Below are 115,343 nucleotides of genomic sequence, written 5' to 3'. Positions count from 1 at the left end.
TTTCAGACGGTAGCTATGACCTAGCGGAAGATCAGAAAAAGCAAATCGATGAATGGGTGAAAAATGGCGGAAAAGTTATTGCCATGGCCAATGCAATTTCATTGTTTCAGGACCGTGACGGATATGCTTTGAGTTTGTTTGCAAGTAAAGAAGATAAAGAAAAATCAGAAAAAGAAGAGAAAGAGATCGAACTTAAAAAACGTTTTCTGGACTTTGAAGGTTCGGAGCGAAGAGAAATTTCGGGTTCGATTCCCGGTGCCATCATCGAGAATAAACTTGACAAAACCTATCCAATGGCTTTCGGCTTAGGGAATACGTATTTTAGTCTTAAAAGTAACGAAAGATCATTCTCATTGCTAAAAAAGGCCATCAATGTGGCGTACATTCCGAAAGATTATTTAAGCTATGGATTTGTAGGTAATGATATTAGAAAAAAACTGAACGAAACGGTAAGTTTTGCTGTAGACAAAAGAGGAGATGGAACTGTAATTTACATGATGGATAACCCGCTTTTCAGAGGTTTTTGGGAAAATGGAATTTTGTTATTCAGTAATGCTCTATTTCTAGTTCGTTAAGAAACTAAAAGCTTTATTTCCGCTTCTCAAATCTTTTTGAAGAGCGGATTTTTTTTGATGTCCAAAAAATGCCCGGCTGATATTTTCTTTCGCGTTTTATTTTATACTCCCTGTCAGTTCAAACAAAATATAGGGGCCGTGTTCTGATAAACCTCTTTCTTTGATGGAGAAACCTTTTTGCTGATAAAAAATAACAGCTCTACTATTGTTTTCAAGGCATTTGAGTGTAATTGGTAAATCGGTTATCTGAATGGCAGCTTTTAATAAAGCACTTCCAATACCTTTGCTTTGATAGTCTTGATCTACATACAAATGATGAATGAAACGACTTTTCATCCAGATCGAAATAAATCCAACGATAGTTTCACCAATTCGCGCGACTAAAATTGTTTCTCCTTTGGTTAAGGAGTCAAAATCTTTGAGTTGAAATACTGACGGATCAAGCCAATAAAAAGTAGATCGCCTTTCTTGCAGGAATAAGGTTCTTAAGATGCCATAATCTGTTTTTTCGGCCGGAGTTATTTTCATTCTAAATTTATTTTAGCCTGATTTTGTTTTTTATTGAGTTTTCTGATCCAATAAACAATATAGAATCCGCCAATTGTTCCGGGGATAAACCAACCATAAAAACTAGGGAAAAATTCATTTACAACCACAAAAGCAGTGGTGGCAGAGATATAACCGCCAATCATTTTTCCTAAGTGTAATTTTAGCCACACACTTTTTAGTCTGGTTTTATTTTTAAAAAGCATTAAATCCCTGCTTGAAAAAATCAGTCCAACTAGGCCAAAAGCGGTTAAAACAATATTGATGGATTGATTTACTAACGGATTGTACAGGATCATTATAAGCCCCGTAGCGAGCATAATTCCTGAAATGATTTTATCGTTTTTAAGATTTACATCACTTTTTTTAAAGCGCAAAGCCCTGTAGCCGGTTAGTACAAAATAGGAACTAAAAATTCCGATTGAAAATAAAAACGGACTTTGATGTTTGGGCAGTATCGAAATAATCATGGCGCTTATGGCCGACAGAAGCATGGTATAATAAAAAAGTTTTCCGGATTTTTTATGGATGCTTTTTCCTTTTTTAGATGCTAACGAAAGGAATCCCGAAAGAAGCGCAATGCCGCCAAACAGAGCATGAAAATAGATGAATATTTGTATGAGTTGTTCTTTCTCCATTTAAAATTTAAAGAGTTTTTAGGATTGCTTTTTAATTCAAAGATTGAATATAATACTTTTTTAAATTATTTCAGACGTATTAAAACTCCCTTACGTTTGACAATGTTTTTATAGTCCCACTGAATTTCTCTTGCTTTTTTTAGCCAGCGTTTTAAGTCGGATGGGTTAATTTGGTCGACTGAGGTATAGCGAAATTCTGCTGCTTTGAAAGAACCTTCATTGGCAAGTTGTTCTTCATCAAAAGACTGGCCGCTCCAGAACAATAATCTAACGTTGTTCTTTAGCTTGCTGTAGCCTACAATAGGATTACCCTCTAAAAACCAAACCGGATGCGCGTGCCAGATTTTATTCTCCGCATCCGTAAGGTTTTCGTTGATTAAAGCAGCCAGCCGATTACAGATTTCCCGATCAGTGCTGCTTTGTGCATTGTTATAATCTTGTACGGCTGTATTCATGATGATAAGAGGTTTTAAGTTTTATCGATGTAATGAGCTAAAATACGCTTTTTTTAAGTTTGGTTAGGAGCCTAAGTGGATGTGTTGATTAAAAGTAGTGGTAAATTGCTGTACAAACTCTTTGGTGTATTGTCCGGTAGGATCGAGATCAGGATCTAAAATGGTAATTTCAAGCCCGGTTAATAAATTACTTTGAAAAAGCATTGAAGTTAGTTCGTTAAATTCGGCATAAGTAAGTCCGTCGGGTGTTCTACTGTCGACGCAGGGCATTATGGTGTCGTTCAAAACATCAACATCAATATGCAGCCAGAAACCATCGAGATTTTTATTTTCTATTTCCGAAAGAAATAATTGTACGCTTTTTAAAACACCTTGGTTTCGCAAGTGATCCAGACTAAGGTAGGTAGCAGAAGAGTTGCGAATTTCATTTTCATAGGCATCATCATATTCACGGTTTCCCACACACCAGAGATTTTCTTCTTTGATGTAAGGACGCAGATTTAGAATATTGGTTAGTTTGTCTGCCCCGTTTCCGGTAGCTATCGAGGCTGCCATTCCGCCAACGCCTCCGGTTTCGGACAAGGAAATATTCATAAAATCGGTATGTCCGTCGAGATAAAATAGTCCGTAATTCCCTTTTTGCTTTAAAGCTATAGCAGTTCCTAAAAGTATACTGCAGTCTCCGCCTAAGATAAACGGAAATTTGTTTTGAGAAAGTAAATTGTTTAACAGATAAGCTTGCTCTCTGGCATAATCGATTAGTGAATTGCTGTTGAGAATTTGAGTTTCAGGATCCCGCTTATTTGAATATTTTGGAGGGTCAAGTCTTATACTATTTTTAGGGTGAATGAGTTTATGAAGATGGTGTTTCCATAACCAGTCAGGTAAGTTTTTTACGCCCGGTTCTTTTCCGGGTTGAGGTTCTTTCAAACCCAGATTCGACGGAAATTCAACAATGCATATTTCTTTCATGACCCTTTTTATTTAGTGATAAAGTTATGAAAAATAATCGCGTGTAGAAGTTTGAAACCGCTATGTTTGTACCGTCTTTTTTTGAAGGAAAATAGTGCTTTGAAATATATCTGATTGAAGAATTTTATTCGCAAAATCATCCCTTGTGAACAGTAATTATCAATTTGTTTTTCCTTTGTTCTACATTTACCATCAGTCCTGCCATGAAGCCAAGACGACCAAGCCATTTGCCTTCAAGTATTATTTGTGGAATCGTTATGGTTTTTCTGTAAGCCCGTGCTTGATGCTTTCTATGAATTTTCAGTCGTCTTAAATTTTTCATTTTCCTTGTATCTGTATGTTTTTTTAATGAATATCCAGTAGAATACAAATGTCTTTTGATTTATGGAGAATGTTGTCATATTATAAATTGACAATCCATAATTTTATAGAAACGAGTACAAAAAAAATCCGGCTTGGTTTCACAAGTCGGATTTATTATTTTTTTCTGATGAAAGCAGTAATCAATAAAGAGCACTTTTTTATTCCAGTTTTTTAATAAGCTGAATAGAACCTTCCTGTAAGGCTTTATAATAATCGCCTTTTTTTAGTTCCGGAAGTACATAAGCTGATACGATGTCTTTAATTTCCTGATCGCTCATTTTTGGACGCAGTTTGTTGACACCCTGAATCTGAATTTGTCTCAATTGCTTGCTTAAAACGATTAAAATAGAGGAGTCTATTTTTAATTTAGAAACCAGATACTGTTCAAGGTCTGAAGAATAATCGGTAAGATTGGTGTATGGAGCTATTGAAGAAAGGGTTACAATAGTAATTTTAGTTTTAGTTTTAGTTTCACCGGCTTTCAAAAAGTCGCTCAGATTTTTGGTTTGGCTTGAAGTAAGGATTTTTTCAAAATCATTTACATAATTAGTAGATTTTGCAAAAACATCAGGCGTTTCGGTTTTGGTTTGTGCAATAACCATTGCAGGTAAAAGAAGAGCGAATGTTACTACGAGCACTATTTTTTTCATGGCAGATTTGTTTTGGGTGCCGCAAAATTAATGCTTTATTATTAAAAAAAGGTCTCTTAATGGTTACTATAAATTAATATTTATTTTCATAGAAATTTCAAAAAAAAAGTCCGATTTGCCGAGACAAATCGGACTTTAGATACTAAAAACTACAACAAAGGAATTAAATGTTCCCAGTTGAGTTGTTTTGCAAAGTCAAGGGCGGTCTTGCCATTGTTGGTCTTAACTTTTGTGTCTGCTCCTGATTCCAGTAAAACTTCAACAGAAGTTTTATTTCCTGCAATGGTTTCGCGATGTAAAAAAGTATAACCAAGCTCATCTGTCGCGCTAAGTTCTTCGGGATTATTTTTGACAAAATCAATAAGGCTTTCTTTCATGTTTTTGCTCATTGGATGTTCTATGAGGTTTTCCGGTTTTTCTTTTTGATCTGAAACAACCAGAATATCGTTGTAATCTCCAAATTCTAAACCCCAGGCATTGTCATGATCTTCTCTTTCCTCTTGACTCATTTCTGAACGCATCGCATGTATAGTAAAGGCTCCGTAGGTTTTACCCTGAGATGCATATAGCCAATCGCTTATTTGATTTACAGGAATTTGTACTTCGTCGCCATTATTTACATTGGTTAAATCGTTAGGCTGATTTACTAAGATGCCATAAATGGTATCACCGTCAAAATTGATATCGTTAATCCACATGTGTTCGACGATAGTTTCACCATCAATTTCCTGAGTAAAGGCTAGTTTTACGCAGGCAACGTCAAGTCCCGGAACAATTCGGCGGTATTCCCACGATAATTCTCTCCAAAAATATTTAAAGGTTTCCTGTGCTTTTCGATAGGCTTCGATCATTTTTGGATTTTCTCCGTCAGCAAAGAAGGTAGGTGTGTTTTCCATTAGGTATTATTTTAATTAAGGCTGTAAATGTATTTTAACTCCAAGATAAAATATTTCTGATAAATGGTTTAAAATTTAACAATAAAAAATCCGAATTGAGTTTTTGATACAAAGTGATGTTATTTAATTATGCCTTTGATTTTTCATTATTAATAATAAGTCTGTTTTTGCTTTGTTTGAGAATTAGAATTTCATCGTTAATAAAACTAAGTTTTTCAAGCCATTTGCCTTTATTTTTTAATTTCCTACAAGGTTTTGAAAACCTTGCAGGAGAACTTGGTTATACTGAAAACAATTTAGCGTGAAGGATGGAAGTGGCATCCTTTTATGGCGGGGTTCGCCATAAAAGATACAGCGGACAGCCTGACCCGGAGGGATACGCCATAAAAAAATCCGACTTGCTTTCACAAATCGGATTCTTTTAAATTGAAAATTATATGTAACCGTAAAACGGTATATTTTTACAAGTGAATTACTTCGCCGTAAGCATCAGCAACAGCTTCCATAACAGCCTCACTCATGGTTGGGTGAGGGTGGATAGATTTAAGAATTTCATGACCTGTAGTTTCAAGTTTACGGGCTACAACTGCTTCTGCAATCATATCGGTAACACCTGCACCAATCATGTGGCATCCTAACCATTCTCCGTATTTAGCATCGAAGATTACTTTTACGAATCCGTCTGGAGTTCCGGCAGCTTTTGCTTTTCCTGAAGCTGAGAATGGGAATTTACCAATTTTTAATTCGTATCCTTTTTCTTTTGCTTGTTTTTCCGTTAAACCTACAGAAGCGATTTCTGGAGTTGCATAAGTACAACCCGGAACGTTTCCGTAATCGATTGGGTCTACGTGTAAACCTGCAATTTTTTCTACACAGTTAATTCCTTCAGCAGAGGCTACGTGAGCTAAAGCTTGTCCCGGAGTAACGTCTCCAATTGCATAATATCCAGGGATATTAGTTGCGTTGTAGGCGTTTACCAAGATTTTATCTCTGTCAACAGCGATTCCAACTTCTTCTAAACCGATGTTTTCAATGTTAGTTTTGATTCCAACTGCCGAAAGTACGATGTCAGCTTCAAGAACTTCTTCTCCTTTTGCTGTTTTAACAAAAGCTTTTACTCCCGCACCTGTTGTATCAATACGCTCAACAGATGAGTTGGTCATTACTTTAATTCCGGCTTTTTTCAAAGAACGCTCAAATTGTTTTGAGATGTCTTCATCTTCTACAGGAACTACATTTGGCATAAATTCTACAATAGTAACGTCAGTTCCCATTGAGTTGTAGAAGTGAGCGAACTCAACTCCAATTGCTCCTGAACCTACAATAATCATAGATTTTGGCTGAGTTGGTAAGGTCATTGCCTGACGGTAACCAATTACTTTTACGCCGTCTTGTGGTAAGTTTGGTAACTCACGAGAGCGAGCACCGGTTGCGATGATAATATGATCAGCGCTATATTCAGTAACTTTATTGTCTTTGTCTGTAACGTCAAGTTTTTTACCTGGTTTTAGTTTTCCAAAACCTTCAATAACGTCAATTTTGTTTTTTTTCATTAAGAATTGAACTCCTTTGCTCATTCCTTCAGCAACACCACGGCTGCGTTGAACCACTGCAGGGAAATCTTTGTCGAACTCAGAAACTTTCAATCCATAGTCAGAAGCATGTTTTAGATAATCAAAAACCTGAGCTGATTTTAATAGTGCTTTTGTTGGGATACATCCCCAGTTTAAACATACACCACCTAAGTTTTCTTTTTCAACTACAGCTACTTTAAAGCCTAATTGTGAAGCTCTGATTGCTGTTACATATCCACCGGGACCACTTCCTAAAACAATAACGTCGTATTTCATTTGTTTGGTTTTTAGTATTTATTACCGATAATGAAGTTTAATTCCGAAACTCATTTATCGATTTATTCTTTTGTTATTTGTGCTTGCGAATTTAAGGATTTATTTTAAAAAATACTTTAAAATTTCTTTTCACCCTTGCCGAATTTGATCTTTTCACACAGATATTGAGAAAAGTTATAGAAAAGAATAAAGTTTAATTGGTATTTTATTTTTTTTTAATAACAAAGTAGAGAAAGATGGATCATTAATTTGTTATAAAAAAAAAACACATTTTATTTTTTAAAATGTGTTTTTTAGTGAAATAGGCGAATACTTATTTAATGATGATTTTTTTTACGGTATGTGCTTCAGGGTTTTCGATAAAGATGTAGTAAACTCCTTGGGCTATTCCTTTTAAATCGATGTAATTTTCCTTAGTATCTCCTTTTAAGGATACTACTTTTACAAGTTTACCCAAACTGTCATAGATCGTTGCTTTTGTTACTGAAACGTTTGTAATGTATAACTCGCCATGAGATGGATTTGGATAAATATTGATGTTGTTAAAAACCTGCTCATTTGTTTCTAAAGTACGGCAAGTTGATGAGTATTTTGCGATTTCATCTTTTGCATCTGTCCAGGTAGCAGTTGAGAAAGAAGGATTGTCAACTTTTATACAAGTTAATTGAGTATTGTTTTTTAAATTTAAGTTGACTAAAATACCGTTGTTGCCACTTTGTAAATTCAAATCGGTTAGAAGGTTATTAGAACAGTTTACTTCTATTAGATTAGTGTTTTTTGATAAATCAAGACTTGACAGCTGATTGTTCGAACAGTTAAGATTTGTTAGCAAAGTATTGTTCGATACATCTAAAGTTGTTAACCTGCTAGAGGTTGAAGTCGATTTTTTTAGAATAATTTGTATTCCATTACAATAAAATTCTTTTAATAATTTATTTTTAGAAACATTAACACTAGTCAGCGGATTGTTTGAGACGTCCAGATAGTTTAACTGAGTATTATTCGACATGTCAACTGTAGTAATTAAATTTCCTTTACAGATAAATTTCTCTAAAGCGGTGAAGTTTTCAATTCCTTTTAAATCCGAGATGTTTGAATTTGAAATGTCCAGAACTTTAATATTAGCAATACTGGAGGTGGCAACTTTTCCATTTTTTCCGTCAGTGTCAATACCTGCAGCAATAAGAAAATCTTCAAAATTAGAATCTGTTATCAAGGTACTATTGTTGCAATCTTCGCTAAATTTTGCCTTTGGATCTTTTCTTGTTGACCATTTCTCGTTTGAATAATAAGCATCATCAACCTGAATACAAGTTAAATCAGGGTTGTTTCTAAAATCTATTCTATATAAAATAAAATTAGGATCAGAGCCTGGAAATGGATCAAACCTATAATTATTACCATTTTTTAGGTTTAGATTTACCAGTTTATTGGATTCACATTCAAGCGACCTTAGATTTTTGTTATTAGAAACATCCAGGTTCGTGAGCAGGTTGTTAGCACAATCGAATGTGCCAAGCTTAGTGTTTGCAGAAACATCTAAAACTGTTAATTTATTATTGTCACAGTAAAGGAAGTTTAAATCTATATTTTTTGAAACATTAAGATTGGTGATTAAGTTCGAATTACAGTCAAATGAACTTAGTAACGGATTGTTTGAAATATCGATACTTGTTATCTTATTTTGGTAGACTAACAATCTTGTCAATGCGGTATTTTTGGAAACGTCTATTGATGTTAGCTGATTTGTATTGCATATTAAAGATGTCAAAGCGGTATTGTTTGAAACATCTAGTACATCATATTTATTGTTTCCAGCCCATAGTTCAGTTAATTTTGTATTTAAGCTGATGTTTAAGTTAGAAATTTGATTTGAGGTACAAGTTAATGATGTCAATTTGGTATTTTGCGACACATCAAGATTAGAAACTAAATTATAACCAAGATCTAATTTAGTTAAGGCTTTATTGTTCGAAACATTAAGGTTTGTTAATTTATTTGATGAACATTGTAAAGTGGTTAAGTTTGTATTAGCACTTACATCTAAAGTGCTCAGTTTATTGTAATAACAATTTAAATCAACTAAAGCAGTATTTTTCGATACATCTAAAGTTGTTATAAGATAATTATTGCTACAGTCCAATGTAGTTAAATGGATATTTTTTGTAACATCCAGAGCTTTTAAAGTATAATTTGCCTGACATTTTAATGATGTCAAAGAGGTAAAGTCTTCTAGACCGGTCAAATCTGTAATATTGCTTAGAGAGACATCTAAAGACGTTACGGTTTTAACACTGGAGGTTAATACTCTTCCGTCTGGAGTTCCTGAATCAATTCCCAGCTGAATCAGTTTCTTTTCGAAATTACTGTCAGGAATAAGCGTGTACAGGACAGTCTGACATTCATTTGAGTAATTGGCAGAAGCATCTTTAGCAGCAGACCAGTTTGCCGTAGAATTTACGGCATTATCAACCTGTATACAAGTTAAATTGGGGTTTTCCTTAAAGTCTATGCTTTGCGCTGCAATCAATTGGTTGCGGCCGTTTTTTAGATTTAAGCTTGTTAAAGTCGAATTGTTACAAAATAGCCCAACCATTACCGGATTAGAAGAAATATCCAGTGCCGTAAGTTTTGTGTAATGAGCACTTAGGTAACGTAAAGTTGGAATCTTAGAAATATCAAGCTGTGTAATGTGATTATTGCTGATGTTAAGATTATCCAGTTTTGTGTTTTTAGAAACATTAATTGCGGTCAGTTTATTAACGTTACAGCTTAAAGAAATTAGCAATGGATTATTGGTAACATCCAGATTTGTAATTTTGTTGAATGAGACATCAAGAACAGTCAGTTTTGTATTTTTAGAAACATCAATCGTGGTCAATTTTCCATTTCCACCTGTATCCATGTGTCCAAAATTTCCATGACAAATTAACCATTGTAGTGCTGTAAAATCTTGTATTCCGGTTAGATCAGTAATGGTTGCATTGGTTCCTAAATCTAATTTTGTCACCGAAGAAACGTTTGAAGTCAGTACTTTTCCATCTGGGACACCTGAATCAATTCCCAGGGAAATAAGAGCATTTTCGAAATTGCTGTCAGGAATAAGAGTATATGGACCAGTTTGACATTCATTTGAGTAATTGGCAGAAGCATCTTTAGCTGCAGACCAGTTTGCATTAGAATTTACGGCATTATCAACCTGAATACAAGTTAAGTTAGGGTTTTCTTTAAAGTTTATGCTTTGCGCTGCAATCAATTGGTTTTGTCCATTTTTTAGATTTAAACTTGTTAAAGTCGAATTGTTACAAAATAGCCCAACCATTACCGGATTAGAGGAAATATCCAGTGCCGTAAGTTTTGTGTAATCAGCGCTTAGGTAACGTAAAGTTGGAATTTTTGAAATATCAAGCTGGGTAATATAATTATTGCTGATGTCAAGATTATCCAGTTTTATATTTTGAGAAACGTCAATTTTTGTTAGTTTATTTACGCTGCATTTTAGTGAAATCAGTAAGGGATTCTTGGACACATCTAAAGCTGTAATTTTATTGTATGAGATATCAAGAACAATTAGTTTTGTGTTTTTAGTAACGTCAATAGTAGTCAGTTTTCCATTTCCGCCTGTGTCCATGTGCCCAAAATTTCCATGACAAATTAATCGTTGAAGCGCTGTAAAATCTTGAATTCCGGTTAGATCAGTAATGGTTGCATTGGTTCCTAAATCTAATTTTGTCACCGAAGAAACGTTTGAAGTCAGTACTTTTCCGTCCGGAACACCTGAATCAATTCCTAAGGAAATAAGAGCACTTTCGAAATTGCTGTCAGGAATAAGGGTGTATGGACCTGTCTGGCATTGGTTCGAGTAAATGGCAGAAGCATCTTTGGCAGCAGACCAGTTTACAGTAGAAAATGCTGCATCATCAACCTGTATACAAGTTAAATTTGGATTTCCTGTAAAGGTTATACTCTGAGGTACAATTAATTGGTTTTTACCATTTCTTAGATTTAAACTTGTCAAATCCGAACTTCTACAAAATAATCCAACCAATGCCGGATTAGAGGAAAGATCTAATGTGGTAAGTTTAGTAGATTCGGCAGTCAGAAAACGTAAAGTTGGAATTTTTGAGACATCAAGCGTAGTAATTTGATTACTGCCTACATCGAGATCATCCAGTTTTGTGTTTTGAGAAACATCAATTGCTGTTAATTTATTTACACTACATCTTAAGGAACGCAGTAATGGGTTATGCGTTACATCTAAATTGGTAAGTTGATTAAAAGAGCATTCAAGAATCGTTAGATTTGTATTCTTGGAGACGTCAAGTGTTTTTAGTTTTCCGTTTCCGCCATCGCCTGCACGACCAGTATTTCCTTGGCAAACCAGCCACTCAAGTGCTTTGAAATCTTGTATTCCGGTTAGATCTGTAATGGTTGTATTGGTTCCTAAATCTAATTTAGTGACAGAAGAAACTTTTGAAGTCAGGATTTTTCCATCCGGAACTCCTGCATCGATCCCTAAAGTTATAAGTGCATTTTCAAAGTTGTTGTCGGGAATTATTGTAAATGAATCATTTACACATTCGGTTGAATAATTTGTGGCGGCATCTTTGGCAGCAGACCAGTTTGTAGTAGCATTTACGGCATTGTCGACCTGAATACAGTTTAAATTTGGGTTTCCCTTGAAGTTTATGTCTTGTGCTGAAATTAATTGGTTACTTCCATTTTTTAAATTTAAACTTCTTAAATCTGAATTGTTACAAAATAATCCAACCATATTCGGATTAGATGAAATATCCAGATAGGTAAGTTTAGTGTCATCGGCACTTAGGTAGCGTAAAGTTGGGATTTTTGAAAGATCAAGTTGTATAATTTGATTACTGCTTATGTCAAGATTATTCAGTTTTACATTTTTGGAAACGTCAATTTTTGTTAGTTTATTGACGTTGCAATTTAACGAAACCAGTAAGGGATTATTGGTGACATCTAAATTTATAAGTTGGTTATAGGAGCAATCCAGAGTGGTCAGGTTTACGTTTTTAGAAATATCAAGAATTTTTAATTTTCCGTTCCCACCGTTGATTACCTGACCTGTATTTCCATGACAAATTAGAGTCTGGAGTGCTGTAAAGTCTTGTATTCCGGTTAGATCTGCAATAGTTGTATTAATTCCTAAATCTAGTGTAGTTACAGTAGAAATGTTTGAAGTTAAAACTTTTTTGTCGGGAGTTCCTGAATCAATTCCTAAAGCAATAAGAGCATTTTCGAAATTAGTATCAGGTATTACAGTATAATTAGGGCAGTCGGTAGAATAACTTGTTTGAAGATCCTTTACGTATTCCCAATTCGTACTGGAGTACATTACATTATCAACTTGTATGCATAACAATTGCGGATTGTGTGCTAAATTTAGATTATTGACATTTAAGGATGTATTGTTGCCGTTTTTTATATTGAGATTTACAAGATCGTTAGACTTCAAATTAACATTTTTAAGCTCTTTCTGTTTAGAAAGATCCAAAGTAGTTATTCGGTTGTTTTCGCAATATAAATCTATTAAACCAGTGTTATCGGAAATAGTAAGACTTTTAATCCTGTTATTATTGCAGTTAAGTTCAGTAAGTAAGGTATTGCCGCTAAGGTTTAAAGAATTCAGTATGTTATCTGAACAATACAGTCCCTTAAGTCTTAAATTTTTAGAAGTGTTTAAAGAACTCAGTTTATTTTTAGAACAATTTAACTGTGTTAGAAAAGTATTTTGGGATATATCCAAATAATTTATTTCATTGGATTGGCAGTCTAAATTTTGCAGGCGGGGGTTTTTACTAACATCTAAACTTTGTATTTTATTGGAATGACAAATCAAAGTAGAAAGTTTAGGATTATTAGGAAAGTCTAAACCGATTATTTCATTGTTGGAACAATTCAAAGTCTCAAGATTAGTAAAAGCATGAAGTCCTCTAAGACTTTTAATAGAACTGGAACTCACATCTAAAGAAGTAACAGATGAAATGTTTGAAGTTAGTACCTTTCCATCGAGAACGGTATCTAGTCCGAGAGAGATTAATTTCTGTTCAAAATTTTGGTCAGGAATTAAAGTGGTTTGTGCAAAAGCAGATAAACTGAGTAAACACAGTAAGATAAGTAGTTTTTTCTTCATAAAATTATCCTTGAATTTGGTATACAAGTTTACAATTAATAAAAGTATTAATCCTACTATTCTGCCTTTTTTGACTCTGCTTTTTAATGTTTTGGCGTGAAATTATTTTAAACACTTAAAAATGAGAGGTTTGTTTGTTGGCGTTGGTGCAAAAAAAAAAGGAGCTCTTTTTAAGAAGCTCCGGATAATGATAATAATAGAATGATTTTGTATGTATTAAACCTTTACATGGCCCCAATTTTCACCGCTGGCAATACGTCTGATTTGCATTTCGCTAACACCAAATTGTTTGGCAATCATTTTCAGACGCGTTTTTTGTTCCGGACGTGCGAGAATCTTCTTGATTAACATGACTTTGGTGGTCGTTAATTTTCGTCCGTCGGCTTTTAAATTGTGTTCGATCAGATTCTTTTTTGCCTGAATGACATGTGGACTTTTACGGCTGTGCGCCATCATTTCGGCTTTTGTTGCCCAGCATAAATTTTTTACATCGTCGTTGCTGCGGTTGTAATCCAGATGGAGTACATAAGTTTGTTCTTCTGATTCTTTCGGAATGAAATAATGAGCGACTAATTTGTACAGAAAAAGATATTTGTTGACAATTTTGTCACCATCTTTAACCTTAAATCTAAAAGTAGGATAACCATCGCTTAAACCGCCTTTTAGAATACGTCCGTTTTGAATTTCATCTGTAAAACTAATGAGTCGGCCTTTGTTTGAAATAGCATATTTAAGTTGTAATGAGGCGTTTATTTCTATTTCTTTGAATTCTTCGTTTGGATAAAATCTGTTTTGTGGCATTTTCTTTTGCATTTGAATTTTGTCTCTCAAAGATAAATAATTCAAAAAAAAAGAGTGCTATCCTAAAGACTGTGAATCAGTAGATTTATGATTCTTATAACGCTATTTTAACTTTTTTAAGAACTTTTTTAGCATTTTGAAATCTAGTTCGCTACAGCAAATTGAGAGTCGTACAGGTTTTTATAATATCCGTCGGTTTTAAGGAGCAATTCCTGGTGCGTTCCCTGTTCTACGATCAGGCCTTTATCCATCACAACGATTTTGTCGGCATTTACAATCGTAGCCAATCGGTGTGCGATGATGATCGAAGTTCTTCCTTTGGTAATCGTTTCGGTAGCGCGCTGAATGAGTTCTTCAGAATAGGTGTCTATTGAAGACGTTGCTTCATCCAGAATTAAAATACTCGGATTACTGACATATGATCTTAAAAAAGCAATTAACTGACGCTGTCCGGACGAAAGCATAACCCCTCGTTCTTTTACATCAAAATCATAATTATCCGGCAGACTCATGATGAAATCGTGCACGCCAATTTTCTTAGCGGCCTCTAAAACCTGATCACGACTAATTTCGGGATTGTGCAAAGTGATATTGTTATAAATCGTATCGGCAAACAAAAAAACATCCTGCAAAACCACGGCAATTTGTTTTCGAAGCGAAGCCAGAGTATAATTTTCGATATTATGACCGTCAATGCAAATGGTACCGCTGTTAATTTCGTAAAAACGATTCAGTAAATTGATAATGGTAGATTTTCCTGCTCCGGTTGAACCTACAATAGCGACAGTTTGACCTGAAGCGACAGATAAATCAATTCCTTTTATGACTTCTTCTTCCGGAATATAACTGAAACGCACGTCTTTAAATTCAATACTTCCTTCAAAAATTGGAGCTTCAATTGTTCCGGTATCCTGAATATGATCCTGAGTATCGATGATATCAAAAACACGATTGGCGGCAATCATCCCTAATTGCATCTCGTTGAATTTATCTGCAATCTGTCGTAAGGGATTGAACAGCATTCCGATAAACATGGTATAGGAAAACAAATCTCCAAAAGTTGTAAAATGATCTCCGTTCAGGATTTTGAATCCACCATAAACGACCACTACCCCTAAGGTAATAGAAGAGATAATATCGGCAATAGGGAAGAATATCGAGTTGTATAAAATAGTTTTGATCCAGGCAACTCTGTGTTTGTTATTGATTTCTTTAAAATTATCAGCTTCAATTTGTTCGCGATTGAAAAGCTGTACGATTTTCATTCCTGTAACACGTTCCTGTACAAAAGAGTTCATATTGGCAATCTGCGTGCGGACTTCTTCGAAAGCGACTTGCATTTTACGTTGGAATATTCGGGTTATGTAAACCAGAATCGGCATGGCAACGACTACGATCCACGTTAATTTCCAGTTCATGTAAAACATGAAAATAAGGACTACAAGCATTTTCATTAAATCACTAATGATCATAAAAAGTCCCTGGCTAAAAATTCGGGCAATCGATTCAATATCCGAAACGGATCTAGTAACCAATTGTCCCACCGGAACCAGGTCAAAGTACTTCATTCTGAAGCTTAGTATGTGTTTAAAAAGTTTGGTACGAATGTCTTTTACGATATCCTGTCCAAGCCAGTTGGCCCAGTAGACAAAATAGAACTGAGAGAAAACTTCCATTAAAAGAACTGCTCCCATTAACATGATATAAAGGAGTAAACCTTCTTTGTCGTGTGTCTTGATATAGCCGTCGACCGTTTGTTTTAGCAAATAGGGGCGAAGAGCTGCAAAAATAGAAAGAGATACAGCAAAAATAATAACGCCGTAATAGCGCCATTTATAGGGCTTGGTATATTTTAAGATTCGTTTGAATAATCCGGTATCAAATGCTTTTGCTTTCATTTATTTTTTTTAAGCTTTAAGCTTTAGGCAATAAGCTTTAGGCAAAAGCCTACAGCCTACGGCTTGTGGCCTACAGCGATAAGTAATCGTAATCAATTTCGGTTAAATACAATCCGTGTGCCGGCACCGAAAATCCGGCTTTTTCTCTGCTTTTGCTGGCGATGATCGTTTCAAAATCAGTTAGGGAAATTTTATGCAAGCCGATATTTACTAGTGTTCCAACAATTGAGCGAACCATATTTCTAAGAAAACGATTGGCCGAGATGGTAAAAATAAGCTTATGGTTTTCTTGTTTCCAATACGCCTCAAAAACCGTGCAATCAAAAGTATTGACATCTGTGTTTACTTTGGAAAAACATTGGAAATCGGTATGGTTCAGTAGAATTTTTGCAGCTTCATTCATCAGATCTACATCTAATTTTTGATTGAAATACCAGCTCAATTCTTGTAAAAAAGGGCTTTTAACCGTGTTGATATGGTATTCGTAGGTTCTTTTAGTAGCATCAAATCGGCAATGAGCGTCATCGTGAACCAGAAGAATATTAAAAATAGCAATGTCTTTGGGTAAATAGGAGTTGAGTTTGTGTATTAAATTTGGAATATCCAACGGAGTTTCAATATCAAAATGCCCGTACATCTCTTCCGCATGAACTCCGGTATCGGTTCTTCCGGCACCCATTACGCTTATAGGAGTATTCAATAAAATGGAAAGTGCTTTGTTTAAAGTTTCCTGAACAGAAGAGGCATTGGGCTGAAATTGCCAGCCATGATAATTAGTTCCGTTATAAGCAAATTGAATAAAATATCTCAAGGTAAAGGTGCAAAGGTTTTTTTTAAGGGACAAAGGCTCTAAGGTACAAAGGTACAAAGGTTTTTTAAAAAAAGATGTTAAGGTTCTGAGATACTAAGATGCTAAGATTCTGAGGAACTAAGTTTTTTGTTTGATAGGTTCAAAGGAGCAAAGGGGAGAGGTTTCTTTGTTAAATAAGAATAATTGAAAAAATTTTAGAATGACTTAGTCTCATAAGTGTCTTAGCCTTTCAGAACCTGAGCCTTTTAGTCCCTTAAAAAAAACCTTTGTATCTTTGCTCCTTTGAACCTTTGTACCTTTGAATGAAAAAAATTCTTCTCCTTTCCGATACCCACAGTCATATTGATGATACTATTTTAAAATATGTAGCTCAGGCCGATGAAGTCTGGCATGCTGGAGATATTGGTGATCTGAATGTTACGGATACAATTAAAAAGTTAAAGCCTCTGCGATGTGTATATGGTAATATTGACGATGCACAGGCGAGATTAGAATTTCCTTTGCACAATCGGTTTTTATGTGAGGATGTTTCCGTATGGATTACACATATTGGCGGATATCCGGGAAAGTATAATCCCAATATAAGAGAAGAGATGGCGTCGGATCCGCCTAAATTATTTATCTGTGGACATTCACATATACTGAAAGTTATGTTCGATAAAAAAAATAATCTGCTGCATATGAATCCCGGAGCGGCCGGAAAAAGCGGATTTCATCAGGTTCGAACAATGTTACGATTTGTAATTGACGGTGATAAAATAAAGGATCTGGAAATAGTTGAAATTGGTAAAAAGTAAAGCTAAATTAAAAGGGCAACGGAACCTTAATTTTGACAGTGGTTCCTTCGTTTGCCTTTGAAGTGATTGAGATACTTCCTTTGTATTTTTTGATTCTCGCTCTGATTCGGTTAATACCAAAACCTTCAAAATTGTTTAGTCTTTGGGTTTCAAAACCCTTTCCGTTGTCCTGAATTACTATGATAAACTGATTGTTTTTTTCGGATAGGAAAATCTTGGCTTTCTGGGCATCACTGTGTTTTATAATGTTATTGAAAAGTTCCGAAACAATAAAGTAAAGCTTCATTTCAAATTTTTCGATGTATCTTTTTTCTGTTGAAATGGTGCTCGAAAATTTAAAATTTATATGAGAATTTGAGTTTCTTTCGCATAGATCTTCTAAGGCATAAATTAACCCAAAACGAACCAGAAGCGTAGGAACCAAGTCGTGTGACATATCCCGTAAAAGATCGTGTGCTTCCTGTAGAATCGATTTTGCTTTCTGAATTTCGTCTGATTTTATATCGTTTAGTGTTGTGAAAGTTTTTAAATGCAGTCCAACAGACGATAATAAAGAATTAATATTGTCATGTAAAAACGATGCAATTTTTTTACGTTCAACTTCCTGGCTGTCAATGCCGGCATTAATCACATTTAGTAATATTTTTTGCTTGGCATCTTTCCGTTTAATCTTTTGTCTTAGTTTGTTGTTTTGGTAGAAAAAATAAAACAAAAAGAACAAGAGGATTATCATCACGAATGATAAGCTTATAATTTGTTTGTTTCTTATTTGTTCAGGAAGACAAGTATTGTTTTTTTCTGTATTTCCGACAACTGCATTAGTGTTGTTTTTTGAAACTGTTTTTTCTTGAGCAACAGTAGGATAGCTGGTGAAAGTGGTTAAAAGAATGAAAAATATAAAGTATCTGAAAAAGGACATAGCAAAAGGTGTTTTTTTTAGAATGATCAGGAATTTATCAGATTATTTTTCAGAGCATATTTTACCAAGCCAATAGAACCTTTTATCTGCAGTTTTTTCATGATGTTTTTTCGGTGTGTTTCGACCGTGTTTGTACTGATAAAGAGCTGTTCACCAATTTCTTTCCCACTGTATTCTAATGCAATTAAAGTGATAATTTCGATTTCACGGGCGCTTAGAATTGGGTTGTCTACTTTGATATTTTTATTGAGTTTTGGATTGTTATGAGAGAAAATATTAAAGATTTTTTCTCTAACGGCATCGCAATAATATTCTTGTCCCTGATAAACGGCTTCTATGGCTTCTATAATATTTTCTCCCGCACATTTTTTTGTGAGATAGCCTTTTACCCCCAGTTTCATTACTTCTTTAATAATTTTCAGATCGTCGTAGCTAGAGAGAATGATGATTTTACATGGGATGTTTTTTTGTTGAAGTTCTTTAACTACCTCGATCCCGTCTTTTTTAGGCATACTAATGTCCAGAATCAGGATATCGGGATTGTTTAGAATAATATCTTCATAAACAGTATCACCATCGTATGATTTGCCTACTACTTCAAAATTTTCAACCGTCTGCAGTAAGTTACTAAGGCCATCAATAAGTACCTGATGATCATCTGCCAGGTGTATTCTTATTTTATCTTTCATAATTATTCGGGGAACTGAAATGCAAATAAATGAAAAAATATCTTACAAAGTTTCTTTTTAAGTTTGTTTTGACTGTTATGCAGCAAATTACGGAGAATTTAGAGCACAAAAAAACCCGAATTTAAAATTCGGGTTCTCTTCGCACAAAAAATTTAAGTTTATAGGTTTACCTCAAACGGTCTACAGATTTTACAAGATCTTCATCCTTTTTGATGGCCTTATTAGCTAAAACTAATAATACGATAGCAACAATAGGTAGAAACATCCCAATACCTTTCTCTGATACAATGGTAGTAGTATCTCCAGATAAATTTAGAGAACGATATACAAATAATCCCAATAAAATTAAATTTAATATTATGTTCAGTCTGCCCATTACAAACTGATTTTGTCTTTTTTTGTATGAAATAATACTAATGATAGTAAGCATTGTACTTAGACCTAATAGTACCGTGTAAAACTTATCCTGCATAAAGTAAAAAGGCTTACCATTGTTTAAGGTCCAAAGCGGAGTGAAAAACAGTAATACCCCCGTAATTAAAAAGGTAAGAATTAAATATACAGTCTGAATTCGTTGTATCATGGTCTAAAATTGTTTTACAAAAATATATTTTCTTTTTTTAAAATACTATTGTATGATTAAATTTTATTCGTATTATTGCATCATAATACCGTAAGCACTTCATACTGCGGTCAATCGAAAAAAAATATCTACCTATTCTTTTTACAATATTTCCGTTAAAATAATTAAATTCATAGAACATTCATGTTTGATATTTCTGCATTAAAAGAAATGAAGCTTTCTGAGCTTCAAGAAATAGCTAAGTTAGCTAAAACTATAAAGTTTAATGGCGTTAAAAAAGAGACTTTAATAAGTCAGATTTTAGCACATCAGGAAGCGACTGTAGCGCCGCCGGTTCGTCCTGTGGCAGAAGCGGAAATAGTTGATGAAAAACCGAAAAGAACAAGAATTGTTCCGGCAAAAAAAACGGCAGTAAATAAGAATGCACCGGTTCTGGAATTTGATAAAGCAGAGGAAGCTCCTGAAAAAGCGGAAACTCCGATAGCAGTAACTAAAACTCCGGCTATTAAAGCAAATCCTAAAACAAATCCGAAGATAAAAGGAAATGCAGCAGCAAAAGAAACAGCAGAAGTAAAAAGCGTTGAAACAACACCGGAAGTTCGGGAAAATATTGAGAATACTGAAAGTACTGAGAATACTGAGAATACTGAAGATGCAGCAATAGAGAAAAAAGGACCAAAAATTGTAAAGTTTAGTAAATCGGCTTACGAGAAAAAGGTTGCTTTGAAAAAAGAAAAGGAAGCTACGAAAGATGTAGTTCCGGAAAATGAAGTTGTAGCAGAAGTTGCTACTGTTGAAAAAACAGAAGCGCCGGTTCAAACCAAGAAGATTAATCCGAACCAGAATAAAAATCAAAATCAGAATCCCAACCAAAACCCAAATCAGAATCCAAATTCTAACCAAAACGGGAACGGAAACAACGGGAATCAAAATCCAAATCATAAAAATAAAAAGAGTAATTTCAGAGATTCAGACTTTGAGTTTGACGGAATTATCGAAAGTGAAGGTGTTCTTGAAATGATGCCGGATGGTTACGGATTTTTACGTTCATCAGATTATAATTATTTAGCCTCTCCTGATGATATTTATTTATCAACGTCACAAATCAGATTGTTCGGTCTTAAAACCGGAGATACTGTAAAAGGAGTAGTTCGTCCTCCAAAAGAAGGCGAAAAGTTTTTCCCTCTAGTTCGAGTACTTAAAATTAATGGTCATGATCCGCAAGTTGTTCGTGACAGAGTTTCTTTCGAACATCTTACCCCGGTTTTCCCTTCTGAAAAATTTAAATTAGCCGAAAAAGGCAGTTCAGTTTCAACCCGTATTATCGATTTGTTTTCTCCAATAGGAAAAGGGCAGCGTGGTATGATTGTCGCTCAGCCTAAAACGGGAAAAACAATGTTACTAAAAGACATTGCAAACGCTATCGCAGCCAACCATCCCGAAGTTTATCTTATTGTTCTTTTAATTGATGAGCGTCCTGAGGAGGTTACGGATATGCAGCGTAGTGTAAGAGGGGAAGTTATTGCTTCTACTTTCGACAGAGAACCACAAGAACACGTGAAGATTGCAAATATCGTTCTTGAAAAAGCAAAACGTTTGGTAGAATGCGGACACGATGTGGTTATTTTACTTGATTCGATTACTCGTTTAGCGAGAGCTTATAATACTGTTCAGCCTGCTTCAGGTAAAGTTTTAAGTGGTGGTGTTGATGCAAATGCATTGCAAAAACCAAAACGTTTCTTCGGAGCTGCCAGAAATGTAGAAAACGGTGGTTCATTAAGTATTATTGCAACTGCATTGACCGAAACAGGTTCTAAAATGGATGAGGTAATCTTTGAAGAATTTAAAGGTACTGGTAACATGGAACTTCAATTGGATCGTAAAATCGCTAACAAACGTATCTTCCCGGCTATCGATCTTACTTCATCAAGTACACGTCGTGATGATTTATTACTGGATGAGAAAACATTACAAAGAATGTGGATCATGCGTAAGTACCTGTCTGATATGAATCCGGTAGAATCTATGGATTTTGTAAACGACCGTTTCAAGAAAACCAGAAACAACGAAGAGTTTTTGATTTCTATGAATGACTAGAAAAGGGACTAAGATTCTGAGGAACTGAGGTTCTAAGCTTTTTCTTCTGAAATCTCTATTATATAAAAACAAAAAAGGGATGAGTTTTATTTAAACTCATCCCTTTTTTTATGTTTAGAAGAAAAAAAGCTTTAACATGAAATACCGATCGGTATTTGTGTTATATTTGTTTGACGAATAATGGTCGAAAACTGGAAAATAATGAATACTTCTGAATTTATATTGGATAAAGTAGCACCTGTTTTTAACAGACAGGGATATGTGGGGACCAGTCTTACGGATATTACCAAGGCTACGGGACTTACCAAAGGGGCTATTTACTGCAATTTTGCCAATAAAGAAGAGTTAGCTTTAAAGTCTTTTCAATTGAATGTAGATGTAGCTATCACACCTTTATTCAAAATACTGGCTTCTACTACAGGAAGTTTAGAGAAACTTTACGCGATAACGAAATATCAAAGGAGCTATTATGAGGTAGTCAAAGACAGAGGTGGTTGTCCAATGCTGCGTGTAGGGGTAGATACTAAATATATCAATCCACTGTTGTTTAAGAGTGCTCAGAGTTTGTCTCAGAGGTTTGTTAGCGGACTTTCCAATATTATTAGTGAAGGTATTGTTAGTGGAGAAATTCAGGAGAATATTGATCCGCTGCAGTATGCAAAGCTGTTATTGTCTTTAATTGAAGGAAGTTCTCTTTTGGCCTTTACACATAATGATGAGGCATACATTACAACCGCTATGGATTTTATAGACCATGCAATAATCGAGAAAATTAGGAAATAAAATTTTTTTAACCCACCAGATACCGATCGGTATTTGATAAAACAAAAGTAGAAAATGGAAAAAGTATTAAAAACAAAGAAGAAAATCAGATTTCAGGATTGTGATCCTTTTAATCATTTAAACAACGCAAAGTATCTGGAGTATTTCATTAATACAAGGGAGGATCAGATTGCGGAACATTACAATTTGGATATCTTTAAATATCTTAAGGAAACAGGGCTCAGTTGGGTAGTAGCATCTAACCAGATTAGTTATATGCGGCCTGCTTTTACAATGGAAACGGTACTGATAGAGTCGCAATTGGTTCAATATAGCGATAATTTTCTGCTGGTTGAAATGAAAATGTGGAATGAAAATGAAACAGAATTGAAAGCAATTTTGTGGATTAAGTTCTTTCATTACAATATTCAGAGCATAAAACGTGCCTCACATTCTGATGATTTGATGAAATTATTCGACTCGGTTGTTGTTCCAGTCGAGGAATCTGTTTTTGAAAATAGATGTTTGGAAATTGTACAGAAATTAAAATCAGGAGTACCCGCTTAAATAAGAAATCATTGCGATGGATTATTTAAAAGCTGGTCTAAGATGCAAGAATAATCTTTAAGTAAATAGGAGAAATAAGTGAGGCTGTCTAAAAAGACAGCCTCCTAATTTATAGAATAAAGTGATAACTTAGTTTCTCAGCACCTAAAAAATCTTAGAGCCTTAGTATCTTAGTACCTCAGTGCCTTATTTAATCGGTTTATCAACTACCGGACGATCAGACCTATTCGCTAATTCCCAGGCTATGGAGAAAGCTAATTTTGTTCTTTTAGTCAAGGCATCGTATTCGATTTTCTGAGGTTCGTCACCTTTTCTGTGGTAGTCTTCGTGAACTCCGTTAAAGAAGAAAACCGATGGAATTCCGAATTTTGCAAAGTTATAATGATCAGAACGCTCGTAAAAATGATTTGGATCTTTAGGGTCGTTGAATTTAAAATCTAAGTCAATTTTAGTGTATTTTTCGTTTTGCGCCACAACAATATTGTGTAAATCAGTAGAGAGTCTGTCGGCTCCAATTACATACACATAATTGTTTGTTTTTTCGTGTTCTACATCACGACGGCCAATCATATCGATATTAATATCAGCAATGGTATTGGCGATTGGGAATAAAGGATTTTCAGAATAATAGCGAGAACCATGTAGACCGTGTTCTTCTCCGGTAACGTGCAGGAACAGGATAGAACGTTTTGGACCGTGCCCGTCTTTTTTGGCTTTTGCAAATGCTTTTGCCATTTCCATTACAGCAACAGTTCCGGAACCATCATCATCAGCACCATTATAAACGTCGCCATTTTTTACTCCTACGTGATCGTAATGTGCTGAAATAACCAAAACTTCATCCGGTTTTTCAGATCCTTCAATATAGGCCCAGATGTTTTCTGAATCGGGTAAGTTTTCATTTCGTCTGGCATTTAAAAATGAAGCAGGAATATGCTGGTAATAATCGGTTGCGCCTTTAGGAAAAGAAATTCCATGTTTTTTGTATTGCCCAATCATGTAAAGGCCTGCTTTCTTTTGTCCTTTCGATCCGGTTTCTCGACCTTCCATTTCGTCAGAGGCCACAACATAAAGCATTGTTTTTAGGTCTTTTTCAGAAATAAAGTCGATGTATTTAGACGGATCTGAATTGTCTTTTAAGGTAACTGATTGTGTGTTTTTACACGAAAATGCAGTACCAATTAATAACAGAATTATGATTTTTTTCATATGATGTTTAGTGTAAATTGATAAAGGTATAGAAAATGTAGAAAACTAATAAAAATATGATGACAGTAAAGTTTATAAACAGCAATACGATGCTTTTAAAGAAGGAAATCCATCTTGTTTCTCCGTAAAAACGGTGGTGTGCCGGAAAAAAATAGTAAAACATCCAGAGACCTCCAAAAAAGTCAGTTATACTTGAAATAAAAGATAGTGGGCTTTCTTCTCCAAATAACCCAACCAATCTCCTGATAATAAATAAGATGGAGGTTACGAGAAGCAAAAATGAAAAATAATGTAAGGTGAATATTCCATGATCAAAATAATACCATCTTTTTTTGCCGTGAAAGAGCCATAAAATGAAGGCAAATAGCGGCATTATAATGAAAAGTACTTTTGGAATGTTGTGTACAAAAGACTCTGTAAACTTGCTAATGAGTTCTTTTTTGGTATTGTGCTCTTTTACATATTTTACTTTTTGAATCATCCAGTAACTAAACGAATCTAATTTTTTTTCCTCGGGAGCATATTTTTGAACGGAATCGACTTCTCTTGTAAATTTGTCAAAACCGTCTCCGGGTTTTAAATCGTTAAGATCTCCTGTGAAAATGTTTTTCGGAACTTCTTTCTTATTGCTTACGTTGAGATCAAAATCAGTCGGAGTTTCTTTTGAATGGCCGGGAAATAAGGCAATCATTAAAAAAGTGACAAAACTGATAAAGATGTATAAGCGTACAGGTGCCAAATAGGATAAACGTTTTCCGGCTAAATATTCTGAGGTTAATGCAGAGGGTTTAAACAAAAGGTATCTGATAGTGCGCCAAAAAGTATTTTCATAATGTGTCAGATCTTCAAAAAAGTGAACGAACAGATAATGAAATGTTTTTCGGGATTCGGTGTTTTCCTGTCCACAATTGGGACAGTATTTTTGTTCAACAACATGTCTGCAGTTTAAGCAGGTTTTGTCTTTTCTAATCGGACTGTGTGACATTGATTGTAAATGGTATTGGTTTGGTTTTCTTGGTTTGTTTTTTCTTGCCACGAATAACGCGAATTTCCGTAAATTTTAAAAATAATTATTCGGGTTAATACAGGTGTTTTTTTTGCCGCGAATTTCATGTATCAGCCAAATTTTAAAACCATATAGTTGAAGTCCGTTTTATTCTTTGGAAATCACAGTTTTAAAGCTTATTTTTTTAATACTTCGTTCAGGAAAAGCTGCAAATGCTCAAAAGATCTTTTTGCTGCAACCGCGTTATAGGCTGCTCCTTTTGAGTTGTCGTTTCCTGCTTCAGGATTGGTGAAAGAATGTACAGCATTAGCGTAATAAATCATTTGCCAATCGGCTTTTGAATCCCTCATTTCCTGTTGGAAAGCTGTGATTTCTTCTTTTGATTCATAGGGATCGTCGGCTCCGTGACAAATTAATACTTTAGTTGTAATGGGTTCGATTTTGCGGGCGGCATCTCTGGCTAAACTTCCGTGAAAAGAAACTACTCCCTTTAGGTTTAAATGTCCGCGTGCAGTTTCAAGAACGCCGGTTCCTCCAAAGCAGTACCCGATGGCTACAATATTGTCGGCGTTGGCTCCTGATTTGATCAATTCCTGTAATGCAGCATTGATGCGTTTTTGATATATTTCAAAGTTATTTTTGTAGTAACTGGATTGCTTTCCCGCTTCGGCGGTATTTGCAGGTTTGTTTCCTTCGCCATAGATATCAGCAATGAAAACATGATAGCCTAATTTGGATAAGTTTTCTGCAATATCTTTAGAAGCTTTGTCGATGCCAAGCCAGGCCGGAATCAATAAAATCCCCGGATTTTGAATGTTTTTTTTAGCAGATTTTGCAAATAATCCACTTAGAGCCTGAGAACCGTCAGTGTATTTTACAGCTTTTAGTTGTGCATTTATAGCGTTGGAAAACAATATGGTAGCAAATAAGAGAAAGGCAGAATTTTTCATAAGAGTACAATTTTTAACAAATATCAGAAATATTACGTTACAAAAAAACCTCGGATTGTTTTTCTTCCGAGGTTTTTAAACGTTATTTTCTTACAATGAAAATCATTCACCGGGATGATAAGTTTTCTCGGCATTTTTGATCACATCATCTTTATAAAACAAGACTTCTTTAAAACTTCCTTTTCGATACATTTCACTTTGATCGTTAAAATGTTTGGAGTCAGGATTTCCGCTATTACCTCCGGCTAACAATGATTTTGCTTTTATTTTTGGACCAAATTCTACAGCACATACAAAGCTGTTGCCATTGTAACCGTATCGTTTTTTGGAGTCTTTCTGATAACTGCTTTTAAAGGAAGGTAAACTACCCCAGGAGCCCGGTCCAAAAGCGATCGGTAAACTCGGCTGAGCATCGTCATATTTTAAATCGATGTCGCCGTTTGAACGTTGAAAACGATTTATTTCTCCCCAGGCTACTTTCCAGGTTCCCCATTTTGAGTTCAGTTCTTTTAAAACTAACTGTAATTGCGGAAGCATTTGAACAGCGGTCGCATTCGTTGCAAATTTTCGGGTATTTTCTACCTGATCCGGTTCTCCTTCATCGACATATGCTTTCAATATAATCGGATCTAATTTGTACGCCCATTCGACTGCCAGAGTGGTGGCTACTGAATTTTCTTTGGCATAATAATCCCAGTTTTTGAGTGTCGAAATGACTTCGTTTAATTCGGGATATGCTGTTTTGTTTTTTTCGTAAACCGTAATCAGGCTTGGGATTAAAATTTCAAAAATCGATAATTTAGTATCATATCCGTCAGCAATTACTTTGTCTAAAGTATACTGACTGCCTTTGCTGAAAATTCGAACGGCATTCACTCCTCTAAAATTTTCTCCGTCAGGCGCCATATAAGGCAGGTAGTTTTCTCTTTTTGGACTGTTTTCTCCCGCAACAGTGTAAGGTGTTGAGTTACAGTTTTGCAGCCATCCGTTTGTTGGATTATACAAATGAACGGTTTCGTTTACATCATGCAGACCTTTCCATTGCGTAGAAGAGATCGATCCGTCAATGACTTTAGACCAATTAAGTTTTTTATCTCTGATTGGGATAAAATTTCCATGCCAATAAGCGATATTTCCTTGGTTGTCTGCGTAAACAGTATTGTTTGAAGTATTGGCTTTTAAGCCCATCGCTTTTTTGTAATCTTCAAAACTGGTTGATTTGGTTCTGACCCAACTCTGAATTAAACTGGTCATCGAGCGGTTATTTGATTTTAAACTGATCCATTTTCCGTCACGTTTGGCCATAATCGGACCATTATTGGTGAAGTAGGTTTTGAATTTTTTAGGGATTAATTTCCCGTTTTCCGTGTAATGTATTACAATTTCTTTTTCGATAACCGGGATTAGTTTTTTGTCAAATTCATAAAATAATTTACCTTTTTTATCGACAATTTTTTCGGCATACATATCGGCAACATCAACGTTGGAAGAGGTGTGCATCCATCCGCAATGCTCATTGAAACCCTGATAGACGAAAAATTGCCCCCAGGTTACCGCTCCATAAACATTTAAACCTTCTTCGCTGGTGACTTGTACTTCGGGTCTGAAATAAAAGGTGGTATGTGGATTGATGTACAAAATAGCATTGCCGGCAGCCGTTTTTGAGGGTGCAAATGCAAAACCATTAGAACCTGTCTGTACATTTTTTTCTCTTTCAACATACGCCACTTTGTCGCCATTACCGGAATAAAAAGCTTTTAATTCTCCTGTTGTTAAATCGGCGGTACTGATGGCTCCGATACTTCCATCGGTCCAAAGCAAAGGAAACCAGGGTTCAAAATGAGTTAAGAGCGCCGGTTTTACTTCGGGATGTTTGTAGAGGTAAAAGTTAATAGCATCGGCATAACTGTTTAATAATTTTTTGAGCCATAAGGGAGCTTTTTTATAATCGGTTTTGGCTTCTTCAGTGTCAATTAATAATTTAATTTCTAAATCATTGTATAAAACGGCTTGTCCTTTTATTTCTGAAAGTCGCCCCAATTTTTCAATATAGTTCATTTCAATGCGTTTAAAATCATCTTCGCATTGGGCGTATAATAATCCAAAAACAGCATCAGCATCGGTTTTTCCATAAACATGTGGAATACCCCAGTTGTCTCTGATAATACTAACCTGTTGGGCTAAATTTTCGAGACGAGCGGCTTCTTTTGAATTGATTTTTTGTGCAGAAAGGGGAAGACTTGCGCAACAAAGTACAAAGGCTAATTTTATAGTTTTGGTGGTAAACATGTTTATTGGATATTAAATTTTTGTCCGGCAGTATAAATGCTCATGTGTAGATTTTCAATCGAAATGAGATTATTCTTTTTAGATTTCAGAATTCCTTTTGGGTTTTTCACTACGATCACTTCACTTTCACCCGCAACTTCAATCTGATTGTTTCGGACAATGATGGCAGTGCTTTCGTCAATTCCGATTCCGGTTAAAGTAGGGAACTCGACTAATGCGGAAAGCAATCGGTTATAACGATTTCTCTTTAAAAAATGCTGATCGATAATAGCGGTTTTGAGTAGTCCAAGACCTTCGGCAGTTTCAAGATTGTCGTAACGGATGTTGTCAAAGGTTCCGGAGTATTCTTTTTGCAGTTTCTGATTTCCGGTAATCATTTTTTCGGACATTACAGCGGCACCGGCGCTAGTCCCGGAAATGGTGCTTCCGTTTTGATAGGCTTTTTGAATCGCCGTTTGAATTGGAGTATTTTGTACTACATTCATAAAACGAGTCTGATCTCCACCGCTTATGAAAATCAGTTTTGCTTTTTGAAGTGAATCCGTCAGTTTTTTGTTTTGAGCAGTTTCTTTATTGAAATTAAGCATCACAATTGGATTCGGAGTTAATTTTGCCATTTGTGTTTTGAAAAAAATAAAGGAGCTGTCCGGTTCTTCACTTGACATGGGCAAAACGACGATGAAATCTTTTTTGGTCAATTCAGAAACATTTAAAACTTGTTTCATCAAAGCATCCGACCGATCGCCACCACCTATGATGAAAAGTTTGCCTTTGGGACTTTGTGCCTGAAGCTGACTCACTGTAAAAAGCAGTATAACGATCAGGATTTTTTGATACGAAAAATGGGAAGGAAGTCGGTTTTTCATCGTTTTAAATGGAGTTAATGCAGCTGGTTTATAAAATTTAAAAGAGAGCTATTGACGATAAAGAGAACATCTTTTACTTTATCTAAATCTACTTTTGAAGCGATATCGCGCGTCGAATGATAATCGTCGTGAAAACCACTGAAGAATGTCATGATGGGAATTCCTTTAGCTGTAAAAGAAGCGTAATCACTTCCGGTATGTCCGTTAGTTTCCCAGAGATCGAGTGTAAAAGGTTTCGAAAGTTTTGTATTGCTGAGATTCGCAATTTCTTTTAGATAATCGTTTTCCTTTTGAGTTCCAATGCTTAGCATTCGATGCGTTTTGTCCTCGGGAGCACTTCTCGAAATCATGTCCATATTAATAGCGAGCAGTATTTTTTGCTTTTCGGAATCCAACTGCTGAGCAAAATAGTCACTTCCCAAAAGTCCCATTTCTTCGGCAGTCCACGAAGCAAATAAAATAGTGCAGGGAGGTTTTGTTTTGGTTTCGGACCATTTTTTGGCCAATGCCAGCATTCCGGAAACTCCTGAGGCATTATCGTCGGCTCCATTGTAAATAGAATCGTTTAGGATGCCTAAATGATCGTAATGAGCACCAACAATAATAGTTTTAGTGGTGTCTTTCCCAGGAATCATTCCTAAAACATTGCGAACCGGAAAGGTTTGGGATTGCAATTCTATAGCGAAACTAATCTTTGTTTTTTTCAAGAGAGCAGAAACAAAGGATGGTCTTTGCGCCGCTTTTTCTTCAAAATGTTCTAACGATATGTTACTTCCGGCAAAAAGTTTTTCGGCAGCTGATCTACTTAGTTCAAAAACGGGAATAGAAGTGATGGCTGAATTTTCGAGGGAATGGAAGGCGGTTTCTTTTTTAAATTTGCCCCATTTTTTACAATCAATAATAATCAATGCACTGGCTCCTTTACTGATAGCGGTTTGAAGTTTGATTTCTTCCAGGTTGTTTTCTTCAGGATAGTACTTTTTGAATTTTTGATACGATACCGATGTACTGTCCAAATGTCCCGGGAAGCCTTTTAGAACGACAACAATTTTATCTTTTGTATTCAGGTTTTTATAGTCATCATAGTTTTCTTTCGGTAGATTTAATCCGTAACCTGCAAAAACGACTTCGGTTTCTTTTTGTAACGATTGTGCGATAGGGGTAACCTGAAAGTCGGTATGTGGAGAAAGGGGAAAAGTTTCTTTATTGTTTTTTTTATTTCAAGTGCAGCCTTTTTTATAGTGTGTTCTTCAATTTTGAAATTCTGATAGTATCCTGATTTTGTGTTGTAGGGAACTAGTTGGTAAAGTTCCATCATTGAAGCAATATATTCAGAGGCCAGTAAAGCTCCTTTTTGCGTAGTTCCGCGCCCCTCCATCCAATCGGAAGCTAAGAAAGAAAGTGTCGGGGAGAAATCACTTTTTGACGGACTGGGAACAACGATTTGCGAAAACAGCATGGACTTACAGCAAAACAAAGTAAGTAAAAGCAGTTTTCGTAACATCATGGTTTAAAATTTTAAAATAATTATAAAGAGATATTTCGTTTGAACGCGCAGCCCAGTTCAATAATCGAATCGGTTTTGGCAATACCCGGAATACCGTCGATTTTTTCATAAAGGATTCGGCGCATGTGTTCGTGATTTTTGGCTATGATTTTAATGTAAAGCGTAAAGGATCCTGTCACGTAATAGCATTCTGTAATTTCCGGAATTTTTTTTAATTCTTCAATAATCCGATCTGAATCAGAATCTTTATTCAGGGTTATTCCTGTAAAAGACGCCCAGTCATAACCTATTTTTTTTCCTGGATGATAGGTTTGATTCCACCAATTACACCTTGTTCTATCATTCGGTTAATACGCTGATGCACCATGGTGTTTGATATTTTCAAATTAGCAGCGATTGCAGAAAAAGCCATTCTTCCGTCTTTTTCTAATTCTTTAATGATGCTAATATCAAATTCGTCTAATATATCCATTCTTATAAATTGTATTTAATCTTTATGCTTCTGTTATTGCAGCTGTTCTAAAAAAAACTCTAAATAGGCGACAATAATTTCGCATTCATAAAAGTAACTATTTTTTTTAATTAACAAGGGATTGAAAGGGATTATAAAGCAACTAAAATTGATTTTTACAACCTTTTAAATCTTTGTTTTTGACTTTTAAAAAGACTTTTAAAGTCAAAATTGGTGTTTTTGGAGGGTTTAATGAGAAATTTTTAATACTTTTGATTTTTGAAAATTTTAAACAAATAAGATCATGATTCATACTGAAAATGCCCTGTCGTCAAAATCAGAGGTTTTGATTGAAAAAGAAAATAAATACGGAGCACATAATTACCATCCACTTCCTGTTGTTTTAGAAAGAGGAGAAGGGGTTTATGTATGGGATGTAGACGGAAAAAAATACTTTGATTTTTTATCTGCTTATTCTGCCGTAAATCAAGGACACTGTCATCCAAAGATTGTGAAAGCTATGGTCGATCAGGCTCAAAAACTTACGCTGACTTCGCGTGCTTTTTACAATGATAAATTAGGTAATTATGAGGAATTTGTAACAAAGTATTTTGGTTTCGATAAAGTATTGCCTATGAATACCGGTGCCGAAGCAGTTGAAACGGCTCTTAAAGTGTGTAGAAAATGGGCTTATGAAGTAAAAGGAATTCCGGAAAATCAGGCACAGGTAATCGTGTGTGAAAACAACTTTCACGGAAGAACCACTACCATCATTTCGTTTTCAAATGATGAAGTCGCACGCAAAAATTTCGGACCTTTTACAGAAGGATTTATAAAAATAGAATACGATAATCTGGCTGCTCTTGAAAAAGCATTGGAGTCGTCAAAAAATATTGCAGGGTTTTTAGTAGAACCAATTCAGGGAGAAGCAGGAGTTTATGTTCCTTCTGAAGGATATTTAGCGAAAGCCAAAGCATTGTGTGAAAAACATAATGTTCTGTTCATTGCAGATGAGGTTCAGACGGGAATCGCACGTACCGGAAAATTATTGGCCGTACAGCATGAAAATGTACAACCTGATATTTTAATTTTAGGAAAAGCAATTTCTGGTGGGGTGTATCCGGTATCAGCAGTTTTGTGTAATGATGAAATTATGAATGTAATCAAACCGGGACAACATGGATCAACTTTTGGAGGAAATCCGGTTGCAGCTGCGGTTGCGATAGCTGCTCTTGAAGTAATCAAAGAAGAAAATCTTGCCGAAAATGCAGAACGTCTGGGAATTATTTTAAGAAAAGGACTAAATGAAATTGCAGAACGCAATAATCTGATCACACTCGTTCGTGGTAAAGGATTATTAAATGCAATTGTGATTAATTGTGGTGAAGATTCAGATTTGGCGTGGGAAATTTGTTTGAAATTCAGAGATAACGGATTATTGGCTAAGCCAACTCATGGAAATAAAATTAGACTGGCACCGCCTTTGGTGATGACCGAATCTCAAATTCAGGAGTGTCTTGAAATTATCGAGAAATCACTGGATGCTTTCAAGAATTAGTTTTTTTTAAGTTCTGAGGCACTAAGGTGCTGAGATACTAAGGTTTTTAGGTTTTTTTATAGAACTTTAGAACTTTCAAATTTTGTCAAAGTTTTAAACTTTGACGAAAAACACAAAGCAACAAAGGTGCAAAGTTTCATTATAAAACTTTGCACCTTTTATTTTTAAGGAACTTTTTAAAGCACTCCGGGAAAAAAAATCTTAGTATCTCAGCATCTTAGTCCCTGAGAATCTAAGTAATTTTATTTACTGTAACCCGGGTTCTGGGTGATTTTTTTGTTGGCATCCATTTCCAAGATCGGAATAGGAAATACCAGTACATCCGCATCATAAGATAATAATTCAGATCCGTCACCGTCGACACTTACATCAATGGAGCCTTTTGTTCTTCGGATATCGTGAATGGAAAAGCCTTCCATCGCTAATTCGAATTGGCGTTCTAATAAAATGGCATCAAGTGTTACTGCGGTCAGTTTTTGTGCGTTGGCTCTTGTTCTGATGATGTTGATATCGTCAATCGGAGTGTTGCCTACCACTGTTCCGGCGCGAAAGTTGGCTTCGGCTCTGATGAGGTACATTTCAGCCAGACGAATAATCCCCACATTAGCAAACTGATCGGTAAATTTCAGGGTTAGTATTCTGTCATTTACAGGGTTTACATAATTGAATTTTGCACGATCGTCGTTAGGATCTGTAAATTTTTCCAGATAAGGATCTCTGATCGCAATGTCACCTCCGCGTCCTCCATTATTCTCAGCTGAATAAAAGGTATTAGCATCGTTTACTCCGGTTTGTTTTGTAATTTGGATAGCAAATACATCTTCAGCCTGATCGGTATCATGATTAAAGGCATCTGCATATTTTGTAGACAATGAGTGTCCGCTGTTTTTGATGACATCATCGGCAGCGTCTCTTGCCAAAGCGTAATTGCCTTGTTGTAGATATACTCTCGCTAATAGGGCTTTTGCAGCATATTTATCAGCATAAAAACTATTGTCTTTTGGAAGATTGGTGTAAGCAAGATTTAATCCGTCAATGATTACTTTGTATACTTCGGCAACCGTACTTCTTTCTTTTGATAAATCGGTGTTGAAATCATAAATGGCTTTGTCTCTTATTACAATTCCCAATTGATTATTAGCCTGACCGCTAACGTATGGTTTTGCAAAAAAGCGCACTAAATCAAAATAAGCAAGTGATCTTAAAAAATTAGCTTCACCAATCATTCGGGCCTGTTTGGCAGGATCTTTTACTTTGCTGATATTGTCGATAACGGTATTAGCAGCGTTTACGATTTCGTAACATCTGGAGTAAGTTCCGGTGATGATTACGTTGTCAGCAAGCATTTGTTTGATATACATTTGTCTTAATTCCCCGAAACTTCCTCTGAATCTAAATTCAGTAGTGGCAGTTGCACCTGTTGCTCCCAGTAAATCGGCGTAAACTAAGATTCTTCCTCCGTAAGCATTTCCTCTTGCAGCAAGAGCATAAGTTCCGGTGAGTACATTGGTAACCCCTTCTTCTGTACTTAACGTTACAGAAGCGTCTTCTCTTTGCTTTGGTTCTATGTTTAATTCATCTTGACAGCTTGTAAAAAAGACTGCAAAAAACATAAATAATAGTATAGTGTTTGATTTCATCTTGATCGATTTAAAAATTGATATTTACTCCCATCGCAATTGTTCTCGCTGGCGGAGCCGAATAAAATTCCTGTCCAATATTAGGATTTGCTCTTGTGATATCATCTCTTCGTGACTCAGGATCAGAACCTTTATAATTGGTAAAAGTCAATAAATTTACAGCGGTCATGTATACTCTTAAATTGCTCATTCCCATGTCGCTTACTGTCTTTTTAGGTAACGAATATCCTAAAGTCAGGTTTCTTAAACGTATGAAATCTGATTTGCCCAGATAGCGGCTCGAATTTTGAGTACCGTTTGTACCGCCAAATCTCGCCTGAGGAACATTGGTAATGTCTCCCGGTTTTTGCCAACGGTCTAACTGATCCAGAGTCTGGTTGTCAAAATAATCGGCTGCTGTAGACTGATAAATTCCTGCAGTGTTGTAAATACTGGCGCCCCATTCTCCCTGGAAAGTAAATGAAAAATCAACTCCTTTGTACAGGATCGTATTGGTAAGTCCTGACATTAAGGTTGGAAACGGATTCCCAAGAATGGTTCTCTGTGCTTCACTATAGTCATTAGTGGTACTTCTGTCAATGCTTCCGTCGGCATTTTTTGTGTTTTTTACAAAAAGTGCATCTCCGTTTGCGGGATCAACCCCTGCGTATTCTACCAAATAGAAAGACGAAATGTTTTCACCAACTCTATTAATGGTATAACTGCTTATTACATCAGCATTGTTGTTGGGTAACGATTTTACCTTAGATTGATTGGTCGTTAAATTGAAACTTGTTGTCCAGGTAAAATTTTCGGTTGTGATATTTTTGGTGTTTAAAGTGAATTCGAAACCACTACTTCTGATCTTTCCAATATTTTTGCTAATGGTTCCTAAATCACCACCACCGGCGCTTTTAGGAAGCGGAACATCAAAAAGCAATCCGTCTGTGTCTTTTTGGTAGTAATCGGCCTCGAAAGTAATTTTATCTAAAAAGCCCAGCTCGGCACCAAAATCAATTTGTGTCGATTTCTCCCAGGTTAAATTATCATTTCCGGGCTGATCAAAGGTAAGTCCTGATTTTAAATTATAGGGATTTGTCTGATACAACTGGCGTGAAGCAAAGTTTCCAATTTCGGCATTTCCTAATTTACCCCAGCTTCCTTTTATTTTCAAATACGTTAAAACCGGATTTTCTTTCAGGAAATTTTCTTTTGATATTACCCAACCGGCAGAGAGTGCAGGGAAAACACCATAGCGTTCGTTTTTTCCAAAACGGGAAGAGCCGTCACGACGAATACTGGCTTTAAACAGGTATTTTCCATCAAAAGCATAGCTTAATCTTCCAAATTGAGATACAAATGCATAATCGATTTCCCTACCGTGTCCTTCATTAATTTCGGCTCCTCCGTCGATCGTCTGAAAACCGTCGTTAGGGAAGTAGATGCTGTTTACATCCTGATATCTATTGTTGTACTTGTTAAGTTCCATACCGGCAACAAGATTCAGAGCGTGTTTTTCTGCAAATGTTTTGTCGTAGGTAAAGTAGTTACTGAAAATATAATTTTCGGTATTTACTGAGGTTGCAAATACAGCACCGTCAGTTGCCATAAAAGGAGCATTTTTTCCCTGCCAGTAGTCTTCTGTCTGAGTCATGTAGTCATAAGAAAAATCAGAATTGAACTTCAGACCTTTTACTATTTTAAGTTCGCCAAAAACTTTTCCGGTAAGTCTGCGCATGATGGTTTTCCAGAAAGTATTGTCTTTTGCCAATAAATAGTTAGCATATTCTGTATTTGGGTTTGCCGTTCCATCTGCCAGTCTTGCCTGTGATATTGGAGCCTGCGCTACGGATTGTAAAGGTGATGTAAAAGAGTTATCATCCTGCACTCTGTTGATGATGGCTCTTGAAAAACCAATGTTCATTCCCACAGTAAAACGATCTGATAGTTTGTGAGATAAGTTAGATCTTCCGGTTATTCTCTCCAGACTGTTACTGTCGATAATTCCGGTAGTGTTGTTGTAAGCTCCTGAAAAGAAGTATCTGGTTTTGTCGTCTCCGCCGGAAACCGAAAAATCAGCATCGGTGGTATATCCCGTTTGAAAGGCGATATCCTGCCAGTCCGTATCAATTTCTCCATTTCTCCAGTCAGTTCCCTGAGCCAGACGATCTAGTTCTTCTTCTACCGAGGCCAAATCGTCAACATTTTTTCCGGCTTCGCGTATTAATTCAACATATTGTTTTGCATTAAGCCACTTTCTCTTGTGAGTAGCTTCGCTAACACCTTGCGAGAAATTAAGAGAGAAAGTTCCTTTTCCGTCTTTTCCTTTTTTGGTAGTGATGATTACTACTCCATTAGCTCCACGTGCACCATAAATCGCTGCAGAAGAAGCATCTTTCAAAACGTCAATAGACTCGATTTCATTCGGGCTCAAAGTTAGTAATGGATTTGTCGGCGCTCCGTTGCTGGACTCGTTGTCTGTAATCAAGGGAATTCCATCTAAAACGTATAGAGGCTGCGTTCCCGCACTAATACTGGCAGCACCACGAACTCTGACATTTATACCACCTTCAACTTTACCATTTGTCTGAGTGATTTGTACACCGGCAAGTTTACCTACCAGCGCATTTTGAACGTTTGAAACAGGTATTTGCTGGATATCTTTAGCCGTAACACGGGCAATATTGTCCGTTAAATTCTTTTTGGTCTGTGTTCCGTAACCAACGACCAAAACGGCTTCCAGTTCATTTTGTGTTTCGACCAGTTGAACGGTCATTAAATTGGAGGCAGGGACGTGTACAGTTGCAAAACTGACATAACTTACTGTTAGTACGTCTCCTTTTTTTGCTGTTATTTTAAAATTTCCGTCAAAATCAGTTTGAGTACTGACTTTTGTTCCTTTTACAAGAATGTTAACTCCCGGAAGCGGAACTCGTTTTGAGTCAGTAACTTTCCCTGTAATAGATCCTTCCTGCGCATTGGCTATTTGCATAAATAATGTGATCAATAGCCCCAAAAAAAACTTAAAGTTGATTTTCATTTGTAAATATTTTTGGTTAGTTTTTCAAATGTCTTAATTTTCTGTTAATAAGTAGTCTTTATTTAACATTTAATATCACTAAAATAATTGTTTTTGTGACATTTGTAACAAAATGGTTTTAATTTACTATTTTTAGAAAAAAATAAAACACTTTGTTGCTTATTGTGTAATTAAATTACTATTAAGATGTTTTAAATCTTAATATTTAGCTAAAATTGTAATTTTATGTTTGATGATTTACGTTTTGTTTGATTATTTTTTAAAGTTTAATTTTTCAAACAAAAAAAGCGATTGTGTTGAAACAATCGCTTTTGGAAATAACTACTCAAAATATTAAAAAAAGTAATTATTTTTTAAAGAGAGGTAACTTATAGTTTACCAGTGTTGTTTTTTTAAAATTTAACTTTTTTAAGTTCCCATAAGGTTTTGATAAAAGTATCAACATCCTCAGTGGTATTGTAAAAAGCCAGAGATGGACGAACAGTAGTTTCGACTCCCATTCTTCGCAAAATAGGCTGCGCACAATGATGTCCGGTTCGTACTGCAACACCTTCTTTATTTAAGGCTTGTCCCACCTGATCGTTTGTGTAGCCTTGCAAATTAAATGAAAGAACACTTGCCTTGTTTGCTGCTGTACCGATCAATCGAACGCCCGGGATTTCTTTTAGCAATTTTGTCGCATAGTCTAACAATTGATGTTCGTACTGACCGATCGCATCTATTCCTAGTTTTGTCACATAATCTATTGCTGCCCCAAGGCCAATTGCATCGGCAATATTTCCCGTTCCGGCTTCGAAGCGATTCGGCGCTTTGTGGTATTTTATTTCCTCAAAAGTGACATCCTGAATCATGTTCCCACCAGATTGGTAAGGATGCATTTCATTTAGTAATTCTTCCTTTCCGTATAAAGCGCCAATTCCGGTTGGGCCAAAAAGTTTGTGTCCGGAGAAAACCAGCCAGTCCGGATTTAAATTCTGAACATCAACTTTCATGTGTGAAACCGATTGTGCGCCATCAATTAGAACTTTTGCTCCAACGGCATGAGCCATTTCGACAATCTTTTTGGCCGGGGTTACAGTTCCCAGTGCATTTGATACCTGAGTAAAAGCAACCAGACGTGTTTTTGAATTCAGCAATTTTGCATATTCATCCAGTAAAAGTTGACCATCATCGTCAACCGGAATTACACGAAGTTTTAATCCTTTTTTATCTGCCAAACGTTTCCACGGAACAATATTCGCGTGATGTTCTAAATTGCTGACAATGATCTCGTCACCAGCAACTAAATTATAATCGCCCCAACTTTGTGCTACAAGGTTAATACCTTCAGTAGCACCACGAACAAATACAATTTCGTTTACGGAGCTGGCATTCAGGAACGTTTTTACTTTTTCGCGGGCAGCTTCATAAGCATCCGATGCGCGGGCAGCCAATTCGTGAGCAGCACGATGGATATTCGAATTTTCATGTTCGTAGAAATAGGCAATACGATCAATAACCGACTGCGGTTTTTGCGTCGTAGCAGCATTATCAAACCAAACCAAAGGTTTTCCGTTTACGGTTTCTCTTAGGATAGGAAAATCTTTTTTGATGCGGTTAGCATCAAAATGAGAACCGGAAATACTACCAAAATCTTGTTTTTCAAAAGTATTCCCAACGATTAAATTCGAATTTCTCTGATCAAAAGCAAACGGATTTTGCTCTAAAAAGTAATACGAATTTGATATCTCATTTCCGTTTAACGGAAGGTGGGCACGTTTTGTAAATTGTGTATCCACAAAAGCCAAAGCTGCTTTTAATTCTGTTTCAAACGAAGAACCTTGGGATTGAAAAGGCAGGTATTCATTATTTAAAAACAATTTCGAAAAAAAACTTTCGTCATTTAGCTTAGCGGCTCCGTTATTCCCAAAATTTTCGTCATAAAAACCGGTTTGCGGATTGTTGACATTTACATTATTTCCGTGTGAAATTCCCAATGGAGAAGTTTCACTTTGAGGATCAAATCCGGCTCCGGCATTTGGATATAAAGCCGAAGCTCCTGAGCCATAATTAGCAACCGTTGGCGCTGCTCCAAATCCGCTAAATGCTGGTAAAGCAGTTGGTGAAGCTGGCGCATCCTGCAAGGGCAGGGCTGCCGGGTTGTGCCCACTGAAGTTCCCCGTATTCAGGAAGGTTTCTGCAACTTTTGTGGCACGGGGATGTTCATTACGATCAGGACTTAACAAAATCTCTTTGGGAAATTCGTTAGGTAACGCACTGAACAATTCGTTAGCCAAAAGCTGCAAATCCTCAATGTTGGGTAAACCGTTGTTGTTAGTATTTATACTCATGGTACTTTCCAATTTCTACATCTTCAAGAACGGCAATGGCATCGTCTACCAATACGGCCAGTGAGCAATATAGTGATACCAGATAAGATGCAATTGCTTTTTCATTTATTCCCATAAAACGAACTGATAATCCCGGTGACTGTTCGCCTTGTAATCCTGGCTGAATTAATCCGATAACACCCTGACGGCTTTCTCCTGTACGTAATAAAATGATTTTTGATTTTCCGTCTTTGATAGGCAATTTGTCGGATGGAATAAGCGGAATTCCTCTCCACGTTAAGAATTGAGATCCAAACAAAGAGGTAGTAGGAGGAGGAACACCACGACGCGTACATTCACGGCCAAAAGCTGCAATTGCCAAAGGATGTAGTAAAAAGAATCCCGGTTCTTTCCACACTTTTGTTAGTAGTTCGTCTAGATCATCCGGAGTCGGTGCACCGGTTCTGGTTTTAATAATTTGCGAAGGTGCAACATTGCTGAGCAAACCATAATCTTTATTGTTGATTAATTCGCTTTCCTGACGCTCTTTAATGGTTTCGATCGCCAATCTAAGTTGTTCAGAAATCTGATTGTATGGTTTACTGTACAAATCTGAAACTCTTGTATGTACTTCAACAATCGTTTGAACTGCAGCCAGATTATATTCTCTCGGATTATCGATATAATCGACAAAAGTATTGGGTAAAACTCTTTCGTCTCTTGCTGAACAATCTACTTCAATGTGACTTCCGTCTTTTACTTTATTCAAACGGAATACACCCGATTCTACTGGTGTCCAATGCAAAAGATGCGTTAACCAACGTGGTGTAATTGTTCCAATTTGAGGAACGGTACGTGTTGCAATTGCTAATTGTCTTGCTGCAACATCTCCTAATGCTGTTTGTTGTTGTTTTGTTTCAGCCATGGCTTAATGGTTTAATGGTTAATTTATTTTTTGCTGTAGTATTTTAAGAACTTTCATTCGTAAAAAAAACAATTTTATCGTACTAGTAAATTTAGTTTAAAACTAAAAACCCCCGAAATAAAAACCGTTTAATTTACAGTATAATAATATCTAAATTGTTGAATCATAAGCTTTATCAAGACGTAACCTGCTTTTAAGCGAATGATATTTTTGCTTGATAGGGTGATCTGGTTTCGTGCCCGTTACCAAAGAGAGGATCTGTTTGTGCTTGGGGATGACTTTCGATTTTAGGAATGAAATCGAGTCAAAACGAAATAATGGAAGAATTAACGACAGAAGCACATATAACAAAAAGTGTTATAGGTATATTTTTTTGGAAGGATATAATTCGATGTACTTGCAGTGGTTTTCAAAATGTAGTTTTTTAAAATTTAATCTCTACTAATTCTATAGACAAAGTTATATTTAAAATAATAAAATCCAAAAGTTTTTTAAAATTTATTCAGATGAGTGTAAGAAAACAGGTAAGGTATAGAATAAGATTTATTTTAAAGTGTTGATTTATAGTTGTTTGGTTTTATTGGTTTTCGAATATAAAAAAAGACAGAAAAAGAAGTAAGAGTTGTTTTTTACTTATTTTTCTGTCTTTTTAAATGCTTTATAAAATGTAAATAGAAGCTTCAATTACTTTTTTAAGGCAGCGCCACCAGGCATAACTTCCTGTTTTAGTTTGAATTTACTGTATTCTACAACTCCGGTCTGATCGGCCCAATCAAAATAGGCAGCCGATAGTTTATTGACAATACCGGGATTCTGTTTGGCTACATTATTGGTTTCACCGCGATCTGTTTCGATATCATAGAGTTCCCACTCGTAAGAGGGGTAAATCGATACCAGTTTCCATTTTCCATCGCGTACCGCTCTGTTTCCTGCTCTTTCCCAAAATAACGGAGCTCCTCTGTTGACCTCGGAAGCATTGTCAAATAATACAGGAAGGAGACTTTTCCCTGCCAACGGGTTCGATTTGGCACCGTTGTATTCTTTTGGATATTCAATTCCGGCCAATTCATAAAAAGTAGGGGCAAGGTCAATAATGTGCCCGGTACCTTTATCAATGCGGCCTCCTTTTATTTTTGAAGGAAACCAGGCAATAAATGGAGAACTGAAGCCGCCTTCGTGCATATTGTTTTTGTATTGTTGTAAGGGAGTATTTGATAAATAGGCCCAGTTTTGTTCCTGATAATCGAAGGAACCTGAAGTTCCAATCGGACCATCATTTCGAACCAAACCTCTGCCTAACGGATTGTAGGTATTGAAACCACCCTGCGCACCATTGTCTGAAATAAATATAATGAGGGTGTTTTTATCTTTTTTTAGCGCTTTTAATTTATTCAAAACCTTACCCACATTCTGATCCATATTGTCTACCATTGCGGCATAAACTTCCATTTTGGCTTTCCAGAATTGTTTTTCGTCATAGGTAAGTTTATTCCATTCCGGTACTTCCGGATCTCTTGGTGATACGGTTTGATTGGCAGATAAAATGCCATTTGCTTTTAGCTTTTCGATTCTTTTTTCTCTTAAAACATCCCAGCCTTCGTCAAATTTTCCTTTGTATTTGGCAATGTCTACCGGTTTTGCCTGTAGCGGCCAGTGTGGAGCGGTAAAAGCTAAATACAGAAAGAACGGCTTATTTTCTTTGTTTTGTTCGTCGAGAAAAGTCACCGCGTTGTTTCCGATTTCATCAGTAAAATAATAAGAATCGTCTTTAGGATGGAGTTCTTCATTGTTTCGAAGTAATTTTACTGGATAAGGTGTTTTTCCGAAAGGCAAAGGTTTGCTGTCGAAATAACTGGAAGCTCCTTTTAAGATGCCATAAAATTTATCAAAGCCTCTCTGGTTAGGCCATTGCGACTGATCTTCGGAACCCACGTGCCATTTTCCTGAAAGTAAAGTGCTGTAACCACCAGAACGAAAAACTTCTCCCAATGTCAAAGATTCTTTGTTAAGGTATCCCTGATAAGCCGGCAGGCCCAGATTGATATCAAAAAAGCCCATTCCGGCTTTGTGCTGGTATTGTCCTGTTAACAAAGAGGCTCTGGTTGGAGCGCAAATCGAGTTGTTGTAGAATTCGCGAAGACGTAAACCTTCACTGGCTAGCTGATCAAGATTGGGTGTTTTAATTTCGGAACCATAATTACCTAAATCAGAATAGCCCATATCGTCGACCAGAATCAGGATGATGTTTGGTTTTGAAGAAGGGGTAGTGGTTTTGTTTTGTGCGGAAACGAAAAGTACTGTCGAAAACAAGAGGTGGAATGTGAGAAGTGTTTTTTTCATTTTAATTCATGTTGTGAGTTGCTGAAACTGGTTTTATCTTTTGTTGAATCGGTTTAAGAATATAAACATAGCTTTAAAAAAGTAGAGTAAATTATGGTTTTTTAGAACAACTCTGCGATTTATTTTTAATGAAATGTATTTTAGATACAATAAGTTACGCTTTAAAGTGTTCGAAAAATGATTTAGATTGTTATTCTTTAAAAAGTAAAAAAGCAATGATCAGCGTGACAATGATATTGAACAATTGTGCTATTAAAAAGGCATATAGAGGTTTTCGGCTGGTATTGCCCAGTAAATCTTTAAATTTGGTTTCCAGTCCGATACTGGTAAAAGCAAGGGCAAACCAAATGCTTTGCAGATTTTTTAAGCTGTCTTTTACTTCGTCTCTCACTTCGGCAGTCAAAAGAAATGAAAAGAGGAGTGAAGCGGCAATAAATCCAATGACGAATTTTGGAAAACGTTCCCATATAACACCTAAGGTTGGTTTTGCAGCAACAGCCTCTTCCGATTTGTTCTGAGTGTAAGTCCAGTAAACGGAAATGGCAAAAGCAGCTAATCCTAAGAGTACATTTTGAGAGAATTTGACAATTGTACTAATTTTTAAAGCGGTTTCGCCTACCAAGGAGCCTGAAGCAACAACGGCTCCCGAAGTATCAATACTACCGCCCAGCCAGGCTCCGGTTACCTCTTCAGGAAAGTTGAAATGTTTAGCAATTATGGGCATGAAAATCATCATGGGTATTGCGGTGACTAAAACAATAGAAATTACGTAAGACAGTTTTTTTGAGTCGCCTTTGATGGCACCCGAAGTCGCAATTGCAGCGGAAACTCCGCAAATCGAAACCGCGCTGGAAATCATCAGGGTTAATTCATCGTCGACTTTTAATTTTTTGCACAGCCAGAAGGCAAAGTACCAAACCGAGAGTACAACTACTAAAGCCTGAATAAGCCCAAGTGAACCGGCTTTTAGAATGTCTGAGAAAATAACAGTGGTTCCCAGTAATACCAAGCCAATTTTGACAAATACCTCTGTTGAAAGAGAGGAACGAAACCACCTTGGAAGGATGAAAAAATTACCGAGACAGAGACCTATGATTAAACTAAAAATCACCGCTTCGAGATTTAGACCTTTGATGGTCGTATTTCCGGAGATCACCAGGGCAAAGATGGTTAACACATAAACGATGGGAAAACCCAATAAAAAGTTTTTGACTGATTTTCCAATTAAAAAAGCACCAAGAGTTCCAATCGCAGTCAGATATATAAATTGTAAGCCAATGATTTTCAGGTTTCCGAAATTAAACACGTCTACTACTAAATCTGTTCCGGTTGACCATTTGAAAGTTGGAACCTCAGGAAGAAAAACAAAAAGAGAAATTCCGATAATGATAAATCCAAGAACGACGACAGTCCAGTCTTCGTGGAGGGTAAATTGTTTGTTTTGGGTTGACATTTTTTAGGGTTGTTTTTACTGGATTAAACCCGACAGGTTTTTGAAATCTGTCGGGTTTGTATGCGATTATTTAGCGGTTTTTATTTGGAAGCCAAAGCAACATCGACATCATTTTTTAAATCTCCGAGGCCTTCTTTTTTGAAAACAATTTTGCCTTTTTTGTATAAAATCAAAGTAGGGAACACTTTTACAGTTTTTAAATCGGCGATTACCTGAGGGCTGTCTTCCAAATCAATTTCCACGATTTTTAAATTAGCTCCGTATTGTGCTCTGATGGTTTCTAAAACAGGTTTTACCTTTTTGCAGGCACCGCAGTAAACAGAACCAATATCAACGAGAACATCATTATTTTCTGAAATGATTTTGTTGTATTCGACTAAGGTTAGTTTGCTTTTTGAATTGGAGTAAAAAGGTTTTCCGTTTCCAATCCAGTTGGCAATTCCGCCTTCTAAACTATAAGCTTCTTTGAAACCGTTTTTAAGTAATTCATCTGCGAGCCAGACACTTCTTCCTGCACCAATAGAGTAGGTAAAAACCGGTCTTGTTTTATCTAAGGCAGCAATGCGTTTGGCATAGTCTTTCGATTCCAAATTAAAATTTTGTGCTCCATTGATATGATTGAGAGCAAATTCTTCAGGACCGCGTGCATCAATGATTTGTGGTTTTTTTTCGCTTTGAATTTTAGCATAAAAGACGTCTAATGAGACGGTGTTGGATGCTTTTTGCTGTGCAAAACTAATTCCGGATAAAAACAGTATCACAATGGCGATACTGTTTTGGATTGTTTTATTTTTTATCATGATTTTCAAGATTGAACCTGCTCATAGTAAGCCTGATTGGGTACTGTTTTTTCTACTTTTTGGCGTATTGGAACAGCTAACACTCCTTCAGCCAAAGCACTTCCTTCTTTTTTGGATTTGAAGATGGGCCAAAGAAACTGGGCGTACCATTCTTCTTGTTTGTAGGACTTCATTCCGTACGATTTTGGAAATTTTCTGGTGATTAAACCTGTTCCGAAGATCATATCCCAGATAAAAAACATATTACCAAAGTTCCCTTTAAAATGTCCTACACCATCACCGCTAGTATCCGCATGATGTGCGTGATGAGTCGCAGGAGTCGAAATTAAACGTTCTAAAACCCATGCAATCGGATGTAAAACTTTGTATTTGTAAAAGGGTTTGTCCCAGGCAATACTGGAGTGAGCGCCTAAAGTGATAAAACTTTTGATCACTAATACAAACAATGCAGGTAATCCTAAACCTAAAAATGTTAAAGTTGCCGTTAAGTAAATCTGCGAAAAGAAAACCGTATAAATAAAGTTTTGTCTGGAAGCCATCGCCATGCCCATGTACGGAGCGGAGTGGTGCGTACGGTGAAAACGCCATAAAAAAGGAACCTGATGGTGTAAGCGGTGGTACCAATACTGCGTTAAATCATCGGCTACTGCGATCAGGAAAAAACCTCCCCAAAACGGAACCCACGAAAGCGAGTTGGCAAGATTGGGAATTAAATACGGTAATGCAGTAAGACTGAAAAAAGCAATTACCGGAGGCAAAAGCAATTTAGGAGCCAGAAAACAAATGATATCTACTTTGCGTTCCTGACCCGTCCATTGATCGTCGTATAAACCTGCTGTAAATTCGATAATCCCCAGAATCACCATAAAAGCGGTTAATCCCCAGGTTCTGATGTTTTCGAAAGCCGGTTTGATAAATTCTAAAAATGATGGTAAGGCAATATGCGATTGTGCGATCGCACCATTTGTTAGTTTGAAATACAGAAAGATTGCCAGGACAGGCAGTGCATAAAGGAAGAGACTAATACTTAAATCTCTGGTTAGTTTACTTTTTGAATTATAAGCTGTTGCTGCCATGATTTTTATTTTAAAAAGTTGCTAATTAAAGTTAAACCTCCCGCCAGAATGAGTAGCGGAACTAAAAAAACAATCGCACCCACGAGTATTTTTTTTCCTATAATTTCATAATCTGTTTTTTTCATGTGGATTGGAATTGAAAGAGATTCAGGTCTTTAATACATTGACAAAAGACCTGAATCTTTATTGGGTTAATTATTTTGAATTTCCGGGTCTGGTAGCCTGTTGGATGAGATCCTGTAATGTTTTTCCTTTGTCGGCTGTGGTGTTGTGTATTCTTCTGTTGTACACGTCCTGCCAGTCAATCAATGGATAAACATTGTTTTCTTTGGCTTGTTCATCAAACAGTTTTTTAAGTTCGGCTAATTTTTCAGGATATTTTTTAGCCAGATCGTTACGTTCGTTGAAATCTTCGTTCAGGTTGTACAATTCCCATACGTCTGTGTCAAAATTACTTTCGGCCGGTTTTTCGTTTTTACCCAACGATTTTTTTACCGCAAAAGAATCCGGCAGGTGAGCTGCTCCCGCTTTCCAGCCATCTTTGTAGATGGCTCTGTTTCCGAAAATATAGTAGTACTGAACGGTATGCAAAGAAGGTGCTTTGGCATCGTTTAGCGAAGTAAAAAAAGTAGACCCCTGAATGGCATCCTGTTTTATTTCTCTGATATATTCCGGAGCTTTAATTCCGGCAATGTCTAAAGTTGTCGGCAGCAGATCGGTTACGTGGCTGTATTGATTTCTGATTCCGCCTTTGTCTTTAATTCCTTTCGGATAAAAAACGATCAACGGATTGCGCGTTCCCCCTTCCGATTGTGCATCTTGTTTCCAGTTTTTAAACGGAACATTGGTGGCCTGAGCCCATCCCAACGGATAATTGGTATTGAGTCCTTTTGCCGTTCCGATTTCACCAATGTTGTTTAAGTTTTTCTGAAGATTTTCTTCATCAGATCCACCCTGAGCAAACAGACTTTGGTTGATGGTTCCTTGTGTAGTACCTTCTTTACTGGCACCATTGTCACCAATTGCCACAAAAATTAAAGTATTATCGAGTTGATTGGTTTGTTTTAAATGCTCGACGATACGTCCAATTTCATGATCAGTATAGGTAAGATATCCGGCATAGACTTCCATGAATCGGGCGTACACTTTCTTTTGATCGGGTGTTAGTTTTTTCCAGTCGGTAATCAACGGGTTACGCTCCAGCAATACAGCGTTAGCAGGAACTACACCTAATTTTTTCTGGTTGGCCAGTACTTTTTCGCGATAAGCATCCCAGCCTTCATCAAATTTTCCTTTATAAGGTTCGATCCAGGATTCTGCCACCTGATGAGGTGCGTGAACAGCGCCCGGCGCATAGTACAAAAAGAAAGGTTTGTCCGGTGCGGCCTTGTGCTGTTTGGTGATATAGCTAATGGCTTTGTCTGTAATCTGATCGGTTAAATGTCTTCCGTCAGGAATAACGTGTGCGTTGTCTTCTACCAAATCCGGTTTGTACTGATCGGTTTGTGATCCTAAGAAACCAAAGAAGTGTTCGAAGCCTTTTCCGGTAGGCCATCTGTCAAATGGTCCGGCATCAGTCGCTTCTTCATCAGGAGTCAAACCGTATTTTCCTACGGCAAAAGTATTGTATCCTTTGTCTCTCAGGATTTCGGCAATCGTACCTTTATCAGATGGAATTCTTCCGTCCCAACCAGGGAAACCGGCCGATAAAACGGTGTGAGAGAACCCGCTTACATGTACTTTTCCCGAATTTCTTCCGGTTAAAATAGCAGAACGGGTAGGAGCACAAATGGCTGTAGTGTGAAAATTGGTGTAGCGTAAACCATTATTGGCCAGATTGTCAAAAGTGGGTGTTTGAATAAGGCCTCCAAAAGCACTAGAGGCACCAAATCCAACATCATCCAGTAAGATCCAGACAATATTCGGGGCACCCGTTGGTGCTTTTACAGGCTCAGGCCAATATTCTTTCGAATCGGCTAAAGTTTTACCTATAACGCCTTTAAAATCAGCATTCGGATTGTTTTGCGCAAAACTAAATTGTGCTGCAAGCAACGCACTAAATAAAAGTCCTTTTTGCGGACTTTTAATTTTACTATTGGGTTTGAAATTTTTCATAATCTATTAGTTTTTAGGGTTGTGTTAATTAATATCCGGGGTTTTGTGGTAATCCGATTGGATCGATGTTTCTTTCGCTTTGTGGAATCGGGTATAAATTATTTCGTTCGGAAACAGAATTTTTAGCCAGTACTTTTTTGACCTCGGTAACCAAAGTTCCCCAGCGAACCAAATCAAACCAGCGTTGTCCTTCCTGAACAAATTCTTTTTTGCGCTCTTCCTGTAGGGCAGCCCTGAAAGACGTTTGTGTTAATCCGGTTAAGTCAACCGTAACATCCGGTGTGTTGATTGGTTTTCCGAAAGCTCTTCTTCGTACTTGATTGATTAACTCGTAGGCCTCGGGAGTTGGTGACCCTTGTTCGTTTATGGCTTCCGCTAAAGACAATAAAATGTCGGCATAACGAATTATCGGAAAATTGATGGCTACGTTGGATGGTGTGGCCAGATTCGTTAAATCCAGATACTTTTTGAAGATCGGTTTCGGAAAAGTATACACGTTTGCGGTACCGGGAATTGGTAATTGTTTGGCATAACTTACATCTCTTCTGGTATCGCCGGCAGCATAAATATCATAAAACAAAGCAACATCCGAAATAATATCGGCAGGTTCTGTAGCCGTGAATCCTGTAAAAGAAGTGGCTTGAAAAGTACTTCCACTGGAGCCGTTTCCAGCTTGGTTGGGTTCAAACTGAACGGAGAAAATGTGTTCTTTCCCGTTCTTTTTGGTTTTAGTAAAAATATCCTGGAAATTTTCAAAAAGCGCATATCCATAACCGCCATTGATGACTTCTCTGGCTTTTAAAATAGCATTCGGATAGTCTTTTCTGGTAAGGTAAACCTTGGTCAGAATGGCTTTTGCCGCTCCCGATGTAGCACGTCCCGTATCTGTTGCAGGATAAGTGGATGGTAAAGCTTCAGCATCTTTTAAATCTGAAATAATCTGGGTATAAACTTCCGCTACAGTGGCTCTTTTCGATTTTAAACTTTCCAATTGAATAGAAGTAGGCTCATGCAACACAATTGGAACTCCGCCCCAAAGACGTACTGCCTGAAAATACAATAAGCCCCGGATGAATTTAGCCTCGAGAATCAATCTGTTTTTAACGGCGTCTGAACCGGCTACTTTTGGTATATTATCGATAGCAACATTAGCTCTGTTTATTCCGGCATAGATTTGACGCCACGCCACCTGAACACGATCAGAAGTTGCATCATGAGTCAGGCTGCTTAAAGCTCTCACCTGCGGATTGGTGGCAGAAACTCCCGCTGCAGCATAATCAGATGCCATGTCAGTTAGGAAATATAAGTTTCGGCCAAATAAACTCTGCTCTCCCGGATCAAGGCTCAATGAAGCATAAACAGCAGTCACACTAGCAAGGGCATCGTCCTGAGTTTTAAAGTAGTTGTCTTCGGTTACAAATGAGGTAGGTGTGACCTCTAGATCAGTGCACGATACCAATAGTCCGGCACTCAATAGGAATGTTATAAAAATCTTTTTCATTTTATATTTTTTTTACTTAAAAAGTTACGTTCAGACCTGAGATGAATGTTTTTGAATTGGGATAAGCGCCAAAATCAATTCCCGGGTATAAGTTGTTTTGTTCGTAGGAGCTTACCTCAGGATCGTATCCGGTGTATTTGGTCCATGTAATTAAGTTTTCGGCAGAGACATAAAATTTAACGCTCTTAGCACCCAGTCTTTTGGAAAGGCTTTTCGGTAAAGTATACCCCAGAGTGATTAGTTTTAATCTTAAGAAAGAAGCATCTTCAATATAACGTTCTGAAACAATCCCCAATGGAGAACTGGTGGCTCTTGGAACTTCGTTGCTCGGATTTGTTGGTGTCCAACGGTCGTCTAAAGTTACATTCGCATTGGTACCCAAAGTAGAAATTTCCAATTGCTGATTTAAAGCGTTGAAGACTTTACCACCATAAGATCCCTGAAAAGAAAAGTTAAGATCAAAGTCATGATAGGAAATCGTATTGCTAAAGCTAGCGACAAATTTTGGTTGTGAACTTCCAAGATTTCCTTTGTCAAGAGCTGTAATTACACCATCTCCGTTAGTATCTACATATCTTCGGTCTCCAACTTTTGTATTGGCTAAACTGTTGATTTTAGGCTGAGTATTGACTTCTTCCTGCGTCTGGAAAATGCCATTGGTTTTGTATCCCCAGAAAGTTCCCAGAGGCAATCCTACTTTTACAGTTACGGGTTGCTGCTGTAATAAAGATCCGTTTGGTACTACCGGAAAAAATTGATCCACTCCGTTTCCGATAGCCACTACTTTGTTTTTATTGGCAGAGAAAACAAAGTTAGAATTCCATGAAAAGTTTTCTGTTTTTAGATTTTCCGTGATCAGACCAATCTCGATACCTTTATTTTCAACACCCCCAATGTTTTGTAATACAGAAGCATATCCTGAAATCAGCGGAACAGGTACATTAATTAGTAAATCGTTTGTTTTTTTGTAATATACATCAAAAACAAAATTGATTTTGCGGTCTAATAAAGACAAATCCAATCCCACATTATATTGATTTGTTTTCTCCCATTTCAAATCTGAATTGGCCAGTCGGGTAGGAGCTAAACCGGTTTGCAGTGTTCCTCCGAAAGCATAATTTACAGAACCCATCTGAGCCAGAGAAAGGTAATTTCCAATTTCCTGATTACCGGTAGTTCCGGCAGTTATTCTTAGTTTCGCTTCCGTTAAGCCTTTGATATGGTTTGCGAAAGATTCCTCTGTGATATTCCAGGAAAAACCTGCTGATGGGAAATAACCCCAAAGTGATTTTGAACCAAATCTTGAAGATCCGTCCGCACGGCCGGAAAGTGTAAAGTTGTATTTTCCTTTGTACGAATAATTGATTCTGGTCAGCCAGGATTTTAAGACACTTTCGAAAGCATCTGTAGAAGGTTTTACCGGAACACCGTCTTGTAAAGCATTGTAAGTATTGGCATCGTTTACAAAGAATTGAGCTCCTGCATTCACCACTTCCCCTTGTGTGTACTGAAGCGTATACCCGCCCAAGGCTGAAAATTTATGATTATCGCCAAAATTAGTGTTATAGTTTAAAGTGTTTTCATTCAGTACAGAGCTCACCAATCGGTCTCCAACAGAACCAAAGCCTTTTGTTCCTGCACCGGTAGTGGTGGTTGCCGGAGCGTAGTAATTTTGCTTGGTATTCATGACATCACCACTGACAGCAACTTTTGCAGTAAGCTTTTTGGTGATTTTATATTCACCGAATAAACTAGTCAGAATCCTGTTGATTTTAGTTTCGTTGGTGGTGCTCATCAGATCATTTATCGGATTAGCAATTATCCCGTTTACAGCCGTGGCATAGGGATTATTGGTTAGATTATAGCTTCCGTCAGGATTTTTGATCGGAACTACGGGTGGCTGATACAAAGCAACCACTAACGGATTAGGTTGCCTTCCGGCCGATGAACCGCCATTTGTACCAATACCATTGGCAACCGAATTGCTGTAGTTGGCATTCACACCAAATTTAAAATTGGGAGAATAGTTTCTTTCGTAGTTGACACGTAACGAAATACGCTTAAAATCAGAGGCAATTACAATTCCATCCTGTTGAAAATACCCCGCCGAAATTGCATATCTTGAGCGATCATCCCCTCCTGAAAACGACAATTGATGATTTTGAATCGGTGCCGCAGTTCTAAAAGCTGCCGATTGCCAGTCGTATCCTCCTGAAGTTTTTAAAGCTTCGATCTGAGCAGCAGAAAAAGAAGGCGCCTGACCAATACTGGCCTGAACATCATTACGTAAGCTGGCCCATTGGCTGGCATTCATTAAGTTCAGTTTTTTCGAGACATTCTGAAATCCAATATAGCCCTGATAAGAAATGTTATCCTGACCTTTTGTTCCCTTTTTAGTAGTGATAATCACCACGCCGTTTGCCCCGCGTGATCCGTAAATAGCAGTTGCAGAAGCATCTTTTAGTACTTCAATAGATTCGATATCACCGGGATTAATCGTCGACAGGACATTGACAGTAGCTCCTGCATTGGCAACTCCGGCCGTACTGTTGTTATTGTCATTATAGATTAAAATTCCATCCACCACATAAAGCGGTTCGTTACCGGCCGTAATTGAGTTTCCACCCCTAATCCGAACACTGGAGGAAGCACCGGGACGACCCGAACTTTGCGTGACTACCACTCCCGGTATTGCTCCCCGAAGTAAGTTATCTGCCGATGAGGTCACCTGACTTAAATTGGCTTTTGGAACTGAAGCTACAGAACCTGTAATGTCTTTTCTTTTTTGAGATCCGTACCCAACAACTACCAGTTCATCCAGTTCCTGACGTTCTTCTTTTAAATGAATAGTAATAGGATTCTTTTCGACTATAATCTCTGATTTTTTGTATCCAATGTAGGTTACAATTAAGGTGTAAGGGAATTTCTGTCCCGTTTGAAAATAAAATTTTCCTTCGGCATCCGTCTGAACGCCGTGTGTAGTTCCTTTAATCACTACCGAAGCACCAATAATAGGCTGGTTGGTGATATCATCTACGACCGTTCCGTCGAGTTTCGATTGAATAAGAGGTGTTGTATTTTGGGCATTAATTCCCGCCGATAGGAGCAGGAGAAATAGGAATGAGTATATTTTTAATTTTTTTTTCATTTCTTTGTACTGGTTTAAGTAATTAACAAGAAGCCCTGAAAGTTGAATTTTCAACTCTCTGATCGTATTCTTGGTTTAGTGATAAATATTCTTTAAGCCTTGCCATTTCTGTTGCCGCAGAAATGGCTTTTTTTATTTACAGCAACAGCTATGCATGTTTTTCATTTTGTTTTTTTTAATGGTTAGTCATTTTTTTTTAAGATATAGGTATAGTTTCAGTGCTCTTTTTGATACAAACGAATGTGTCAAATAGACTTTGAAATTTCAATATGGAATCTTGTGTGTATTTAAAAATTCGTTTTTAAAACGATTCGATGTAAAAGAGAAATCGAGGGCAAACGAAAAAAAGGACAGAGTTTTAGCAACAGAAGCACATATAACAAAAAGTGTTATAAGTATATTTTTTAGGAAGAATGTAATACGATCTGCTTTCGGTTGTTTTCAAAATATGATTTTTTTGGTTTCAAATATTATTTTAAACTCTACTAATCCTATAGACAAAGTTAATTTTAATATAATAAAAACCAAAAATTTGTTTATTTTTTTTTGAAAAAGATAGATGCATTTGGTGTTTTTTATTCAGGAATTAAGTTTAACTTATTGATTTTTAATAAGTTGTTATTTTTTGTAAGAGGTTGTAAAAAAGTATGTGCTTGTATTTTTACCATTAAAAAATGTAGTACTTTATACTTAATTTTCTAATTTTTAAGGTCTTATCTCATTTTAAAATAAAGAAAAAACGTCAGCTAAAAGTCATTTTAGTTTACAAAAGAAGATTTTTATAAAAAAGTTACCATTTGTAGATAGGACTTCATTACAAAAATATTGGTTCGGAAATGTATTTTTTGTCTTGAAATGTGGTATTGAAAGAAAGATATTGTATAAATAATTAGTAATTAAGTTTTTAATGGTAAAATTTGTATATTTTTATTGTGTTAATTTTTTACTCAAAACCTAAAAAGGCATCTTTTTTCGATTAATGAAAAAGAGCTGGTAAAAGAAAGAGCACTGTTGTTTTAGGGCGGTAAAATGAAATCAATTTGATAGGCAGATTTCAATAGACAGCGTCTCTAATTTTTTGGTAGAGCGTTTAAGCTGTTTTTTATAGTATAAGTATTCAGGTATTTTTTTGTTTTTTAGATTAAGGATGGTATTGTCTTTTATTATGATATATGTCATAGTTTGAGAGAGTCTAACGGTTTAATTTTGTATTTAATTGAGGAAGTGAGTACTCAATGTAATCAAGAATTGAATATTTTAATATTTCTATATGAATAATCTATCTCAATCCCACCGAATTTTATTTTTAAATACACTTGCGTTTACGATTTGTTTTGCATGCTGGACCTTAAATGGTGTTTTAGTTACGTATCTAGTCGATAAAGGAATATTTAACTTTACCGTTGTAGAAACAGGATGGCTTTTAGGAATTCCAATTCTTTCAGGTTCTGTCTTTCGTCTTCCAATAGGTATTTTGACAGACAAGTACGGAGGAAAAATAGTATTCTCAATACTGCTGCTATTGTGTTCAATCCCATTATTTTTACTGCCATTTGCAACTTCATTTTGGAGTTTTGCGGTATTAAGTTTTCTTTTTGGATTAGTGGGGACAAGCTTTGCTGTAGGAATTGGGTATACTTCAATCTGGTATCCAAAAGAATGGCAGGGGCGTGCGTTGGGAATTTTTGGAATGGGAAATGCCGGAGCTGCAATTACAACTTTTGTTGCGCCTACATTACTAAACAATTTATCTGAAAATGATCCTGTAAACGGTTGGAAAACACTTCCGGTTATTTATGCTATAACACTTGTTGTTATAGGGATACTTTTTATTGTTTTTGCAAAAAACAAAACCAATATAGGAGTTTCAAAAACAATGGGCGAACTATTGTCGCCTCTGAAGAATGTCAGGGTTTGGCGTTTTGGAGCGTATTACTTTTTAGTTTTTGGTTTTTTTGTAGCCTATTCACAATGGCTTCTTCCAAATTTCATGAACGTTTATCATACCACTTTGGTAATGGGAGGAATGTTTGCCACTCTCTTTAGTCTTCCATCAGGAGTAATTAGAGCTTTTGGCGGTTATTTGTCGGATAAATTTGGAGCGAGAAAAGTGATGTATTGGGTTTTAGGATCTTCAATAGTGATTAGTTTTTTACTGATGTTTCCCAAAATGGAAATCTTAACAGCAGGTCCCGGAGTTTTGGCATCCAATAATGGCGTAGTTACTGAGGTTTTGTCAGATGCAGTCGTGGTAAATGGGAAAGAATATAAAATAAATAAAAAAGAAACTTCAGACCATCATGATGCCGCTATTTTCCCCGTAAAAAACTCCTGGCAGGAAATTGTAGTCAAACAAAATCAGGAAGTCAAAAAGAAAGAGCTGCTGGCGCAGGGGATTACTCAAATTAAGTTTAGTGCTAATCTTTGGGTGTATGTTGTTTTAGTCATTCTTATTGGTATTTCATGGGGAATTGGTAAAGCCGCAGTTTACAAACATATCCCGGAATATTTTCCAAACGAAGTAGGTGTTGTTGGCGGAATGGTTGGTTTAATTGGTGGACTTGGTGGTTTTGCCGGACCCATTATCTTTGGCTACCTTCTTAATTATACAGGGCTCTGGACCAGTTCATGGATATTTATCTTCATCGTCTCAGTGCTTTGCCTTCTTTGGATGCACCGAACAATAATTAATGCAACTCGATCTAAATTACCCAATTTTACCAGAGAAATTGAAAACAATCATTAAAATTTAATAACAGATATATGAAAACTTGGTTAGATAAATGGAGTCCTGAAGATGAAGCATTTTGGAATGCTGGCGGAAGTAAAATTGCCTGGAGGACATTAACGATTACAACGCTAACTTTAATTTTATCATTTGCCTCTTGGTTTATGATGAGCGTAATTGCAGTAAAATTACCCGGATTAGGGTTTAATTTTTCTAAAGATCAGTTATTCTGGTTAACAGCAATACCGGGATTAGCTGCTGGTTTTTTAAGAATTATTCACACATTTATACTCCCCATATATGGAACACGTCACGTAATATCCGTTGCAACAGCCATTAAGTTAATACCTGTAATAGGAATTGGTTTTGCTGTTATGGATATTACCACACCATTTTGGGTTTTTGCTGTTTTAGCATTCACAACTGGTTTTGGTGGCGGAGATTTTTCATCTTACATGCCAAGTACCAGTTTGTTTTTTCCCCAAAGACTAAAAGGAACCGCCTTAGGAATACAGGCGGGAATAGGGAATTTTGGAGTTTCGGTTGCCCAGTTTATTACACCGCTTGTTATTAGTGTAGGGATTTACGGAGCGTCAACTGTATTTACAAGTATAGATCATAAAGAGGCGATAACCGTTTTTCAAAATTCAACCCATGAAAAACAAAAAGAAGTTTTTGGAGCGCTCGATAGTGAAGTGCAAACAAAAATACTGGCAAACGTAAAGAAAACTGTAATTGATTCAGTAACGACAGCTGTAAAATCTACAGATAATACCGTCGTATTTACAGCATTACCGTTGAAAGCAAAAGCAAAAGCAATTGCCAATGCAAACCCTAAATTAGCAGAAAAGATATTAAACAATATCAATCCCGAAAATACGGCAGTTAAAAATACTCCAATTTATTTACAATCGGCGGCATTTTGGTTTGTACCATTCTTAATAGTACTGTCATTTGTAAGTTGGTTTTACTTGAGAAGCATACCCATGCAAGCTTCAATTAAAGAGCAATTGGATATTTTTTCGAACAAACATACCTGGTATTGCACCATAACATATGTAATGACATTTGGAACTTTCGCAGGATTGTCTGCTGCCTTTCCCTTAATGATTAAATTTTTATATGGAGATTTTCCAAATGCACCAGATCCGTTAGTATTTGCCTTTTATGGCCCATTGATTGGTTCCGCAAGCCGAATCGCTTTTGGATTTGTAGCTGATAAAGTAGGAGGTGCGATTTTAACCACCATTACAGGTTTGGGAATTTTGGCTGGTGCAATTATATTGGTGACACAAGGATTAGTCGCTCCAACAAGTATGGATCAATTTCCACTTTTTGTAACGGTAATTTTTGCAATGTTCTTTTTTACAGGAATTGGAAATGCAGGTACCTTCAGACAATACCCAATTATTTTTAAAGAAAATCAGCGTCAGGCAGCGGGAGTTATCGGCTGGACAGCTGCGATTGCCGCATTTGGACCTTTTATATTTTCTAAATTAATAGGTAATAATATTTCGGCTAATGGTACTGTAAATCAGTTTTTTATTGGTGTTTCAATTTTCACTATATTAGCTACAGGTATCAATTGGTGGTTTTACAATCGTAAAAATTGTGAGAAACCAAGTTAATTAGTAATCATTAAATTTAAAATTAAGGATGAAAGATAAAACGTTTAATACCAAAGCCCTGCTCGTTGCAACTTTAGTGTCTGTACTCACCATAATATTAGTGTTTTACGGATCCAGACGACTTCAAAATTTTGATGCAGCTTTAATCACCTATTTATTCGGAACCGTATTTGCTTTCTTTGGAATTGTTTATCGATACACCGTTTGGTTGCAGCGTCCACCTACATGGATGTATTTTAAAAGAAGTATTAAATTTCTTTTTACTGGAAAAGTATTCTCTCATCTGTGGTTTTTAGGAAAAGAGTCCGTGCAGAATATTGTGGTTCAAAAGTTCATTTATCCGCGTAGTAAATACCGTTGGTTTGCTCATTTTTGTATTGCATTAGGCTGTTTGTCGGCCTTTGCGATTACAATTCCGCTAACTTTCGGATGGATTCACTTTTCATTGGCACCCAATTCTATTTCGATTTATGAAGCCAATTTCTTCGGATTCAAAATGATGGAATTTGAAATTGATTCTTTCGTGGCTTTCTTGATTTTCCATGCTTTAAACTGGTCGTCATGGCTTGTTATAATCGGGTCAGTGTATTATTTAAGAAGAAGATTAACCAACCCGGGATTAATTGCTACCCAAACTTTCGAGGGAGATTTATTACCGTTAATATTACTTATTGCGATATCGGTTACGGGTTTATGTTTAACGTATTCGTATCAGTTCATGAAAGGATTTGCCTATGATTTCTTAGCCGTAATACACGCTGTAACTGTAATTATGTTTTTAATCTGGATTCCGTTCGGAAAGTTTTTTCACATTATCCAGCGTCCAGCGCAAATCGGAGCTCATATTTATAAACAGGAAGGAATCAAAAAAGGAATGGCAGTTTGTCCGCATACCGGAGAAGAATTTGCAACACAGCTTCATATCAACGATTTAAAAATCGTAACCAAACAATTGGGTTTTGACTTTACCCATGAAGACGGAACTTCTCATCTTGATCTAAGCCCGGAAGGAAAAAGATCGCGTTTAGCACAAGCACATTTAAAAGCCAGATTAGAAGGCGGAAATTTATTTGGATAGAAAAAATAGTTTCAAGTTTCAAGTTCCGCACAGAGCGTGAAACCTGAAACTTGAAACAAAACAAACAAAAATTAGACATGGCAAAATTACCTGTATCAACTGAGAAAATTATTGAGGCTTTTGGCCCCCATTTAAATTATGCGCCAAAAGATGGATACAATGGAAGAGACGAACCAGATGAGGTGGTGAAAACACATTGTTGTTTTTGCGGAATGCAGTGTGGGATACAATTGTTGGTAAAAGAAAATAAAGTTGTAGGTTTTGAACCCTGGATGGAATTTCCTTTTAATGAAGGTCGTTTATGTCCAAAAGGAGTGCAGCGCTATTTGCAAAATAATCATCCGGATCGTCTTTTACATCCAATACAAAGAGTAGAAGGAAAAGGATTTGAAAAAGTGACCTGGGATGATGCTATGGATAAAACAGTTTCTGAAATAAAACGCATTCAGGAAAAATATGGCAAACATGCGTTTTCGATGTTATCGGGAGTTTCTTTAACGAATGAGAAAAGTTATTTGGTTGGCAAATTTGCACGTGTTGCCTTAAAAACAAGAAATCTTGACTATAACGGAAGGCTTTGTATGGTAAGTGCCGGAGCCGGAAACAAAAAAGCATTTGGTTTAGACCGGGCCTCAAACAATTATTCTGATTTAGAATATGCCGAAGTAATTATTGTGACCGGAGCAAACATCAGTGAAACGTTTCCAACGTTAACCCACTGGATTTGGAAAGCAAGAGATCGCGGAGCAAAATTGATTGTGATTGATCCGAGAATGATTCCGCTTGCAAGAACAGCAGACATACACTTAGATGTGAAGCCGGGAACCGATTCTGCTTTATATGGGGCGATGCTCAAATATCTGGTGGATCACGATATGTTAGATCATGATTTTATTGATAATTACACTTCAGGATTTCAGGAAACTATAGACGCCGTAAAAGATTACACGCTTGAATGGGCAGAAGAAGTTACCGGAATTGACAAAGAAAAAATCAAAGCAGCAGCCGAATTATGGGGTAAAGCAAAAACAAGTTTTTTACTACATGCCAGAGGAATTGAACACCATTCAAAAGGTGTTGACAATGTTTTAGGCTGTATCAACTTAGTACTGGCAACAGGAAGAATTGGAAGACCTTATTGTGGTTATGGAACAATAACCGGGCAAGGAAATGGTCAGGGAGGACGAGAACACGGACACAAATGCGATCAATTACCCGGTAACAGAGATATCGAAAACCCGGAGCATCGAAAATACATCTCGCAAGTTTGGGGAATTGATGAAAAAGATATGCCCGGAAAAGGACTTACCGCCTATGAAATTATCGAAGCAATTCACAGGGATGAAATCAAAGGACTAATTTCGATTTGTTTTAATCCGTTGGTTTCTTTACCGAATAATAATTATGTGCGTTCCGCCTTAGAAAAATTAGAATTCTATGTTTGTATTGATTTCTTTTTAAATGAAACCGCTCGTCATGCCGATATTGTTTTGGCCGGATCGCTACAGGAAGAAGAAGAAGGAACCACAACTTCAGCAGAAGGAAGGGTGATCAGAATCAGACAAGCTGTAACGCCTCCGGGTGAAGCCAGAACAGATACTTCGATCTTGTTAGAATTAGCCAAACGATTAGGCGAAGAAGATAAATTTACATACGATGATAGTGAAGCTATTTTTAATGAGCTTCGTGTTGCCTCCAAAGGAGGAACAGCCGATTATTTTGGAATATCCTATAAAAAAGTGGAGGACAATATGGGTGTTTTCTGGCCATGTCCTACAGATGATCATCCGGGAACTCCAAGATTATGGGAAGATAAAAAATTTAAAACTCCAGACGGTAAAGCGCATTTTAATCCTGCACCCTATAAACTACCGGGAGAAATTACAGATGAAGAATATCCAATAACACTCACTACAGGACGTGTGGTTTCACAGTACTTAAGCGGTACACAAACACGTCGAATTGGAAAATTGGTAGATCAATTTCCGGAGCCAATGTTAGAAATACATCCCGAACTGGCTGAAAAATACGGAATTAAACAACGTGAATTGGTACGAGTCGCAACCCGAAGAGGAGAAGGAATATTTCCGGCAAATATTGTAGAAACCATTAGAAAAGACACCGTTTTTATTCCTTACCACTGGCCAGGAAGTAAATCGGCAAATCAATTGACACCCGGGACTTTGGATCCAATTTCGAAAATACCGGAGTTTAAAGTTTGTGCCTGTCTTTTAGATCCGCAGGGAAAAATAGCACCTCCCTCTACAGAATCAGATGCTTATGCAAGTGTTTAATCTATAAAAAAGTGAACTTATGAATTTGACAAATTTTAATACAAGTGAAGAATTTTTTGTAGACATGCAGCGCTGCATTGGATGCAAAGCTTGTGAAATGGCCTGCGCCGAATGCGAAACAAATGGACAGCAGACTCTTATAAGCGTAAATTATGTAGATCGTGCTTCAACCATTCAAACGACTGTTCAGGTTTGTATGCATTGCGAAGACCCGGTTTGTGCGAATGTATGTCCGGCAGATGCAATTTCGCAGGATGAATTTGGAGTAGTGCATACAGCAAGTACAGAAAGATGCATAGGTTGTTCCAATTGCGTAATGGCTTGCCCCTTTGGTGTTCCGAAAAAAGTAGAAGAATATGATTTGATGATGAAATGTACCATGTGTTACGACAGAACAAGCGTTGGTAAAAAGCCAATGTGTGCAACAGTTTGTCCTAGTGGAGCACTGTTTTACGGTACAAGAGAGCAAATTGAAGAAATGAGACCAAACAGTTCTCCTATCAATAATTTTATTTTTGGACAGGAAAGAGTAACCACAAAAGTTAATATTATGATGCCGAAAGGCACTACTGAATTACGAATATATTAAATCGGAATCATGTCAAAAGAAGATAATTTAAATCAAAACTGGAAGAAAGATTTCCCCATAAAAAAGCAGGAATCAACACAGGTTAGCCGACGCGATTTTGCTAAATTCCTAACCTTTGTTTCCGGCGGATTAATGGTTGGAAGCGGATTTGTAACAGCCAAAGCATTTTTATTGCCGAAAGAAGAAGTACAGGGAGAACATTTTATATGCAACAAGGAAGATGTTCCTGTGGGCGGAACAAGAGGATTTGTATTAGAAGGAAGCACCATTCCGTACATTTTAATACATCTGGAAAGCGGAGAATTTAGAGCTTATGAGCAAAAATGCACCCATTTGTCGTGCTCCGTATTTTATAAACCGGGGACAGGAATCATCCATTGTCCTTGTCATGAAGGATCATTCGATGCTAAAACCGGAGATGTAATTGCCGGTCCGCCGCCAAGAGCCTTGCCACAGTTAGAAGTGGTTTTTAAAGAGAACGCCGTTTTTGTAAAAGCTTATATCGAGCACAAAGAAAGCTAGTTAGTATAATTTAAATTTATCCATATGAGTACTTTTAGACGCAGCCAGAACCGATCCAATCCAAATAAGCTAAACAATATTCTTTCAACGCTTATTTTTATTCTGATCTTGAATGTCAGCATTCAAATTTGGCTTTTGTATGCCTCACTAAACAATGCTTTAGAAAATAATAAAGAAATATTGATTCCTGCATTTATTGCCTCAGCGGCACTGTTCTTTATCGGCTTTGCCTGGTTGTATTATCTTCCAAAGGGAAATTTCAGGAATAAATAAACTAAAACCTATTTGCCTTTTTAAGGGAGTATTCCAAAGAATTAAGCTAAATTTATATTCTAAAAAAAAGATAAGAAAGACTCGCTTGGCGTAAATTTACAATAAGTGTTTTTTGCTTAAAAAAACAATCACTATGATTAAAGTTGAAGAAGCATTACAAACAATTGAAGCCAACAGTACCAAAATGCCCACGAAGCAAATAGCGGTAAATAAAGCATTGGGGTATGTTTTGGCCGAAAAGGTGATTTCGCCAATCAATATGCCTCCATTTCGTCAATCGGCGATGGACGGTTATGCTTTTATTCATAGTATAAAACACCAATATGATATCGTAAGTACATCTCAGGCAGGGGATCATTCCAATTTGAAATTAAAGGCAAATGAAACAGTCCGCATATTTACAGGAGCTTTTGTACCTGATAATGCAGATACAGTAGTCATGCAGGAACATGTCATTGCAAATAAAGATTCTATTTTAATTGCTGTTATGCCTCAAAAAGGTATAAATGTTCGCTTAAAAGGAGAACAAATTGCGAAGGATAATGTTGTTTTTGAAGCTGGCACTTTAGTAACTCCTGCAGCAATTGGTTTTTTAGCGAGCTTAGGAATCACAGAGATTGAAGTATATAAAAAACCGAAAGTGGCTATTTTAGTAACAGGAAATGAATTGGTAAAACCTGGTGAAAAGCTAAAAAAAGGAAAAATCTACGAAAGTAATTCCGTTATGCTTCAGGCCGCTCTTGAAACGGTAGGAATAAGTAAAACAAAAGTCTATCGTGTAAAAGACAATTTGAAAGCTACAAAAAAGGCATTAAAAGATATTTTAAAAAAGTATGATATGGTTTTGGTGTCCGGTGGAATTTCAGTAGGAGATTATGATTTCGTTAAAGAAGCTTTATTACAGAATGATGTAGAAGAGCATTTTTATAAAATCAACCAAAAACCGGGAAAACCAATGTTTTTTGGTTCAAAAAATAAAACCTTGGTTTTTGCTTTACCCGGAAATCCGGCGTCATCACTGACCAATTTTTATATTTATGTGTATCCGGCAATTAAGAATAGAATTGGATTTTCTGAAATTCACAGAACAAAAATAGTACGAACATTAAATTCAGATATTAAAAATAATACTGGTAAAACATTGTTTTTAAAAGCAAGATATAACGAAACTGATGTCACAGTACTGGACGGACAAAGCTCTGCAATGCTTAATACATTTGCTGTTGCAAATAGTTTGTTAATTGTTCCTGAGGATGTTGAAGTATATGAAAAAGGAGAGTTAGTGACCTTATTGCCGATAGATTAGAGGAATGTTAGATTTTAGAAGCAAGAGAATAGAATAAAGAGAATAGAATAAAGAGAATAGAATAAAGAGAATAGAATAAAGAGAATAGAATAAAGAGAATAGAATAAAGAGAATAGAATAAAGAGAATAGAATAAAGAGAATAGAATAAAGATTTTAGTTGTAAAGAGATAGAAAGCGGTATATAAATAAAAACATATAGCAAACCTGAAACCTAAAACAAATAAACGATTACACAATGACCTTACTAAGCCCCGAAAACCTATTACTATTTAGCTTTGCCTTAATTGTTATTGCATTCTTATATTCTAGTGTTGGACATGGCGGGGCATCAGGATATTTAGCTTTGATGACGATTTTTGCTTTTCCGGTTGCGATTATGAAACCTTCAGCTTTGCTGTTGAACTTGTTTGTTGCAAGTATTTCGTTTTTCTTTTATTATCGGAAGAACTATTTCAGGCCAAAGTTGTTTTATCCATTTGCAATAGCGTCTATTCCGGCAGCATTTATAGGCGGGTTTGTCACATTAGACAATACTATTTATAAAGTAGTTTTAGGTTTAGTCTTGGTTTTTGCAGCGTTAAGGTTGTTTGGAATTTTTAATTTTAAAGAAAAAGAGGCTGTTAATATCAACCTTCCGTTTGCATTAGCGATTGGTTTTGCAATAGGATTATTGTCAGGAATGTTAGGAATTGGTGGAGGTATAATTTTAAGTCCTATTTTATTGTTTTTAGGATGGGCATCCGTAAAAGAGTCAGCGGCGATTTCGAGTCTGTTTATATTTGTGAATTCCTTTGCAGGAATGTTAGGCTTTTTAATGGGAGGAAAAACAATTCCTGTGGAGAGTTTTTATTTAGTGCCCATTGCAGTCGTAGGAGGAGTTTTAGGAGGATTTTATGGAAGCGGTTATTTCTCGAACAAAACTTTAAAAGTAGTTTTAGGAACCGTAATTTTAATGGCAAGTGTTAAACTGATTTTTCCTTAGTAATTGAAAAATAAAAAGATAGAATATAATCTCGATCTTTTAAAGTTAAATTTTCTCTCATTTCAACCTGAAACCTGAAACAAAGAAAACCTGAAACAAAGAAAACCTGAAACAAAGAAAACTTGAAACAAAGAAAACCTGAAACAAAAACTAAAAACAATGGAAACACTAACAGCATTTATTCTTTGTGGAGGAAAAAGTTCTCGAATGCAATCAGAGAAAGGATTGGTTTTGTTTCGGGGAAAGCCATTTATAGAGCATATAATCAAGGCGATTTTACCTATTACGGCAGAAATTAAATTAATTACTGCTTCAAAAGAATATGATTACCTCCCTTATCAAAAAGTACCGGATGTTATTGCAGATAAAGGGCCATTAGGTGGTATTTATACGGCTTTGTTGCATTCTGAAACCGAATTTAATTTGATTTTGAGCTGTGATATTCCGTTAATTTCAACAGAATTATTACAGGAGTTAATATCGAAACATACGGAAGAAGCGGGAATTACCGTTTTTGCTTCTGAGAGCCGAATGCATCCATTGATAGGGATTTATTCAAAAAAGATGATCCCTTTTATTAAAAATACTATTGATTCGGGCGAACTAAAAATGATGAATTTATTGGCCCGAATACCACATCAGATTATTAATTTGGATGAAAGTGAAATTTTTCCTTTAACCAACATTAATTCGGCTGATGAATTGAATGATTTGAATGCAAGTTTAAGTTGAAAGAGTATGCAAAGTTTTAAAACACCAAAATTGACGATTGTTGGCGCAGGTCCGGGTGACGCTGAACTGATTACGATGAAAGCGATAAAAGCTTTAGAGAACGCCGATGTCGTTTTGTACGACGCTTTGGTCAATGAAGAATTGTTGGAGTATGCATCAAATGCCGAAATTATTTTTGTTGGAAAACGACTCGGGTGTCATGCTTACACTCAGGATCAGATTAACGAACTGATAGTTTCAATGGCAAAGCAGCACGGACATGTGGTTCGTTTAAAAGGAGGCGATCCGTTTGTTTTTGGAAGAGGAAGTGAAGAAATCGAATTTGCAGAACAATTTGGAATTGAAACAGTAATTGTTCCCGGAATTTCATCAGCTCTGGGAGTTCCCGCCTCGGTTGGAATAAGTGTAACACAGCGCAAAGTAGCCGAAAGCTTTTGGGTTATTACAGGAACAACCTCAGATCATAAGTTATCGAAGGATATTCATTTGGCTTCTAAATCGGATGCGACCGTAATTATTTTGATGGGAATGCATAAATTAGAGGAGATAATTTCAATTTATCAGCAGAATAGGATAGATAATCTTCCAATTGCTATTATTCAAAACGGAACAAAAAAATCAGAACAAAAAGTGATCGGTACTATTAGTACAATTGTTAAATTGGTATCTGAAAAAAATATAACATCGCCAGCCATTATTGTCATTGGCGAAGTAGTAAAAAATACTTCAAGCTGGATTTCCTATTTTCAGGAGCATTTTGATGATGAATTTATTTTTCAGAATTTAAATTTATAAGAATGATTGAAATTAAATATTTTGGAGCTGTTGCCGAAAAGACAAAATGTGAATTCGAAAAAGTACCTTTTTCTGAAGTTTCGCTGGAAGATCTATTGCGCGATTTAGACGAGAAATACCAATTGAATTCGCTTTCTTTTAGCGTAGCGGTAAATCAGAGGATAGTTTCAAAAACGATAGACTGTACTTTGCAAACAAGTGATATTGTTGCTTTATTGCCACCATTTGCAGGAGGATAATTGAAAAAAATGAAGATATCAGACCGTTATAACAGACAAATAATTCTTCCGCAAATAGGAGATGAAGGCCAGCACAAATTATCGGAATCGAAAGTTTTGGTTATTGGTGCAGGAGGCCTGGGGGCTGCAATTTTGCCTTATTTGGCAGCAGCCGGGGTTGGTCAGATTGGGATTGTGGACGATGATGTAATAGAGATTTCAAATTTACACCGACAAGTGATTTATAAAAGCTCGGCTGTTGGAAAATCAAAAGCAGAAGAAGCCAAACGTATGATTCTGGAATTAAATCCGGAAGTAAAAGCAGATGCTTTTGCAGAAAAATTATCAGCGAAAAATGCCGTTTCGTTATTTGAAAAGTATGATATTATAGTTGATGCAACAGATCATATTGCAATTAAATATCTTATAAATGACGCCTGTCTGCTTACTAACAAACCGATGGTTTACGGATCTATTTTCAGATTTCAGGGGCAAGTTTCGGTTTTTAATTATCAAAATGGACCGACATACAGATGTTTATATCCAAATGAAAATAGTAATTCATTAAATTGTGAAGATGCCGGAGTGATTGGAATCTCAGTCGGAATTATTGGGATGCTTCAGGCAAATGAGGTTTTAAAAATGATTCTGGGAATTGGAGAAGTTCTAAGTGGAAAAATATTGGTTTATACTATTTTGAACAACGAACAACAAAAGTATGATTTTGATAAAAGTGATATTCAGCCTATAAACAGAGAAAAATTTGAAGCAAAATACAGTACAGTAGAAAATCGGGTAGAAGAAATAGATTTTCAGGAAATTGCTGAAGAAATAAACAAGGGTGAGGTTTTGTTTCTGGACGTTAGGAATGAAGACGAATTGCCGAAAATTAATTTAAAATACAGTATTCAGATTCCCTTAAACAATCTGGAAAGCGAAATAGAAAAACTAGATAAAAATCAACTGATTTATGTTTTTTGTCAGTCGGGTATAAGAAGTAAGATAGCTGCACAGTTATTTCAAAAGCATCAATTTAAAAATATAAAAAGTATTGCCGGAGGTGCTTTAGCGATGAAACAGCTGTTAAAAGAGTAAATAAAAATAGAGCGTGAAAAAAACATACAGGTTTATTGGCTACGAATTCACAAATTATTTTTTTTGAATTAGAAAATTCATGAATTCGTGGCAAAAAAAATCTTTTAATCTGTGGCCAAAAAAAATAGAAGTAATGAGTAAAAATGTATTTGTAGAGGGACCAATTAGTCCTGAATTTATAGCCGAGTCGATTGCGAAACACCAATCGAAACATACAATTGGGGCACACAATATTTTTTTAGGACAAGTTCGTGCCGATGTGATTCATGACAATACCGTTGTAGCTATAGATTATTCGGCTTATACGGATATGGCCAACGAAGCTTTGTACGCCATTCGCGAAAGAGCGTTTGCTAAATTTGATTTGACTTGTATGCACATTTACCACAGTTTGGGTGTTGTAAAAGCGGGCGAAATTTGTTTGTTTGTCTTTGTCTCGGCAACGCGGCGCAAACAAGTTTATGAAGCAACAGAAGCCATCGTAAACTGGATTAAAACCGATGTGCCCATCTTTGGTAAAGAAATGTTTGAAAACGATACATTCACCTGGAAGCAGAATTCCTAATAAGACACAATGGTAGATATTACGCATAAAATAAGTACATTAAGAAAAGCAACCGCAACCGCAATTGTAAAAGTAAGTAAACAAGAAACAATTGACGCGGTGGAAAATAATTTAGTGCCAAAAGGAAATGTACTCGAAATGGCAAAAACAGCGGGATTGTTTGCTGTAAAAAATACCCATTTATCGATTCCCGATTGTCATCCTATTCCGATTGAATTTACCTCGGTCGAATATGAAATTAAAGGTTTGGAAATTCACATCATCTTTACGGTAAAAACCGTTTATAAAACCGGAGTTGAGGTAGAGGCGATGCATGGAGCATCAATTGTTGCTCTGACGATGTATGATATGCTGAAACCGATTGATAAAGAAATCGAAATTTCGACCATAAAATTGATTGAGAAAGAAGGCGGGAAGTCGTCTTTTAAGAATAAATTTCCGAATACAATAAAAGCAGCTGTTTTTGTTTGTTCCGATTCTATTTTTGCGGGTGATAAGGAAGATCGTTCGGGAAAAATTATAGTCGAAAAATTAAGTTCGTATGGTGTTGAGGTATCACATTATGAAATCATACCTGATGAATTTGATAGTATTCAGGACAGAACAAAAGCATTTGCGAAGGAACATCAATTAGTGATTTTTACTGGAGGTACAGGCCTGTCTCCAAGAGATGTTACACCGGAAGCTTTATCGCCAATTTTGGAAAGCAGGATTCCCGGGATTGAAGAAGCAATTCGGGACTATGGACAGCAAAGGATGCCTTATGCAATGTTATCGAGAACCGTAGCCGGTACTTTAGGTAAGAGTTTAGTTTTGGCTTTGCCAGGTTCGACAAACGGAGCAAGAGAGTCTATGGATGCGGTTTTTCCGCATGTTATGCACGTCTTTCATATTTTAAAAGGAAAAAATCATGACAGCCTTTAACACTATTTTGACGGATGGTTTTGGACGCAGACATAATTATCTGCGCATTTCGCTGCTGGAAAAATGCAATCTGCGTTGTACGTACTGCATGCCGGCGGATGGAATCGCGCTTTCTCCAAAAGGCAGTTTAATGACTGCCGACGAGATTTTTAGTATCGCCCAGACTTTCGTGCAACATGGTGTTGATAAAATAAGATTAACTGGCGGTGAACCACTTTTAAGAAAAGATTTTCCGGAAATAATTTCAAAACTGTCTGCTCTGGATATTTCAGTTTCGATTACTACAAACGGAATTTTGATCGATCGTCATATTGATGTTTTAAAGAAGTTTAAAATTAAGAAAATCAACTTAAGTCTGGATACGCTGGTTTCGTCAAAATTTAGTTCGATAACGCTTCGAAATCAGTTTGATAAAGTTGTCGATAATTTGCATTTACTTTTGAATCATGATTTTCAGGTAAAAGTAAATGTCGTTTTAATAAAAGGTTTTAACGATAACGAAATTGTTGATTTTGTTAAACTAACCCGGTTTTTGCCCATTTCGGTTCGATTTATTGAGTTTATGCCTTTTGCGGGAAACGAGTGGGACCGGAGTAAGATGATTTCGCAAAAGGAGATTCTTTCTTTGGTAGGAAACCGTTTTTCACAGCAGGAAGTTATCAAGCTCAAAGACGAAGATAACTTCACGGCAAGAACTTATAAAATAAAAAACTTTCAGGGAGATTTCGGAATTATAAGTTCAATTACAAATCCGTTTTGTGACAGTTGTAACCGAATTCGCTTAACTGCCGATGGAAAAATAAAAAACTGTCTTTTCTCTAATTCAGAAACCGATCTTTTAACGCCTTTTAGAAAGGGAGAATCGATAACTAATTTAATTTCAGCAGCTGTTCAAAGTAAAAAGAAAGTCCGTGCCGGAATGGTAACGATTGATGAAATGAATGATCCTGCCAAACATTTTGATAACCGAAGTATGATTGCGATCGGGGGGTAAATTGTTAATTATGAAAAAGCCATTCTCTTGAAATCTGGGATCGCTCAGGGAGATATTCGGTTTGTTGGGCTGAGCGAATTTTAAGCCTTTTAAGTGCAAAAAAAAAAGGTTCAACTTGTATAAAGTCAAACCTTTCGTAAGTATTATTTTTTCTTTTTGGCTTTTGCCTTTTTTTGAGCTTTTGCTTTCTTTTTTGCAATTTTTTTAGCTTTAGCTTTGTCCTTCGCTTTTTTAGCTTTTTCTTTTTTCTTAGCTGCAGCTTTTAGTTTAGCTTTTTTAGCTTTTTCTTTCTTCTTATCATTTTTAGCTTTCTCTTTTTTCTTAGCCAGTTTCTTTTTGGCTTTGTCTTTTTCTTTGTCTTTCACTTTTTTGGCTTTTTTAGCAGCTTTATCTTTTTTAGTTTCTTCGATTTCAACTGCCTGATTAGTATTTTCTTCTTTTGATTTAGCAACAGCTGGTTGAGTAACTGTTTTTTCTGCTGGTTTAGCAGCGGGTGTTACTGTTTTTTTTATCGGTGCTTTTGCTACTGTTGGTTTGGTTGTAGTTGGAGTCGCTGCTGCAGTTTTTACAACCGCCTTAGCAGGTGTTTTTGTTGTAGTTGTTGCGGCTTTTGTAACAGAAGCAGCTGGAGCTTTAGGGGCTACTGGTTTTGCTGCTGTTGGTTTTGCTGCCGCTGTTGTTTTAACGGGTGCCGTTTTACGAACGGGGGCTTTTTTAACAGGAGTGTTGGTAGGTTTTACATTTTCTGTAGCTGGCTGAACAACTTCAGGTTTTACAGAATCGATTTTGTCCGGTGTGCTTTCTTCGGGTTTGTTTTCCATATTTTATGTGCTTTTAGGTAAGGTTATCGTCAGCAATGTAACTAAATTGTTAACTCATAGTTAAGTAAAGATAATTATAAAACATGGTATTCAATGTTAAGTTTTCTTATAAAATTTAAGGTTAAGTGTTTGAAAGTGAATTGTTTGTTTTTTTAGCCGAAATATAAAGCCGAAATCTCTTAACAATTCTACATGGAAAATGGGAGGAGTTGATTGTTAATTGTTAATTGTGAAATGTAAACTGTACACTGTACACTGAGCTCATTAGCCCAGATGGGAGTGACATCCTTTTGTACCGGGGTTCGGGACAAAAGATACAACGGACAGCTGGAAACAGCTTCTTATTCGGAATATTGTTTTGAATATTTTTCAGTTGTGATCGGAGATAGCTGAACACAATTGTTTGAGAGGGGAGAAGTGCGGTGTAGAGACGCATTGTAGCGCCTCTACAAATGTTTGTAAAATGAATTACTTTTTCTTTCCGATAAATCGGATTACGGAACCTTTTCCGTTGTGGAAAAGACCTTCATTGAGTTCAATTTCTTTTTCTTCCAGTGTGATGATCTCATAATTTGGAAAGTCAGATTTGATTTCTTCAATGGAAAACAAAGAAGCAATATCTTTAGGTCCGCCAACTTTATCATTTATTGCGAGATAGTCTAAATGCTTTTTGCTGAATGCTTCAAAAATGATACAGCCGCCTTTGCGCAGGTATTGATCCAGTGTTTTGTGCATTGCCGATTTAATTTCTGCGGGAAAGTGTGCATAAATTAAAGCAATGGCATCAAATTGTTCCGGTTGATAGTGTAAGGTTTCTAGTTCTCCAATCTGATAGTCCAGAATGACATTTTCGGATTCGGCAAGTTTAAGGGCTTTGTTTTTCCCTTCTGAACTAATATCAAATGCCGAAACTTTCCAGCCTAGTTTAGCAGCAAAAACGGCATTTCGGCCTTCACCTTCAGCGGGAAAAAGAATAGTCCCGATGTCTTGTTTTTCTAATGATTCTTTTAAATAATTGTTGGGTGCGGTGCCGTAAGCAAATTCTTCGGCGCTGTAACGGTCGTTCCACCGGTCGGTCCAGGAGTTGGTCATGATTTAGATATTGAAATTAATTATTAAAGGTTTGTGATCGCTTAGCATTGTCCAGTCTTGATAAGTACCAACTTCTACACGCTCTAAAACGTTCATAAAATCTTGTGAGGCAAAGCAGTAATCAAGATGATAGGGTTTGTTTTCATGGCGGTAAAGATATAAAGTAGGATGTTCTTCTTTGCCCTGTTCCTGCTTGAAATATTTATGATACGTACTGAAAATTTTTTTTTCGCCCAGTTTGTTTACAACGGTTGTGTGATTTCCTTCTCTTCGGGGTTTGTCCCAAATCGTGTTGCTGTTGAAATCTCCAATTAAAATGGTTTTGTTTTCTTTGATCAGATCTTCATAATAATTGATCGCTTTCCAGACTTGAGTTACATATTGTCCATCTTTATCCTGGGGATTATTGGCCCAGATTGCAAATAAAGTAAAATCAACATTTCCACCTGTAACCGCTATTGGCAAAATGTTTTTGAAAAGAGGATTATGACAGTCTAGCAATTCAAAACTATAATTACTATAGGAGAAAACGCCAAGTCCTTTGTGCGGATTGGTTCCGTACCATAGAATGTCGTTTGGCAGTTTTGCATCGGTTTGAAATTTTAAATTTTCAGGATTTTCACATTCGGAGATTACGGCAATATCAGCATTATAAGCGTCAAGAAATGTTGCTTTTTTTCTGAATGCCATATTACAATTCCATGCTATAATTTTCATAAGCTGATTTTCCTGTCTGAGAAAAGATAGTCTCAAATATACCAATTTAAAAGGTGTTATTAGGGAGTCGGTATAACAAAAAATGCCTCTTTTCATTTTGAAAAGAGGCAGATTGTATAGTGTGTTTTTGAAGAACTATTTTTTCCAGTTAAAAATTCTTGGATTGATGGAAATCATTAACCAGGCCCAATTATTGGTACGTCCGGCGTCTCCGTTTTTTAAAAATTCTAAAGTTTTAGTGCCAAACATTTGAGAGTATCCTCCTGTAAGTGTGATGTCTTTTTTGAAATTGTAGTTGGCTGTAAAATCGACCTCTGTTCCTAAATACGAACCTAATTTTTCGTTTAATGGCGTTACTACATTAGCAGGGGCGTTAAAAACATGAGGCATTACATTAAACTGCCATTTTTTTACATTGTAGCTTAGTTTTAGATAAGCATCCTGAAGACCTACGCTGTTTTGATGGTTTCCCACATAAAAATAATCCATAAAACCATTAAAGGCATGATTTGTTCCAAAAAGCGGATTAAATGATTTAATTACCGTACTGCCATCGTTCATGTCTTTTCCGGATAAATATTCATACCCCAGACCGGCTTTAAAAGCATCAGAAATAGCATATCCCAAATAGGCTCCGGCATACCAGGCGCTGACTTGTTTATTAGTGCTTTTTCCGGTTTGACCGTAAAGCCCCAAGTTGCTGTCTATTTTTTTTGTCTTATACGTTAAATACGTCCCGAAAGTCTGTTTGTAGTCAACTAATAATTTGGCGTCGGCATTAGCATATTCGTAGCCCGTATTTAGCGCCAGTAAACTCATTGTTAAGTTGCTGAATGTGGTGTGGTACCAGGCGTATTGCAGTGCTTTGTAATTTGCTACCGTATAAGGGGTCTGCACTAAATTTTCGGCATTGGAGTTGTAAGCAACTCCCATGTCGAGCTGTTGGTTTTTAGGACGAAAAGTGACCATTGCAGCATCGTGGCTCTGACCTTGCTGCAACCAGTCGATTTCTCCCATAATACGCTGATTGTCGTATGAAAGTACCTGACGGCCTAATCTGGCACTCCATTTTTCGGTAAAATTGTATTGTGCCCAAGCTTCAAAAACGGCTACACCATTTTTGTCTGCCGTTGTCGTTGTGGGAACATCACCCCAGGTTCTGATGTTTTGCAGAGTCAGCTTAACGGCCAGATCATCTTGTTTAAAATTCAGATTTAAACGAGAACGCTGTGATATTTGCGAGGTTCCTTTTTGACCTTCAGGCAGGAGTGTCTTATATCCGTTTCGATATTCAAAACGTGGTCGAAGTTGTAGGGTGGCATCTAATTCCTGGGCCTGAATTTCAAAGCTCATTCCTATCATGAGTATTAAAAGTAGTTTCAGATTTTTCATAAATTATCAAAATTTTATTCATGTAAATTTATAAGAAATAGATGCAGGTTTGTATGATTTAGATCATGTTTGATATTTTTTTTATACTTTGTTAAAGTATTGGTTCTTAAATTCTTATTTCAGTAGAAGTTGTTTTTTTGTTCAGGATTCCAACAGTTGTAAACAGCATCCGTATTATCACTGTTTCTTAAAAAAAACAGGGTGGAAATTAACAAATTATAATGGAATCCGGATGCAGTTTGTAAATAGAATTTTGTTAAACTGTAATGATGAATTTACAGTTTAACAGAGCAAATGGTTTTTAATAAAAGTGAGTAGTACCTCTTAAAAAAGATCAAAACGTAGTTTTTGGAAAGAGTTACGTAATTGTACGTAATTTTTACAACAAAGAATACTCAGTTGCTTTGTTTGAAAGTTCCATCAGGTTTTTTACTTTTAGTTTTTTCATTAAGTTAAAGCGATGAACTTCGGCAGTACGCTTACTGATTTTAAGGGTTTCGCCAATTTCCTTATTCCCTTTTCCGGATAATAAAAGTGAGAGAATTTCTTTTTCTCTCTTGGTAATCGTGATCTCTTCAGCTAAAGCTTGTTTACGTCCTAATGAAACAGTACAATGCACAAAGTGATGAATCAAAATTCCCGATACATCACCGCTGTAATATTTCCCTCCGTTTAAAACCGTATGTAAGGCTTTTAAAAATTCTTCTTTGCTGGAATCTTTTAGTAAATACCCTTCGGCACCTGCTTTCAATGCACCTAATACATATTCTTCAGATTCATGTGTGGTGAGTATAATAATCTTAACCTTATTATTTTCACTTCTAAGTTTTTCTACTACTTCAATACCGGTTAAATGCGGCATACGTATGTCTAGTATAAGTAAGTCCGGCTCACTTGTAGCAACAGCTTCGAGTGTATCGATTCCATCTGTAGCTTCGCCTACAACTTCTATGTTTACTTCGTTTTCCAACAAAGATTTTATTCCATCTCTTACAAAAACATGATTATCCGCGAGGACTACCCGAATCGTTTTACTCATTGATTTATTTAATTGTTACTTCAAGACCCTACGTATATTGGTCTAAATTGTCTACGCAAATATACGTAATAGGAATGAAGAATTACACAGAAGATACCGAAAGGAATTAACCTTAATTTAAAATTAAGTTAAAGACCTAAAGAGGCTTTTATCAGATTTAAGTTTTCTTCCGTATAATTAATTTTTAAGGCTTCCTGATGCCCTTTGTCAGACATTTTATCCCAGGTCTTCTTAATGATGTTTTTGAGTTTCTCTTCATCGTGTTTGTGCACAAACGGATCCAGATAATATTCTAAGAAAACCAAACAAATTACATCTTCCAACAGTTGCGTTTCGGCATCTTTTTTTAGAAGCTTCTTTTCAATTAAAAAAGAAACCCGATCGATAAATTCAGAAGCATAGCCTGCTTTTTCCAGAATTTCGGCTGCGGTTTTTGCGTGAAATTTTTTAAGTTCTTCCCGCCATCTCAAATATCCAACACGATCCATTGGATACGATTCGCGTGCCACTTTCCATCGGCAGATGTGTTGTGCTTTTGAGGCAATCTGAATAGCTTCTGAAGCTTCAGGCTCAAATTGCATCAATCGTTTGTACATTCGATCAGAATACAATAATTCTTTTGGGTACTCTGTATTTTGATCGATTTCGAGATTAGGATCCTGAGCATTCTCAGCATCAATCAACTGGCTGGCTTTTTGAAAAGGTGTATTCATTTTTTAGTAAAATAATAGAGTTCAAAGATACAGAAATTAGTTGTTTCGTAAATTTTTTCCACAAGGAGAGAGGGATTTGTTTTTACTCTGCATTATAAAAAGGTAATGTTTGGCAGTATTTTTTAGGCATTAAGTTTATTTTTGCAATTGTGTTATTTTTCTTAATTTTAATACTAGACTCTGCTTAAAAAAATCATAAAAAACGGGCAGTATTGATTTTTGGCTCGGTTTTTTCTAGGGTGAAGTCATAATAAAAAAATTTAATGATATGAAAAAAGTACTTTTACTATGCGCCCTAATGTCTGTGATCTTAAGTTGTAAGTCGGTTGCAGTTAAAAAAACAAATACGAAAGAAACAACTTCTCAAACCACTTCAGAAGAAGATCTAGATGTTTATTTTAAAGCTACTGGAAATGAACCATTTTGGGGATTGAAATTTGGAAAAGATAAAATTGTTTTTACATCATTGATCGAGGGAATGGAGTCTATTAGTTTTGATGCCGTTGAACCAATCAGAGCAATGGATGCTAATGTAAAAATGTATAGAGTAAAAAGCGGAAAAACAGAGGCTACTATTACCGTTCAGCAATTTGAATGCACGGATTCAATGTCAGGTGCCGTTTCGCCTTATACGGTTAAAGTAGAAATGAACGGTAAAACTTTAAATGGTTGTGGTAAGTATATTACAGATTATCGTTTGCATGATATCTGGGTTTTAGAGGAGTTGAATGGAAGAAAACTAACTTCTTCTGACTTCCAAAAAGAAATGCCACGTATCGAAATTAATGCTGCTGAGAATACATTTTTAGGATTTGGAGGTTGTAATAATATCGGAGGGAAAATTTTCTTCGAAAAAGGATTGTTGAGATTTTCGGATGTAATTTCGACTTTGATGGCTTGCATGCCGGCGAATAAAGAAGGTGAATTTGTAGAAACATTGCAAAAAACAACTACTTATTCAATTGAAAATTTAAGATTGACACTTTCTAATCCTGATGGGAAATTATTGGTTTTTAGAAAAGTAGACTAAATCCCATTTTATAAATAAAAATTAAATTTGCCATTCCGATTGCGATGAATTTCCAAAGATTAATGCTGAAATAAGCAGTATTGTTCAGGAAAATTCGCTGATTGGAATGGCAAATTGTTTTTGGATAATAATCCGAAGGGTAAAAAATACACAACTTGTGTAAATTATATCTATTTTACTTGTATTTCAGTCCGATTTTTTTTCTGATATAATGCCGATGTAGTATGAAAATAGTACAATGCAATTGGACTATATTGAAGATACAATCGATATTATTCCAGTTCTTTTGTTTTCGGTTCTTCTTCGTCTTCAATAAAATCAAGTTCTAAAGCTCTTACGGTCTGAACTGCGTTTCCGGCAATACCACGAATCGAGCCGTACATTCCCAGAGTATTGTGCACTACTTTTTCAATTTGCTTTTCGCGTTGTTTCCAGATACGCTGCATGGCTCTTTTTTCAGATTCCAAATCACTTTGCATTTGCGTAAAACCCTCGACAATTCCTTCTACTTGTAAGCGGAATTCATTGCTGGTTAAAAAATCATAGAGCATCGACATCTTATCTCCTTTGTTCTCCTGCGCCTGAACGGCCTGGCTAACTTGTATTAAAGATTGACGTAAAACAGCACTTAATCCTTTAAATTCTTCATAAGTACAAATCCAGATCCCGTCGCGCATTCCCATACGATCCATTCCGGCAGGCATCACCTCAGTCACTAAAACCCCAATATTGGCTTTTTTGGTTCGGATGTCATTCTTGAATTTCTCAATCCACGCAGGCTGGAAAGCTTTAGTACGCTTACTTTCATAATAAATAGAACCACAATTTTGTACCTCTCGGGTGTTTACAACCTGAAGACAGTCGGCTCCATTAGCTCCCTTTTTTACTTCATCAATAGTGTCTAACGGAAAATTACTGGCCAGCCATTCCTCAATCGCAAGTTCCATGACTTCACCCTGCAATTGCATGGAGCCTTGTTCCTGCTTGCGTTTCATTTCCTCAATCAGCTTTTTCTGATCATCAGATTGTTTTTGGTATTCTTTTATTTTTAGTTCGTTTTTTTCCTCTTCCTGTTTTCGGATTTTGTCGCGTTCCAGAATCAAAGTAGCGTTAAGCTGTTTTTGTGCTTCCGTTTCGATAGCCTCTTTCATTTCGAGTTTTTCACGTTGAAGTTTCGCAATTTCACCTTCCATTTTATTAAGTTCACGAAGTTTCTCTGATTTCTCCGAAAGTTCTTTTTCCATCAGAAGCAAGCGATCTTTATTTTCTTCTTCGAGTTTGGTTTTTAATTTCTGAGAAATTTCTTTTTCGGCTATTTTTCTTTCGCGTTCCAGTCTTTCGGCAAAAAGTTCGTTTTCCTGTTTTTTCTTGGCCTCAAACTCAGCTTTTGCTTTTTCGAATTGCTCGTTTTTAAGTTCCAGTTCTTTGGACTGAGCGCTGGCTTTTTGTTGAAATTCTTTACGGATACTATCTTCCAATTGATGTTTCAAAACATCATTTACATCGATTGGTGTGCCGCAATTTGGGCACTGGATTGAAGATTGCTCAGCCATTTTTTGTTGATTTTATTTAGGATGGTAATATTCTGCTAAGATATTTAAAAAGGAGGTTTTTTTTGCTACTAAATTTTATGAATTTTCGGGAAGAATATATTTTTGAAAAAAACAAAGAAATTAAGATATAGGAATCTTTGTTTTGGGTATTGGAGTGATTTTGCGTCTAAAGTAGCATAAATCTGATTCATTCAGACGATTCTAAATCCACTAGTGCAATAGTAGTTTTTTTCTTAGTTTTTAAAATAATGTATTCGGTTGCTGAAAGAGTTCTTTTACTTCTTTTTCAAAACAGTTCCGAATTGTGTAAAAAACACATTTTTAGAATGATATTTTTTCTTTTTTGGATTAGTCAAAACAATAAAAACTAGATAACATACAATTATTTTACAATAAGATAATATCTTTTTTTCAGTTGTTAATTAAATATTTTTATAAAAAAAACTATCAAATATGAATTATTGAAGATTAATTTGTTTTAAAAGTTTATCTTTTTAACAGATTTATTGTTGATTTTGTGTTTTAAATAACAATTAACAAAAAGACCATTATTTTGAAAAAAAACTACTTTATTGCTGCAGTTTTTCTGCTTCAATGCTGCATTTCCTTTGGACAAAAACAGAATCCAATTGGTTGTGGAACTCAATTATCTCAAAAGGAAGAGACCGCATTTGTGAAATCGCTTTCTAAAATTAAAACCTGGAAAAAAGGAAATACAAAGAAAGCTGCTACTGTTCCTTATATTATTCCGGTCGTGTTTCACATTCTGGTCGACGGAACGAATATTAATAATGTTTTTACCAAAGAGCAGATGAAATGTCGAATCGACGATGCGCTGTTAACGGTGAACAAGGATTTTAATGGTTTGTTTCCGGGGTATGCTATGACCGATCCTCGTTTTGACGCTGTTAAAAGTAAACTGAACATTCAGTTTGTTTTGGCTACCGTAGATCCCGAGGGCAATCCTTTAGAAATTCCGGGTTTAGACTGGCATCCCGAGGCACACGTTGCAGACGGCTATGATGCTAAAATTTATGACTACATCTGGTACGGTAAAAACAGCAGATATTATCTGGATGTTTTGGTGGTTGATGAACCCAATACAGGACAGGGGCCTACCGGTTCAGGACATGCATTTTTACCCATTCAGGATGCAATACCGCGCGTGGCTTTCAATCACAGGTACATTGGGAGTACCTGCGGATCACATGCAAGTGCTACTTTTGCAAAGGTAATGACACATGAGTTTGGTCATTATTTTGGATTAAAACACACTTTTCAGGATGATTGTGATCCGGTAAACGACGGGATGGCTGATACCCCTCCTACCAAAGTTGCTGAAGGCTGTACCAGAAATGTGCTAAACAGCTGTGGAGTTTATGCCAATGCTGAAAATCACATGGATTACAATACGGAATGTCAGAATATGTATACCCGCGATCAGACCAATGCAATGACCTATTGGTTGGAAGATAAAACGGTTGCCAAATATCCAAGAGGGGTATTATGGGATCCGGCTAATCTTAGTGCAGTAGGGGTTATTGAAAGCAATCCGACGGCTAATTTTAGCAGCAGTACAACCGCTATTTGTTCCGGAAAAGTAATAGCTTTTAAAGACGTTTCTTTAGGATTGCCTAATTCAAGAGTTTGGACATTTGAAGGAGGAACTCCGGCAACCTCTACAGATCAAAATCCGGCGGTGACTTATAACGCATCAGGAAAGTATAAAGTAACTTTAAAAGTAACCAACTCACAGGGAACAAATACGAAAGAAGTTCCCAATTATATCGAAGTAGATCAAAAATCAATTGCAAATTATACGGAAAGTTTTACAGGTGTTTTTCCTCCGAGAGGATGGGAAGTGACGAATCCGGACAAAGGTCTTGGCTGGGAAAAGCGAAAAGGAGTGGGGCATAATGACAGTTCGTGTATGATCATGAACAATGCGGATAATTCGGTATTGGGAGCTTTGGATTATATCAGATTGCCTTATTTCGATTTTACGGCTGGACAAAACAGTCAAATGTATTTTGACGTAGCATATACCAAGTTTGATGATGTAAGCCCTGATGTTTTAAAAGTACAGGTCTCGACAGATTGCGGACAGACCTGGAATGATGTTTATTCGAAAACGCACACGGTTTTACAAACCACAGCTGTTCCTACCGCTCAGGCCAATAATTGGATACCGGTTACAGATGCCAATTGGCGAAAAGAAGTAGTCGATCTTACTGCTTATATCGGGAACAGCAATGTTTCTATCCGTTTTGTAAACGTATCGGGCTATGGAACGCGAATTTGGATTGATAATGTAAACGTTGCGGTTACACAGGCTGCTACTCCGGTTTCTGATTTTGCATCCAGCATGAGAGATACGCGTTGTACAAGTCTTACGGCTCCATTTGTAGATGTTTCAACAGGAAATCCAACGTCCTGGAACTGGTCGTTTCCTGGAGGAACACCGTCAAGTTCTACAGATCAGAACCCAACAGTAATCTATGAGGTACCGGGATCTTATACCGTAACACTAGCTACTAAAAATGCCAATGGTAGCGGAACAATAACGACTAAAAACAATTTTATAACCATTGTTGATCCTTATAAAACTTCTTTTACCGAAGGCTTTGAAGGTTCTTTTCCACCAACAGACTGGGAAATTATTAATCCGGACAATAAATTAGCCTGGGAACAACGCATTGGAGTAGGGCGTAACTCCTCCTCTTGTATGGTTATGAATAATGCCGACAACGATAAGGTGGGTGAGGTAGATGAAATTATTCTGAGACCAGCTGATTTATCAGTTGGAGTAACCGATTTTTCATTCGATGTTGCCTATGCTAAATTTGATGCCGTGAGCCCGGATGCTCTGGAAATTCTTGTTTCAAAAGATTGCGGACTGACCTGGGAAAGCATTTATAAAAAAACGCATATGGAACTGGAAACATTTGAAAGCGCCGATGCCAACAATTGGATTCCGTCTTTAGACTCGCACTGGAGAACTGAGAGAGTTACTTTGTCCAGATTTAAAGGAGAACAGAACGTTTTATTTAAATTCAAAAACACTTCTGGATTTGGCGCAAGAATATGGATTGACAATTTGAAGTTTAATTTTGATAGCAAAGAAACTCCATTCTCAGAATTTGTTTTGAAAAGTGATAAATTGTGTAGCGATCTTCCAATTGCATTCAAAGATAATTCAACAGGAGAACCTACGGCATGGGTATGGTCATTTCCGGGAGGTACACCGTCTTCTTCAACAAGCAAAGAACCTACCGTGGTTTATGATAGCCCGGGAACTTATAATGTAACTTTAACAGCTTCTAATGCTTATGGAGCAGGAACTGTGATGACAAAAAACGGTGTGGTGGTCGTGAAAAGTAAAAACAGCCTTCCGTTTTTAGAAAATTTTGAAGGAAATTTTCCTGTTCAGGATTGGCAAGTCATTAATCCGGGTGAAGATGCTATTACATGGGAAAAACGTTCGGATGTTGGTAAAGGAGATTTATCCTGTCTGGTAATCAATAATGCCGACAACCCGGCAGCTAAGGTCGACGAACTTGTTTTAAAAGCAGTTGATCTTTCGTCAGCTGCAACACCTTATTTGTATTTTGATCTGGCTTATACTCAATATTTAAGCGTTTTTGATCCTGAACCAGCTCCCGATAAGATTGATATTCTCGTATCTTCAGATTGTGGTGTGACGTGGACGAATGTATACTCTAAAAATCAAATACAATTGCAAACGGTTTCACCTCCAATTCAGGACGATCCTGCAACCACTACATCAAACGAAACAAACGATTGGACTCCAACCAAAGATTCTGACTGGAGAGCCGAAAAGATCGATTTAGGTATTGTAAAGCAACAGAAAAATGTTTTAATTAAATTTAAAAGCACTTCAGGTTTTGGAACCAGAATCTGGTTTGATAATTTAAAAGTAGACAACGGTCCTAATTTGGCGGTAACGAAACCAAGAGAAATAAACAACCTGAAAGGAGTTCAGGTTTATCCAAATCCGTCTGCTAATGTTTTTCATGTAGTAACGCCATCATCGGCGGATAGTTATACCGTTACAGTGCATAGTGCAGAAGGAAAAATGATTCATACCGAAACTTTTTCCGGAGGGAATAACACAGAAAAATCAATTAATTTATCGGGGAAAACAAGAGGGGTATATTTTCTTAATGTAACTTCTTCAGCGAAGAAAACTTTCACTCAGAAAATCATAAAGCAGTAATTTAGGCTGTTATAAAAAGAGAGAGACTGTGTCCGTTGGGATACAGTCTCTTTTTTATGTAATGATTTATCAGAAAATTGACCCTCCACAAAAAAAGGATCAAATTTTGAAATTAAACGATATCCACAACAATTTTTCCAACAGAAGAACTATCACTAACCGCTTTATGAGCGTCCATAGCAGTATCTAAAGTAAAGTTTCTGGGATCAATAAGGGGTTTTAATTTCCCTTCTTCTATAAATTTTGCAGCTTCTTTTAAAATATCTCCATGATGTTTTCTGCCCTCACCACTAATCATCGGGTGTAAAACAAAAACACCATGTAAACTTGCAGATCGAAGTGATCCCGTCGCCAATGCATGCGTTCCAAAAGCATAGCAACTGGCAATCTGACCATAATGACGGATAGCAGCAAAAGAATCATCCAAAGATTGACCTCCAACCGTATCGTAAATAATGTCAAAACCTTTTCCGCCTGTAAATTGTTTTACATAATCTTCAACTTTTGCTGTCTTATAATCAATTGGAGTTGCTCCATATGATTCAACGATGGCGGCTTTTTGAGGAGAAACAGTCGCATAAACATCAGCACCAAAAATGCGGGCCAACTGTACGACCATGTGTCCAACACCTCCGGCTCCGGCATGAACCAAAACCTGATCGCCTTTTTTTACTTTTGCCCTGTCAATTAGACCCTCCCAGGCTGTTAGCAATACAAGCGGAACGGCTGCAGCCTCTTTCATACTTAAATTCTTTGGTTTTACAGCGAGTAAATCGGCGTCAACAGCAGTGTACTCTGCTAATGTTCCCTGAAGTCCCAAAACACCTCCGGCGAGCCCGTAAACTTCATCACCAACTTTAAAATCGGTAACGTTTTTTCCAACTGCTTCAACAACACCGGCAAGATCAGTTCCTAATACTGCTGGTAAAACGGGCGAGGCATAGGGTGAAACCCCAATACGAATTTTGTTATCGATAGGATTAACGCCACTTGCGTGAATTTTGATTAAAACCTCTCTTTCTTTTGGAGTCGGTTTTTCTATTTCAGTACTTACAAAATCAGATTCGTAAGTAGTCGTTAAAAGTGCTCTCATTGCTAACTTTGATTATAATATTTGTGCTGTTTTGTAAACCTGAATGGGCGAGGAGATTAAACCTTCACTTTGTTTAATAAAATCCTGCAGATACTGTTGATTGTTGTGAATATCAAGGCCTGGCTGGTCTTTCCATTCTTCCCAAATAATAAAAATATTTTCGCTGTGATGCAGATCATATCGAATACAAGCCTCTTCTTTTCTGGTTTCAGTAACCAAATGGTTTAACATGTTTTTGATTTGCGCTGTATTTTCCGGTTTACTTTTTAAAATAGCGGTAATTGAGATCATAGTTATAAAGTTTTAAAGATTTGTTCTAAATGGTTGGTATAGTTTACCTTAAAGATACCAATATTTTCTTCAGTTGCCCCCTTTTCTACATCATGAAAATGGAAACCGTCTAATTTCTCCATTCCTACAAATTTATTCATTTTATGGAAACCAAACATAACCCCTTCATCTACAGTTGTTTCTTCAAAAAATTCTCCCGGAAGCGTGAAAGCCGTTGCAGGGGCATTCCAGCTTGTGGTAAGCATGTATTTTCGTCCGTGCAAAAGTCCGCCTGTACCGTAATTGATATCCGGATTTGTCCTTGTTCTGCCGTCGTTTTTGTAAATTCCTTTTTGATGCCCGGCAGTAAAAACGTCATCAATATATTTTTTAAAAAGATTCGGTAATTGAAACCACCAAACAGGTGTGTGATAAACGACTACATCTGCCCAAACGAATTTTTCGACTTCTTCGTCTAAATCGAATTCTTGTTTTATATCAGTTGTTTTAATTTCAAATTGCTTGCTCTTTGTTAAGTATTCTATTGTCCAATCTGTAACGGTTTGATTGAATTTTCCGCCTGAATGAGCAAAGTTTTGCCCGCCGTTGATAATAAAAATTTTCTTCATTTTGTGAATGTTCTTGTAAATTTTGTTTGCGTATAAATTATTGTAATAGATTAAGGAATGATTTTTTTAACGTTTCAAAAAAGACGTTAAAGAATTATTTGGCAAAATTATACCATGTTTAACGATATCGAATGGTATATATTTGTGTTTTTTAGGTATATTTGCAACGGTAATAAATAATAGGCAGTATGAAAAAAGAAAATTTATATGAACCGTTCAGTGTTTCTTTTGAGACTTTAGAGGAATATCCGGATGTAGGAGATCGTCATAACTTTTTTGAATTGGTTTATGTTTTGAAAGGAACGGGTTTGCAGTGTATTAATAAAAATGTTTTTGAATACGATGCGGGACATTTGTTTTTGCTTACACCTGAAGACTGTCATAATTTTACCATTGAGACCAAAACAAATTTTTTCTTTTTGAGATTTAATGATATTTATCTGAAAAATTCAAGTCTTCAAAATGAAAACATTCAGCGTTTAGAGTATATTCTACAAAACGCAAATCATCAACCGGGCTGTATTTTAAAAAATGTTGCCGATAAATGCCTTGTAAAAGTTATGGTGGAAGCTATTATTCGGGAGTATGAAGATAAGGATGTTTATAACAAAGAATTGATTCAGCAATTGGTCAACACCCTAATTATCGTGGTAGCAAGAAATATTGCAAAGTACTTGCCGGAACAGGTAAATATCGGCTGTGAGGCAAAAGCAATGGATATTTTACAATACATTCAAAACAATATTTATTATCCTGAGAAAATCAAAGCAGAATCGATTAGTGACTTTTTCGGAATTTCAAGTACCTATTTAGGACGTTATTTCAAGAAGCATGCAAATGAAACCATGCAGCAGTACATCAGTAATTATAAAACAAAATTGATTGAACATCGTTTGCAGTTTAGTGATAAACGAATCAATGAAATAGCCTATGAATTTGGTTTTACAGATGAAAGTCATTTTAATAAATTCTTTAAGAAACAAAAAGGAAATAGTCCTTCCGAGTTTAGAAAAACAATCAGGATCAGTGCTTAAACACGGATTACACTAATTGTCACTAATTTTTTGCCACAGATTGGAACGATTAAATAGATTTTTGCTTCGTGCTAATTCGTGAAATTGGTGTTTCAATAGGAATTACACGAATTGATACTAATTTTTTGCCACAGATTAGATGGATTAGAAAGATTTTAATTCGTGTGAATTCGTGAAATTAGTGTTTGTTTTGAAATCTCGAATCAAAATTCATTTGGGTAGTACTGATAACCTTGATCTTTTTACTGTCCGGATGAGCGGGATTTATGAGGTAATTGAATTCCTGCGGTACAATGCAACTGGGAACTTTTAAAATAGCAGCTTCATTGTAATCAATAAAATCATCGCCAATGGTTTGTGTTATCAGGATTGGTGGTTTGGAATTCCAGTCTTCCGGTAAATCTTCCAGACGAACTTCCTGAATGGTGATTTCATCTGGGATTTCGATTTCCACATAAAACCGATCCAGAGGTAAATCTTCACTTAAATCTAAATGAACAGATACTTCAAGTGTGGCGAGCGCTCTGCTTTCAGCTGTGTAAACCATACGGGTGTTGAGGCTGTTCCATCGGAAACCTTCAGACATCGAGGCTCCGATTCCTGCTAAAGTAGTGGACAGGTATTTTTCTCTTTCGATTCTAAAAACCTTCATTAAGCTAAGTTTCCGTACTCTAATCGGTTTAAGCTAAATTTTACCTCGTTAATTCCTGTTACAGTGTCCAGCATGTTTTCAGGAGTACTTCCGCCAATAGATAAATTAGGCTTTTTAAGCCACCTTTGAAATTTTTCTTCTTCATTATTGAAAACTTCCAGGCCGTAATCGATCAGTTCATTGATTAAAATAACCAATTCACTGTCTCTGCTGTCTAAAAGTAAATGCTCGCTTTTTTTCTTGTTGTAAGTGGTTTGAGGAATTCCCACAATTGCCAGCATAGATTTTACAGGGTTGTTTAATCGCCTGCTGATGACTTCAATTGAATCATAAGGAATACCGGATCGGATAACCCCAACACGTTCCATTTTGTTGCTCCAGCTGTATTCTTTCCCGTCAGAACTTAGAGTTGATCTTTTAATAGAGATTACTTTCCCGGAAGCATTTCGAATGCTTCTCTTAGTATCAAAAGGTTCTGTATTTTGTTTTATCTTTTCCATGATACAACTATTTTGTTATAAAGATACAACAATTCTGTTGTTCATGTCAAAGTTTGGAGAAAAAAATATTTTCGATTTACAAGGATAGAGTTAAATGATCTTCTTAATTACACGCAATTTGTGAGTGTGTTTGTTTGTTTCAGGATTGTAGATTCCTAAGTGATCCAAACGATCAATGCGAACTTTACCGCTGGCATGAATGATGTAATTATTGTCCATAATAATACCAACATGCGTAATATTTCCTTCGTCGTTATCAAAAAAGGCTAAGTCGCCGGCTTCGCTTTCTTCTATAAAGCTCAAGGGTTCTCCGTCAAGAGCCTGTTGTGAGGCGTCACGATGAATTTTATAGCCGTTTAACTTGTAGACCATTTGAGTGAAACCCGAACAGTCAATTCCAAAAGGGGTTTTACCTCCCCAAAGGTAAGGTGCGTTAAGATACATAAAAGCAGTACTTATGATAGCACTCTTAGGCTTGATACCGCTGGTTTTGGTGCCTTCAAAATCAAAATTTGAGATATTGATTTCGCTGTTATTTAAAAAAGACAAAGAAGCGCCAAGCGGAATTGGCAGTAATAAATTATTTGAAGAAGTGATGTAGTCAATCAAGTCGGCATTTAGGATAATAGCTTCACTGCTTAATTGATTGAAATTTGCTTCAGAGATAATCTGGTATTGTTTTGAATCTACCCAGCCTTCATAGTCGTCGTATTGAATTCTTATTCGGGCCCATTGATTTTGACGTTCCAAAATCTCGATATGTTCACCAAACAAAAGTTGAGTAACGATTTCACTTCTGTCACTTGGCTCAGCTCGTACGGGTACTATGGCTAGATTGCAAATTCCGAACATTTAGGGTAGTTTATAAGTTAAAAATTAGGAGTTATCTGGAAAACACATAACTCCTAACAGAATAGTATTTAGGCTCTCTCGATAACAATTGCCGAAGCACCGCCACCGCCGTTGCAAATTGCTGCAGCTCCGGTTTTAGCATTGTTTTGTTCTAAAACACTTAGTAAAGTTACGATGATTCTTGCTCCCGAGCATCCTAGAGGATGTCCTAATGAAACAGCTCCACCATTTACGTTTACTTTGTCGTTATCAAGACTAAGGATTTTTGAATTGGCTAATCCAACTACCGCGAATGCTTCGTTGAATTCGAAATAATCAACATCACTTATTGAAATTCCTGCTTTGTTTAAGGCTTTTGGTAATGCTTTTGCCGGGCTTGTTGTAAACCATTTTGGTTCCTGAGCAGCATCTGCATAACCTTTTATGTACGCTAAGGGTTTTAATCCTAATGAGATTGCTTTTTCTTCAGACATTAAAACTAAAGCGGCAGCTCCGTCATTGATAGTAGAAGCGTTGGCAGCTGTAACTGTCCCGTCTTTAGTGAAAACAGCTCCTAGTGTAGGGATTTTGTCTAATTTTACATTGGTATATTCTTCGTCTTTTGAAACGATGATTGGTTCGCCACGTCTTTGTGGAACCTCTACAGGAACAATTTCATTATCAAATTTTCCGGCATCCCAGGCTTTTGCACTTCTTTCATAAGATTGAATAGCAAAATTATCCTGTTCTTCACGGCTGATGTTGTATTCAGACGCACATAAATCAGCGCAAACTCCCATTGCGTTGTTATCGTAAGCATCTGTCAAACCATCTTTCTGCATTCCGTCAAGCATAGAAGCCGGACCAAATTTAGTTCCGTTGCGCATTTGTACATAATGTGGAATCAAGCTCATGTTTTCCATTCCTCCGGCTACCACGATTTCAGCATCACCACAAGCAATAGCCTGTGCGGCGAACATAACAGCTTTCATTCCTGAAGCACAAACTTTGTTTACAGTTGTAGCGGCAACTTCTTCAGATAAACCGGCAAAAAGCGCAGCCTGACGTGCTGGTGCCTGGCCAACTCCGGCCTGTACCACATTACCCATAAATACTTCATCAACTAATTTTGGGTCAAGGTTAATTTTTTGAAGTGCGCCTTTTATTGCGGCAGCACCTAATTTAGGGGCAGGTACAGTAGATAAACCTCCCATGAAACTTCCGATAGGTGTTCTAACGGCAGAAACGATAACAACTCTTTTGTTCATTTTCTGTTAATATTAGTTAATCAAGCAAATTTACTCTTTATTTAAATAAATTCAAATTTTGTGTCAATTCGATTGAATTTTAAATTTAATGTGAATTTTTAGTTAATTCTATTTATTTGATTGTGAAGCGTTTTGAAAAAAAGATTAAAAAAACTTAAAAAAAAGCTCCGAAATAGTTGTGAGATATGGAATGTTGTCTTACATTTGCAACCGCAAAACAGAACACGTTTCTTGAGCTTGGAGAGGTGCCAGAGCGGTAATGGAGCAGATTGCTAATCTGTCGACGGGTAACCGTCGCCAGGGTTCGAGTCCCTGTCTCTCCGCTTAGATTTTGCCTCGGGGTGTAGCGTAGCCCGGTTATCGCGCCTGCTTTGGGAGCAGGAGGCCGCAGGTTCGAATCCTGCCACCCCGACAAGAACTTTGTCGGAAGTTTAATGAAAATGGACGCATAGCTCAGCTGGATAGAGCACCTGCCTTCTAAGCAGGCGGTCGAAGGTTCGAATCCTTCTGCGTTCACAAAAAGCCACTCCAATCGAGTGGCTTTTTTGTTTTGTAATAAATTGAGATTTGGATGCAAGCGCAGTTGAATAGAGTATCTCGATTTTTATCAGGACGGTCGAAGGTTTGAATCTTTCTGTGTTCACGAAAAGCTACCCAATTGAGTGACTTTTTTTATGATGTGTTAGATTGGTTTTTTTTCTTGATCTACATCGGATTATGGGGGAATCTAAAAATGATGAAACTTTTCATTATCAAAGGAGCGTTGATGGTTCACAAATAACAGGTTGAATTAGAGAGAGTGAATGTATAGTCATTTTTGATAAAGCAATTAGTAATAACCTGCAGGGCAATGCGGGACAAGCATTATTTTTAGTAATAAAATAAATTATGAATAAAAGACAAATTCTTGCGACTATTTATGTTTGTTTTATACCTGGTTTGACTCTATTAGTGGGGGCATTTTATCTTTTTCAACAGAAATTAAATTTTATTGAAAAGGCAAGTATTGTTTACGGTACAGTTATCGAGTCGATACCTCTTGCGGGCAATAAGAATGGATCGCTTTATTATCCTCATGTTTCATTTATTACGAAATCAGGTAAACCAATAGATTTTACTTCTAATGTGGGGTCTTCTCTTCCGAATTACATTGCAGGAAGTTCTGTTAAGGTTTTGTATGATCCAACTAATCCGAATAAAGCGGAGATTGACGGGATTTACGGTTATATTGTAGATCCAATGCTTTTGGGTGGTCTTGGTGTATTTTTCCTTTTAATGGGTTTAGTTGCTATTTTATACAAGTATCAAAAAAAAAGGAAAACGGACTGATATTGAGTTTTCAAGCCTAAAAACTATTTCATAGTAATCAATAGAATGTTTTTTGATGGTGGATTTTTATTTTTCTTTATTGTTTTATTAAGTCTTCTCCATTCTGGTCTGTTGAAATTCTTCACAGAAAATTCCCTTCATCTTTATTTTTTTTCACCCCACTTACTCTGAGATTGAAATAAGCATTTTCCGTAACAAAAAGCATGTAGAGATTTCTCGATTTGCCTTTGCCAGGAAACATTTTCAGATAGCTCAATTAGTTTGATAAATTTATGAAACAGTATTCTTCCTCATAAATGGATTAATACATGTTTAGTAATATAAAAGATTAAATAAACAGGTATAAATACTTGGTGGTTGATTTTTGTGAATCGATATATTTGAGAGGACAATATGGTTTTCCGTAAAAAAGATTGATGTTAAATAATAATATTTGCATCTAGAACTATAAATTATTTGTAATAAATTGATTTATAGTGGAATGTTAATGGATACTTAAATTAGAGTTATTAGGCAGGTTATTTAATTTAATAAGAGACAAAAATTAATATGAGTAACATAGATCAGGAAATGTTGAAAATTTACACTTCAAAATCTCAAGCAGACAAAGCAATTGGTTCTCTAAAAGGATTGTTACTAGGCATTCAGGCTGATGGAGAAGTGAACGAAAAAGAAATAATTGAGCTTAGAAAATGGGTTTCGAAGCATAAACAATTGGTTAACCGAAACCCTTTTAATGAGTTCATGACCATTATTGAAGAAACGATTTCAAATAAAATACCTCCTAAAGAAACAATCGAAGATTTGTTTTGGCTGTGTCAAAAATACGAAAGTGATAGTTATTATTATAACGCAGTAACTACTGATCTTCAAATTTTACAAGGTATTTGTCACGGTATTTTAGCAGATGGGATTATTACAGATAAAGAAATTTATGATCTTCAAAAATGGCTGAATGAAAATGAACATTTAAACACCTATTATCCTTACGATGAAATAAGGAGTCTGGTACTTTCTGTTCTTTCAGATAACAAAATAAATGAAGAAGAAAAAGTTGTCTTAATGGCTTTTTTTAAGCAATTTGTACAAATTCAGGATGATGAAGTAAGCCAAAAGATACAGGATACTACCATAGATGTAAATATTTTTGGTCTTTGTACAAGTGAGCCGGAAGTAATTTTTGAAGGAAAGACTTTTTGTATAACGGGTGTTTTGCAAAGAGGAAACAGAGAGAATCTTCACAGAGATATTATTAAATTTGGCGGAATACCGACAGATAGCATTACAAAGAAGACTGATTACTTAATTGTTGGTGACAATGGGAACCCCGCTTGGGCTTTTTCATGTTATGGAAGAAAAGTTGAAAAAGCTATTAACTTAAGAAAAGAGGGACATACTATTATGCTAATACATGAATTCGATTTTTCGGATCTTATTGACGATTTATTATAGAAAAGTTTATATTGATAAATGTAATTTTATAGTAATAAATTTTTCGATTGTTTAATAAAATCAAATTCGCGAAGTATGGATAATTCAATTATTGATATTACAGGAGAATCTTATAGCCTTTCAAATATTTCAAAAACTTCAAACGTACCTTTTTGGGGACATCAATATGTATATTCATATTCAGAAATAAATTCGGCGACAAGCCAGCAACGTGTTTTCTATAAGACTTTTAAATTTAATTTTTTAAATGGTATTTGTACTGATCTTGATGGGAATGACAATTATGCGTTTGTTTTGCTTTTTGACCTTTTAAAAGAATTTGATACTCATAAAAATATTGCTCGTTTAGAGAAAGAATTAAACGAATTAAAAATAAACTATCCTAAAACAAAAACGTACTGTGTTTCTCATCTTGTTAAAAAATTAGAACAACATGATTTAAGGAAAGATTCAGAGAGAATTCGCCGACAGGAAAATTATTATGATGATTATTCGGGATATGATCAGTTAAAATTAGGATTTCAGTTTAGAATCAAATTAAATCTAAATGATGAAGATGCAGTGCTTTTAAACAACATTTGGAATCCAGCTAATAATTTTTTTAATATTGAGTTTTGCGCTGTCGAAATCATGAAATTTTATTTGTCTGTAATTAAAAGATTAGATGAAAGATGTAAAAAAGACTCCTCTTCTTTACAAGAAGAACTTACTACAGTAGCTGATATTATTGCACAAAAACATTATAACTATAAGCCAGGAAGTAATAACTACAAATACTCTATAGAAACGGTTATAAATGAACTTCATTCTAATATTTTCAAATACTGTGAAAATACTGTTCGTGAAATTTTTGGGCACAAAAGAAAACTTAATGTAGATCTAACCTATATATCGAATGTTGTAAAAGAAGAATATAACGAGCGAATTATAATACGCTTGAATAAAATATTACAGATTTATGCACCAACAATTAATGAACCAGATGAGAAAACGGATTATGAATTAAATATCCAAAATACAACTCGTTGGAAAATTAAATTTGATGAATTAACTATTAATTTCAATAAAGATTCAGACACATTCATAAATCAGATTATCAATCTAGGAAATTTAAATAAAGATAATCCATCAGTAGAAAATATTTTTTACGATGCTTCAAAATTTATCGCAGCTCATAGTAAAGAAGCAGCACTTGTATTATACATTTATTACATTCATTATGATTTAAAATCGGTGAAATTTGATCAGAAACCACTAGGTGTGACAGTCCAGAAAACTTTATTTAAAAATGGCGATCAGTTCGATGATTTTCAAGCAATAATCAATGAATTTATAAAGGATAAAGATTTAGAAAAGGCTCTTAAAGCGGTAAAAAATGTTTATACAGCTAAACGAAAAAAAATTCAATTGGATAGAAATGCCATTCAGCAAGTTCATGAAAAACACTCGGGAACAGTTGAGCTTCTTAATGAATATCTTAGAGATGAAGATGAGCAGGAAGATTTAAAAACAGAATTGGTCATTAATCGAGAACCCGAGAATCAGACTGTTTCAGAATACAGCACGATCGATACATCTCTTTATGACAGCTTACTCAATTTTACAAAAATACAGCAAGATGTTCTTGATTCTTTTTCAAAGGCAAATTTTTCTGTTCTTCAGACTGATTTTGAGACTTTTGCAAAATCAAAAGGAATGTTTAAAAACCAATTGATAGAAAGTATTAATGAAGTATGTTACGAGACATTAGATGATGTTTTAATTGAAGAAGAAAATGATTTTTATATTATTAACGAAAACTACTATAACCGAATTTTAGCAAAATGACAGAAAACATAAAACCTAAAGAAGCCACAGCAATTATTAATTCATTAATTGGAGGTGTAGTTCCTAAAATTGGTGTTCAACATATTACTGTGGGACGCTCAGAAGAAATTGATGCAGTTGTAAGCGCATTAGAAGATGTGAAAAATGGACACAGTATGGTTAAATTTTGGATCGGAGATTTTGGGTCCGGAAAATCATTCATGTTACACTTGCTAAATACGGTAGCACTAAAACAAAAGTTTGTGGTGGCAAATGCAGATTTTACGCCAGATAACAGACTTTATTCCAATGATGGAAAAGGAGTAGCATTGTATGCTGCTATTATGGACAATGTCGCTATTCAGACTAAACCTGAAGGTGGAGCATTACCAACTTTAATGGAAAAATGGATAGAGCAAGTGGTGATGAAAACGGCAGAATCGAATAATATACCATTAGAAAATATTAGAGAAGAACAATATTTGAGTCTTATTCAGAATAACATAATGAAAACCATCAACGAAATAACTGAAGTTGGAGGTTTTGATTTTGGAACAGTTGTAATGAAATATTACGAAGGTTATATTAAAGATGATGAGCAATTAAGGAGAAATGCCTTAAAATGGTTAAAAGGAGAATATAATACTAAAACGGAAGCCAAACAAGATTTAGGCGTTAGAGAAATCATTAACGACTTAAATTATTACGATATGCTTAAAAACTTCACTAAACTGTTTGTAAGTATGGGATATAGTGGTTTTATGATCAATCTTGATGAGGCAATAAACCTTTATAAGATATCTGTTTCTGCAACAAGAGAAAAAAATTATGAAAAGATTCTGGCAATATATAATGATTGCTTCCAAGGAAAAGTAAGTAATCTTTTTTTCAATTTTGCAGGAACTAAAGAAGTACTTGAAAATGAAAGAAGAGGTTTGTTTAGTTATCATGCTTTAAAATCACGATTAGAAACAAACAAGTTTGAAACTGCAGAAATTAGAGATTTTGCGCAGCCAGTAATTAAATTATTACCGCTAGATCATAACGAAATTTTTGTGCTTTTAATAAAGCTTAAAGCAATATTTGATTATAATTATAAAATATCCACAAATGTTTCTGATGAAGATATACAAAACTTCATGGAGGAAATGTTTAATAAACCCGGAGCTTCTGAATTTTTAACGCCAAGAGAAGTTATTAGGGATTTTTTAAATATTCTAAATATACTAAGACAGAATCCTGATTTAGATAAAGCAAAACTATTTGGAGAAATTGAAATTTCTGATGAAAGACCAGATACTGTTTTAATGGATAGCATAGAAGAATTGTAATGTCATTTGAATTATTATCAGAACCAATCCGAAAATATATTCGTGATAAACGATGGGAACAATTACGTCCCATTCAAAATGCAGCAATTTCAAGAGTTTTAACAACCGATAACCATTATATTTTGGTATCCAGAACTGCTTCGGGAAAAACTGAAGCGGCTTTTCTGCCTATTTTATCTCAGGTTAATTTTAACGAAAAAGGAGTTCAGGTTTTATATATTTCACCGCTTATTGCATTAATTAATGATCAGTTTTATCGCGTGGAAGAATTGTGTAAAAACTTAGAGGTTAATGTCGTTAAATGGCACGGAGAAGCAAATAGAACTTTAAAAGAGAAATTAATAAAAGATCCATCAGGGGTGGTTTTAATAACGCCCGAATCTCTGGAAGCTATGCTTTCAAACAAACCTTTTAACGTAAAGCATCTTTTTTCGAACCTTAAATTTGTTGTTATTGATGAAATTCATTCTTTTATTGGATCGGGAAGAGGCGTACAATTGAAGTCTATTTTATCAAGATTACAGGATTTAAATGAAAATCAATTTAGGTTAATTGGACTTTCAGCAACGTTGGGAGATTATGACGAGGTCAAGAAATTTGCTGGTACCACCGTGCCCACAATAGTTTTGAGAGATAAAGCATCAAAGGAAATTGAAGCTAAATTTAAATATTTTGAAAGTACCGGACCTGAATTACCGCTAGATTTATTAAAGGATTTATATCTTGAAACAAAAGATAATAAAGTTCTTGTTTTTCCTAATAGCCGTGGATTAGCAGAAGAAGTAGCGGTTAAATTAAAAAAACTTTCTGAAAAGCTAAACGGTCATGTAAATTATTTTTCGCATCATTCATCTGTTGATAAGGAAGTTAGAGAATATGTAGAATATTTTGCAAAAAGTAACAACAGACAGAATTTTTGCATTTCCTGTACTTCAACTTTAGAACTCGGAATTGATATTGGTTCTGTTGATCAAGTGGTACAAATAGATGCAACGCACAGTATTGCATCATTAATACAGCGTATAGGAAGAAGCGGTAGAAGAGATGGTGCAAAAAGTTTGCTTTATTTGTATGCAACAGATAAATGGAGCTTATTGCAGTCATTGGCTTGCTGGGAATTGTATAAAGAAGGTTTTATTGAGCCAAAAGATCCAATGACTTTAGCGTATGATCTTTTACTACATCAGGCATTATCAATAACAAAAGGAAACTCAGGTATTAATTTTAATGAATTAGTAAAACTATTAAAGGAAAACTTCGCATTCAATGATATTGAGAATGTAGATATTGAAGCGATTCTAAACCATTTAATTGCTATTGATTTATTCGAAAAATTGAGAGATGAAGTTATTATAGGAATTGAAGGCGAAAAAATCGTGAATAACAGGGATTTTTACAGTGCCTTTACTATTGAAGATAATTTTAAGGTTGTGAATGCAGGAATAAAAATAGGTGAAATTCCTTTAACGCCGCAAATTAGAGAAGATGAAAATATTTTATTAGCAGCTAAAATCTGGAAAATTATTTTTGTCGATTTCAAAGCAAAAAAAATCGAAGTTAAACCTACAAATGATGGTAAAAAACCTAAGTTTTCAGGTGGAGGTGGTATTGTACATCAAACTATTAGAAGTAAAATGTTTGAAATTTTATACGATAATCAAGTTTTCACAGAGCTTTATGAAGAAGCTTCAGACGAGTTAGATGAGATGCGAAGTGATTTTTCTGTTTTTGATATCAAGGATATAGAGTTGGAAAGACCATTGTTGACTTCAGAAAAAAAACTCGTATTCTACACTTTTACAGGTACTAAAATAAATAGAACATTACAATTTCTTTTTAAATTTTCTGAAATAAAAAACTCATTAGATGATAACATAAGTTCATTCGATATTTATGAATCTAAAGATAATTTTTTGGATAAATTAAATTTCATAACTTCAAATGTGGATGTTATTGAGGAAATTATAACAGAAGAATTAGAAAAAAATCCAGATTCCTTAATTACATCAAAATGGGGTATTTACTTACCAGTGAGATATCAAATAGAATGGATGAAGCAAAATTATTTTGATATAAAACAGACTCAGGAATTCTTACTTAGTGTTAATAGAGTTGTAGACAATTTATAGGCTTTAATTTTACCGTTAGCAGTAAAAAAATTAAAGACTAAATATTTATCGTAAAGCATAAAAACATTTGATTTTAAATTCAGTAGATTGAGAAATTATGGAATATAAAAAGTGGTTAACCTATTGGAAAAAAAGTTTGTCTGATTCTTTGAAGGCAGATATAAGTATTGATAAGCTTCACCATTTTGAAGTTGACAGTTTTGAAATTGACATTCAGCAATTAGAAGATTTTATCAGTGTAAACAACTTGATAGACTTTGAAGAAGCACGAATAAATAAAAAGAAAGGGGCTTTAAGTAAAGAAAGTGAGAATTGGGTTGCTTTAGATGAAGTCCAGGTATTGATTTCTCCAATAAAAATTAAACCTACTACAGAAAATTTGGTTTTCTTAAAAGACAAACAGCCTAAGTTTCCCTTTTGGTATTTTGCTAAACTAGATAGAAGTGGAAGGCTGGAGGTTCCTGAAGAATATTTTCCGGTTTTCCAAAGAAAGTATTTAGAGCCCTTAGCGGACGAAAGAACTGAATTTGTATTTGGCACTGTTGAAAATATAGATAATGCAACTGCTGTAGGTCAGGAACAATATGTAAATTATCAGGAATATATAGATTATGTAAAAGATGTTTTCGTATTAGCCATAAATCAAAATATTGAGGATTATAAAACAGAGGGTTATGAAACTTTAAAAAATGCTACTATTTTGTTGCCCGATGAAGATATAAATGCCGCTATTGGTATAATTCATTTATATGAGAAGATATTAAAGGAAGATACCATTCCTGAATTGCTAAAGACATTTATAACACTAAATAATTCTAAAGAAAACAATCCGTTAACTGTATCTGAATTCATTGATTCAAATTTCTTACATACAGGACAAATGGGATTTGATTTCCCGATCTCAATATCGCAACGTAAAAGTTTAAATACATTTTTAAAGACAAATGACAAAGTATTTGCAGTTAATGGACCTCCGGGGACAGGAAAAACAACTTTGCTGCAAAGTATTGTTGCTAATAAATTTGTAGAAAGCGCTATAAAAGGAAATCAACCTTTTATAATTCTCGCTTGTTCAACCAATAATCAAGCGGTAACAAATATTATAGATAGTTTTTCAAAATCAAATACAAAGCCAGGCAATTTAGAAGGCAGATGGTTACCAGAAATTGAAGGGTATGCAACTTATTTACCGGCTAATGGAAAAACGGAAGCAGAACTAGAAGGAATAAATTACAAGAAGCAATATGGTGATGGCTTGTTTAATAGAGTTGAAAACGATTCCTATCTGAAAGTAGCTAAACCTCATTTCATTGAAAAGTGTTCAAAATATTTTGAAGATAAGATTTTAAATATCAATGATGCTATAAAAAAGATTCAGAAGGAAATTGTAAATATCAAAACAATATTAAATGAAGCATCTAATAAATGGAAAGAATATTTAAAAAATGAAGACCTGTTTTTAAATGGTTATTTAAATAATAGTGGCATTCGTGAGAAATATTATTCTGAAAAGATTTTAAGCGAAATACAGTTTCAGTCTGATATTGAAATTTTAAACAAATTAGAGGAAAAAATTATTTCATACTTTAATAGTGAATCATTCTTTAGAAAGTTATTTTGTTTTTTTGGGTTGAAATCAGCTTTAGCGAATAGAGTATCTGAGGTTAGAATCTTATTGAGAGATTCATTAATAAGTGAAACCAGAGAATTTGTATATACAAAAAGTGCAATCCTTGAAAAGATTGACCATAAAATAACAACTGGAAAAAAAATTATTGAGTCGATTAATAATTGGAAAGAATGGAAAATTTCTAACTCAATTACTGGGAACCCGCCTAAAACAGAAGAAGAATACTGGGAATTTGAGTATTTAAAAATTAAAAATGGTGCGAAACCAAATTGTTTTTATGACGAGCTAGATGTAACACTTCGTCATGAAGCATTTCAACTCGCTTTACACTACTGGGAAGGAAGATGGTTATTGAAATTAGAATCTGATCTAGGAGATGAAAATTTCGACCGAAAAGGATTTGATGCCACCAAAAATAGATGGCAGCGACAAGCGATGTTGACCCCTTGTTTTGTGAGTACATTTTATATGGCTCCTAAATTCTTTAGTTATTTTAGATTTTTCAAAAAAGGAGAAGACGGTAAAAATATTTACGACACCCCTCCGCTCTATGGTTTTATAGATTTGCTAATTGTGGATGAGGCTGGTCAGGTTTCTCCGGAGGTTGGAACTGCAACATTTTCACTTGCTAAGCAGGCAGTAATTGTGGGTGATGTTAAGCAAATTGAGCCTGTTTGGAATATAACAAATAAAATAGATATTGGTAATTTAAAAAAATGCAACATCATTAAAAGTTATGATGACCTTATTTATGAAAAAGAGTTTGATCCGAAAGGTTTTCTCGCTTCAACCGGGAGTATAATGAAAATGGCTCAAAATGCGAGTAATATTAGGCAATCTGGCGAAAAAGAAAAAGGAGTTACTTTAGTGGAGCACCGACGTTGTTTTGATGAGATAATTAATTATTGCAATGTACTGGCATATGATGGAAAGCTGGTACCTCTTAAAGGACCTGCAAAAAGTGATTTACTATTTCCTTCTATGTATTGCATTCATGTTGAAGGAAATTCTACAGTAAAAAATTCAAGTCGGTACAATGATAATGAGGTAAATGCAATAGTTAATTGGCTTGTTAAAAACAAAACTAAAATTGAAGAAAAATATGGAAAAGTTGAAGATTCAATCGGTATTATTACTCCTTTTGTTGGGCAAAAAAATAATTTGAAATACGCTTTAAAAAACGCAGGATTTAATATTGATGCATTAAAATTAGGAACTGTGCATGCACTTCAAGGAGCTGAGAGGTCTATTGTTTTATTCTCAATGGTTTATGGAAAAGGCGATTCAGGTACAATGTTTTTTGATAGGGATAATAAGCCGAATATGTTAAATGTAGCAGTTTCAAGAGCGAAAGATAATTTTGTTGTTTTTGCAAATACAGAAATCTTAGATAAAAAAAGCAAAACTCCATCTGGTATACTCTCCAACCATTTAACTTACGAAACAAACAAGTAATTTCTCATTACTAAATCAAAATTTATGATTGTATAGTAAGATTACTTTTTAAAGTAAAATACCATCAGCCTAATCAGCAAAAAGTTGTAAATCTCCCAACAAAAGATTCGTATTTACTCCATCTTAGGTCACAAAAAGCCACTTCAATCGAGTGGTTTTTTTGTTTTGTAATAAATTGGATTTTGTAATTTTATTTGAAAAAGAGGTAATGAGTCGGATCTTTGTGGATTCCGAAATTTTACGGGTTACTCGCATTAAAATGTTTTAGAATTTTCTTAGGTGCTGTGATGACTTCTTTGCGAATAGAATCAAACCATTCTACTTCTTTAATGAGTTCAACACAGCATTCATTTTTGGAATTAAAAAAGCAACTTTTAATATTGATTTTGTCATTCATTAAGCAATATTTCATCTCAACAAAAAAATGTTCCGTAAACATTAGGTTTTTATGACAGACCAGTGCATATTTCCCTTCTTGTAAATCGAGTTGTAAAGAATTTAGTCTTTCTCTTGAAAATCCATTTTGAAATAAAAAACGGTATAGTAATCGTAGTGTATAGGAGTTGTATGCGGTCTTCTCCATGACCATGAGATCGTTTACGTCCTCGCCTGTAACAATATAATTTTTGCAGATCATTTGAAATTTTTTAGGTTAATAGAAGAAGAGGCCAGCTAAGTATGAAACTGACCTCTAACCAATAGTCATGTTTAATAATCTTTTAAAGCAAAAAGTTATTAGGCTGGTTAATGTTGAATTGGGAAATTCTACTCACTAGTTAAGCCTGATCTTTTAAAATGGATTATTTAACTAACAGAAAATTGTAACTAATCTTAATTTTGTCAGCAATTTTCTTTCTGACAAGACTTGGTATTTCGATATCAAAATCTTCAGGTTTGACTTCAAATGAACCTACGGTACTAAGACCATTGGCTGCCTTGGATATTTTGACGTTTACTATAATGGGTTTTGTTTTTCCATGAATGGTAAGATCGCCTTTTAGAGTGAAATTTTTAGGGGTATTGGTAATTTTAGAAATATCAAAATCTTCTAATTTGCCTTTTAAAGTTGCTTTTGAAAACTTTTCAGACTCCATATAATTTTCGTTGAAATGTTCCTCCATTAAAGCAACCTTAAATCGGAAACCTTTTATCAGAGCCAGAGCTGCGAAATCTCCTGTAGATTGATCCAAAATTGCAGACACGCTTTTATTTTCAGCAGCAACTTCTTCATAGGAAGGCACGGTAGCCTGAAATTTTATAGTGCCTGTTTTTGTGATTACTTTTTGTGCATGTCCACCAGTGTTTATCAAAATAGTCAACAGTACTATAAAGAAATTAAGAAACGATTTTTTCATAATAATTAGTTTTCTTTTAGTCCGTCTGTATTCCATTTCACAATCAAATCGATATTGGCCTGAGACATTCTTCCTGCCTGAGGCATAATTCCTTGCTGACCATTTTGTAGTTGAATTCGGTTCAGTAAACCGGCACCTTCAGTGGCTGTTTTTACCTCGGCATAAGTGGTCAATGGTCTGAAACCAGCGGATCTTCCGCTTTGATGACAGCCTACACAATTGGCGTCAATAATTGCTTTTACATTTTTAGAATAACTAATTGCAGTGGTTGGTGTTTCGGGTCCCGGAGTAGGATTGTCTGTAACCGGAGGAGTTTCTATGTCTTTGTAAGTATCAGAATCACTGCAGCTTGTAAGTGTTAGTGAAGCTGCTAAAATTGTAAATGCTAATGTTTTTTTCATGGTTTGCTTGTTTGTAGTTATTAAAATACTCTGTATAAGTTAAATCCGAAAAAGAAATCTCCTTTCCCCCAGTTTCCGGCGGCATTGGTAAGGTATCCGCTTTCGCTCATAGCTTGTGAATTGGTGAAAATTAATTGAAATACATGCCCTCCGGTTTCGACATCGAGACCAACAGACAGTGGGTTTTCATAAAAATTAGGTTTATTAAAGTTGTGCATGTATTCTAAATTGACAGATAATCTCTTGGTGATTTTATAACGTCCGCCACCGCCAAAAGAAAATTGCTTGTCTCTCTCTAAGTCCGGATTGTAAAGATTTCTATGCACAAATGAGGGTACTAGTTCTAATGATAGTTTTTCATTGACTTTTCTGGATATTAGTAATTGTTGCACAAAAGTTATGCGATGCTTAAATTCTAAACCTGGATATTGATCTTTTTCCAGAAATGTATTGATATCCGCAACACTGTAACCAACAATGTCTACGGGAAAGCTATTACTTTGTCTCATCATTCGGTATTTTGCTCCTGTTTCATACAGTTTGTTTAAAGTATGTCTGGACAGGCTTACGGATAGCCAATCTGTAACACCATAAATACCGCCAAGTTTTGTAGTGGCATTATCAAGGCCAAAAAAACTGTCAAAACCATCTTTAACACTGCCAAAACGATGAGAGACTACAAAATAGAATTCTTTTTTTGCAGGCATTTTTGTGGTCTGCAAGGTGACCAGTTGTAAGGCTTTAAAAGTTGCTGTAGGAAAGTTTTCCTGTACCTGAGTAGAGTCAAGGCTGCTTAGTAAATCATCTTGCGAATAAGCTATAGTAGCCAGGAAAAAGCAGATTGGGACTAAAATTTTTTTCATAAATTGATTAATTGATTTTATTGATTAATGGTGCACTGGTCTAGTTTGAGTTCTTGAAATAATTCATCAAAACCAATGCATTTGCCTTTAACGGTTACTTTGTTGTTCAGTAATTTGTCTTTTGCTTTTTTGGTAAAGAGGCAAAAAATGTTGTTTTCAAGTATTACAACAGAATCGGTTTCTTTGGTTACTTTGCCGGTTATTTCTATCGTTTTATTGAGATATAATGAATCTGCTTTTTCTGTATTTGAGTTATAATCATCAAGCAATTTTGTTGTTGTTATGCTAAACTCAGGTATTTCAGATTCTATATTGCGTGCTTCCTTAAAGAGAAAACCGTAATAAAAATAGAGGCCTGTCGAAATCAATACTAACGAGGCTGCAATTGCAAATGCGATTCTTTTTCTGTTCATTTTTTATTCTTTTTTTTGATAGGGTTCAATAGTAAAACAGCTTTAATGCGGATTACCCTACTTAAAAAGTGATATTTTTCAAAAAAAGTACGAGATTTATTAAAATTCTGTTGTTAATAGAGTGAGGATGAGGTTTTAAGGTCTGGGGGCTTTAGTTGCTGTAAGGTTGGAGAAAAGATGAAAATTCAAGTTAGCCCAACTGAAAGTTGAACTAACTTGAATAATAGTAGGCTAAGAGAATGTATAAATGAATTGGATAGAAATATTATGCTCTTTAGATTGCAAGTGGTGAATCTTTTACGGGTACCGGCCAAACAGCAGGACTCGGAAAACTAATTCCTTTATTGGCGCCTCTTACGCTGGCATCTTGTCCAAAATAATACAAAGGCCAGCCATTGTAAACCAATTGAGATTTACCAAATACCGTAATTACAGAAAATTTAGATTTGTCAAGAGCCGAAGGAACAACTATTTTGTCTGTTTCATAGATAGGCCAAACGGCATTGTTTGAAAAATCTGCTTTTGTAAAATTGTTTTTCTTGAAATTATCATTCTTAAAAGTATACAGTGTCAGTCCTTTTGCATCTGTAAAGTAGGTGGTCAGACCATCGCCGACAGTGTAATCAGATTTGTAGTTTTTTCCGTCATGTCCAAGAAGCTGACTTCTGACTAACATAATCGAATAGTCTGGTTTTGCTATAAACCAAACACCGCCAACACCATCTCCTGTTGTTTGTCCGGTAGTTTCCGGTGTATTAGTTCCGTTTATACTTGGCGCATAGTAATACAATGGCCATCCTTTGTAGGTCAGCTGTTTTTTACCTGATGTGGTAGTTATGGTAGTAAAATCAGTGAGTGTTAATCCGCTACTTAATTTTTCAGCAGTTAAATTATCTACATAAAATGGAGGCCACACAGCTTCGCATCCGCCTGTACACGAGGCTTGACCCTTTGCGTCTGTTGCGAAAAAATATAAAGATTTTCCATCTTTATCAGAAAGATAAGAACCTAATGTGGTACTTGTTGAAAGTGCAATTTCTTTTTTTGCTTCCGGAGTAACGGGAGTGTTATCCTTGTCATTGCTACAGCCGGCAAGAAATAGGATAGCCGTAAGAGCAGTAAAAGCTAGTTTAAATGGTTTTGATTTCATGGTTTTTTAATTTAGGTTATGTGAAGTGGGAAATGTGCTTTACCTATTTAGTAAAGTGTTTTATTATAATGTCTAGATATCAGCAAGAGGTACTTGCTTTTGATCGGTAATTCGTGCGATGAATTCGAGGTCTATGAACTGTCATAGAAAAAATACGCTAAAGGGTATTGGATGAAGTTGTTTACTAAAGTCACTTTTTATTTGGATAAGATTCAATAGTAAAACAGCTTTGATAAAGGTTACCCTACCAAAGAATTGTTGTTTTTTTTAATAAAAGAAAAGTAATTTTAGGTAAACCTTGTGGAATAAGGCTAAAATGAAACTCTAAAACTCATGTTTGGAGTTCTTTGCAGCGAGAAAGTTTCAACTTCTTCTATAGAATTGGTTAAAGAACTTACTCTGTAATATTCACTGATTTCATTTTTTCTGTTTAGGATATTCAAAATAGACAAACCAAGTTTGTATTGAATTCCATTTGCGGTTTCCCATTTGTAAGTAGAGGAAATGTTGACTTGTGAAAAAATATGTACATTGGTATTGTTTGGTTTGTTGTACACCAATACAGGATCTGAGAGATTAATTTGCGAAAAATCAGGCGAGGTTTTTGGTCTGCCGGAAGACCATTTTGTACCCAGAGCTATTTTGAAATTGTTCTTTTCATAAATTCCTGCCCACGACACCGTATGCATTACCTCAAAATTGTTGGGAAAACTTGGAGGTTCAAAATTAGAGAAATAGTAATTATTATGGTTGTAGGTATAGCTCAACCAGGTGAGAAAGTGGTTCATTTTTTTCTGAATCAACATTTCTGTTCCCAGAACTTCATAGTCGCCAGTCATTCGGACAAATTCTAATTGGTTTTGAAAGCCCTGACTGGATGTTATGATTCCGGATACTTTTTTATAAAAATTTTCTATATCCAGTAGCCAGTTGTTCTTTTTGTAAAATAAGTTTAAAGATATTTGTTTGCTCCTTTGAATGGGAATGGTTGTATTATTAGACACGATCCAGCGCCTTTTTTCAATGCCAAAATAATCTTTTTGCAAATCAATAATTTGCTGCGAATTTTGGCTTTTTAACTCAGCCAGCAATTCTAAATTTAAACTTTTGTTGATGCCATAATTAAATTGAACGCGAGGTTCGATATTGTATTTTTTAAATTTTTCAATATAATTAATACGAGTTCCTGCTTTAAAATAGATTCGGGAAAGTGTGTCGTTGTATTTTCCTTCTAAGATTAGAGCATGAGTTTTTAGTACATCTTTTACTTTACGATAAAAATCAGGATTAGTTACTCGTTCTAAATTAGTAATGCCAATTTCATTGAACTGATAGCCATTGCTTAAACTAAATTTAGAGCTGATAATATGGTGGTTTTCCATATTAATTCCATTATTATTAACCGTGTTCTCCTGAATCACGATTTGATCTCCAAAAGTGGTTTTTTGGTCGGCCAAAAGTTCATAAGCCGAATTGTAAACATTAATTTTGGTTGTATTAAAGTTGTTCCAGTTTCTTTTCCATGACAAATTTCCACCATAATTTTGTTGACGCAAAACATTGTTTTCCGATTTATTTATGTCGTATACGGTGGCGCTTTGAAAAACTTCCAGATTATCTTTAATCGTGATTAAATCGAGTATAATTTCATCTTTAGCGCCTATTTTGTGTGTATATTTTAACGTAGCATCATAAAAGTCAAATTTTTTATCACTGCGATAATTTATATTTTGTTTTTCTGAAAAGTCGGTGATGGTAGTGTTTTGGAATACTTTATTAAAATATTCCTTATAGGTTGGGGTTTCTACAAAATCGGTAATCGATTTACGTGCTGAAATTTCGATAGAACTCTTTTTGCAAAGATTGTACTTGGCGTAAATATCAGCGTTTATCATATTGATTCCGGCACTAAAAGTATTCTTTTCAGATGTTTCAGGAGTAGAAGAAATGGCTACTACGCTAGACACGCTCTCACCGTAAAATGCAGAGCTCCCATTTTTGTAAATGGAAATGGTATGTGCCAAATTGGGATTAAAAACAGATATTAAACCAAAAAAGTGTCCGGTTTGGAACATCCGTATTCCATTCCATAAAAATAAATTCTGATCGTGAGTGCCACCACGTACGTTGATGCTGGAAACACTTTCATCAAGACTGTTGACACCAGGAATTTGTTGCATGGTTTGCAAAGCATCAGGTTCTATAAGTCCCGGTAGAATACCAAATTTCTTAGGTTTAATTTCAAAAGATCCATCCGGGCTTTTTGAAATCCCTGAAGCCAAAATAGCATTGGCTTTAATTTCCTGAAGCTCCGTTATTTCAGACTCTAATGTTATTTGCAGGCAATTTTTGGAAGACGAATTATTGACTACAATTTTTTTGGTGATAAAGCCAACATGACTGATCAGAAGGGTGTTTTTACTATCTTTTCTAAACTCAAAATAGCCATTGGAATTGGTTGTGACTTGAGTTTTGTTAAGCAGATTAACATTAGCGTTTTCAATAGGTTTTTTATAGTCATTAGAGAAAACATAACCACAGATCATTTGTGATTCACTATCATTTTTATAAATATTAATGAATTGGTTTTCAATATTTTCAAATGACAGATTGGTTTTTTCTGTAAGATATTGTAGTTTCTGATCTAAAGTAAGTGATTTTTTAGGAGGAGATATTTGTAGATTGGTAATATTATCTTCTGTATAATTAAAACTTACATTATGTTGTTTTTCAATAGCTGCTATAATTTTTTTAAAAGGTACAACTTTCCCCTTATCTTGAGAGCAAACATTCAGGACAAGAAAAAATATAAAAAACAAAAAATGAAACCGTTTGGAGAATGACATTTATTTCTCGTCAAATATTATCTTATTTTTGGAGACTTTTTTAGCCTCTAAATGATAGGTTGTACTAATAATTTGTATCGCTGTATTTAAATCCTTAGCGGGTAATTTTCCGGTAAATAGAGAGGTGGTATCTTTTGTGTTTAGTTCGATTGTAATGTTGTATTGTCTTTCAACTTCGTCTAGTATCGTTCTAATGTTTTCTTGGTAGAAATATATTTGATTGTCAATCCATTCGGGTTTTAACGAGTTTATAGTGGTGTTTACCTGTTTGCCATTTTCAAAATTAACGCTTTGTCCGTGAGTTAACACAATTTGAGTGTTTGCATAATTCACTCTTACACGTCCTTCATAACAAACGACATCAAACTTGTTTTTTCTCACCTTAACATTAAATTGAGTTCCTAAAACGGATACTTTTCCCAGACTGGTCTGTACTTCAAAACGGTGGCCTTTGGCAACTTTAAAATAAGCCTCTCCCTTTAATTCAAGGTGCCTGTTGTTGGTCCAATTCCATTTTTTGTAACTTATTTCAGAACCTGAGTTTAGGACCACTTCAGAATTATCAGGTAAGGAAAACGTGGTTTTCTCTCCAAAATTTGCGATTTGAGTCTGAGGAATCAGAAGTTTCATAACAAGCGTAATTCCGAGTGCCAACACAAAGACCGCGGCAGCTCGAAACATCCAGTTTTTGTGTAAAGGAATTGTTTTTGGAGTTACCGTTTTCTGATTCAGGATGTTAGATAACATGGCATTTTCATCCAAATCACCTACTTCTAAGTGAGCAGTATAATTCTTTATTTTTTGGTATTTTTCAAAATCGGGACTTGCTTCAAATTCAGCTAATTCATCCTGAGATAAATCATTGTTAAGCCATTTTGCTAATAAGCGATTTTTTTTCATTATACTGGTATTATGTTGTTAAAACAATTGAATCTAAATTTACCCTACTTCTATAAATCAATTTCTTTGCGTAAACTCAGTAAAGCAAGATGTATGCGTTTTTCAACTGCCTTTACGCTAATATTTAACGCTATGGCAATTTCACTGTATTTTTTTCCGTCAATTCGATGCATCAGAAAAGCGATACGTTGTTTTTCGTTTAAATTTTCGATGGCTTTCAAAAGTTTGGCTTGAAATTGTTTCTCCTCCAGAATATATTCCGGATTTTCATTTGTTTTATCTAAGCCGGTGAAGTTTTTCTCATACCTCAAAACAACTTTTTGATGCGCAATTGCATTGAGACTACTGTTATTTGCAATAGTATAAAGATATGATTTTGCTTTTTCCAAAGGTACAGAAGCACAGTTTTGCCAAAGTTTTACAAATGCCTCCTGGGCTAAATCTTCCGCCTGATTGATATTGCCAAATTTGTAAAAAAGAAAATTACGAAGTGCTTTTACCTGACTTTTAAAAAAAGTCGAAAAGATTATTTCGTCGCAAGTATTGGATTGGTCTTTTTGTAGCATTTCGTTTTTCAGTTGTTACCTTGCAAAAGTATTTGTTTTTGATTTAAGTAGGGTAAAAGCAAAGCTGATTGTTTTATATAAATAGGAAATGTTGTTTTTTGTTGATAGTTAGTGTTTTAGATAAAAACGGAGTCCTTGAAGAGGAGTTATTAAAAAAAAACAGTTTCTTTAATTTTGTTACCTTTGTAAAAATATAAATATGTTCCCTTTAAAAAAATATTTATCAATAGTGGCTTTCTTGCTTTTGCTTTCTTGTCAGAGCGAAACAGACGAGAAAGACGATACGGCACAAGGAACAGTCACAAATGTTTCGCCGCTTACTACTTATCTGCAAAGGGTTGCAATGATTCAAACGGTGCAGGATAATGTGATCGACGGATCTAGTTATTGTACCATTAGGCTGCCGTATACCGTTACAGTTAACAATGTAAAAATTGCTATAAACTCTACTGCCGATTATAAAAAAGTTACGGACAATATAAATGCAAATACATACGATGATGATATTGTAAAAATTGATTTTCCTGTAATGATGGTGTATTATAATTATATTGAAAAAAATATTCCAACTGAATCTGACTTTAAAGCTTTAATCGACTACTGGAATCTTTATCCAGATTTGTTGTCTAAAATTAATGGACTAAAGATAAACTACCCTATAACGATTAATATCTATAACAGTGCAAATCAAATAGCAAGTTCTGTTTCGATTGTTAGTGATCAGACCTTCTTTAATTTTATAAAAAATTTGAATAGTAGTCAGTATATTTCATTAAAATATCCAATTTCGATAGCAGATTATAATAATCAGACAAAGTCAATCTCTAATAATTTAGAGTTTGAAAATGCAATAAAATATGCAATTGACAATTGTCCTGAAAATAATATTGTGACACTTGATTTTCCGCAAACTATAACAAAGGGAACTTGGGAGATACCTTATTTTTTTGATGACTCAGAAAAGACGTCCACTTATATAGGTTATTCTCTTGTTTTTAAAAGTGACAAATCTGTAGTGGCTACAAAAGGAGCGACCTCACAAACTGGTCAATGGGAAAGTACTTTGCAGAATGGGGTTAGAGAAGTTAAAATAGAGTTTAATTCAGAACCGCTAAGTAAATTGAATCGAAACTGGAAGTTATTTGAGTTTAATAATTCTCAAATTCGATTACGTGATATCAGTACTACTACAGATTATCTTTATTTACAAAAACAATGATACTTGAAGAACAATGTTTTCGTATCAACCAGACAATCGCATATACTCGTATTACAAAAGAAGTTATTGATAGTTTAAATTAAATACCTACATATATATAGTATACAACCCGACAGGTTTTCAAAACCTGTCGGGTTTGTTTTTTTACTACCTATATATAAGGAGTAATTCTGTCCAGCTGAGCGAAAATGCAATAAAAGCAGTTTCTGTCCAGCTGAGCGAAGTCGAAGCTTGGTATTTGAGGTTCTATACTATATAAGGAGTGATTCTGTCCAGCTGAGCGAAGTCGAAGCTTTATCCCGCTATCCGCTGCAATCTTTTGCTTTTTAAAGGAAAAATCAAAAGGATTTCCACTACTATCGGGGCTAGGGTATGGGTTTTCAAAGGAAATAAGACAAGAAAAACAAAAACTTCGCGCCTTTGCGACTTTGCGAGATTAGTAAAAAACCAGTAAAAACGGGGCTTTGTATCTAAGAGTTTCATTTGAACGAAGAAAAACCTTTCAAACCTGAAAAAAGTTTAATTTGTAAAAGAGGTGTTATCAGAGTGTTAGGGGAAAGTTTCGAAAAAGATTAAAAATAAGTTTAAAAAAAGCTTGTAAAAGCGAATAAAGTGACTACTTTTGCACCCGCAACAGCGATAAACGTTCACTGAAATACTGACAAGCGAAGGAATTAAAACGAAAAGAAATTTTCAAAAAAAGATTCCAAAAAGCTTGCGAGTAAAGAAAGAAAGTTTTAAGTTTGCACCCCGCAAAACAAGGGGAGTTCATTGAAAGATTGGTAAGGAGAGAAGTTAAAAACGAAAAGAAATTTTCTAAAAAAAACTTCAAAAAACTCTTGCCGATTAGAAATAAGTTTTCTACTTTTGCACCCGCTTTGAGAAACAAGCGAGATTAATAAAAAAGAATACGTTCGTAGACATATTGAATTGACAGCTGTCCCGATTAATCGGGACAAAAGAATAAGAGTAATAGAATCGTAAGATTCGAAAAGAACCGATAGATATCATCGCAATATAATATAAAAATATACGATGAAGAGTTTGATCCTGGCTCAGGATGAACGCTAGCGGCAGGCTTAACACATGCAAGTCGAGGGGTATATGTCTTCGGATATAGAGACCGGCGCACGGGTGCGTAACGCGTATGCAATCTACCTTTTACAGAGGGATAGCCCAGAGAAATTTGGATTAATACCTCATAGTATAGTGACTCGGCATCGAGATACTATTAAAGTCACAACGGTAAAAGATGAGCATGCGTCCCATTAGCTAGTTGGTAAGGTAACGGCTTACCAAGGCTACGATGGGTAGGGGTCCTGAGAGGGAGATCCCCCACACTGGTACTGAGACACGGACCAGACTCCTACGGGAGGCAGCAGTGAGGAATATTGGACAATGGGCGCAAGCCTGATCCAGCCATGCCGCGTGCAGGATGACGGTCCTATGGATTGTAAACTGCTTTTGTACGAGAAGAAACACTCCTACGTGTAGGAGCTTGACGGTATCGTAAGAATAAGGATCGGCTAACTCCGTGCCAGCAGCCGCGGTAATACGGAGGATCCAAGCGTTATCCGGAATCATTGGGTTTAAAGGGTCCGTAGGCGGTTTAGTAAGTCAGTGGTGAAAGCCCATCGCTCAACGGTGGAACGGCCATTGATACTGCTAAACTTGAATTATTAGGAAGTAACTAGAATATGTAGTGTAGCGGTGAAATGCTTAGAGATTACATGGAATACCAATTGCGAAGGCAGGTTACTACTAATGGATTGACGCTGATGGACGAAAGCGTGGGTAGCGAACAGGATTAGATACCCTGGTAGTCCACGCCGTAAACGATGGATACTAGCTGTTGGAAGCAATTTCAGTGGCTAAGCGAAAGTGATAAGTATCCCACCTGGGGAGTACGTTCGCAAGAATGAAACTCAAAGGAATTGACGGGGGCCCGCACAAGCGGTGGAGCATGTGGTTTAATTCGATGATACGCGAGGAACCTTACCAAGGCTTAAATGTAGTTTGACCGATTTGGAAACAGATCTTTCGCAAGACAAATTACAAGGTGCTGCATGGTTGTCGTCAGCTCGTGCCGTGAGGTGTCAGGTTAAGTCCTATAACGAGCGCAACCCCTGTTGTTAGTTGCCAGCGAGTCATGTCGGGAACTCTAACAAGACTGCCAGTGCAAACTGTGAGGAAGGTGGGGATGACGTCAAATCATCACGGCCCTTACGCCTTGGGCTACACACGTGCTACAATGGCCGGTACAGAGAGCAGCCACTGGGCGACCAGGAGCGAATCTATAAAACCGGTCACAGTTCGGATCGGAGTCTGCAACTCGACTCCGTGAAGCTGGAATCGCTAGTAATCGGATATCAGCCATGATCCGGTGAATACGTTCCCGGGCCTTGTACACACCGCCCGTCAAGCCATGGAAGCTGGGGGTGCCTGAAGTCGGTGACCGCAAGGAGCTGCCTAGGGTAAAACTGGTAACTAGGGCTAAGTCGTAACAAGGTAGCCGTACCGGAAGGTGCGGCTGGAACACCTCCTTTCTAGAGCCTTACTGTTAGCCTAGTGCACGTTAAGGAAAAAAGATGATTATTTATGGGTCTCTGAATTGGAGATTGTATTACTCTTGCTGTTAATTTAAAAAAATGAAAGAATTAAGTAAAAACAGAGTCTCGTAGCTCAGCTGGTTAGAGTACTACACTGATAATGTAGGGGTCGGCAGTTCGAGTCTGCCCGGGACTACTTTTTAAAAAGAATTGATAATTAATAATTAACAATTGATAATTAAAAAGGACTGAAAGCTTAATTTAAAAGGAAATTTTAGAGGTTGAGTAACCGTTTTAAGTACTGTTAACTGAAAACTGTTAACTGACAACTAAAAAATGGGGGATTAGCTCAGCTGGCTAGAGCGCCTGCCTTGCACGCAGGAGGTCAACGGTTCGACTCCGTTATTCTCCACGAAATAATTGACAATTATCAATTGATAATTATTAATTATAAAAGTTCATTGACATATTGAGATAAGAAAATAATAAGAAAGTAGAAAGCGTTTTTTATTAGCAATAATAAAAGACAAAAAAAAACGGTCTTGTTTTAAGAAACAAGATTGGTACAATAAGCAAAATAAGGGCGTATGGGGGATGCCTAGGCTCTCAGAGGCGAAGAAGGACGTGATAAGCTGCGAAAAGCTACGGGGACGAGCACACATCGATTGATCCGTAGATATCCGAATGGGGCAACCCACTATGTTGAAGACATAGTACACCGATAGGTGGGCAAACCCGCTGAACTGAAACATCTAAGTAGGCGGAGGAGAAGAAAACAAAAGTGATTCCGTAAGTAGTGGCGAGCGAACGCGGATTAGCCCAAACCAATGATGTTACGGCATTGTTGGGGTTGTAGGACCACGACATTTTATGTACAAGGAACCGGAATCGACTGGAAAGTCGAGCCATAGAGAGTGATAGCCTCGTATGGGTAACAAGTATAATAGATAGTGGTATCCTGAGTAGGGCGGGGCACGTGAAACCCTGTCTGAATTTGGCGGGACCATCCGCTAAGGCTAAATACTCCTGAGAGACCGATAGTGAACCAGTACCGTGAGGGAAAGGTGAAAAGAACCGTGAATAACGGAGTGAAATAGATCCTGAAACCATACGCTTACAAGCGGTCGGAGCCCTTTTGTGGGGTGACGGCGTGCCTTTTGCATAATGAGCCTACGAGTTAACGTTGCTGGCAAGGTTAAGTGATTAAGTCACGGATCCGTAGCGAAAGCGAGTCTGAATAGGGCGCTTTAGTCAGTAGTGTTAGACGCGAAACCGTGTGATCTACCCATGGGCAGGATGAAGCGCTGGTAACACAGTGTGGAGGTCCGAACCGGTTGACGTTGAAAAGTCTTCGGATGACCTGTGGGTAGGGGTGAAAGGCCAATCAAACTCGGAAATAGCTCGTACTCCCCGAAATGCATTTAGGTGCAGCGTTATTTTAGTTATATAGAGGTAGAGCTACTGATTGGATGCGGGGGCTTCACCGCCTACCAATTCCTGACAAACTCCGAATGCTATATAATGATTGATAACAGTGAGGGCTTGGGTGCTAAGGTCCAAGTCCGAGAGGGAAAGAACCCAGACCATCAGCTAAGGTCCCCAAATATATGCTAAGTTGAAAGAACGAGGTTTGTCTGCCCAGACAGCTAGGATGTTGGCTTGGAAGCAGCCATTCATTTAAAGAGTGCGTAACAGCTCACTAGTCGAGCGGACGAGCATGGATAATAATCGGGCATAAGCATATTACCGAAGCTATGGATTTACAAGTAATTGTAAGTGGTAGGGGAGCATTCCAGCAGGGTTGAAGGTGTATCGTAAGGTATGCTGGACTGGCTGGAAAAGAAAATGTAGGCATAAGTAACGATAATGCGGGCGAGAAACCCGCACACCGAAAAACTAAGGTTTCCACAGCTATGCTAATCAGCTGTGGGTTAGTCTGGTCCTAAGGCGAACCCGAAAGGGACAGTCGATGGCCAACGGGTTAATATTCCCGTACTACTAATTACTGTGATGGGGTGACGGAGTGATGAAAGCGCCGCGAACTGACGGAATAGTTCGTTGAAGTACCTAGCTATATTCTCTATAGGCAAATCCGTAGAGAATGGTGAAATACGATAGTACTCGGAGTCTTCGGACAAAGAGATAGTGCGCCTAAGGGCTTCCAAGAAAAACCTCTAAACTTCAGGTAATTAGTACCAGTACCGTAAACCGACACAGGTAGTTGAGGAGAGAATCCTAAGGTGCTCGAGAGATTCATGGCTAAGGAATTAGGCAAAATAGACCTGTAACTTCGGGAGAAAGGTCGCCAGCGCAAGCTGGCCGCAGTGAAGAGGTCCAGGCGACTGTTTATCAAAAACACAGGGCTCTGCAAAATCGTAAGATGAAGTATAGGGCCTGACACCTGCCCGGTGCTGGAAGGTTAAGAGGAGATGTTATCTTCGGAGAAGCATTGAATTGAAGCCCCAGTAAACGGCGGCCGTAACTATAACGGTCCTAAGGTAGCGAAATTCCTTGTCGGGTAAGTTCCGACCTGCACGAATGGTGTAACGATCTGGACACTGTCTCAGCCATGAGCTCGGTGAAATTGTAGTAACGGTGAAGATGCCGTTTACCCGCAGTGGGACGAAAAGACCCTGTGCACCTTTACTATAGCTTAGTATTGACCTTGGATAAATGATGTGTAGAATAGGTTGGAGACTGTGAAGTGGCGTCGCCAGGCGTTGTGGAGTCATTGTTGAAATACAACCCTTTGTTTATCTGAGGCCTAACTCTTCGATGAAGAGGACAGTGCTTGGTGGGTAGTTTGACTGGGGTGGTCGCCTCCAAAAGAGTAACGGAGGCTTCTAAAGGTTCCCTCAGTACGCTTGGTAACCGTGCGTAGAGTGCAATGGCATAAGGGAGCTTGACTGAGAGACATACAGGTCGATCAGGTACGAAAGTAGAGCATAGTGATCCGGTGGTTCCGCATGGAAGGGCCATCGCTCAAAGGATAAAAGGTACGCCGGGGATAACAGGCTGATCTCCCCCAAGAGCTCATATCGACGGGGGGGTTTGGCACCTCGATGTCGGCTCGTCACATCCTGGGGCTGGAGAAGGTCCCAAGGGTTGGGCTGTTCGCCCATTAAAGTGGCACGCGAGCTGGGTTCAGAACGTCGTGAGACAGTTC

At 36.1% G+C, this 115,343-nt stretch carries 88 protein-coding genes, 5 tRNA genes, 2 rRNA genes and 1 pseudogene (2 of these 96 running past the window's edge); 39 read left to right on the top strand and 57 right to left on the bottom strand.

Translation table 11 applies throughout. The features are described 5' to 3' along the window. Window positions 1-575, top strand: partial view of a M14 family zinc carboxypeptidase gene (locus M4I44_RS20435; RefSeq protein ID WP_249965921.1) — the 3' end only. The gene continues 1,933 nt to the left of window position 1, outside the view; the window shows 575 of its 2,508 coding nt (coding positions 1,934-2,508); its start codon lies beyond the left edge, outside the window; the stop codon is at window positions 573-575. Between the two features lie 96 nt (window positions 576-671). Here the strand turns inward: M4I44_RS20435 and M4I44_RS20430 are convergent, their stop codons facing one another. The 12 genes from M4I44_RS20430 to truA all read right to left on the bottom strand — a co-directional run bounded on the left by M4I44_RS20430 (window position 672) and on the right by truA (window position 16,612). Next, window positions 672-1,103, bottom strand: coding sequence for a GNAT family N-acetyltransferase (locus M4I44_RS20430; RefSeq protein ID WP_249965920.1), 432 nt, complete (start codon window positions 1,101-1,103; stop codon window positions 672-674). Further along, window positions 1,100-1,759 (bottom strand): DUF2306 domain-containing protein, encoded by a 660-nt coding sequence (locus tag M4I44_RS20425; RefSeq protein WP_249965919.1) that lies wholly within the window; start codon window positions 1,757-1,759, stop codon window positions 1,100-1,102. Before M4I44_RS20425 ends, M4I44_RS20430 begins: the two co-directional genes overlap by 4 nt. 65 nt (window positions 1,760-1,824) lie before the next feature. After that, on the bottom strand, window positions 1,825-2,214 hold the full coding sequence (locus M4I44_RS20420; protein WP_249965918.1) for a DUF1801 domain-containing protein: 390 nt from the start codon (window positions 2,212-2,214) through the stop codon (window positions 1,825-1,827). Between the two features lie 63 nt (window positions 2,215-2,277). Continuing rightward, entirely contained in the window at window positions 2,278-3,186 is a 909-nt protein-coding gene (locus M4I44_RS20415) for an arginase family protein (protein WP_249965917.1), read from the bottom strand. Window positions 3,187-3,322: 136 nt separating this feature from the next. Next, entirely contained in the window at window positions 3,323-3,508 is a 186-nt protein-coding gene (locus M4I44_RS22660; RefSeq protein ID WP_173964978.1) for a SymE family type I addiction module toxin, read from the bottom strand. 199 nt (window positions 3,509-3,707) lie between these two features. After that, on the bottom strand, window positions 3,708-4,199 hold the full coding sequence (locus tag M4I44_RS20410) for a YgcG family protein (protein WP_089076528.1): 492 nt from the start codon (window positions 4,197-4,199) through the stop codon (window positions 3,708-3,710). A gap of 149 nt (window positions 4,200-4,348) precedes the next feature. Continuing rightward, entirely contained in the window at window positions 4,349-5,095 is a 747-nt protein-coding gene (locus M4I44_RS20405) for a DUF2314 domain-containing protein (RefSeq protein ID WP_249965916.1), read from the bottom strand. A gap of 461 nt (window positions 5,096-5,556) precedes the next feature. Next, a complete protein-coding gene (gene lpdA, locus M4I44_RS20400; RefSeq protein WP_017496030.1) occupies window positions 5,557-6,945 on the bottom strand; it encodes a dihydrolipoyl dehydrogenase in 1,389 nt (462 codons plus the stop codon). Window positions 6,946-7,258: 313 nt separating this feature from the next. Beyond that, a complete protein-coding gene (locus tag M4I44_RS20395) occupies window positions 7,259-13,102 on the bottom strand; it encodes a T9SS type A sorting domain-containing protein (protein ID WP_249965915.1) in 5,844 nt (1,947 codons plus the stop codon). Window positions 13,103-13,318: 216 nt separating this feature from the next. After that, complete coding sequence (locus M4I44_RS20390) at window positions 13,319-13,903, bottom strand: NUMOD4 domain-containing protein (RefSeq protein WP_026109940.1); 585 nt, start codon at window positions 13,901-13,903, stop codon at window positions 13,319-13,321. Window positions 13,904-14,046: 143 nt separating this feature from the next. After that, window positions 14,047-15,801 (bottom strand): ABC transporter ATP-binding protein, encoded by a 1,755-nt coding sequence (locus M4I44_RS20385; RefSeq protein WP_017496027.1) that lies wholly within the window; start codon window positions 15,799-15,801, stop codon window positions 14,047-14,049. 70 nt (window positions 15,802-15,871) lie between these two features. Further along, a complete protein-coding gene (gene truA, locus M4I44_RS20380; RefSeq protein WP_017496026.1) occupies window positions 15,872-16,612 on the bottom strand; it encodes a tRNA pseudouridine(38-40) synthase TruA in 741 nt (246 codons plus the stop codon). Window positions 16,613-16,914: 302 nt separating this feature from the next. Between truA and M4I44_RS20375 the strand changes: the two genes are divergently transcribed. Next, window positions 16,915-17,409: a metallophosphoesterase gene (locus tag M4I44_RS20375; RefSeq protein ID WP_017496025.1), complete on the top strand. Its 495-nt coding sequence runs from the start codon at window positions 16,915-16,917 to the stop codon at window positions 17,407-17,409. Between the two features lie 7 nt (window positions 17,410-17,416). Here the strand turns inward: M4I44_RS20375 and M4I44_RS20370 are convergent, their stop codons facing one another. The 3 genes from M4I44_RS20370 to M4I44_RS20360 all read right to left on the bottom strand — a co-directional run bounded on the left by M4I44_RS20370 (window position 17,417) and on the right by M4I44_RS20360 (window position 19,600). Further along, window positions 17,417-18,328, bottom strand: a complete 912-nt coding sequence (locus tag M4I44_RS20370) for a sensor histidine kinase (RefSeq protein ID WP_249965914.1) — start codon at window positions 18,326-18,328, stop codon at window positions 17,417-17,419. Window positions 18,329-18,354: 26 nt separating this feature from the next. Next, window positions 18,355-19,017, bottom strand: a complete 663-nt coding sequence (locus M4I44_RS20365) for a response regulator transcription factor (protein WP_249965913.1) — start codon at window positions 19,015-19,017, stop codon at window positions 18,355-18,357. Between the two features lie 166 nt (window positions 19,018-19,183). Then, window positions 19,184-19,600: a DUF4293 domain-containing protein gene (locus M4I44_RS20360; protein WP_017496022.1), complete on the bottom strand. Its 417-nt coding sequence runs from the start codon at window positions 19,598-19,600 to the stop codon at window positions 19,184-19,186. Window positions 19,601-19,783: 183 nt separating this feature from the next. On the opposite strand from M4I44_RS20360, the gene rho reads away from it, so the two are divergent. The 3 genes from rho (at window position 19,784) to M4I44_RS20345 (ending at window position 23,026) form a co-directional block, all read left to right on the top strand. Beyond that, entirely contained in the window at window positions 19,784-21,697 is a 1,914-nt protein-coding gene (gene rho, locus M4I44_RS20355) for a transcription termination factor Rho (protein WP_249965912.1), read from the top strand. A gap of 201 nt (window positions 21,698-21,898) precedes the next feature. Further along, window positions 21,899-22,480 carry a TetR/AcrR family transcriptional regulator gene (locus tag M4I44_RS20350; RefSeq protein WP_249965911.1) on the top strand — a complete coding sequence of 194 codons (582 nt, stop codon included), beginning with the start codon at window positions 21,899-21,901 and terminating at the stop codon, window positions 22,478-22,480. Window positions 22,481-22,534: 54 nt separating this feature from the next. Next, the gene (locus M4I44_RS20345; protein WP_249965910.1) at window positions 22,535-23,026 is read left to right on the top strand and encodes a thioesterase family protein; all 492 of its coding nucleotides are present in this window, start codon (window positions 22,535-22,537) and stop codon (window positions 23,024-23,026) included. Window positions 23,027-23,212: 186 nt separating this feature from the next. On the opposite strand, the gene M4I44_RS20340 is transcribed toward M4I44_RS20345, so the two are convergent. From M4I44_RS20340 to M4I44_RS22655, 8 genes and pseudogenes are all read right to left on the bottom strand, one after another. After that, window positions 23,213-24,235, bottom strand: a complete 1,023-nt coding sequence (locus tag M4I44_RS20340; RefSeq protein ID WP_070907197.1) for a M28 family peptidase — start codon at window positions 24,233-24,235, stop codon at window positions 23,213-23,215. A 7-nt stretch (window positions 24,236-24,242) separates the two neighbouring features. Next, window positions 24,243-25,220, bottom strand: a complete 978-nt coding sequence (locus M4I44_RS20335; protein ID WP_249967432.1) for a DUF3667 domain-containing protein — start codon at window positions 25,218-25,220, stop codon at window positions 24,243-24,245. Window positions 25,221-25,417: 197 nt separating this feature from the next. Then, window positions 25,418-26,191 (bottom strand): dienelactone hydrolase family protein, encoded by a 774-nt coding sequence (locus M4I44_RS20330; RefSeq protein WP_249965909.1) that lies wholly within the window; start codon window positions 26,189-26,191, stop codon window positions 25,418-25,420. A gap of 102 nt (window positions 26,192-26,293) precedes the next feature. After that, complete coding sequence (locus M4I44_RS20325; RefSeq protein ID WP_249965908.1) at window positions 26,294-28,480, bottom strand: penicillin acylase family protein; 2,187 nt, start codon at window positions 28,478-28,480, stop codon at window positions 26,294-26,296. A 2-nt stretch (window positions 28,481-28,482) separates the two neighbouring features. Continuing rightward, window positions 28,483-29,346, bottom strand: a complete 864-nt coding sequence (locus M4I44_RS20320; RefSeq protein WP_249965907.1) for a cyanophycinase — start codon at window positions 29,344-29,346, stop codon at window positions 28,483-28,485. A 14-nt stretch (window positions 29,347-29,360) separates the two neighbouring features. Next, on the bottom strand, window positions 29,361-30,362 hold the full coding sequence (locus M4I44_RS20315) for a M28 family metallopeptidase (protein ID WP_249965906.1): 1,002 nt from the start codon (window positions 30,360-30,362) through the stop codon (window positions 29,361-29,363). A gap of 86 nt (window positions 30,363-30,448) precedes the next feature. Beyond that, window positions 30,449-30,853 carry a hypothetical protein gene (locus M4I44_RS20310; RefSeq protein ID WP_249965905.1) on the bottom strand — a complete coding sequence of 135 codons (405 nt, stop codon included), beginning with the start codon at window positions 30,851-30,853 and terminating at the stop codon, window positions 30,449-30,451. Window positions 30,854-30,873: 20 nt separating this feature from the next. Continuing rightward, window positions 30,874-31,325 (bottom strand): annotated as a pseudogene (locus M4I44_RS22655) (Lrp/AsnC family transcriptional regulator). Between the two features lie 283 nt (window positions 31,326-31,608). On the opposite strand from M4I44_RS22655, the gene rocD reads away from it, so the two are divergent. Then, window positions 31,609-32,862, top strand: coding sequence for an ornithine--oxo-acid transaminase (gene rocD / locus M4I44_RS20295; protein ID WP_017496011.1), 1,254 nt, complete (start codon window positions 31,609-31,611; stop codon window positions 32,860-32,862). Window positions 32,863-33,104: 242 nt separating this feature from the next. Here rocD and M4I44_RS20290 read toward each other — a convergent pair whose 3' ends face one another. The 11 genes from M4I44_RS20290 to M4I44_RS20240 all read right to left on the bottom strand — a co-directional run bounded on the left by M4I44_RS20290 (window position 33,105) and on the right by M4I44_RS20240 (window position 53,188). After that, a complete protein-coding gene (locus M4I44_RS20290; protein WP_017496010.1) occupies window positions 33,105-34,502 on the bottom strand; it encodes a RagB/SusD family nutrient uptake outer membrane protein in 1,398 nt (465 codons plus the stop codon). Window positions 34,503-34,512: 10 nt separating this feature from the next. Continuing rightward, window positions 34,513-37,521 (bottom strand): TonB-dependent receptor, encoded by a 3,009-nt coding sequence (locus M4I44_RS20285; RefSeq protein ID WP_017496009.1) that lies wholly within the window; start codon window positions 37,519-37,521, stop codon window positions 34,513-34,515. 392 nt (window positions 37,522-37,913) lie between these two features. Next, entirely contained in the window at window positions 37,914-39,851 is a 1,938-nt protein-coding gene (locus M4I44_RS20280; protein ID WP_249965903.1) for a family 2A encapsulin nanocompartment cargo protein cysteine desulfurase, read from the bottom strand. After that, window positions 39,835-40,755, bottom strand: coding sequence for a family 2A encapsulin nanocompartment shell protein (locus M4I44_RS20275; protein WP_202703368.1), 921 nt, complete (start codon window positions 40,753-40,755; stop codon window positions 39,835-39,837). Before M4I44_RS20275 ends, M4I44_RS20280 begins: the two co-directional genes overlap by 17 nt. Before the next feature lie 684 nt (window positions 40,756-41,439). Continuing rightward, window positions 41,440-43,095, bottom strand: a complete 1,656-nt coding sequence (locus M4I44_RS20270; RefSeq protein ID WP_249965902.1) for an arylsulfatase — start codon at window positions 43,093-43,095, stop codon at window positions 41,440-41,442. Between the two features lie 190 nt (window positions 43,096-43,285). After that, a complete protein-coding gene (locus tag M4I44_RS20265; RefSeq protein ID WP_249965901.1) occupies window positions 43,286-44,548 on the bottom strand; it encodes a YeiH family protein in 1,263 nt (420 codons plus the stop codon). 80 nt (window positions 44,549-44,628) lie between these two features. Beyond that, on the bottom strand, window positions 44,629-45,348 hold the full coding sequence (locus M4I44_RS20260; RefSeq protein ID WP_017496002.1) for a thioredoxin domain-containing protein: 720 nt from the start codon (window positions 45,346-45,348) through the stop codon (window positions 44,629-44,631). Between the two features lie 5 nt (window positions 45,349-45,353). After that, window positions 45,354-46,424, bottom strand: a complete 1,071-nt coding sequence (locus tag M4I44_RS20255) for a sterol desaturase family protein (protein ID WP_017496001.1) — start codon at window positions 46,422-46,424, stop codon at window positions 45,354-45,356. A gap of 195 nt (window positions 46,425-46,619) precedes the next feature. After that, complete coding sequence (locus M4I44_RS20250) at window positions 46,620-48,539, bottom strand: arylsulfatase (protein ID WP_249965900.1); 1,920 nt, start codon at window positions 48,537-48,539, stop codon at window positions 46,620-46,622. 28 nt (window positions 48,540-48,567) lie between these two features. After that, window positions 48,568-50,040, bottom strand: a complete 1,473-nt coding sequence (locus M4I44_RS20245; RefSeq protein WP_249965899.1) for a RagB/SusD family nutrient uptake outer membrane protein — start codon at window positions 50,038-50,040, stop codon at window positions 48,568-48,570. Window positions 50,041-50,056: 16 nt separating this feature from the next. Further along, entirely contained in the window at window positions 50,057-53,188 is a 3,132-nt protein-coding gene (locus tag M4I44_RS20240) for a TonB-dependent receptor (RefSeq protein WP_249965898.1), read from the bottom strand. A gap of 1,270 nt (window positions 53,189-54,458) precedes the next feature. On the opposite strand from M4I44_RS20240, the gene M4I44_RS20235 reads away from it, so the two are divergent. From M4I44_RS20235 to moaA, 16 genes are all read left to right on the top strand, one after another. Continuing rightward, window positions 54,459-55,934, top strand: a complete 1,476-nt coding sequence (locus M4I44_RS20235; protein ID WP_249965897.1) for a nitrate/nitrite transporter — start codon at window positions 54,459-54,461, stop codon at window positions 55,932-55,934. 17 nt (window positions 55,935-55,951) lie between these two features. Further along, the gene (locus tag M4I44_RS20230; RefSeq protein WP_249965896.1) at window positions 55,952-57,544 is read left to right on the top strand and encodes a magnesium transporter MgtE N-terminal domain-containing protein; all 1,593 of its coding nucleotides are present in this window, start codon (window positions 55,952-55,954) and stop codon (window positions 57,542-57,544) included. A 28-nt stretch (window positions 57,545-57,572) separates the two neighbouring features. Further along, entirely contained in the window at window positions 57,573-58,622 is a 1,050-nt protein-coding gene (locus M4I44_RS20225; protein WP_249965895.1) for an MFS transporter, read from the top strand. A 77-nt stretch (window positions 58,623-58,699) separates the two neighbouring features. Further along, window positions 58,700-60,916, top strand: coding sequence for a molybdopterin oxidoreductase family protein (locus M4I44_RS20220; protein ID WP_249965894.1), 2,217 nt, complete (start codon window positions 58,700-58,702; stop codon window positions 60,914-60,916). A 19-nt stretch (window positions 60,917-60,935) separates the two neighbouring features. Beyond that, complete coding sequence (locus tag M4I44_RS20215) at window positions 60,936-61,505, top strand: 4Fe-4S dicluster domain-containing protein (RefSeq protein ID WP_017495991.1); 570 nt, start codon at window positions 60,936-60,938, stop codon at window positions 61,503-61,505. A 9-nt stretch (window positions 61,506-61,514) separates the two neighbouring features. Further along, window positions 61,515-62,027 carry a Rieske (2Fe-2S) protein gene (locus tag M4I44_RS20210; RefSeq protein WP_017495990.1) on the top strand — a complete coding sequence of 171 codons (513 nt, stop codon included), beginning with the start codon at window positions 61,515-61,517 and terminating at the stop codon, window positions 62,025-62,027. Window positions 62,028-62,051: 24 nt separating this feature from the next. Further along, window positions 62,052-62,300 (top strand): DUF6755 family protein, encoded by a 249-nt coding sequence (locus tag M4I44_RS20205; RefSeq protein WP_017495989.1) that lies wholly within the window; start codon window positions 62,052-62,054, stop codon window positions 62,298-62,300. Between the two features lie 133 nt (window positions 62,301-62,433). Next, complete coding sequence (glp, locus tag M4I44_RS20200; RefSeq protein WP_249965893.1) at window positions 62,434-63,606, top strand: gephyrin-like molybdotransferase Glp; 1,173 nt, start codon at window positions 62,434-62,436, stop codon at window positions 63,604-63,606. Between the two features lie 236 nt (window positions 63,607-63,842). Further along, entirely contained in the window at window positions 63,843-64,589 is a 747-nt protein-coding gene (locus M4I44_RS20195) for a sulfite exporter TauE/SafE family protein (protein ID WP_249965892.1), read from the top strand. Window positions 64,590-64,748: 159 nt separating this feature from the next. Further along, window positions 64,749-65,321, top strand: coding sequence for a molybdenum cofactor guanylyltransferase (locus tag M4I44_RS20190; protein ID WP_249965891.1), 573 nt, complete (start codon window positions 64,749-64,751; stop codon window positions 65,319-65,321). Window positions 65,322-65,327: 6 nt separating this feature from the next. Then, complete coding sequence (gene cobA / locus M4I44_RS20185) at window positions 65,328-66,116, top strand: uroporphyrinogen-III C-methyltransferase (protein ID WP_249965890.1); 789 nt, start codon at window positions 65,328-65,330, stop codon at window positions 66,114-66,116. A 2-nt stretch (window positions 66,117-66,118) separates the two neighbouring features. Continuing rightward, window positions 66,119-66,355 (top strand): MoaD/ThiS family protein, encoded by a 237-nt coding sequence (locus tag M4I44_RS20180; protein WP_249965889.1) that lies wholly within the window; start codon window positions 66,119-66,121, stop codon window positions 66,353-66,355. A gap of 9 nt (window positions 66,356-66,364) precedes the next feature. Next, a complete protein-coding gene (gene moeB / locus M4I44_RS20175; protein ID WP_249965888.1) occupies window positions 66,365-67,429 on the top strand; it encodes a HesA/MoeB/ThiF family protein in 1,065 nt (354 codons plus the stop codon). A gap of 133 nt (window positions 67,430-67,562) precedes the next feature. Further along, complete coding sequence (locus tag M4I44_RS20170; RefSeq protein WP_026109935.1) at window positions 67,563-67,994, top strand: molybdenum cofactor biosynthesis protein MoaE; 432 nt, start codon at window positions 67,563-67,565, stop codon at window positions 67,992-67,994. Between the two features lie 9 nt (window positions 67,995-68,003). Beyond that, on the top strand, window positions 68,004-68,918 hold the full coding sequence (gene moaCB / locus M4I44_RS20165; RefSeq protein WP_017495980.1) for a bifunctional molybdenum cofactor biosynthesis protein MoaC/MoaB: 915 nt from the start codon (window positions 68,004-68,006) through the stop codon (window positions 68,916-68,918). Then, window positions 68,905-69,912: a GTP 3',8-cyclase MoaA gene (gene moaA / locus M4I44_RS20160; protein WP_249965887.1), complete on the top strand. Its 1,008-nt coding sequence runs from the start codon at window positions 68,905-68,907 to the stop codon at window positions 69,910-69,912. Before moaCB ends, moaA begins: the two co-directional genes overlap by 14 nt. Before the next feature lie 143 nt (window positions 69,913-70,055). Here the strand turns inward: moaA and M4I44_RS20155 are convergent, their stop codons facing one another. The 6 genes from M4I44_RS20155 to M4I44_RS20130 all read right to left on the bottom strand — a co-directional run bounded on the left by M4I44_RS20155 (window position 70,056) and on the right by M4I44_RS20130 (window position 75,686). Then, complete coding sequence (locus M4I44_RS20155; protein WP_249965886.1) at window positions 70,056-70,733, bottom strand: hypothetical protein; 678 nt, start codon at window positions 70,731-70,733, stop codon at window positions 70,056-70,058. Window positions 70,734-71,201: 468 nt separating this feature from the next. Then, on the bottom strand, window positions 71,202-71,825 hold the full coding sequence (locus M4I44_RS20150; RefSeq protein ID WP_249965885.1) for a bifunctional 2-polyprenyl-6-hydroxyphenol methylase/3-demethylubiquinol 3-O-methyltransferase UbiG: 624 nt from the start codon (window positions 71,823-71,825) through the stop codon (window positions 71,202-71,204). A gap of 3 nt (window positions 71,826-71,828) precedes the next feature. Next, the gene (locus M4I44_RS20145; protein ID WP_017495976.1) at window positions 71,829-72,542 is read right to left on the bottom strand and encodes an endonuclease/exonuclease/phosphatase family protein; all 714 of its coding nucleotides are present in this window, start codon (window positions 72,540-72,542) and stop codon (window positions 71,829-71,831) included. A 135-nt stretch (window positions 72,543-72,677) separates the two neighbouring features. After that, window positions 72,678-73,934, bottom strand: a complete 1,257-nt coding sequence (locus tag M4I44_RS20140) for an alginate export family protein (protein ID WP_249965884.1) — start codon at window positions 73,932-73,934, stop codon at window positions 72,678-72,680. A gap of 379 nt (window positions 73,935-74,313) precedes the next feature. Further along, window positions 74,314-74,973, bottom strand: a complete 660-nt coding sequence (locus M4I44_RS20135) for a response regulator transcription factor (protein ID WP_173967544.1) — start codon at window positions 74,971-74,973, stop codon at window positions 74,314-74,316. Between the two features lie 128 nt (window positions 74,974-75,101). Continuing rightward, entirely contained in the window at window positions 75,102-75,686 is a 585-nt protein-coding gene (locus M4I44_RS20130) for a DUF4202 domain-containing protein (protein ID WP_249965883.1), read from the bottom strand. A 268-nt stretch (window positions 75,687-75,954) separates the two neighbouring features. Between M4I44_RS20130 and M4I44_RS20125 the strand changes: the two genes are divergently transcribed. Next, on the top strand, window positions 75,955-76,716 hold the full coding sequence (locus tag M4I44_RS20125; protein WP_249965882.1) for an META domain-containing protein: 762 nt from the start codon (window positions 75,955-75,957) through the stop codon (window positions 76,714-76,716). A gap of 272 nt (window positions 76,717-76,988) precedes the next feature. Here M4I44_RS20125 and M4I44_RS20120 read toward each other — a convergent pair whose 3' ends face one another. After that, the gene (locus M4I44_RS20120; RefSeq protein WP_017495971.1) at window positions 76,989-78,269 is read right to left on the bottom strand and encodes a DUF2130 domain-containing protein; all 1,281 of its coding nucleotides are present in this window, start codon (window positions 78,267-78,269) and stop codon (window positions 76,989-76,991) included. Between the two features lie 553 nt (window positions 78,270-78,822). Between M4I44_RS20120 and M4I44_RS20115 the strand changes: the two genes are divergently transcribed. Then, entirely contained in the window at window positions 78,823-82,506 is a 3,684-nt protein-coding gene (locus M4I44_RS20115) for a PKD domain-containing protein (RefSeq protein WP_249965881.1), read from the top strand. A gap of 112 nt (window positions 82,507-82,618) precedes the next feature. On the opposite strand, the gene M4I44_RS20110 is transcribed toward M4I44_RS20115, so the two are convergent. From M4I44_RS20110 to M4I44_RS20100, 3 genes are read right to left on the bottom strand one after another with little or no spacing between them, the layout of a single operon-like run. Next, entirely contained in the window at window positions 82,619-83,599 is a 981-nt protein-coding gene (locus M4I44_RS20110; RefSeq protein WP_249965880.1) for a zinc-dependent alcohol dehydrogenase family protein, read from the bottom strand. 12 nt (window positions 83,600-83,611) lie between these two features. Then, on the bottom strand, window positions 83,612-83,890 hold the full coding sequence (locus M4I44_RS20105; RefSeq protein ID WP_017495969.1) for a putative quinol monooxygenase: 279 nt from the start codon (window positions 83,888-83,890) through the stop codon (window positions 83,612-83,614). A gap of 2 nt (window positions 83,891-83,892) precedes the next feature. Beyond that, on the bottom strand, window positions 83,893-84,498 hold the full coding sequence (locus M4I44_RS20100; RefSeq protein ID WP_017495968.1) for an NAD(P)H-dependent oxidoreductase: 606 nt from the start codon (window positions 84,496-84,498) through the stop codon (window positions 83,893-83,895). Between the two features lie 188 nt (window positions 84,499-84,686). On the opposite strand from M4I44_RS20100, the gene M4I44_RS20095 reads away from it, so the two are divergent. Further along, entirely contained in the window at window positions 84,687-85,532 is an 846-nt protein-coding gene (locus tag M4I44_RS20095; RefSeq protein WP_017495967.1) for an AraC family transcriptional regulator, read from the top strand. Window positions 85,533-85,710: 178 nt separating this feature from the next. On the opposite strand, the gene M4I44_RS20090 is transcribed toward M4I44_RS20095, so the two are convergent. The 4 genes from M4I44_RS20090 to M4I44_RS20075 form a co-directional block, all read right to left on the bottom strand. Then, complete coding sequence (locus M4I44_RS20090; RefSeq protein WP_249965879.1) at window positions 85,711-86,184, bottom strand: RES family NAD+ phosphorylase; 474 nt, start codon at window positions 86,182-86,184, stop codon at window positions 85,711-85,713. Beyond that, entirely contained in the window at window positions 86,184-86,684 is a 501-nt protein-coding gene (locus M4I44_RS20085) for an antitoxin Xre/MbcA/ParS toxin-binding domain-containing protein (protein ID WP_017495965.1), read from the bottom strand. The genes M4I44_RS20090 and M4I44_RS20085 overlap by 1 nt, the downstream gene beginning before the upstream one ends. Before the next feature lie 90 nt (window positions 86,685-86,774). Then, window positions 86,775-87,536, bottom strand: coding sequence for a C40 family peptidase (locus tag M4I44_RS20080; protein WP_017495963.1), 762 nt, complete (start codon window positions 87,534-87,536; stop codon window positions 86,775-86,777). Window positions 87,537-87,604: 68 nt separating this feature from the next. Next, window positions 87,605-88,783 carry an acetyl-CoA C-acyltransferase gene (locus M4I44_RS20075; RefSeq protein ID WP_017495962.1) on the bottom strand — a complete coding sequence of 393 codons (1,179 nt, stop codon included), beginning with the start codon at window positions 88,781-88,783 and terminating at the stop codon, window positions 87,605-87,607. A gap of 239 nt (window positions 88,784-89,022) precedes the next feature. On the opposite strand from M4I44_RS20075, the gene M4I44_RS20070 reads away from it, so the two are divergent. From M4I44_RS20070 to M4I44_RS20030, 9 genes are all read left to right on the top strand, one after another. Further along, window positions 89,023-89,106: transfer RNA gene (locus M4I44_RS20070), tRNA-Ser, on the top strand. 14 nt (window positions 89,107-89,120) lie between these two features. Next, a tRNA-Pro gene (locus tag M4I44_RS20065) sits at window positions 89,121-89,195 on the top strand. A 30-nt stretch (window positions 89,196-89,225) separates the two neighbouring features. After that, a tRNA-Arg gene (locus M4I44_RS20060) sits at window positions 89,226-89,299 on the top strand. 372 nt (window positions 89,300-89,671) lie between these two features. Then, window positions 89,672-90,112 (top strand): DUF3592 domain-containing protein, encoded by a 441-nt coding sequence (locus M4I44_RS20055; protein ID WP_249965878.1) that lies wholly within the window; start codon window positions 89,672-89,674, stop codon window positions 90,110-90,112. 549 nt (window positions 90,113-90,661) lie between these two features. Then, window positions 90,662-91,564, top strand: a complete 903-nt coding sequence (locus tag M4I44_RS20050) for a BRCT domain-containing protein (protein ID WP_249965877.1) — start codon at window positions 90,662-90,664, stop codon at window positions 91,562-91,564. 75 nt (window positions 91,565-91,639) lie between these two features. Then, complete coding sequence (locus M4I44_RS20045; protein ID WP_249965876.1) at window positions 91,640-93,391, top strand: tellurite resistance TerB C-terminal domain-containing protein; 1,752 nt, start codon at window positions 91,640-91,642, stop codon at window positions 93,389-93,391. Then, window positions 93,388-94,701, top strand: a complete 1,314-nt coding sequence (locus tag M4I44_RS20040; protein ID WP_017495958.1) for an ATP-binding protein — start codon at window positions 93,388-93,390, stop codon at window positions 94,699-94,701. The genes M4I44_RS20045 and M4I44_RS20040 overlap by 4 nt, the downstream gene beginning before the upstream one ends. Next, window positions 94,701-96,830 carry a DEAD/DEAH box helicase gene (locus M4I44_RS20035; protein WP_249965875.1) on the top strand — a complete coding sequence of 710 codons (2,130 nt, stop codon included), beginning with the start codon at window positions 94,701-94,703 and terminating at the stop codon, window positions 96,828-96,830. Before M4I44_RS20040 ends, M4I44_RS20035 begins: the two co-directional genes overlap by 1 nt. Window positions 96,831-96,927: 97 nt before the next feature. Beyond that, on the top strand, window positions 96,928-99,915 hold the full coding sequence (locus M4I44_RS20030; RefSeq protein ID WP_249965874.1) for an ATP-binding protein: 2,988 nt from the start codon (window positions 96,928-96,930) through the stop codon (window positions 99,913-99,915). A gap of 238 nt (window positions 99,916-100,153) precedes the next feature. Here M4I44_RS20030 and M4I44_RS20025 read toward each other — a convergent pair whose 3' ends face one another. The 9 genes from M4I44_RS20025 to M4I44_RS19985 form a co-directional block, all read right to left on the bottom strand. Further along, window positions 100,154-100,552, bottom strand: coding sequence for a hypothetical protein (locus M4I44_RS20025; protein WP_249965873.1), 399 nt, complete (start codon window positions 100,550-100,552; stop codon window positions 100,154-100,156). 163 nt (window positions 100,553-100,715) lie between these two features. Next, entirely contained in the window at window positions 100,716-101,270 is a 555-nt protein-coding gene (locus tag M4I44_RS20020; protein ID WP_249965872.1) for a YceI family protein, read from the bottom strand. A gap of 5 nt (window positions 101,271-101,275) precedes the next feature. Next, complete coding sequence (locus tag M4I44_RS20015) at window positions 101,276-101,671, bottom strand: cytochrome c (protein WP_249965871.1); 396 nt, start codon at window positions 101,669-101,671, stop codon at window positions 101,276-101,278. A gap of 20 nt (window positions 101,672-101,691) precedes the next feature. Further along, a complete protein-coding gene (locus tag M4I44_RS20010) occupies window positions 101,692-102,534 on the bottom strand; it encodes a DUF5777 family beta-barrel protein (RefSeq protein ID WP_249965870.1) in 843 nt (280 codons plus the stop codon). 17 nt (window positions 102,535-102,551) lie between these two features. Then, a complete protein-coding gene (locus tag M4I44_RS20005) occupies window positions 102,552-102,947 on the bottom strand; it encodes an OB-fold putative lipoprotein (RefSeq protein ID WP_249965869.1) in 396 nt (131 codons plus the stop codon). Window positions 102,948-103,221: 274 nt separating this feature from the next. Further along, complete coding sequence (locus M4I44_RS20000; RefSeq protein ID WP_249965868.1) at window positions 103,222-104,097, bottom strand: hypothetical protein; 876 nt, start codon at window positions 104,095-104,097, stop codon at window positions 103,222-103,224. A gap of 311 nt (window positions 104,098-104,408) precedes the next feature. Then, on the bottom strand, window positions 104,409-106,916 hold the full coding sequence (locus M4I44_RS19995) for a TonB-dependent receptor (protein ID WP_249965867.1): 2,508 nt from the start codon (window positions 106,914-106,916) through the stop codon (window positions 104,409-104,411). A 27-nt stretch (window positions 106,917-106,943) separates the two neighbouring features. Then, entirely contained in the window at window positions 106,944-107,843 is a 900-nt protein-coding gene (locus tag M4I44_RS19990) for a FecR family protein (RefSeq protein ID WP_249965866.1), read from the bottom strand. Window positions 107,844-107,893: 50 nt separating this feature from the next. Next, the gene (locus M4I44_RS19985) at window positions 107,894-108,409 is read right to left on the bottom strand and encodes an RNA polymerase sigma factor (protein ID WP_249965865.1); all 516 of its coding nucleotides are present in this window, start codon (window positions 108,407-108,409) and stop codon (window positions 107,894-107,896) included. A gap of 199 nt (window positions 108,410-108,608) precedes the next feature. Here M4I44_RS19985 and M4I44_RS19980 point away from each other — a divergent pair, with 199 nt between their 5' ends. From M4I44_RS19980 to M4I44_RS19960, 5 genes are all read left to right on the top strand, one after another. Next, window positions 108,609-109,628, top strand: coding sequence for a hypothetical protein (locus M4I44_RS19980; RefSeq protein ID WP_249965864.1), 1,020 nt, complete (start codon window positions 108,609-108,611; stop codon window positions 109,626-109,628). Between the two features lie 1,032 nt (window positions 109,629-110,660). Further along, window positions 110,661-112,174, top strand: a 16S ribosomal RNA gene (locus tag M4I44_RS19975). Between the two features lie 125 nt (window positions 112,175-112,299). Beyond that, window positions 112,300-112,373, top strand: a tRNA-Ile gene (locus tag M4I44_RS19970). Window positions 112,374-112,515: 142 nt separating this feature from the next. Then, window positions 112,516-112,589 (top strand) — tRNA-Ala (locus tag M4I44_RS19965). Between the two features lie 154 nt (window positions 112,590-112,743). Continuing rightward, window positions 112,744-115,343 (top strand): 23S ribosomal RNA (locus tag M4I44_RS19960) (it continues 279 nt past the right edge of the window). Together the 16S and 23S rRNA genes with 2 tRNA genes alongside form the textbook arrangement of a ribosomal RNA operon.

The organism is Flavobacterium sp. B183 (genome assembly GCF_023539155.1).
In the GTDB taxonomy this organism is placed as follows: Bacteria; Bacteroidota; Bacteroidia; order Flavobacteriales; family Flavobacteriaceae; genus Flavobacterium; species Flavobacterium tructae.
The sequence above is the reverse complement of the archived record's forward strand: the minus strand, read 5'-3'. Positions and strand labels throughout refer to the sequence as shown.

Excerpts from the sequence above, each read along its gene's own strand:
- M4I44_RS20430 (WP_249965920.1), bottom strand. The coding sequence starts at position 1,103 with ATGAAAATAACTCCGGCCGAAAAAACAGATTATGGCATCTTAAGAACC.
- M4I44_RS20425 (WP_249965919.1), bottom strand. The coding sequence starts at position 1,759 with ATGGAGAAAGAACAACTCATACAAATATTCATCTATTTTCATGCTCTG.
- M4I44_RS20420 (WP_249965918.1), bottom strand. The coding sequence starts at position 2,214 with ATGAATACAGCCGTACAAGATTATAACAATGCACAAAGCAGCACTGAT.
- M4I44_RS20415 (WP_249965917.1), bottom strand. The coding sequence starts at position 3,186 with ATGAAAGAAATATGCATTGTTGAATTTCCGTCGAATCTGGGTTTGAAA.
- M4I44_RS22660 (WP_173964978.1), bottom strand. The coding sequence starts at position 3,508 with ATGAAAAATTTAAGACGACTGAAAATTCATAGAAAGCATCAAGCACGG.
- M4I44_RS20410 (WP_089076528.1), bottom strand. The coding sequence starts at position 4,199 with ATGAAAAAAATAGTGCTCGTAGTAACATTCGCTCTTCTTTTACCTGCA.
- M4I44_RS20405 (WP_249965916.1), bottom strand. The coding sequence starts at position 5,095 with ATGGAAAACACACCTACCTTCTTTGCTGACGGAGAAAATCCAAAAATG.
- lpdA (WP_017496030.1), bottom strand. The coding sequence starts at position 6,945 with ATGAAATACGACGTTATTGTTTTAGGAAGTGGTCCCGGTGGATATGTA.
- M4I44_RS20395 (WP_249965915.1), bottom strand. The coding sequence starts at position 13,102 with ATGAAGAAAAAACTACTTATCTTACTGTGTTTACTCAGTTTATCTGCT.
- M4I44_RS20390 (WP_026109940.1), bottom strand. The coding sequence starts at position 13,903 with ATGCCACAAAACAGATTTTATCCAAACGAAGAATTCAAAGAAATAGAA.
- M4I44_RS20385 (WP_017496027.1), bottom strand. The coding sequence starts at position 15,801 with ATGAAAGCAAAAGCATTTGATACCGGATTATTCAAACGAATCTTAAAA.
- M4I44_RS20375 (WP_017496025.1), top strand. The coding sequence starts at position 16,915 with ATGAAAAAAATTCTTCTCCTTTCCGATACCCACAGTCATATTGATGAT.
- M4I44_RS20370 (WP_249965914.1), bottom strand. The coding sequence starts at position 18,328 with ATGTCCTTTTTCAGATACTTTATATTTTTCATTCTTTTAACCACTTTC.
- M4I44_RS20365 (WP_249965913.1), bottom strand. The coding sequence starts at position 19,017 with ATGAAAGATAAAATAAGAATACACCTGGCAGATGATCATCAGGTACTT.
- M4I44_RS20360 (WP_017496022.1), bottom strand. The coding sequence starts at position 19,600 with ATGATACAACGAATTCAGACTGTATATTTAATTCTTACCTTTTTAATT.
- rho (WP_249965912.1), top strand. The coding sequence starts at position 19,784 with ATGTTTGATATTTCTGCATTAAAAGAAATGAAGCTTTCTGAGCTTCAA.
- M4I44_RS20350 (WP_249965911.1), top strand. The coding sequence starts at position 21,899 with ATGAATACTTCTGAATTTATATTGGATAAAGTAGCACCTGTTTTTAAC.
- M4I44_RS20345 (WP_249965910.1), top strand. The coding sequence starts at position 22,535 with ATGGAAAAAGTATTAAAAACAAAGAAGAAAATCAGATTTCAGGATTGT.
- M4I44_RS20340 (WP_070907197.1), bottom strand. The coding sequence starts at position 24,235 with ATGAAAAAAATCATAATTCTGTTATTAATTGGTACTGCATTTTCGTGT.
- M4I44_RS20335 (WP_249967432.1), bottom strand. The coding sequence starts at position 25,220 with ATGTCACACAGTCCGATTAGAAAAGACAAAACCTGCTTAAACTGCAGA.
- M4I44_RS20330 (WP_249965909.1), bottom strand. The coding sequence starts at position 26,191 with ATGAAAAATTCTGCCTTTCTCTTATTTGCTACCATATTGTTTTCCAAC.
- M4I44_RS20325 (WP_249965908.1), bottom strand. The coding sequence starts at position 28,480 with ATGTTTACCACCAAAACTATAAAATTAGCCTTTGTACTTTGTTGCGCA.
- M4I44_RS20320 (WP_249965907.1), bottom strand. The coding sequence starts at position 29,346 with ATGAAAAACCGACTTCCTTCCCATTTTTCGTATCAAAAAATCCTGATC.
- M4I44_RS20310 (WP_249965905.1), bottom strand. The coding sequence starts at position 30,853 with ATGATGTTACGAAAACTGCTTTTACTTACTTTGTTTTGCTGTAAGTCC.
- rocD (WP_017496011.1), top strand. The coding sequence starts at position 31,609 with ATGATTCATACTGAAAATGCCCTGTCGTCAAAATCAGAGGTTTTGATT.
- M4I44_RS20290 (WP_017496010.1), bottom strand. The coding sequence starts at position 34,502 with ATGAAATCAAACACTATACTATTATTTATGTTTTTTGCAGTCTTTTTT.
- M4I44_RS20285 (WP_017496009.1), bottom strand. The coding sequence starts at position 37,521 with ATGAAAATCAACTTTAAGTTTTTTTTGGGGCTATTGATCACATTATTT.
- M4I44_RS20280 (WP_249965903.1), bottom strand. The coding sequence starts at position 39,851 with ATGAGTATAAATACTAACAACAACGGTTTACCCAACATTGAGGATTTG.
- M4I44_RS20275 (WP_202703368.1), bottom strand. The coding sequence starts at position 40,755 with ATGGCTGAAACAAAACAACAACAAACAGCATTAGGAGATGTTGCAGCA.
- M4I44_RS20270 (WP_249965902.1), bottom strand. The coding sequence starts at position 43,095 with ATGAAAAAAACACTTCTCACATTCCACCTCTTGTTTTCGACAGTACTT.
- M4I44_RS20265 (WP_249965901.1), bottom strand. The coding sequence starts at position 44,548 with ATGTCAACCCAAAACAAACAATTTACCCTCCACGAAGACTGGACTGTC.
- M4I44_RS20260 (WP_017496002.1), bottom strand. The coding sequence starts at position 45,348 with ATGATAAAAAATAAAACAATCCAAAACAGTATCGCCATTGTGATACTG.
- M4I44_RS20255 (WP_017496001.1), bottom strand. The coding sequence starts at position 46,424 with ATGGCAGCAACAGCTTATAATTCAAAAAGTAAACTAACCAGAGATTTA.
- M4I44_RS20250 (WP_249965900.1), bottom strand. The coding sequence starts at position 48,539 with ATGAAAAATTTCAAACCCAATAGTAAAATTAAAAGTCCGCAAAAAGGA.
- M4I44_RS20245 (WP_249965899.1), bottom strand. The coding sequence starts at position 50,040 with ATGAAAAAGATTTTTATAACATTCCTATTGAGTGCCGGACTATTGGTA.
- M4I44_RS20240 (WP_249965898.1), bottom strand. The coding sequence starts at position 53,188 with ATGAAAAAAAAATTAAAAATATACTCATTCCTATTTCTCCTGCTCCTA.
- M4I44_RS20235 (WP_249965897.1), top strand. The coding sequence starts at position 54,459 with ATGAATAATCTATCTCAATCCCACCGAATTTTATTTTTAAATACACTT.
- M4I44_RS20230 (WP_249965896.1), top strand. The coding sequence starts at position 55,952 with ATGAAAACTTGGTTAGATAAATGGAGTCCTGAAGATGAAGCATTTTGG.
- M4I44_RS20225 (WP_249965895.1), top strand. The coding sequence starts at position 57,573 with ATGAAAGATAAAACGTTTAATACCAAAGCCCTGCTCGTTGCAACTTTA.
- M4I44_RS20220 (WP_249965894.1), top strand. The coding sequence starts at position 58,700 with ATGGCAAAATTACCTGTATCAACTGAGAAAATTATTGAGGCTTTTGGC.
- M4I44_RS20215 (WP_017495991.1), top strand. The coding sequence starts at position 60,936 with ATGAATTTGACAAATTTTAATACAAGTGAAGAATTTTTTGTAGACATG.
- M4I44_RS20210 (WP_017495990.1), top strand. The coding sequence starts at position 61,515 with ATGTCAAAAGAAGATAATTTAAATCAAAACTGGAAGAAAGATTTCCCC.
- M4I44_RS20205 (WP_017495989.1), top strand. The coding sequence starts at position 62,052 with ATGAGTACTTTTAGACGCAGCCAGAACCGATCCAATCCAAATAAGCTA.
- glp (WP_249965893.1), top strand. The coding sequence starts at position 62,434 with ATGATTAAAGTTGAAGAAGCATTACAAACAATTGAAGCCAACAGTACC.
- M4I44_RS20195 (WP_249965892.1), top strand. The coding sequence starts at position 63,843 with ATGACCTTACTAAGCCCCGAAAACCTATTACTATTTAGCTTTGCCTTA.
- M4I44_RS20190 (WP_249965891.1), top strand. The coding sequence starts at position 64,749 with ATGGAAACACTAACAGCATTTATTCTTTGTGGAGGAAAAAGTTCTCGA.
- cobA (WP_249965890.1), top strand. The coding sequence starts at position 65,328 with ATGCAAAGTTTTAAAACACCAAAATTGACGATTGTTGGCGCAGGTCCG.
- M4I44_RS20180 (WP_249965889.1), top strand. The coding sequence starts at position 66,119 with ATGATTGAAATTAAATATTTTGGAGCTGTTGCCGAAAAGACAAAATGT.
- moeB (WP_249965888.1), top strand. The coding sequence starts at position 66,365 with ATGAAGATATCAGACCGTTATAACAGACAAATAATTCTTCCGCAAATA.
- M4I44_RS20170 (WP_026109935.1), top strand. The coding sequence starts at position 67,563 with ATGAGTAAAAATGTATTTGTAGAGGGACCAATTAGTCCTGAATTTATA.
- moaCB (WP_017495980.1), top strand. The coding sequence starts at position 68,004 with ATGGTAGATATTACGCATAAAATAAGTACATTAAGAAAAGCAACCGCA.
- moaA (WP_249965887.1), top strand. The coding sequence starts at position 68,905 with ATGACAGCCTTTAACACTATTTTGACGGATGGTTTTGGACGCAGACAT.
- M4I44_RS20155 (WP_249965886.1), bottom strand. The coding sequence starts at position 70,733 with ATGGAAAACAAACCCGAAGAAAGCACACCGGACAAAATCGATTCTGTA.
- M4I44_RS20150 (WP_249965885.1), bottom strand. The coding sequence starts at position 71,825 with ATGACCAACTCCTGGACCGACCGGTGGAACGACCGTTACAGCGCCGAA.
- M4I44_RS20145 (WP_017495976.1), bottom strand. The coding sequence starts at position 72,542 with ATGAAAATTATAGCATGGAATTGTAATATGGCATTCAGAAAAAAAGCA.
- M4I44_RS20140 (WP_249965884.1), bottom strand. The coding sequence starts at position 73,934 with ATGAAAAATCTGAAACTACTTTTAATACTCATGATAGGAATGAGCTTT.
- M4I44_RS20135 (WP_173967544.1), bottom strand. The coding sequence starts at position 74,973 with ATGAGTAAAACGATTCGGGTAGTCCTCGCGGATAATCATGTTTTTGTA.
- M4I44_RS20130 (WP_249965883.1), bottom strand. The coding sequence starts at position 75,686 with ATGAATACACCTTTTCAAAAAGCCAGCCAGTTGATTGATGCTGAGAAT.
- M4I44_RS20125 (WP_249965882.1), top strand. The coding sequence starts at position 75,955 with ATGAAAAAAGTACTTTTACTATGCGCCCTAATGTCTGTGATCTTAAGT.
- M4I44_RS20120 (WP_017495971.1), bottom strand. The coding sequence starts at position 78,269 with ATGGCTGAGCAATCTTCAATCCAGTGCCCAAATTGCGGCACACCAATC.
- M4I44_RS20110 (WP_249965880.1), bottom strand. The coding sequence starts at position 83,599 with ATGAGAGCACTTTTAACGACTACTTACGAATCTGATTTTGTAAGTACT.
- M4I44_RS20105 (WP_017495969.1), bottom strand. The coding sequence starts at position 83,890 with ATGATCTCAATTACCGCTATTTTAAAAAGTAAACCGGAAAATACAGCG.
- M4I44_RS20100 (WP_017495968.1), bottom strand. The coding sequence starts at position 84,498 with ATGAAGAAAATTTTTATTATCAACGGCGGGCAAAACTTTGCTCATTCA.
- M4I44_RS20095 (WP_017495967.1), top strand. The coding sequence starts at position 84,687 with ATGAAAAAAGAAAATTTATATGAACCGTTCAGTGTTTCTTTTGAGACT.
- M4I44_RS20090 (WP_249965879.1), bottom strand. The coding sequence starts at position 86,184 with ATGAAGGTTTTTAGAATCGAAAGAGAAAAATACCTGTCCACTACTTTA.
- M4I44_RS20085 (WP_017495965.1), bottom strand. The coding sequence starts at position 86,684 with ATGGAAAAGATAAAACAAAATACAGAACCTTTTGATACTAAGAGAAGC.
- M4I44_RS20080 (WP_017495963.1), bottom strand. The coding sequence starts at position 87,536 with ATGTTCGGAATTTGCAATCTAGCCATAGTACCCGTACGAGCTGAGCCA.
- M4I44_RS20075 (WP_017495962.1), bottom strand. The coding sequence starts at position 88,783 with ATGAACAAAAGAGTTGTTATCGTTTCTGCCGTTAGAACACCTATCGGA.
- M4I44_RS20055 (WP_249965878.1), top strand. The coding sequence starts at position 89,672 with ATGAATAAAAGACAAATTCTTGCGACTATTTATGTTTGTTTTATACCT.
- M4I44_RS20050 (WP_249965877.1), top strand. The coding sequence starts at position 90,662 with ATGAGTAACATAGATCAGGAAATGTTGAAAATTTACACTTCAAAATCT.
- M4I44_RS20045 (WP_249965876.1), top strand. The coding sequence starts at position 91,640 with ATGGATAATTCAATTATTGATATTACAGGAGAATCTTATAGCCTTTCA.
- M4I44_RS20040 (WP_017495958.1), top strand. The coding sequence starts at position 93,388 with ATGACAGAAAACATAAAACCTAAAGAAGCCACAGCAATTATTAATTCA.
- M4I44_RS20035 (WP_249965875.1), top strand. The coding sequence starts at position 94,701 with ATGTCATTTGAATTATTATCAGAACCAATCCGAAAATATATTCGTGAT.
- M4I44_RS20030 (WP_249965874.1), top strand. The coding sequence starts at position 96,928 with ATGGAATATAAAAAGTGGTTAACCTATTGGAAAAAAAGTTTGTCTGAT.
- M4I44_RS20025 (WP_249965873.1), bottom strand. The coding sequence starts at position 100,552 with ATGATCTGCAAAAATTATATTGTTACAGGCGAGGACGTAAACGATCTC.
- M4I44_RS20020 (WP_249965872.1), bottom strand. The coding sequence starts at position 101,270 with ATGAAAAAATCGTTTCTTAATTTCTTTATAGTACTGTTGACTATTTTG.
- M4I44_RS20015 (WP_249965871.1), bottom strand. The coding sequence starts at position 101,671 with ATGAAAAAAACATTAGCATTTACAATTTTAGCAGCTTCACTAACACTT.
- M4I44_RS20010 (WP_249965870.1), bottom strand. The coding sequence starts at position 102,534 with ATGAAAAAAATTTTAGTCCCAATCTGCTTTTTCCTGGCTACTATAGCT.
- M4I44_RS20005 (WP_249965869.1), bottom strand. The coding sequence starts at position 102,947 with ATGAACAGAAAAAGAATCGCATTTGCAATTGCAGCCTCGTTAGTATTG.
- M4I44_RS20000 (WP_249965868.1), bottom strand. The coding sequence starts at position 104,097 with ATGAAATCAAAACCATTTAAACTAGCTTTTACTGCTCTTACGGCTATC.
- M4I44_RS19990 (WP_249965866.1), bottom strand. The coding sequence starts at position 107,843 with ATGAAAAAAAATCGCTTATTAGCAAAATGGCTTAACAATGATTTATCT.
- M4I44_RS19985 (WP_249965865.1), bottom strand. The coding sequence starts at position 108,409 with ATGCTACAAAAAGACCAATCCAATACTTGCGACGAAATAATCTTTTCG.
- M4I44_RS19980 (WP_249965864.1), top strand. The coding sequence starts at position 108,609 with ATGTTCCCTTTAAAAAAATATTTATCAATAGTGGCTTTCTTGCTTTTG.